Consider the following 114,269-nt stretch of genomic DNA (forward strand, 5'->3'; position numbering starts at 1 on the left):
GTAAGCCTGTGAAGCGATCTGGTAATGGGTCGTGGAGGTATCGGAAGTGCGAATGCAGACATGAGTAGCGATAAAAAGGGTGAGATGCCCTTTCGCCGAAAGACCAAGGGTTCCTGCGCAAGGCTAATCCGCGCAGGGTGAGTCGGCCCCTAAGACGAGCCCGAAGGGGGTAGTCGATGGGAACACGGTTAATATTCCGTGACCTGGTGGTGTGTGACGGATCTCGTGTGTTGTCTTCCCTTATTGGATTGGGAAGGCTTCGAAGAGGTCCCAGGAAATAGCCCCACCGTATAGACCGTACCCGAAACCGACACAGGTGGTCAGGTAGAGTATACCAAGGCGCTTGAGAGAAGTGTCCTGAAGGAACTCGGCAAATTGCCTCCGTACCTTCGGAAGAAGGAGGCCCCAACTAAGCGCAAGCTCTGTTGGGGGGCACAGGCCAGGGGGTAGCGACTGTTTAGCAAAAACACAGGGCTCTGCTAAGTCGGCTTCAAGACGACGTATAGGGCCTGACGCCTGCCCGGTGCCTGAAGGTTAAGTGGAGGGGTGCAAGCTCTGAAATGAAGCCCAGGTAAACGGCGGCCGTAACTATAACGGTCCTAAGGTAGCGAAATTCCTTGTCGGGTAAGTTCCGACCTGCACGAATGGCGTAACGACTTCCCCACTGTCTCCAGGACATGCTCAGCGAAATTGAATTCCCCGTGAAGATGCGGGGTTCCCGCGGTTAGACGGAAAGACCCCGTGCACCTTTACTGCAGCTTCAGAGTGGCATTAGGAAGAAACTGTGTAGCATAGGTGGGAGGCTATGAAGCGTTGGCGCCAGCTGACGTGGAGCCATAGGTGAAATACCACCCTGTTTGTTTCTGATGTCTAACCTCGATCCATGAAACTGGATCAGGGACCCTCTGTGGCGGGTAGTTTGACTGGGGCGGTCGCCTCCTAAAGAGTAACGGAGGCGCGCAATGGTGGGCTCAGGACGGTTGGAAACCGTCTGTTAGAGTGCAATGGCATAAGCCCGCCTGACTGCGAGACTGACAAGTCGAGCAGAGACGAAAGTCGGTCATAGTGATCCGGTGGTCCCTCGTGGAAGGGCCATCGCTCAACGGATAAAAGGTACGCCGGGGATAACAGGCTGATAACCCCCAAGAGCTCATATCGACGGGGTTGTTTGGCACCTCGATGTCGGCTCATCACATCCTGGGGCTGGAGCAGGTCCCAAGGGTTTGGCTGTTCGCCAATTAAAGTGGTACGTGAGCTGGGTTCAGAACGTCGCGAGACAGTTTGGTCCCTATCTGCCGTGGGCGTCGAAATTTGAGAGGAGTTGACCCTAGTACGAGAGGACCGGGTTGAACATACCTCTGGTGTACCTGTCGTTCTGCCAAGAGCGCAGCAGGGTAGCTATGTATGGACGGGATAACCGCTGAAAGCATCTAAGCGGGAAGCCTCCCTCGAGATAAGATTTCATAGAGCCGTCAGAGACCATGACGTTGATAGATCGGATGTAGAAGTGCGGTAACGCATGGAGCTAACCGATACTAATTGCTCTATTCGCGCTTGAGAGTCCCACCATCAATGACAATCCTGGGTAACCAGCACGTCACAGATGGCGGATGATCAAATGCAACGCCTGATTAACAACTACCATCTTCAGATTGTCGTAAACGTGCACCGATTTTAGGAGCTCCGCCGCAAGGCGGGGCTTCCAGAGAACCCGAACCTTTTGCTGTTCACTGGCTCCATTGCTTGGTGGCTATAGCGTCAGTGCCCCACCCGATCCCATCCCGAACTCGGCCGTGAAACCTGACTGCGCCGATGGTACTATCGCTTAAGCGATGGAAGAGTAGGTCGTCGCCAGGCATTGAAGCCGGTGAACACAAAACGTTCGTGTCTCTCATGAGAACCCATCACATGTCATCTAAACCCCGCTCGCGCTTGCGAGCAAAACACACAACACCCTGTCGCGGGGTGGAGCAGCCCGGTAGCTCGTCAGGCTCATAACCTGAAGGTCACAGGTTCAAATCCTGTCCCCGCAACCAAACCGACACACCAAACCGTCTCAGGATCTCCCGAGGCGGTTTTTTTGTGCCCGCTTGCCGCGGTCGGCGCTCGAGCCCAACCAAGGCTCGCGGACCCGACATCGCCGTTCGCCAGCACCGGGAAGCCCCGTCCAGACGCAAACCGAACTGGCGGGTCGCCGCGGGGCGCGATAGAGCGTGGCGATGGCATTTTCCCAGCTTCCCACCGTCGACCGCCGCACGTTGTTGATTGCGGGCGGGGCGGGGATTGGTTTGGTCGTTGCGTGGCAATTGTGGCCGCGTAGCTATGCCGGCAATCTGACCGCCGACCCGGGCGAGACGATCTTCGGCGCGTGGCTCAAGATCGGTGATGACGGACGAGTCATCGTCGCGGTGCCGCAGGCCGAGCATGGCCAGGGCATCTATACCGCGCTCCCGCAGATCGTCGCCGACGAGCTCGGCGCCGATTGGCGCACCGTCGGGGTCGAACCTGCGCCATCGAACCCGCTCTACGCCAATCCGTTCGGCGCCGAACAACTGTTCGAACAACCCGATAACGGCCTGCTCAAACAGTGGCGCGATGGCCATGCGGTGCGGCTCGGACTGACGTTGACCGCCGGGTCGAGTTCGGTGCGCAGTTTCGAGGACCCGTTGCGTACAGCCGGGGCTGCGGCGCGCATCCTGTTGTGCAAGGCAGCCGCAGCGCGATGGAAGATCGATTGGCAGGCATGCAGCACCGCCGAAGGCTTCGTTTCCCATGGCAAGGACCGACTGCGCTTTGGCGACCTCGCCGCGGAAGCGGCGCGCGATTTTGGCAACGCGGCGCTCCCCGATCCGCTGCCGCTGCGCAGCGATCCTGCCGGGCGGCTGTCGGGCCAGTCTTTGCCGCGGCTCGATGCGCCCACCAAGATCGACGGGTCGGCGACGTTCGCCGGCGACGTGCGGTTGCCCGACATGGTCTATGCCAGCATTCGTCAGGGACCGGTCGGCGACAGCACATTGGTGCGCGTCGATCGTGCGGCGGCGGACCGGATCAGCGGCGTGCTGCAGGTCGTCACCACCGATCGCTGGGTCGCCGCGATCGGCAATAGCTGGTGGGCGGCGAACCGCGCGCTCGACGCACTCGCACCGCGCTTCGAGACCAAGGGCCCGGTTGTCTCGACCGCGAGCATCGACGCCGCTCTGAAAGCCGCGCTTGCTCAACCGGGAACGCGAATGATCGAGCAGGGCAATGTCGCCGCAGCATTCGAGGGCGCACGGCTCGTCGCTGCCGAGTATCAGGTCGGGCTCGCGCCGCACGCCGCACTCGAGACGATGACCGCGACCGCCCAGCTCAGCCACGGACGGCTCGAACTGTGGTTGCCGACCCAGGCCCCCGGCATCGCGCGCGCCGCGGCGGCCGCCGCCATCGGGCTCGCCGAGGCGGCGGTCCTCGTCCATCCGATGCTCGTCGGCGGATCGTTCGGCGCCAATCTCGAGACGCACTGCGCGGCGCAGGCGGCGGTGCTTGCGCAGGCGATCAAACGCCCGGTCCAGCTCGTCTGGAGCCGCGTCGAGGATCTGCTGCACGATCGCTATCGCCCGCCGGCGCGCGCACGGATGACGGCGCGGCTCGGCACCAACGGGCAGATCCTCGGCCTGTCCGCCAAGATCGCCGCGCCGGCGACGGGGCACGCGCTCGCGCGCCGCATGTTCGCGCAGGATCGCGGCGTCGGCGCGGCGCTCGCGCTCGCCGGATCGGCCGACCCCTATGCGGTCGCAGGCGCGATGCCGGCCTATCGCATTCCGGCCTTCACGGTCGATCATCACCCCGTCGAGATCGGTGTGCCGACCGGACATTGGCGCTCGGGCGCGCACAGCTACACCAGTTTCTTCACCGAATGCTTTCTCGACGAGCTCGCGCATGTCGCGGGGACCGAGGCGCTGTCGTTCCGCATCGCCATGCTCGGTGGTGACGCGCGGCTAGCGCGCTGCCTGTCGACCGCGGCGTCGCTTGGCGGTTGGGAGGGCGGCGTTGCGGGAAGCGGGCAGGGGATCGCGTGCCACAGCTTTCGCGGTAGCCATATCGCGGTACTGGTCGAGGCGCATGTCGGCGAGGGGCAGGCGGTCAGCGTCGACCGTATCGTCGCCGCAGTCGATTGCGGGCGGCAGATCAACCCCGACCTCGTCCGCCAACAGATCGAGGGCGGCCTGCTGTTCGGCATGGCGGCGGCGACCGGCTGTGCGACGGGCTTCAAGGACAATCTCGCGACCGCGCGCGGGCTCGGCGCGCTCGGCTTGCCGCGGCTCGCCGACACGCCCGATATCACCGTCGAACTCGTCGCGAGCGAGGCGGATCCGGGCGGGGTGAGCGAACTTGCCGTACCACCGGTCGCGCCAGCGATTGCCAATGCGCTGCAAGCCGCTACGGGCTATCGGCTGCGGAGCTTGCCGCTATTGCCCGGAACCGTCTGATGCTGCCTGCCAATCATCCCCCGATTCCCGCACGCAAGGTCGGCGTGCTGCTGACCAATCTTGGTACGCCCGATGGCGCCGACACCAAGTCAGTCAAACGCTATCTCGCCGAATTCCTGTCGGACCGGCGCGTGGTCGAGATCCCGCCGTTGATCTGGCAGCCGATCCTGCGCGGCATCATCCTCAATACCCGCCCGCAAAAGTCCGCCGAGGCCTATGCACAGGTGTGGAGCGAGGACGGATCGCCGCTCGCTGCGATCACCAAGGCGCAGAACAGGGCGCTGCAGGGCGCGTTCGGGCCGGGCGTGATGGTCGATTGGGCGATGCGCTATGGCAAGCCGTCGATCCCCGAGCGACTGCAGGCGATGAAGGACGCCGGGTGCGAGCGCATCCTCGTCGCGCCGCTCTATCCGCAATATTGCGGCGCGACGACCGCGACCGCCAACGACAAGGCGTTCGAGGCGCTCGCGAAGATGCGCTGGCAGCCTGCGCTGCGGACGTTGCCGCCCTATCACGACGATGCGGTCTATATCGATGCGCTTGCGCGCTCGATCGAGGCGGGCGTCGCGGCGCTCGATTTCGAACCGCAGGCGATTGTCGCGAGCTTCCACGGCATGCCGCAGCGCACGCTCGAACTGGGCGATCCGTATCACTGCCATTGCCAGAAGACCGGGCGGCTGCTCGGCGAGCGGCTCGGCAAGCCGTTGATCGTGTCGTTCCAGTCGCGCTTCGGCCGCGCGAAATGGCTCGAGCCGGCGACCGACATCACGCTCGAGGAATTGCCTGCCAAGGGTATCACCCGGATCGCGATCGTCGCGCCAGGCTTTTCGGCCGATTGCCTCGAGACGCTCGAGGAGCTCGCGATCCGTGGGCGGGAGAGTTTCGAGGAAAAGGGCGGCACGCATTTCGCCTATATCCCGTGCCTTAATGCCAGCGACACCGGTATCGAAATGTTGCGCACTTTACTCGCGCGTGAACTTGAAGGCTGGGTGGCCGCCGCTTAGCGTGCGCCCCGGACACAGATCCTTTGAGGAGAGTAGAATGGCACGCGTCGCGATCGTAACCGGCGGAACCCGCGGGATCGGCGAGGCGATCAGCCTTGCGCTCCAGGATCACGGGATGACCGTCGCGGCGACCTATGCCGGCAATGATGACCGCGCGCGCGAGTTCACCGAACGCACGGGAATCGCCGCCTACAAGTGGGACGTCGCCGATTACGACGCCTGCCAGGATGGTTGCGCACGCGTCGCCGCCGATCTCGGGCCGGTCGATGTGCTCGTCAACAATGCCGGCATAACGCGCGACGGCACGATCATGAAGCTCAGCTACCAGGCGTGGAAAGAGGTGATCGACACCAATCTTGGCGGGTGCTTCAACATGGCCAAGGGCGTGTTCCCGGGTATGCGCGATCGCAAATGGGGGCGGATCGTCAATATCGGGTCGATCAACGGCCAGGCCGGGCAGTACGGCCAGGTCAATTACGCTGCGGCGAAATCGGGCATTCACGGCTTCACCAAGGCGCTGGCGCAGGAGGGCGCGCGCGCCGGTGTGACGGTGAATGCGATCGCGCCGGGCTATATCGATACCGACATGGTGGCGGCGGTGCCGGCCGAGGTGCTCGAGAAGATCGTCGCGAAGATTCCGGTCGGGCGGCTGGGTCAGGCGAGCGAGATCGCGCGGGGCGTTGCGTTCCTGTGCTCGGACGAGGGTGGGTTCGTGACCGGCTCGACGCTGAGCATCAATGGCGGGCAGCATATGTACTGACGGGCTAGGGGATCCCCGCAAAGGACGACTTTGCGGGGATCCCGCAGGCGCGGCCACGCCCGCGCCGATCGCGCAAAGTGCGAGCGCCCGGCACGGCGAGAGGACGGGGCTAACCCTGATCCGGCCGACGGTTTTGCCGACGGCGTTGCTAGGCAGACCGCGTGCCAAAGAAAGAGGCCGGCCTCCTCGAGGAGAAGCCGGCCTCACACCCTCGCTGCGTGCCACGAGGGTAACCCTGTCATCGTCCAGCGCCGGCGGCAAAACCGCCGTCGGTCGGATTCGCCCGAGGGGGCGGCCCGCCGGCCGTGCCGAATGCTGCGGGCTATGCCCGCACTGGCGCGGTCGTCGCCGCGTCTGCACTCGTCACCGGCAGCGCTGCCCGTCCTTCTCGATCGCGCGGCCGGCAAGCGCGCCGCCGCCTGCGCCGAGTACGGTTCCAAGCGTCCGGTCGCCGCGGCCTGCGATGGTGTTGCCGAGCAGGCCGCCCGCAATCGCGCCGAGGATCGTGCCCGTATTGCCGGAATTGCAGCGCGACCGGTTGTAATAACGGCGCCCGTCGTCATAGCGGCGTCCGTCTTCGTATCGGCGCCCATCGTCATAGCGGCGGTCGTCGCGATAGCCGCGGCGGTCCTGATAGCCATCGTCGCGATTGTAGCCGTCGCGATAGGCCTGGGCATAGGCGTAGCCCTGATCGTCATAGCGCTGCGCGGCAGCGGGAGTGGCCGCCAGCCCCGAGGCAGTCATGGCAATCGCGGTAGCGGCGAGCGTCAGCTTCTTGATCATGGTGCGTCTCCTGATAGGCGGTGGTCCAATGATGTCGTTATGGCGACTCGCTGCTGAGGCGACCCTGAATGCGCTTGTTAGCCACCGTTCATCGCAGCGACGGACCGAAACGCGGTTGCGCGCGCTGCGTGCCTCCCGCAGGGGCGGGGGATGCGAATTCTGTGGTCGGTCCTATTGTGCGTCGTTCTCGTTCCTGACTGGATGGGCGCACAGCGGCGCCCTGTGTTCGATCCCACCTATCCCTTTCAGGCCGAGCCGGTCGAACTCGACTTCGCCGATCCGCACGCCACGCGCGTAGGAGATCTCGTATGGCTCGGCGGGATCAAGCTATCGAGCGGCGACCCCGCCTTTGGCGGCTTTTCGTCGCTGCACGTGGCGGGCGACCGCTTCACGCTGCTGAGCGACGGCGGCGATGTCCTGCGCTTCACGATGGGGCGCGACTTCCGGCCGCATCAGCGCAACATCACCACGCTTCCCGACGGCCCCGGGCAGGGGTGGAACAAACGCGACCGCGACAGCGAATCGATGAGCGTGGATCCCAAGACCGGCGATGTCTGGGTCGGGTTCGAGAGCTACAATCAGTTCTGGCGATACGATTCGGGCTTTCGTCGCGCGCTGGAGCATGTCGCGCCGCCGGTGATGAAGAACTGGCCCGAAAATGAGGGCCCGGAGGCGATGACGCTGCTGCCAGGCGGCGGGATGGTGACGATCGACGAGACGACACCCTGGCCCGATCAGCCCGGTCGCGGCGGGATCGTTTTCTATGGCGATCCGGTCAAGCAGCCGCGCCGGGGCTTCCGCTTCAACTTCATCCCCCCTGAGGGGTATGACGTCACCGACATGACGGTGCTGCCCGACGGGCGCTGGCTGATCCTCAGCCGTCGCTTCGCACAGCTGCGCTTTTCGAGCACGCTGACGATCGTCGATCCCAAAAAGGTTACACGCGGCGCAGGCGTGCGCGGGCGCGACATCGCGACGATCGCGGCACCGCTGCTGCACGACAATTTCGAAGGGGTCGCCGCCACGCGCGAAGCGGGCACGACAATAGTCTGGCTCGTCTCGGACGATAACCAGTTCGCGCTACAGCGCAGCCTGCTGTTCAAGTTCAGGCTCGATCCGGTCGGGCGCCCCAACAGCGATGGGAAGCCCGACCGAAGCAAAGGGTAGGTTAGGCGGCAGCCTGCGGCGCAGCGGCCGTCAGCTTCTTCGACACGTCGCGCTTGAGGCGACGCGCGCGCAGCGAGAGCTTGTCGTTGGTCGTCTTAACGAGCCAGTTGTCGAGCCCGCCGACATGCTCGACCGAACGCAGGCCGTGCGCCGAGACGCGCAGCTTGACGCTGGTGCCGAGCGCGTCGGAAATCAGCGTGACGTTCTGCAGGTTCGGCAGGAACGTGCGCTTGGTCTTGTTGTTCGCGTGGGAAACGTTGTTACCCACCATCCGGCCCTTGCCGGTCAGTTCGCAGATGCGCGACATCTTGAATTCCTGAATACCAGATTGAGCCGTGAAGCAGCTCGTGAAGGCGGGGCGCATACCGAACGTAAGGCCCTTGGTCAACCGTATGGGGCGATTCGTGGGGCGTTCGACACGACTTGCAACCTTCAGGACGACACCGCGTTGGTTACGGTAACGATTCGAATGCCCTGTTGGAGAAGATCATGCGGTTTCTATTGGCTCTGGTCGGGCTTGCTGCCCTTGTCGTGATCGCGCTCGTATCGCTGGGTATGCTCAAGATCGATACCAGAGCGGGCTCGCTGCCGTCGCTCAGCGTCAACGGCGGCAAGGCGCCCGAGGTCACCGCCAATATGGCAACGGTCGAATTCGGCAGCGAAAACAAGGCGATCGAAGTTCCGACGGTGACGACGACGACCAAGACCATTTCGGTCCCGACGTTGCGCGTCAACAAGCCGACCGGCGCCGACGGCAACAGCGTCACCACGCAGTAAGTAGCGATTTGCGGCTGAGTGGGGCATGGGGACGGTCGTGATCCCCATGCCCCTTTTCATGCGCGCCGCGCTCGATGCCGCCGCCGCCGCCGGTGCCGCCGGTGAAGTGCCGGTCGGCGCGGTGGTGGTGCTCGACGGCCGCATCATCGCGACCGCGGCGAACGCCCCGCGCACGCTCCACGACCCGACGGCGCATGCCGAGATGCTGGCGATTCGCGCCGCCGCTGCAGCGATCGGCGACGACAGACTGCAGGCCTGCGATCTGTGGGTCACGCTCGAGCCGTGCGCGATGTGCGCCGGGGCGATCGCGCATGCCCGGATCGCGCGGCTCTATTACGGCGCGAGCGACGCCAAGGGCGGCGCGGTCGAGCACGGCCCGCGGCTGTTCTCGCAAAGCACGGTGCATCACCGGCCCGAGATATTCCCGGGGATCGGCGAGGGCGAGGCAGCGGCGTTGCTCAAGGCGTTCTTCGCCGAGCGGCGGTGAGAACCGCTAACCGTCACCCAAGCTAACGTCACCCCAGCAAAAGCTGGGGTCTCCGGCGTGGGGCACCGCGCGAGCATCCCGAGACCCCAGCTTTCGCTGGGGTGACGGACGGCGGGGCGGGGTGCTGGATGGCGGGTAGCGCCGCGCCTAGCGCAGATCGGTATCGGCGATCGGCACGATCTTGATCTCGACCCGGCGATTCGCCGCCTGGCCTTCGGGCGTTTCGTTCGAGGCGATCGGCTGCGCCTTGCCGAATCCCTTGGTGCCGAGGCGCGCACGGTTCACGCCATGCCCGGCAAGATACGCCGCGACCGATGCGGCGCGGCGCTCGGACAGGCGCTGATTGTACGCATCCGAGCCGACCGAATCGGTATGGCCATAGATATCGACGAAAGCGTGATCATGCGCGCGGAGCACGCCGGCGATCTGGTCGAGCGTCGGCTGGAAGCCGGGTGCGACCGCGTCGCTCTTGTACGCAAAGCTCAGGCCCGACGGGATGCTGAGGATCAGATCGTCGCCGCGCCGCGTCAGCTGGATATCGGTGCCCGCGGTCCGCGCGCGCAGCTCGGATTCCTGCTCGTCCATATAGCCGCCGATCGCCGGGCCGACGATGCCGCCGATCCCCGCCGCGGCGATTTTTGCAGTGCGCAAACGGCGCCCGCCGATCAGATCGCCCAGCAGATAGCCGCCGAGTGCGCCATCGATCCCACCGACAGCCCCACCGACTGCGGTCTCCGATACGGACGGCAGCCGCGGGGCGCGATCGGTCGCGCACGCGCCCGTCGCGAGCAGCGCACCCAGCGCTGCGGTGGTGGCCAGGGTGCGGACGGTAGTCATTCTGATATCCCTCTGGTGCAGCCGTTGCGGGCCGATACGGCCGAACCAACCCGGCAGACGCGGGGGGCTGTTCCGCTTGCGCACCGACGTCGAATTCGCCGCTGGGGCTTTAACGGGTGCGAGAACGGTTGTGCAATGAACCGATTCGCGCGAAAGGTGCGCGGCGCCATGCACCCGCTTCCCCCCTTTCCCTGGATCGACGTCGCGATCATCGCCGTGTTGATTATCGTCAACGGCGTCTTCGCGATGTCCGAGCTCGCTATCGTCTCCGCGCGCAAGGCGCGGCTCGAGGCGATGGCGCGCGTCGGCGCGCGCGGTGCCCGCACCGCGCTCGCGCTCGCCGCCGATCCCGGCAAGATCCTGTCGACGACGCAGATCGGCATCACGCTGATCGGCATCCTCTCTGGCGCCTATTCGGGTGCGAGCCTGGGCGGCCCGGTCGCGGCGCGGCTCGGGTTCCTCGGGTTCGGGACCGAGGCGACGCAGTCGCTCGGTTTCGCCCTCGTGATCGGCATCACCACCTACGCCTCGCTGGTGATCGGCGAACTCGTTCCCAAGCAGATCGCGCTGCGCGCGCCCGAGCCGCTCGCCGCGGTGATGGCGGGTCCCGTGCTGCTGCTCGCGCGCCTCACCGCGCCGCTGGTGTGGCTGCTCGATTCATCCTCGGGGCTGCTGTTCCGGCTGATGGGATTGAAGCGCGAGAGCGAGGAGCATGTCACCGCCGAGGAGCTCCATCTGATCGTCGCCGAGGCGAGCAAGTCGGGTATCATCGAGGAGCATGAGCGCTCGATCATCTCGGGCGTGGTGCGCCTCGCCGATCGGCCGGTGCGCGAGGTGATGACGCCGCGCACCGATATCGAGTGGATCGACGCGACGATGGACGATGCCGGGATCCGCGCCGCGCTCATGCTCGCGTCGCACAGCCGGCTGCCGGTGACCGAAGGCTCGGTCGACACCGTGATCGGCGTGGTGCAGGCGCGCGACATCGCGGTCGCCTTGCTGCAGGGCGGGGCCTTCGACCTGCGCGCGCTGATGCGCCAGGCGCCGGTCGTGCTCGACCAGATCGATGCGATGGACGCGCTCGACGCGCTGCGCCAGGCCGAGGTGCCGATGGCGCTGATCCACGACGAATACGGGCATTTCGAGGGGATCGTCACCCCCGCCGATCTGCTCGCGGCGATTGCCGGCGAATTTGCCTCGGACACCGACCCAGACGATGCACCCTCGGTGGTGACGCGCGACGACGGCTCGCTGCTGGTCGCAGGCCAGATGGCGGTCGATGCGCTTGCCGAGCGGCTCGGCATCGATCTGCCCGAGGGGCGCGATTACGCGACTGTTGCCGGGTTGGCGCTGGCAGTGTTCCGCCATCTGCCGGGCGAGGGCGAGAGCTTCGTCGAGCAGGGCTGGAAGTTCGAGGTGGTCGACCTCGATGGACGCCGCATCGACAAGCTGCTGGTGAGCCGGGCGCGCGAGGCCGGGTTCCGGTTGGGCTAGGGACGCCGCGCACTACCCGCTGGGTGCGGGATCTGGCGCACGGCATGCACCGTGCTCGCTCACGAACGGAGGGAATTGGTGGACTGCGGACAGGCAGGTATTTGGGCGAATTGGCGAAAAGCGGACCGTCTAACTACCTCGGGTCACTTCCCATCGGAAAGTGAGGGCCTTCCACTACGGTCGCTTGCATGTCTGCCCACAAGGCAGACTTGCCATGCTTGATCAGTTCGCAGCCTTTGAGCAATCCGGCATCCATGATGCCCTGCGACTCATTGATCACCTTCAATGATGCGGGTCGAACAAAGCGATAGCTGTGATCATGCGCGGAAAGGGCGAAGGCGACCGCCTCTCGATACCCTAATTCCGTCATAGGCAAACGCTTCTCGCGCATGATTGCGTCGATCAGTGTTAGACCGAACATACACCGGACTGCGCCGGAGCCGTTTCGCGAATCCGTCAGCCGCACGCGCACAATCGGCGGGGACGTTGAGTCTGCGCCCTCAATTGCCCACGCAAATTGATCCTGCCGCTGCAAGCCAGCAGGGCTACACGAAGCGATGAGCACCGCCATCAAGACGGGAAGAGCGGATAGGGAAGGAGAGCTCGCCACAAGCGGTATGGTGTCAGGTTCCTTCCGCCCGGTCGATGTCCGCTTTGTAGCACGCCGAAATGGCGTTCCTACGACCGACTTTGTGAAGGAAATCGGATGCCGTGAGGCGTACGATATCCTCCAAAGCAGGAAGCCGCGGGCCACGTGTACTGGCTATGGGGATTTCGAGTTTGGCCCGGCTGTGCGGCGCGTGTGACGGCTGTCGAGGCGCGTATCGGCGGCCGAGATCATGGTCCCGAGGGGCAGTGTCCGGGGTGCATCTTGCCCATGATCGCAGGTTGAAGGTGCCGCTGATGCAGTCGGTGATGTTGCCAGCACGAGCGGCAGCATCGCCGGAACCGCAAGACCTGCGTGGCGGGATGAAGCTGAGCCATGCGGGGTCATGGCGTGGTCGTCCCGGTCGATGCGGTGCTCTGCGGCGGTGCGCGCGGCTGCCGCCAGCGTTCGAAGGTCTCTATGACGACCATGTGCCCGCCGCAGCATGGACATGGCGGTCGAACGTCTTCCGGCCCGGTCGGCGCATCGGTGATGGCCGGCGGTGCAACGCCAAGTAGCTCACGGATCCGCTCGAGCTGCCCCTTGCGGGTGGCACCGGCGAGCAGGCCGTAGTGACGGATGCGGTGGAAGCCTTTTGGCAGGACATGGAGCAGGAAGCGGCGGATGAACTCATCGGCCGCGAGCGTCATGGTCTGCTGGCGGTCGGCTCCGTCTCGGCGGTAATCCTTGTAGCGGAACGTCACGCCGGTCTCGTCGAAGCGCAGCAGCCGGCCGTTCGAGATCGCCACCCGGTGGGTGTAGCGCGACAGATAGGCGAGCACCGCCTCTGGTCCCGCGAACGGTGCTTTGGCGTAGACGACCCAGTTCTTCTTCCGGACCGGCGACAGGTGGCGCAGGAACGCACGCCGGTCGGCGAGATGGCCCATGCTTCCGAAGAAGCCGAGCCGCCCGGTGTCGCGCAGCGCCATCAGTCGGGTGAGGAACAGGCGGCGGAACAGCTTGCCGAGCACGCGCACCGGCAAGAGGAACGCCGGGCGCGACGACACCCAGCGGCTGCCGTCGGGCGACAGCCCGCCGCCCGGCACAATCATGTGGATGTGCGGGTGATGGGTCATCGCCGATCCCCACGTATGAAGGACAGCGGTGATGCCGATGCGTGCGCCAAGATGCTTGGGGTCGGCGGCGATGGTGGTCATCGTCTCGGACGCCGCCTGGAACAGCAGGCCGTATAGCGCGGCCTTGTTCTGGAGGGCGATATCGGCGACCTCGGCCGGCAGCGTGAACACGACATGGAAGTAACCGACCGGGAGCAGGTCGGCCTCACGCTCGGCCAGCCAGGCGCGCGCGGCGGCACCCTGGCACCGCGGGCAGTGTCGGTTGCGGCAGCTGTTATAGGCCACCCGCCAATGCCCGCAGTCGGTGCAGGCTTCGACGTGACCGCCCATGACGGCGGTACGGCAATGTTCGATCGCCGACATGACCTTCAGCTGGTGCAGGCTCAGGTGCCCCGCATGCGCCGTTCGATATGCGGGACCAGCGCCGCGAAAGATGTTGGCGACCTCGAGGGAGGTCCGCACGAGGGCGTCAACCGGGCGGCGTCTTGCCCTCCATGAGCGCCATCAGCCGGTCGAGCGGGCTGGTCACGGCGCGGATCGTGCGCGTTGCGACCTTGGTGTAGAGCGCGGTCGTCTCGAGCTTGCTGTGCCCGAGCAGCACCTGGATCACGCGGATATCGACGTCCTGTTCGAGCAGGTGAGTGGCGAAGCTGTGCCGCAGCGTGTGCGGGCTGACGCGCTTTCGAATCCCCGCCGCCTCGGCCGCCTCGCAGACCGCGCGGTGCAGTTGCCGGGTCGAGATCGGGTCGGTGTAGCTGCGCCCTGGAAAGAGCCAGCCGTGCGGCAGAAGGACACTGCGCCGCTTGCCTTCGCGCCACCACAGCCGCAGCAGCTCGAGCAGCTGCGGCGACAGCATGGCGTTACGATCCTTGCGGCCCTTGCCCTCCTCGATCCGGATCAGCATCCGCTTGCTGTCGATATCGTCGGCCTTGAGGTGCGCGACCTCCGACACGCGCAGGCCAGCGCCATAGGCCACGCCCAGCGCCGCCCGGTACTTGATGCCCGGTGCCGCCTCGAGCAGCCGTCCCACCTCATCGACGCTCAGCACGTCGGGCAGCTTCCTGGGACGACGCGCCAGCACCAGCCGCCGCGACAGGTCGGGTCGCTCGAGCGTCACGTCGAACAGGAAGCGCAGTGCCGATACCGAGCCGTTGATCGTGGACTCTCCGACACCCTGCTCGCGTTGGTGAAGCTGGAAGCGGCGCACATCCTCGGCGGTCGCGGTATCGGGCGAGCGCCCGAGGAAAGCCGCGAAGGCGCGGACGTGGCGGATATAATCATGCTGGGTCCGCGACCGCATCGCGCGCATCGCCATGTCGTCGAGCATCCGCTGACGCAGCGGGGTGACGGGTCGTTCGATCGGTACAATCGCCATGATCAAGTTCCTTTGGTTGAAGGAACTCCATCGTCTGCCGCCGCTGCCGCCGGGCCAAACCTCACCGCAAAGGCGCTACCTCACCACCAACACCAATGCCGCGCAGCGGCTTCGTGCATTGGTCGTTTCCCGCCTTTGGTGTCATCCCCGCGAAGGTGGGGATCCATAAGGGCGACGATCTTTCATCTTGGCCCGCGTGGCGACAATGGATTCCCGCTTTCGCGGGAATGACGGCATGGGGAGCAGCAATACCCACGGCTCGTTCAAACCAATTCTGCGACCGCTTACCCGCTGGATCGCGTAATGCTGTCCTACATCCCGGCTGTCATGGTATACCCGTGACGCTCTTTGAAATCGTCAGCCTGCAGGCACGCGGATCAGCGCAAAACCGGAAACGATCGCCGCTGTGCCACCGCGTCTTGGGGTCAATCGAGTCAAGCATCCGGCCTGGACCTCGACACCCGCAGCGCCAGCCGGGCGCAATGTCCGTAAGGGGGCGTAGCCGCCGCTCGATGACCACAATCCTCCCCTTGGCGGGGAAGGATCGCAGGAAAACGATCGGGGATCGCTGTCAATTGCGGGTGGCGACGAAGCCGACGGGTTTGCATCCTGGATGCGCTGCACAGCGAAGGCGTCCGCCCCCTGGCACGTTTACCCGCCCAACTTCCCGAACGCCGCTTCATAGCCCGCGCGGTCGCCCGCGCTCAGCAGCGTCGCCTGTTCGATCCAGCGGTCGCGCGTCATGCGGCCCTTGAAGACGCCAAGCCTGGCGTCGAGCGCGGCCGCCGCGTCGGGGGTCAGCGCGGCGATCTGCTCGACGCGGGTGATGCCTTGGTCCGCGAGCGTCGCGGCGAGCTTGGGGCCGAGCCCCTTGATCTGCGTAAGGTCGCTCGCGATCGGCGCCGCCGCGACAGGTGCCGGAGCCGGAGCCGGAGCCGGGATAGGCGTAGGAGCGGGCGCTGGAGCCTGCGGCGGAACAGGGATCGGGGCAGGAATCGGCGCGGGCGCCGGAGCTGGCGCTGCAACCGGCGCTGGAGCCACGACCGGCACCTCGGCGGTCGGTTCGCCCGCGCCATCGGCCGATTTCGGCACGTCCGCCGAAACCGCCGGCGTCCCGTCGAGCGAGACGCTCCCCGGCTCCGCCGTCGCGCCATGTTCCTCGGCGATCGCGAAATTCTCTTCGACCTGCTTGGCCGCGGCCTTGCGGCGGCGGTGGAGCAGCGCGCCGTACCACAGGATCGCGAGCGCGGCGGCGGCGAGCGCGACCATCAGGATCACATGCGAAATGGTGATCGGAACCATGACGTCGATCGCCTGGTTGGGGTTCTGGGGGCCGGAAGACATACGCTACTCCTGAATTTCACGAAGGCTAGCGCAAGAGCTCAGCCCGCGTCGCGCGCAATCTCGCGCCATCCGATGTCGCGGCGGCAGAAACCGCTTGGAAAGACGATCTGATCGACCGCGTGATACGCCGCGGCCTGCGCGGCGGCGAGGGTATCGCCGAGCGCCGTTACCGCCAGCACACGCCCGCCCGACGCGACGAGCTGCCCGCCGTCGAGCCGCGTTCCCGCCTGGAACACGCGCGCGCCGGTCTCCTCGGCTTCGGCGATATCGTCGATCGCTCCGCCACTCGCCGGCGTGCCGGGATAGCCGTTGGCGGCAAGCACGACGGTGAGTGCGGCCTGCGCGACCCATTTCGCCGGCCCGCGGTGCCCGAGCGTGCCGTTCGCCACCGAAAGCAGCACTTCGAGCAGATCCTCGTCGAGCCGCGCCATCAGCACCTGGCATTCGGGGTCGCCGAATCGGGCGTTATATTCGATCAGCTTGGGGCCGTCCGCGGTGAGCATCAGCCCGGCATAGAGCACGCCCGAGAAGGGGGTTCCCGCCGCCGCCATTGCCGCGACGGTCGGCCTGACGATCTCGTCGATCGCGCGGGCCTCGAGCTCGGGTGTCAGCACGCGCGCCGGGCTGTACGCGCCCATGCCGCCGGTATTGGGGCCGGTATCGCCCTCGCCGACGCGCTTGTGGTCCTGCGCCGATCCGAAGCTGAGGATGTCGGTGCCGTCGGTCAGCACGAACAGGCTGGCTTCCTCGCCCTCGAGGAATTCCTCGATCACCGCTTCGCCGCCACGCGCGCCGAACAGATCGGCGAGCGCGCCTTCGGCTTCCTCGCGCGTCATCGCGACGGTCACGCCCTTGCCAGCCGCCAGGCCATCGGCCTTGACCACGACGGGCACACCGAAGCGATCGAGCGCGTGGCGCGCCTCGGCGCGGCTGGTGGCGTGGACATAGCCCGCGGTCGGGATCCCGGCGCGGTCGCACAGCGCCTTGGTGAACGCCTTCGAGCCTTCGAGCTGCGCCGCTGCTTTGTCCGGCCCGAACACCGCGACACCGGCGGCGCGCAGGCTGTCGCCGAGGCCGTCGACCAACGGCGCCTCGGGGCCGATCACCACCAGTTCGATCGACTGCTCGGCACAGAACGCCACGACCGCGGCATGATCGGTCAGCTCGAGCGATACGATCTGTGCATGCGCTGCAATGCCCGGATTGCCGGGTGCGGCGAACAGTGTACGCAGGCGCGGCGATTGCGCGAGCTTCCAGCTCAGCGCATGTTCGCGACCCCCCGAGCCGATCAACAGGACATTCAATGGCGGACCCTTTTCTAGAGATTGCGCGGCGCGAGGGGATGGGCGCCGGGTTGGGCGGCCTCGTAGCCGAGCCGGCTGCCGGCTACAACGCCGCGCCGATGAGTGTCGGGGAACTCGCCGGAAAGCTCAAGCGCGTGGTCGAGACCGAGTTCGGCTTTGTCCGCCTGCGCGGCGAGATCTCGGGCTACAAGCGCGTCGCGTCGGGCCACGCCTATCTCAGCCTCAAGGACGACAGCGCGGTCATCGACGGCGTGATCTGGAAGGGCAATGTCGCGCAACTGGGCTTCACCCCGCAGGACGGCGCCGAGGTGATCGCGACCGGCAAGATCACGACCTACCCCGGTCGCTCCAAATATCAGATCATCATCGACCGGATGGAGCTGGCGGGCGAGGGCGCGCTGATGGCGCTGCTCGAGAAATTGAAGGCCAAGCTGGCGGGGGAGGGGCTGTTTGCCTCCTCCGCCAAGAAGCCGCTGCCGTTCTTGCCCGCGCGCATCGGCGTCGTGACCTCCCCGACCGGCGCGGTGATCCGCGACATCCTCCACCGGCTCGAGGATCGCTGCCCGACGCACGTGCTCGTCTGGCCGGTCAAGGTACAGGGGGCAGGCGCGGCCGAGGAGGTCGCGCGCGCGATCGCCGGGTTCGATGCGATGTCGCTCGGGGACCGGCCCGACCTCGTCATCGTCGCGCGCGGTGGCGGCTCGATCGAGGATCTGTGGGCGTTTAACGAGGAGGTTGTCGTCCGCGCGATCGCCCAGTGCAGCATTCCGCTGATCTCGGCGGTGGGCCACGAGACCGACACCACGCTCGCCGATTTCGCCGCCGATCTGCGCGCACCGACCCCCACCGCCGCCGCCGAAATGGCGGTGCCCGTGCTCGCGGATCTCCGCCTCACGCTCGCCAGTCACGGCACCCGCACCGAGAAATGCGCGCGGCGCTATGCCGAGCGTGGACGCGAGCGGCTCGATGCGCTGGTCCGCGTCCTCCCGCGGCGCGACGCGCTGCTCGGTCCGCAGCGCCAGAAGGCCGACGATCTCGGCGCGCGGCTCGATCGCGGGCTTGAGCGCCGCGTCGTCGTCGCGCGCGGGCAGCTCGATCGCTCGGCGGGCGCGCTGCGGCTCTCGACGCTCGACCGCCAGCTCGAGCGCGGGCGCGACCGGCTCAGCGCGACGTGGCGGCTGGTCGAATCGCTCGGGCCCAACGCGATCCTCGACCGCGGCTATGCCTTCGTCTCGGCCAGACCTTCGGGCGCGGTGGTCGGCTCGGCAAGCGCCGCGCGCACTGCGGGGACCGTCACGCTCCACTTCCGCGACGGCGAGGTCGACGCCAAGGTTGAGCGCAGCGGCGCCAAGGCATATGCTACGTCCACGCCCGAACAGCCCACCCTCCTCTAGAACGAGCCGCGCCATGTTGATGTCCAATACCGATCGTCCCGCGCGGCTCCACTTCATGGCGAACGGGTTTCGCGTACTGGCACCGGGCGATCATGTCGTCTGCGCGGTGAGCGGGACGCGCATCGCGCTCGACGATCTGCGCTATTGGAGCGTCGCCAAGCAGGAGGCCTATGCCAGCGCGGCGATCGCGACCGAAGCGATGACGCCCGCATGAAGGCCCGGGGGGGCATTTCCACCATCCTGCACCGCGCCGCCGCACTCGTTTTGCTGATCACGCTCGGCAGCTGTGCGACCACGCCTGATCCCGCAACCGTTCAGCGGGTCACGGCGCCACCCGTACGCCGTCCCGCCACGCCGCAAGTGCAGCGCGCGCCGGTGCCGGTGAGCTTCAGCTATTCGGGATCGATGATCCAGGGTGGCATCGTCATCGGCATCGCGCCCCTCGGTACCAGCATGCTGAGCTTCAACGGCGCGGCGATTCCGGTGGCAGCCGACGGTCGCTTCCTGATCGGCTTCGACCGCGATGCCGGGCCGAACGCGAGCCTGGTTGCGACGCTCGAGGACGGCCGCGTCGTGCGCGATACGCTGACGATCGCGCCGCGCGGCTGGGACATTTCGCGCCTGTCGACGCTCCCCAAGATCCCGTTGCCGCAACCCGAATTCGACCGGCTGCGCCCCGCCGAGCTCGCGCAGATCGCCGCCGCGCGCCGCGTCCAGTCGGATTCGCAAGGCTGGCGGCAGACCTTCCTGTGGCCGACCACCGGGCGGATCTCGACGCTGTTCGGCTCGCAGCGGATCTACAAGAATGGTGAGGCCGGATCGTACCATTCGGGGCTCGATGTCGCCAAGCCACAAGGCTCACTGATCCTCGCCCCTGCCGACGGCGTGGTTATTCTGGCCGCAGACCACCCTTTCACGCTCGAGGGCAATCTGCTGATGATTGATCACGGCAATGGCCTCAATACGGCATTTCTCCATCTTGCGCGGATCGACGTACGCGTCGGCGAGCGCGTGCGGCGTGGGCAGCCGGTTGCGCTGTCGGGCATGACCGGGCGCGCGACCGGACCGCATCTCCACTGGAGCCTCAAGTGGCGCGACGCGAAGATTGATCCGCTGCTGGTGGCGGGGCCGATGCCGCGTTCGGAATGATCGAAGCGCGCTAAAGCGGCGTTTGTGGCGCCAAACCGGATACATTTGGTATAGTGTTGCATTGCGGCGACACTTGGAAAAGTTCCGTCGCGGCCTCTTTACAATATTCCGGCCACGTTACAGTCTCTCTCCATTACGACGACACGGGGGGTCCGTAGTCGTCGACGACACCGATGCCACGGGCATCAATGGGGAAAGTTTTTCGATGCAGTCCATGCAATCCCGCGCAGTCGCGCGTCTTCGTTCCACCGCCGCGCCCGTCGCCTTGCTGATCGCGCTTTCGGCCGGTCCGGCGTTTGCGCAGACCACCGCGCCGCTTCCGGCCGATCCCGCGCCGACTCAGTCCGCCGAAGAAGGCAAGGACATCGTCGTCACCGGCTCGATCTTCCGCCGCACCAACACCGAGACGCCGTCGCCGGTCACCGTTCTGACAGCCGAGACGCTGTCGCGCGCCGGCATCACCAACATCAACGATGCCGTGCGCTCGATCTCGGCCGATGGCGCCGGTTCGATCTCGACCGGCTTCACCAACGGCTTCTCGGCCGGCGGCGCTGCGGTGTCGCTGCGCGGCCTCGGCGTCTCGTCGACGCTGGTGCTGATCGACGGTCTGCGCTCGACCAACTTCCCGCTCAACGATGACGGCCACAACGCCTATGTCGATCTCAACTCGATTCCGTTCAGCGCGGTCGAGCGGATCGAAGTCCTCAAGGACGGCGCATCGTCGAGCTACGGTGCCGACGCCATCGGCGGCGTCGTCAACATCATCATGAAGAAGCACTTCACCGGCCTCAGCGGCACGGTCGAGGGCGGCGTGACCGAGAAGGGCGACGGCGCCCGCTATCGTGCCAACCTCACCGCCGGCTATGGCGATTATGACGCCAAGGGCTGGAACGTCTACATCAACGGCGAATACCAGAAGGACCAGCCGATCGGCGCGACGACGCGCGGCTTCCCGTACAACACCAACGATCTGAGCTCGATTGGTGGCCTCGACAACAACACCGGTGACAGCTCGCTGACGACCGCGTCGACCAATGCCGTCGTGCGCCGTGCGCCGCAGACCGATCTCAACAATCCGTTCGCCGGCGGTGTTGCCGCGGGCACCTACACGCTGCTCGGCGGCACTGCGCAGTGCACGCGCGGCACCTTCACCGTCGCCGGCGCCGCTGGCGGCACGGGTTGCAAGCACGACTACGGCCAGGAATACGGCACGCGCTACAACGACATCCAGCCGTCGCAGGAGCGCTACAACTTCTCCGGCCGCGTGAGCGTGCGTCTCAGCGACACGATCGAAGGCTATGCCACGGGCAGCTATTCGCACAGCCAGGTCACCATCGGTCGTTCGCCGAACAGCATCCGCCAGACGCAGCCTTACGGTGCTTCGCCGACCCAGTCGTCGAGCAACCCGGGCATCGTCCTGCCGGTCTACATCTGCTCGAGCGGCGTCAACTGCGCGACTGCGGCCGACCGCAAGCTCAATCCGAACAACCCGTATGCGGCCGCTGGCGCGCTCGATCCGGCCAACAACGCAGCGCGCATCTATTATGCGTTCGGTGACATCCCCTCCTACTCGATCCGCAACAACGAAGTGATCCGTGGCGCGGTCGGCTTCAACGGCGACATCGCGGGGGATTATCACTGGAAGGTCGACGCGGTCGGCGCGCGCGACAATTTCTCGCTCGAAAATTACGGCGTTCTCGACATCGCCGGACTGAAGAAGGCGATCAACACCGGCGCCTACAACTTCGTCGATCCGTCGCAGAACAATCAGGCCGTCCGCGACATGATCGCGCCGACCTACACGACGCCGTCGCATACCTCGCTGATTTCCGTCGATGCCTCGGTCGCCAAGGATCTCTTCGCGCTTCCAGGCGGCAATCTGCAGGTCGCCGTCGGTGGCCAGTTCCGCCATGAAACCGAAGTCAACAACAGCAACAACCCGGGCCTGACCAAATACGCCAACACCTCGGCGGCCTTCGGTACGCATGACGTCTTCGCGGGCTATTTCGAAGTCAACGCGCCGATCCTCGATACGCTCGAGGTCAATGGTTCGGGTCGCTACGATCACTATTCGGAAGGGTTCAGCCACTTCTCGCCCAAGATCGGCGCCAAGTGGACGCCGATCAAGCAGCTCGCGATCCGTGGTACCTATTCGAACGGTTTCCGCGCACCGACGTTTGCGGAAAACAACCCGCAGTCGAGCTATGCCGGCTTCGTGACGGTGACGCCGCCCGCAAGCTTCCAGCTGGCGCATGGTGGTCTCGTCACCGGTGGCAACACCAACCCCTACGCCCAGGCCTACAGCCTTGGTTCGGGCGCGACCGGCAACCCCAATCTGAAGCCCGAGAAGTCGCGGAGCTTCACCGCCGGGATCGTGGCCGAGCCAGTCCGCAACGTCAGCTTCACGGTCGACTATTACAACATCAAGAAGACCGACGTGATCGTGACCGGTCCGGATGCCGGCATCGCCCGCGCGAACTATTTCGCCGGAACCGCGCTGCCTGCAGGCTACACCGTTTCGGCGGTCGATGCGCCCGATCCGCTGTTCCCGAACGCGCTGCCGCGCGTGCTGATCATCAACGTGCCGTTCGTCAACGCCGGCTCGGTAACGGTCTCGGGCCTCGACTTCGGCGCCAACGTGCGGGTGCCGATCTCCGAGAACGTGCGGTTCACCAGCCGGCTCGATCTTACCTATCTGATCCAGTACGACCTCAATCCAGGTAACGGCAGCAAGATCCAGAAGTATGCCGGTACGCTTGGACCTTACGAACTGTCGTCGGGTGCGGGCACCCCGCGCGTGCGCGGCAACTGGCAGAACACGATCGAGTTCGGTCCGGTCTCGCTGACCGCGACGACCTATTACGTGTCGCGGATCAAGGAAGTCGCTGCCGACGAAGGCGACGACATCTCGTGCGCAGGCGGTAACCTCTACGGCACCGGCCAGAACTTCTGCTACATCAAGCGGTTCATCTATGCCGACGTGAACGCCGTCTTCAAGGTGAACGACGACTTCACGTTCAACTTCTATGTCGGCAACATCACCGGCGAGAAGGCACCGCTGGCACCGGCGTCCTACTCGGGCGCGAACTACCTGCCGACCTGGCACATGGCCGGGATCGTCGGTCGCAGCTTCCGCGCCGGGGCGAACTTCAAGTTCTGATCTAGCCTCAAATCTGCAAGGGGCGGTTTTCGCTAGATAATCGCCCCTTTTAGGTCCGGATCGGTTTTATCAAGAGATTACAGGCTGTTGCCTTTCGGTGACAGTCCGTAACCAAACCGACTTATCGGGTTACAACCCGACTTTACAGCGGTTCAGCACAGCTTCATCCACTGCACATGTCTCGGGGGGCCGAGCGCATGTTCGGTTACGAGACTTGCCATCTACGCGGCACTGCGAGCGATCGCGGTGCCGTGTTCAGCAAGGAATCGCATGTGACTCAATCGACTTCTATCGTCCGCAAGACACGGCTGCTTGCCGGTGCCGCCTCGAGCGTCGCGCTGCTCGCTTTCGCCGTCCCCGCTTTCGCGCAGGATCAGGCCCCGGCCGCCCCCGCCGCCACGCCAGCGCCGCTGCCGGCTTCGCCGCCCGTCGAGGATACCAATAACGGCCAGGACATCGTCGTCACCGGTACGCTGATCCGCAACAGCGCCGCTGCCGGTGCCGCACCGATCAACACGCTCACCGCGCAGGATTTTGCGCTCCGTGGCCAGAACACCATCGCCGAAGCGCTGCAGACGATCCCCGCCAACGGCGCGGGCACGATGACGCGCGCCTGGAACAGCTTCGGCTTCGCGACCGGCGCGACCGCGGTGTCGCTGCGTGGTCTCACCACCGGCAACACCCTGACGCTGTTCGACGGCCTGCGTTCGGCAATCTACCCGCTCGGCGATGACGGCCAGCGCAGCTTCGTCGATCTCAACACCATCCCGCAGTCGATCGTCGAGAAGGTCGACGTGCTGCAGGACGGCGCATCGGCAACCTACGGCGCCGACGCGGTCGCCGGCGTCGTGAACGTCGTCGTCAAGAAGCAGATCGTCGGCCTCCACGCCAACGCCTCGGCCGGGATTTCCGAGCGTGGCGACGGCAGCGAGAACCGCGTCGATCTGACCTATGGCTACGGCAAGCTCAGCGATCAGGGCTTCAACGTTTATGCCAATGTCGAATACCAGCAGAGCAACCCAATCTACGCGCGCGACCGCGGCTATCCGTGGAACAGCAACAATTACAGCGGCATCTGCAAGGCTGGCGGCGGCACCTGCCTCCCCAACGAGACCGTCAACGGCATCCAGGCTGATGGCAGCTTCAACGGCCTCGGCACGACCAGCGTTCCGGTCGTCCGCGCCTATCAGAACGGCAGCGCGGTTGCCGGCTCGCAATTCCAGTTGCTCAATCCGAATGCTGGCTGCCGCAACCTGACCGCGATCACGCTGACCCCGGCGCAACAGGCGCAGGCCGCAGCCGCGGGCACGCCGACCGGTTCGCAGATCTGCGGGCAGGACCTGATCAACCAGTATCTGATGGAAATTCCGAAGCAGCAGCGCTTCGGCGCCACGCTGCACGGCACCGCGAACATCGGCAGCCAGGCGCAGGCCTATGTCATGGGCAATTTCTACGAGACCCAGTCGAGCAGCAGCATCGCGCCGCTCGCCTTTGCCGGCCAGACCGCAGCAGGCGGCACGCAATACACGCTGAGCCCGGTTCTGCTGCCGGCGTTCGTCTGCCCGCGCGGCACGACCGTCGCCTGCACCGCGGCCAACGGCACGCTCAACCCGAACAACCCGTTCGCGGCGCAGGGCTATCAGGCGCGCGTCAACTATCGCTACGACCAGCCGCGTGAGACGCAGACCGATGCGAAGACCTATCGCTTCGCCGCCGGTATCGCGGGCACCTTCGGCCAGGGTTGGCACTACAATGCCGACGCGACCTATTCCGAAGTCGATCTGAAGGTCACCAACAAGGGCTATCTCAACGCGCAGCGCCTGCTCGACGTGATCAACGACGGCTCGTTCAACTTCGTCGATCCGTCGCTCAACAGCCAGGCGACGCGCGACTATATCGCGCCGGTCAACAACAACCTGTCGACCTCGAAGCTGTGGCAGGTCCAGGGTACGCTCTCGAAGGCGTTCTTCACGCTTCCGGGCGGTGATCTGACGACCGCGGTCGGCGTCGCCTACCGGCACGAATCGGTCAACAACCCGAGCGCCAATGCCCCGAACGAGATCAACCCGGCGGATCGCTATTACAGCATCAACTCGGTGAGCACGGTCGGCAGCCGCAACGTCAAGTCGGCCTTCTTCGAAATCGACGCGCCGGTGTTCGACATGCTGACGCTCAACGGCTCGGGCCGCTATGACGATTATTCGTCGGGCCAGAGCAACTTCTCGCCGAAGTTCACCGCGATCTTCAAGCCGATCGAGCAGGTGCGCCTGCGCGGCACGATCTCGCGCGGCTTCCGCATCCCGAGCTTCCAGGAAGCCTATGGCCAGCCGACGACCGGCTATATCACTGCGAACGTGCTGGCATCGCAGCCGGGCGGCGCTGCGTACATCGCAGCCCATGGCGGCAATTCCTACGCAACGCTGCCTTACAGCTATGGCCTGACCTCGTCGGGCAACCCCAACCTCAAGCCCGAGCGTTCGACCAGCATCACCAGTGGCATCGTCATCGAGCCGACGCGTCGCCTGTCGTTCACGGTCGATTACTACCATATCAAGATCAAGGGCCTGATCGGCGCGCCGGATTATTCGGGTGTGGCAGCGGCCTATTATGCGAACAACGGTGTCGTGAACCTGCCGGGGATCACCGTGAAGCCGGGCGTTGCCGATCCGAGCTTCCCGACCGCACTGCCGCAGCTCGGCTTCATCCAGTATCAGTTCGTCAACACCACGTCGCAGACGACGTCGGGCCTCGATTTCTCGGGCACGGCACGGCTTCCGCTGGGTCATGGCATCAACCTGACCAGCCGGATCGACGCGACCTACCTGATCAACCTCGAGCAGGTCACGCCGGGCGGCTCGGTCCAGCGCTTCGACGGGTCGCTCAGCCCCTGCAACATCACGTCGTGCTCGGGTGCGCCGAAGTGGCGTGGCAGCTGGTCGAACACGCTCGACTTCAACGGCAAGGGCTCGATCAGCGGCACCGCCTATTACACGGGCGGCTATAGCATGGCGTCGGTCGATTACGGCGGCAACCCCGACAGCTGCACCGACAGCATCGGCGCTTCGGTCTATGCCTATTCGGACGGCACCCCGTACAAGTGCCGCGCGCGGCGCTTCATCGACGTCGACATGACGGGGACGATCAAGGTCAACAACCGTTTCACGCTGTACGCAAACGTGCTCAACATCTTCGACGTGAAGCCGGACTTCAATCCGGGCCAGACCTACGACGCGGGCTTCGGCTACAACGTCGCCTGGGAAAGCCAGGGCTTTATCGGCCGCTTCGTCCGCTTCGGCGCGAAGGTCGACTGGTAAGCGACACCCCTGCAAAGGGCACAAGACTGGGGCGGCTCCTGAAAAGGAGCCGCCCCTTTTTGCGTCACTCGACTACGAGCTCGAGCTTCCCATCGCCTTCGTCGACCCGCACCGTCGCGCCGTCCTTGACGCTGCCGCGCAGGATCAGATCGGCGAGCGGATCCTGCAGATAGCGCTGCACCGCGCGCTTTAGCGGTCGCGCGCCATACACCGGATCATAGCCGACCCGTCCGAGCCACAGGCGTGCCGCATCGGTCAGGTCGAGCGCCACCTTGCGCTCGGCGAGCAACGTCGCGATCCGCTTGACCTGAATGTCGACGATCGGCGCCATTTCCGCCTGGCCGAGCCGGTGGAACAGCACGATCTCGTCAAGCCGGTTGAGGAATTCCGGGCGGAAGTGGCCGCGGACGATCTCCATCACCTGCGGCTCGACGCTCGCGACATCCTCGCCTTCGCCGAGCGTCGTCAGCACCTGGCTGCCGAGGTTCGAGGTCAGCACGATGATCGTGTTGGTGAAGTCGACCGTGCGGCCCTGACCGTCGGTCAACCGCCCGTCGTCGAGCACCTGCAGCAGGATGTTGAAGACATCGCCATGCGCCTTCTCGACCTCGTCGAACAGCACGACCTGGTACGGCCGCCGCCGAACCGCCTCCGTCAGCACGCCGCCTTCCTCATAACCGACATAGCCCGGAGGCGCACCGATCAGGCGGGCGACCGCGTGTTTCTCCATGAACTCGCTCATGTCGATGCGGACCATCGCGGTCGGATCATCGAACAGGAATTCGGCGAGCGCCTTGGTCAGCTCGGTCTTGCCGACGCCGGTCGGCCCGAGGAACAGGAACGAGCCAAGCGGCCGGTTCGGATCCTGCAGACCCGCACGCGCGCGGCGCACCGCGGTCGAGACCGCGCGGATCGCATTCTGCTGGCCGATCACGCGCTTGCCGATCGTCGCTTCCATTGCGAGCAACTTGTCGCGCTCGCCTTCCAGCATCCGCTCGACCGGGATCCCGGTCCAGCGCGCGACGACCCCTGCGATATCCTCAGCGGTCACTTCTTCGCGCAGCATCGCGCCTTTGGTCGCGCCCGCGGCAGCATCGAGCTGGCGCTGCAAGTCGGGGATGCGCCCGTAGGACAGCTCGCCCGCCTTTGCGAGATCGCCGGCCCTTTGCGCCTGTTCGAGTTCGAGCCGCGCGGCGTCGATCTGCTCCTTGAGCTTCGCCTCGGCCGAAATCTTGTCCTTCTCGCTTTGCCAGCGCGTCGTCAGTTCGCTCGACTGCTGCTCGAGATTGGCGAGTTCGCCTTCGAGCTTGCCGAGCCGGTCGCGCGACGCCTCGTCGGTTTCGCGCTTCAACGCCTCGCGCTCGATCTTGAGCTGGATGATCCGCCGGTCGAGGATCTCGATCTCCTCGGGCTTGCTCTCGACTTCCATGCGGATGCGGCTGGCAGCCTCGTCCATCAAATCGATCGCCTTGTCGGGGAGGAAGCGGTCGGTGATGTAGCGGTTCGACAGGGTCGCCGCCGCGACGATTGCCGCATCGGTGATCCGCACGCCGTGGTGCAGCTCGTATTTCTCCTTCAACCCGCGCAGGATCGAGATCGTGTCGGGCACGGTCGGCTCGCCGACGAACACCGGCTGGAAGCGGCGCTGGAGCGCGGCGTCCTTCTCGACATATTTGCGATATTCATCGAGCGTCGTCGCGCCGACACAGTGCAGCTCGCCGCGCGCGAGCGCGGGTTTCAGCAGATTGCCCGCATCCATTGCGCCCTCGGATTTCCCTGCGCCGATCAGCTGGTGCATCTCGTCGATGAACAGGACGATGTCGCCCTCGGCGGCCTTCACCTCGTCGAGTACGCCTTTCAGTCGCTCCTCGAACTCTCCGCGATACTTCGCGCCGGCAATGAGACTGCCCATGTCGAGCGACATCAGCTTGCGGTCTTTCAGCGTATCGGGAACGTCGCCATTGGCGATGCGCAGCGCGAGCCCCTCGGCGATCGCGGTCTTGCCGACGCCGGGTTCGCCGATCAGCACCGGATTGTTCTTGGTACGGCGCGCGAGGATCTGGATCGTGCGGCGGATTTCCTCGTCGCGACCGATCACGGGGTCGAGCTTGCCGTCGCGCGCCGCCTGCGTCAGGTCGCGCGCGAACTTCTTCAGCGCGTCGAACTTGTCTTCCGCGCCCGCGCTGTCAGCGACGCGGCCATTGCGCACCTGCTCGATCGCGGTGTTGAGCGCTTCGGGGGTGATGCCCGCGGTCTTGAGCGCCTTTCCTGCCACCGTGTTGAGCGATAGCGCGAGCGCGACGAGCAGTCGTTCGACTGTGACGAAGCTGTCGCCCGATTTGGTCGCGATCTGCTCTGCCTGGTCGAGCACGCGCACCGCGTCGTTATCGAGCCCCGGCGTCTGCTGCGCACCGCTGCCCGAGACTGCCGGGATCTTCGACAGCGCGAGATCGGTCTCGGTAACGGCACGCTTGGGGTCGCCGCCGGCCGCGCTGATCAGCCCCGACGCCATGCCCTGCTCATCCTCGAGCAGCGCCTTCAACAGATGCTCGGGTGCGATCCGCTGATGGCTCATGCGGATCGCAACGGTCTGCGCCGATTGCAGGAAGCCTTTGGCGCGGTCGGTGAATTTCTCGATATTCATGTGGAAGTGTCCCTCCTTCTTCCGGCTCGATGTAGTGTTGCACATTTGCAACACAAGAGGCGGCGGCGTCGCGATCCTGTGTTTGATGCCTAGCCGTAACGAACGTCATCGGCTTGCCACGGAATTTACGTATTTCCGCAACGCAGCATGGTTAGGCACCGCCGCAGGGCGCGGGGAGTAGTGCCTCAAAAACGATCATATCGGGGACCTCATCATGCGCCGTTTCACGCTTTGCCTGCTCGCGGGCGCCGCCCTTGCATGGCCGCTCGCCGCCTCCGCGCGCGACGGGGCGATCGCGCCGGCGCCTGCACCTGAAGCCCCCGTACCCGATGCCGACCCGGTCGCAGACGATGCCGGCAACGACATCATCATCGTCGGCAAAGGCCAGACGCGGCAGGTCCAGCAGCTGGGGCAAGCCGATATCGCGATCCTCGCGCCGGGCACGAGCCCGCTGAAAGCGATCGCCAAGCTGCCCAACGTCAACTTCCAGTCGGCCGATGCGTTCGGCGCGTATGAATGGTCGCAGCGCGTCTCGATCCGCAGCTTCAACCAGAACCAGATCGGCTTCACGCTCGACGGCATCCCGCTCGGCGACGGATCGTATGGCAACGCCAACGGCCTCCACATCAGCCGCGCTATTTCCTCGGAAAATATCGGCCGCACCTTGGTGTCGCAGGGATCGGGCTCGATCGGCGCGCAGGCGACCAACAATTTGGGCGGGACGATCGAATTCTTCTCGAGCGATCCCAAGCCGACCACCGCGCTGACGCTCAACACCAGCTATGGCAGCGAGAACACCGTGCGCGCGTTCGGGCGGTTCGACACCGGCGTGCTCGGCGAGAACGGGCCGAGCGCCTATGTCTCGTATGGCTTCCTCGATACCGACAAATGGAAGGGCTTCGGCGTCCAGCGCCAGAACCAGGTCAATGCCAAGTTCGTGGCCCCGGTCGGCCCGGTGCGGCTGGTCGGCACCTTCGATTATTCGGACCGGCGCGAGCAGGACTATCAGGATCTCTCGCTCGATATGATCAAGCGGCTCGGCTACCGGAACGACAATATCGCGAACAATTTCCCGCTCGCGGTGCTGATCGCCGATACCGGCGCGAACAGCGGCTACACGGGTGCGCCGAAGCTCAATCCGGCAGCGGGGTCGGTGACGCCCGCGCCGTATGCCAATGCCGACGACGTCTATTTCGACGCGGCAGGCCTGCGCCAGGATTACCTCGCCTCGCTTGGCGTCGAGACCGGCAAGGATGCGACCGTCCACGGCGCATTGAAGGCCTATTACCACGCCAATCACGGCCAGGGCCTGTGGTTCACGCCGTATGTCCCGTCGCCGTCGGGCGTGCCGATCTCGGTGCGCACGACCGAATATGACATCCACCGCAAGGGGGTGTTCGGTTCGCTCGGTACCAAGCTCGGCTTCAACGACCTGACGGTCGGCGGCTGGTACGAACTCAACGATTTCCGCCAGGCGCGCCGCTACTACGCGCTCGACAGCCGCACCACGCCGACGCGCAGCGCGCGCGAGTTCCAGTACCTCCCGTTCGCGACGCAATGGTACAACACCTACCAGACCGACACCGTGCAATATTACGTGCAGGACAAGATCGCGCTCGGTGATCTGACGGTCGATCTCGGCTGGAAGGGCTTTGCCGTCACCAACAAGGCGACACCAATCGTATCGGGCGGGCTTGCCTCGGGCCGCATCCAGGTAAAGGACTTCTTCCAGCCGCACGCCGGGCTTAATTACAAGATCGGCAGCGCGTTCGAACTGTTCGGCGATTTTACCGAGGTGACGCGTGCGTTCGTTTCCTCGGCCACCAGCGGCCCGTTCGCGACGACGCAGGCGGGCTTCAACGCGCTGCTCACCACCAACAAGCTCAAGCCCGAATCGTCGGACACGTTCGAGGTCGGCGGGCGCTACCATTATCGCGGTGTGACAGCCTTGGTTGCGGGCTATTATGTCGATTTCTCGAACCGCACGCTGGCGCAGAGCGTGGGAGCGGGGATCGTCGGCAACCCGCCGATCCTGTCGAACGTCGGTTCGGTGCGCGCCTACGGGCTCGAGACCGCGCTCGAGGCGAAGCTCGGCTACGGCTTTGGTGTCTATGGCTCGTACAGCTATAACGACTCGACCTATCGCGACAATGTGACCGTCGGCGGGGTGGTACAGGCGATCCGCGGGAAGCAGACCGTCGATACGCCCAAGCACCTGATCAAGGGCGAGCTGACCTATGACAAGGGCATCTTCTTTGGCCGTGTCGGCGCGGATTATATGAGCCGCCGCTACTTCACCTACACCAACGACCAGTCGGTGCCCGGCCGCGTGCTGGTCGATGCGACGATCGGCGCGCGCGTGACGATCGCCGACCGCAAGTTCGAGATCCAGGCGAACGCGACCAATCTGTTCGACAAGACATATGTCTCGACGATCGGATCGAACGGCTTTGGCTATAAGGGCGACAACCAGACGCTGCTGGCGGGTGCACCCGCGCAGTATTTCGTGACGATCAAGGCAGCGTTCTGAACGGCTTTGTTGCATAATTACGCGAGAGCATGACCGACGTTTTACTTGAAGATGTTATTGGATGCGGACGGTCACCGGCGTTCCTATTTCGGAGAACCGATTGAGAATTGCAGCACGGACTTTGAGCTCGGTAATCTGACGATCGAAGGTGCGGGCGACAACGCGCTGGCCCAGGAGTTTGAAGCAGTGCATTTTGGTCTCGACCAGACTGCGGCGATGATAGCCGCTCCACTTTTTCCAGATTGCGCGACCAAGCCGCTTTGTCGCGCGTAGCGCTCCATTGCGTGCATCGACGCCGGGACCGCCTTCTGCCCATGGTTGCCCGTTGCGGCGGACCGGGATGACCGCATCGGCACCGCGCCCGGCAATAGCGGCATGGCAGTCCCTGGTATCATAAGCGCCATCTCCGCCGACGCTGAGTATCCGCTCGTCTCCGGGAATTTGCGCCAGGAGAACGGGCAGCGTCGGTGCGTCACCAATGGCATTCGTCGTGACCTCAATGGCCCGGATATCCAGCGTCCCAGCATCAATCCCGAGATGCACCTTGCGCCACTGGCGACGGTAGGACGGTCCGTGTTTGCGCGTCTTCCACTCGCCTTCTCCCGTCATTTTGATCCCGGTGCTGTCGACCAGCAGGTGCAGTCCGCCCGAGCTGATCCGCCCGCCGAGGTTGACCTTCAACGTCTTCTGCCGTCGGCACAGCGTCGTATAATCCGGCACCGACCAATCCAGCCCCGCCATTTTGATCAGGCTCGAAACCAACCCCGTCACTTGCCGCAAAGGCAGGTTGAACAGCGTCTTCAGCGTCAGGCACAGCTCTATCGCGCTGTCTGAAAACCGCATCGGGCGACCAGGGCGACCACACGGCTTCGAAAGCCAGTGCATCTCCGGATCAAACCATATTTCCAGCGACCCACGCCGCTTCAGCGCCGCATTATACTCAGGCCAGTTCGTCGTACGATACACAGGTGCGGCAGGTTTGGGCATTACGCCTATCTATACCGCTCGATTCCCTGCGTGAATCCCCGCCATCAGTTTTGCAACAAAGCCGATCAAAGGCATGTTCGCGGTCATCGCGGTCACGACCTGGGCGCATCTCATCGCCGTGGTCCCGCGCGCGTACGGGAACCGCACCGTTTTCGCGGCGCATCGCGGCAAACTGACGGTCGCGCCGATCGCGCTGATCGCGACGCTGTTCCTCTCGCCGATTGCGTTGGTCGCGGCGAGCGTGCTCGCGGTGTTCTGGGACATCTATCATTCGGCGATGCAGAATTTCGGCTTTGCGCGGATCTACAACATGAAGGCGGGAAATCCACCCGAGGTGCTGCGCAAAACCGATCTTCGGCTCAACACCTTGCTCTATGTCGGCCCGCTCGCGGCGGGGGCGGCGCTTGCGACGCATCTCCAGATTCTTGCAAAGTTCGACAACACCGCGCTTGCCACCCTGGCCAGCCTGCCGGGTGTGCTCGCCGGCTACAATGATGGCATCCGGATCGTCGCGGTGCTCGCCTATGTGACCGTGCTCGGCTGGACGGTCGTTGCGTATCGCCGCGCAATCCGAGCGGGATACCGCCTGCCGGCGCACAAACTGGCGACGCTGGTCGCGACGGGCACGGTGTCGATCATCGCCTGGGGCTTCACGCCGCCGATCGTCGCGCTGGCGGTGATCAATCTCTACCATGCGGTGCAATATTTCGCGCTGGTCTGGGTCAAGGAGGGCGGTCGGATGACGCAAGCGTCAGGCGGGCGAGAGGGCCGCGCCATGCTGTATTTCTGGGGCGGCAGCATCCTGTTCGGCCTCGCCTATGCCGCCGCGGCGACAGGCAGCGTCCGGGTCTTCCTGGCGCCGTTCATCGCCTGCTCGTTGCTCCATTTCTGGTACGACAGCTTCATCTGGTCGGTGGCGCGCAAGCACGTCTAGCTAAATCCCTGCAAGGCTGCTTTATTCGCTGCCGAGAGGGGATCCGAATGCGGACCATAAGGGCCGGGGCAGCATGGCTGGCGGCGATGATGCTGGCCGTCGCGATCGGGCTGGCGGTGTGGGAGCCGTTTGCCGCCGTGCGCGTCGTGGCGCCGCCCGAGCAGCGCTATGACAGCGTGATCGCGCGCGATCGGTTCGGTGTCCCGCACATCTTCGGCAAGACCGATCCCGATGTCGCGTACGGCGTCGCCTATGCCCATGCCGAGGACGATTTCGCGACGCTGCAGGAAGCCGTCGCGATGGCGCGCGGGCGGCTCGGCGCGATGACCGGCGCGGATGGCGCCAAGGTCGATTACACGCTGGCGCTGCTCGGCGCGCGCGAGACCGCGCGGCGCGATTACGACAAGCAGCCCGCCGATGTCCGCGCCTTGCTCGATGCCTATGCCAGCGGGCTCAACGCCTATGCGCGGCGGCACCCCGGCGAGATCCGCCTCGCGCGGCTGTTCCCGGCGAACGGCGAGGATATCGCGACAGGGTTCGTGCTCCGCACGCCGTTCTTCTTCGGGCTGGACCAGACGCTCGGTGCGCTGTCGGGCGACAAGCCGCTGCCGGCCGAGACCGCAGGCGCGGTGCCCGACAGCCCCGATCCGAGCGCGCTGCCCGCGACCGGCGAAGCGATGCCCAATGGCTCGAACGCCTTCGTCGTCGCCCCCAGGCGCTCGGCCGACGGCTTCACGCGCGTCCTGTCGAACTCGCATCAGCCGTGGAGCGGACCCGTCGCCTGGTACGAACTCAGCGTGCAATCGGGCACCGGCTGGCATTTCTCGGGCGCGACCTTCCCGGGCGTGCCGTTCCCGGTGCTCGGGCATAACGAACAGCTTGGCTGGACCAACACCGTCAACCGGCCCGACCTGACCGATGTCTACAAGCTGGTGCGCAATGCTGACGGGACCGAATATCGCTTCGACGGCAAATGGCTCCCGCTCGAAGCACATCGCGTGTGGCTCAAGGTGCGCTTCGGGCCGTTCGTGCTGCCGATCCCGAAGACGGTCTATCGCGCGGTGCAGGGGCCGGTGATCGTCAACAAGAGCGGGGCGTTCGCGATCCGCTATGCCGGTGCCGACCAGCTCCGCATGGTCGAGGAATATTACCGCCTGACGCGCGCGCGCGATTTCGGCGAGTGGCAGAAGGCGCTGGCGATCCAGGGCGTGCCCGCAACCAACTTCCTCTACGGCGATGCCGCGGGGAACATTGCCTATGTCTACAATGCGAGCTTTCCCAACCGGAAGCCCGGGTTCGATTATCGCCATGTCCTGCGTGGCGATACGTCGCGTGATCTTGCGCCGGGGACGGTGCCGTTCGCACAAGTGCCGCGCAACGTGAACCCGGCCTCGGGCTTTCTCGCCAATGCCAACAACACGCCGTTCCAGGCGGCAGGGGCGCGGTCCGAGCTCAAGCCCGGCGACTATTCGCCGCTGCTCGGGATCGAGACCGACACGACCAATCGCGGCACGCGTGCGGTCGAACTGCTCGGTGCCGATCCATCGATTTCGGCCGATGATCTGCTCCGCATCAAGTTCGACACCGGCGTCAGCAAGCTGAGCTGGGCGGCGAAATGGTATGGCGATGTCATGCGGATCGATCCCAAGGGCGATGCACAACTGAAGCAAGCGCTTGGCCTGCTGCGCGGCTGGAACTGGGATTTCGATGGCCATCACAGTGGCCAGGCGCTCGCGGCGATTTTGCTGCGGACGGGGCAGAAATGGCACTATCAGCGCCGCCCCGAGCTCGATCCGCGTGATGCGCTGCTCAAGGCGGCGGCGTATCTCCAGACGCATTTCGGCACGCTCGATCCGCCGCTCGGCACGCTGCTACGGTTGCGCCACGGTACCGTCGATCTCCCGCTCGACGGCGCGCCCGACGTGCTGCGCGCGGCCTCGACCTGGGACGAGGCCGATGATGGGCGGCTCGTCGTCAAGCATGGCGACAGTTTCATCATGGACATGGCGTGGGACAAGGCCGGACGCGTCCGCTCGCAGTCGATCCAGCCGTACGGCGCGGCGACGACGCGGCCGGATTCGCCGCATTATGCCGATCAGGCCCCGTTGTTCGCGGCGCACAGGTTCAAGCCGGTGCTGTTCTGGCGCGAGGATCTCAAGCGCAACGTCGAACGCGTGTATCGGCCCTAGTTCCTCCCCTCCCTTCCAGGGAGGGGAGGATGAAGCGCTTACAAACCGCCGAGGAAGCGATTGCTACCGCCAGAGCGCTGCTATAGCTTCGCAGCACAGTCCTGTTTTCAGACGCTATTCCCGGGGGATCTTCATGACCGTCAAGCTGCTCGCGCTCTCTGGTGTAGCGCTCGCAACCTTTGTCACGCCGAGCTTCGCGCAGACCGCGCCCAAGCCCGTGCCGGTTGCAGACCTCGTGAAGCAAGTCGACATTCCCTATAGCGAATTCCGCCTGCCCAACGGCCTGCGCGTCATCGTCAATACCGATCGCAAGGCGCCCGTCGTCGCGGTGTCGGTGTGGTACAATGTCGGGTCGAAGTTCGAGCCAAAGGGCAAGACCGGCTTCGCGCATCTGTTCGAGCATCTGATGTTCAACGGCAGCGAGAACGCGCCGAAGGACTATTTCACCTACACCAAGGCGATGGGCGCGACCGATCTCAACGGCACGACCTATTTCGACCGTACCAACTATTTCGAGACGGTGCCGGTCGCGGCGCTCGACCGCGCGCTGTTCCTCGAGAGCGACCGGATGGGCTACCTCCTCGGCGCGATCACGCCGGCCGTCGTCGACGAGCAGCGCGGCGTCGTCCAGAATGAGAAGCGGCAGGGCGACAACCAGCCTTACGGGCTCGTCCAGTACAAGCAGACCGAGGCGCTGTTTCCTGCGACGCATCCGTATGGCCACACCACGATCGGCGCGATGGCGGATCTTGATTCGGCGAGCGTCGAGGATGTGAAGAACTGGTTCCGCGGGCATTACGGCCCGAACAACGCCGTGCTCGTGCTGTCGGGCGATGTCGACGTCGCCACCGCGAAGACGCTTGTCACCAAATATTTCGGCGCGATCCCCAAGGGGCCCGAGAGCGTCGTCCCGACCGCCGACGTCCCGACACTCGCCGCGCCGAAAAGCGAGGTGATGAAGGACCGCGTCTCGAACACGCGGATCTACCGGATGTGGGCGGTGCCCGGCATCAACAACCCCGATGCGGTCGCGCTCGACGTGACCGCCGGCGTGCTTGGCGGGCTGTCGAGCAGCCGGCTCGACAATGCGCTGGTGCGCAAGGAAAAGCTCGCGGTGCGCGTCTCGGCGAACAATGAGAGCTTCGCGCAGGTCGGCATGTTCATCGTCAGCGCCGATGTGCGCCCGGGCGTTGATCCCGCGCTCGTCGCCAAGCGGCTCGACGAGATCATCGCCGACGTCATCGCCAACGGCCCCACCGCCGACGAGGTCGCGCGTGTCGCGACGCGCGATGCCGCAGGGCGGATCGCCGGGCTCGAATCGACCGGCGGGTTCGGCGGCAAGGCGGTCGCGCTCGCCGAGGGCGCGCTCTATGAAAACGACCCCGGCTTCTACAAGAAGCAGCTCGCCGAACTCGCCGCCGAGACGCCCGCGCGCGTCAAGGCCGCCAGCGCCAAATGGCTGACGCGCCCGGTCTATGCGCTGACCGTCGTGCCCGGCGCGCGCGACGCCTATGTCGAGGCGACGCCGCCGGTGAAGGTCGCCGCCGCACCCGAGGCGCCCTTCAAGGGGACGCGCGGCGACTTGCCGCCGGTCGGCACGCTGTCGAGCCTGGTCTTCCCCAAGGTCGAGCATGCCAAGCTCAAGAACGGCATCGAGCTCATTTATGCCTATCGCAACGCCGTACCGATCACGCAGGCGTCGATCAGCTTCGACGCGGGCATCGCCGCCGACGTGCCGGGCAAGCTGGGCACGCAGGCGCTGACGCTCGACATGCTCGACGAAGGCACGCTCAGCCGCGACTCGATCGCGATCGCCGAGGCCAAGGAACGGCTTGGCGCGAACATCACCAGCGGCTCCGGCGCCGACCGCACGAGCGTCGGCATGTTCACCCCGAGCGCCAATCTCGCAGCCTCGACCGAACTGCTCGCCGATATCGTGCGGCATCCCAAGTTCGATCCGGCCGAAGTCGCGCGGCTCAAGAACCAGCAGCTGTCGCGGATCGCCGCCGAGCTGACGAGCCCGCAGGGCCTCGCGCTGCGCGTCTATCCCAAGCTCGTCTACGGCGCGGCCTATCCGTACGCCAAGGCGCTCGGCAGCGGCGACGCCAACGCGGTGGCGGCGCTGACGCGCGACGATCTGGTCGCCTTCCAGCAGGCCTGGATCCGCCCCGACAAGGCGAAGATCTTCGTCGTCAGCGATCGTCCGCTCGCCGAGATCAAGGCGGCGTTCGACGCGCGCTTCGGCGACTGGACGCCGACCGGGCCGGCCGGCGTCAAGGATTTCAGCGTCAAGACCGCGCCGTCCGCGCCGAAGATCGTGCTGATCGACCGGCCCGATTCGCCGCAATCGTTCATCATCGCAGGCGCGCCGACGCCGCTCGTCGGCACCGACGATCTGCTGCCGGTGATCACCGCGAACGACACGCTCGGCGGCGATTTCCTGTCGCGCGTCAATATGGACCTGCGCGAGGCGCGGCACTGGTCGTACGGCGTCAACGGATCGTTCCGTCGCGCGCAATTCGACACGCCGTACCTGCTCGGCACTGGCGTCCAGGCCGACAAGACCGGCGAGTCGATCGCGTCGCTGCGCACCGACTTCGCCGACTTCCTGACGACCAAGGGCATCACCGCCGATGAGTTCGACCGCACCATCACTGATGCGATCAGCTCGCTGCCGGGCAATTTCGAGACGTCGGGCGCGGTGCTCAGCGCGATCCAGTCGAACGACCTGTATCGTCGGCCCGACGATTATTATGCGACGCTGCCGCAAAAATATCGCAGCTTTACCGCAGGCCAGCTTGACGCTGCGGCACGCGCGGCGCTCGACCCGAAACGCTTCGTGTGGATCGTCGTCGGCGATGCGGCGAAGGTCCGTGGTCAGCTTGACAGCATCGGGCTGCCGGTCGAGGTGATCCCAGCGGCGTCCGTGGCGGACGTGCGCTAGAAATTATTGTCAGGAGACACATCATGGCTGCAGTTGATGGGACGTGGGATACGATCGTCAAGTCGCCGCTCGGCGACCAGAAGGCGACGCTGACGGTCAAGACCGACGGCACCAGCTGGACCGGTTCGCAGAACGGCGCGATGGGTTCGGTCGAGATCACCGACGGCACGGTCGAGGGTGACACGATCAGCTGGAAGATGTCGATCGTCGTGCCGATGCCGATGACGCTCGATTGCAAGGCGACGGCCGAGGGCGACACGCTCACCGGCACCGTCGGCGCCGGCGCGTTCGGCAGCTTCCCGATGACGGGTACGCGCGCGGCGTAAGCCGTTCGTTCGAACGTTGCAGACGGCCCGTACTCCCGAGGGAGTGCGGGCCGTTTTTGTAGGGTGCGAGCGTCACCCCGGCCTTGTGCCGGGGCCCACCGTGCCGCACACTTTGCCCTGCCGGGAATGCGGCACGGTGGACCCCGGCGCGAGGCCAGGGTGCCGCGATGGAGTGGGACATGAAGGCACATTGGATGTTGGTCGCAGCATTGGCTGTCTTGCCCGTTACCGCGCACGCGCAATCCTATGACGAACGCCCCGCCAAGCTCGTGCCCCCGAGCGAAGGCTTCAACTATGAACGGCGCATCGTCGAGATCCCGATGCGCGACGGGGTCAAGCTCCACACCGTCATCCTCTTGCCTAAAGGCGCGCACGACGCCGGCATCCTGATGACCCGCACGCCGTACAGCGCCGACGGGATGACGGGCAAGGGCGGCAACAATGCCGATCTCGCGACGAGTCTCACCGGATACGACAACGCCACCGACGTCATCGTCGATGGCGGATACATCCGCGTCGTGCAGGACGTGCGCGGCAAATACGGGTCGCAGGGCATCGCGATGATGAACCCGCCGCTCCACGACACCGCGCTCAACCCGACGCATACCGATGATTCGACCGACACCTACGACACGATCGACTGGCTGGTGAAGCATCTCCCCGAGTCGAACCGCAAGGTCGGGATCCTCGGCATTTCGTACGACGGCTTCCTGTCGCTGATGCCGCTCATCGACCCGCATCCCGCGCTCGCGGTGGCGGTGCCGGAGAACCCGATGGTCGACGGCTGGCGCGGCGACGACTGGTTCCACAATGGCGCGTTTCGCGTCGGGATCGACTACATTTGGGAGCAGATCGCGACACGCGACAATTCGTCGCCCTACGCGCGCACCACCTATGACGAATATGACGCGGTCATGCGCGCCGGCTCGACCGGCGCGCTCGCCAAGGCGCACGGGCTCGACCAGATCGGCTTCTGGCGCAAGATCGCCGCGCACCCGGCGTATGACAGCTTCTGGCAGGCGCAGGCGATGGACCAGGTGCTCGCGCGCTATCCGCTCAAGGTGCCGGTCATGCTCGTCCACGGATTATGGGATCAGGAGGATATCTACGGCGCGACTGCGGTCTATCGCGCGCTGAAGCCCAAGGATACTGCCGGGAACATGGTCTATCTGACGATGGGCCCCTGGTATCACGGCCAGCAGATCGACGACGGCAAGGCGCTCGGCGATATCCAGTGGGATCAGGACACCGCCAAATGGTGGCGCCGCAATGTGCTCGGGCCCTTCCTTGCGCATTACCTCAAGGGTACGCCGATGGACGTCGCGCCCGTCACCGCGTTCCAGAGCGGCACCAACCAGTGGCAGCGCTTGCCGAGCTGGTCGGCGCAGCCGGCGATGACCAAGCTGTTTCTCCAGCCCGGCGACGCGGTCGGCTTCGCGCCTGCCGCCGGGCCGGCGCAGACGGCGGACTATGTCTCCGACCCGGCGCATCCGGTGACCAACGTGCCACGTCCGGTGCGGCCGGTGAGTTACGAGGACAATCACTGGAAGGCGTGGCTGGTCGGCGACCAGCGCATCGTCTCGAGCCGCCCCGACGTGCTGACCTTTACCGGCCCGGTGCTGACGCAGTCCGTGACGATTGCGGGGCAACCGGTCGTCCATCTCACCGCGGCGACGAGCGGCACCGACAGCGACTGGGCGGTCAAGCTGATCGACGTCTATCCCGACCAGGTGCCGAGCGACCCCAAGATGGGCGGCTATCAGCTCGCCGTCGGCATGGACATCTTCCGCGGGCGGTATCGCGAGGGGCTCGACCATGCCGTCGCGCTGAAGCCCGGCGTGCCGCTGGCGTATAGCTGGGCGCTGCCGCAGGCGAACCATGTGTTCCTGCCGGGGCACCGCATCATGGTGCAGGTCCAGTCGAGCTGGTTCCCGCTCTATGATCGGAACCCGCAGAGCTTCGTGCCCAACATCTTCTTCGCCAAGCCGGCGGACTACGTGAAGGCGACGCAGCAGGTTACGGTGAGCGGGCCGGACGAGAGCTATATCGCGCTGCCGGTGGTGCCCTAATCGCCCGCGTCGCGGAGAGGGCAAGCGAGGCGAAGCCGAGGCGCGGGAGAGGGGCGTGAGCGTCGCGCTTGCGGCACGCTTCCTCTCCCCGCAAGCGGGGAGAGGGACAAGACCTTACCGCCCCAATCTCGTCACATGCCCCATCTTGCGCCCCGGCCGGCTTGCGCCCTTGCCGTAGAGGTGCAGATGCGCGCCGGGCTCCGCCAGAATCTCCGCCCAGCGATCGGCATCGTCGCCGATCAGATTCTCCATCGCCACCGTGGGCGCGGTCAGCGCCGTGTCGCCAAGCGGCAGCCCGCAGATCGCGCGGATGTGGTTCTCGAACTGCGAGCAGACCGCGCCCTCGATCGTCCAATGTCCCGAATTGTGGACGCGCGGCGCCATTTCGTTGAACACCGGCCCGTTAGCACCGGCGAAGAATTCGCACGCCAGCACCCCGACATAGTCGAGCCGATCGGCGATCCGCCCGGCGAGCGCCGCTGCCTCGCCCCACTGCGCTGCGATCTCGGGCGGGGCAGGGAGCGTCGAGGTGGCGAGGATGCCGTCGGCGTGCTGGTTCCACGGCGGCGGATAGCTCACCATCTGCCCGTCGCCGCGGCGCACCAGCAGGATCGAGAATTCGTGGCTGAACGTGACGAACCCCTCGAGGATCGCGGGCCGCTGCCCGATCGCATCCCAGGCCGCGTCGATCTGGTCGGGCGCGGTGATGCGCACCTGGCCCTTGCCGTCATAGCCCATCCGCAGCGTCTTGAGGATCGCGGGCGTGCCGATTGTGGCGATTGCCGCTGCAAGCTCGGCGCGCGTCTCGACCTTCGCCCAAGGCGCGGTCCGCCCACCGATCTCGGCGACGAACGCCTTTTCGATCGCCCGATCCTGCGCGATGCCGAGCGCGGCAGGTGCGGGGTGGACCGGGACCTTGCCCGCCAGATAGGTGACCGGCGCGAGCGCGATATTTTCGAACTCATAGGTGACGACATCGGCCGCCGCGGCGAATTCGTCGAGCACGATATGGCTGTGATAATCGGCGCGGATGTAGCTCGACGCCGTCTGCGCGGCGACGGCCTCCTCGTCGGGTGCGAGGACTCGCGTGTGATAGCCGAGCTGCGCTGCGGCGACCGCGAGCATCCGCCCGAGCTGCCCGCCGCCGAGGATGCCGATCGTCGAGCCGGGGGGGAGGGGGGTCATGCGCGCGGTTCCGTTGGGTGAGGGGAGGTCGTGGTAGCGGGCCTCCCCGCCCTGGAAGGGAGGGGAGGAGACAGGAAGCAGCCGTTGAGCATCATTCCGGATCGACAGCGACGCCATCGGTCTGCGCCGCGCGCCACGCCTGCAGCCGCGCGCTCAAATCCGCATCCGACAGCGCCAGAATCGCCGCCGCCAGCAGCGCCGCATTCTTCGCACCCGCCTTGCCGATCGCCAGAGTCCCCACCGGAATCCCCGCGGGCATCTGGACGATCGAATAGAGGCTGTCCAAGCCCTTCATCGTCTTGCTCTCGACCGGCACGCCGAGGACCGGCAGATGCGTCATCGCCGCCGCCATCCCCGGCAGATGCGCCGCACCGCCAGCACCCGCGATCACCACCTGCAATCCGCGCTCGGCCGCGCCCGTCGCATAGTCGTACAGCCGCTGTGGCGTACGGTGCGCCGAGACGACCCTGGTTTCATACGCCACGTCGAGCTCGGCCAGGAGATTGGCGGCGTGATGCATCGTCTCCCAATCGGACGTGCTGCCCATGATGATGCCGACAAGGGGGGACGCGCTCTGTGCCATCGCGCCGGACTAGCGAGCGGGGTGGCGCAGGGCAACCATTCCCGCCGTCATATCGCTAGCGGAACTTGTTTGGCGCGGCGCGGGTTGGGCGAATCCATACAGTCATATCGGATACACGCCATGACCCGTTTTTCGACCATCTCGTCCATCGCGCTCGCAAGCGTGCTGGCTTTCTCCGCCCCCGCTTTCGCCGAAGGCAAGCACGACCGCGCCGAACAGGCGATCGCCGAAGCGCGCGCCAAGATCGACGCCTCGGCCAAGGTCGGCGCGACCGCCGAGACGCCGCGCCTTCAGGCCGACGCGCAGGCGCAGCTCCGCGCCGCCGAGGAGCATCTCGCCGCCGGCAAGAAGGCCGAAGCGATCGACGACGCGCATCGCGCCTCGCAGCTCGCCGACACCGCGCTCGGCCAGGCGCAGCGCGCGCACAATGATGCAGCGCACGCTGCGACCACGAACGCCCGCAACGTCGCGGCCGATGCGCAGGCCGATGCTGCCGCCGCCAATGCGCGCGCCAATGCCGCCGAACAGGCTGCTGCCTCGGCTGCTGCCGACGCCGCAGCGGCACGCTCGGCCCCGCCGGTCGTCGTCCAGGCGCCTGCGCCAACCACGACGGTGACGACCGAGACCACCAAGACCGCGGCGCCGGCCGTGCGTGCCGCGACGACCAAGCGCGTCGTGCGCAAGGCGACGACGACGCGTCGCGCTGCGCCGGCCCGCGTCAGCGAGAAGACGACGACGACGGTTACGACGGGCCAGTAAGTCCCGCTCCCTCCCCCGTGAACCGGGGGAGGGGGTGTGCGAGCGACAATGTGTGCGAGCGACACATTGTCGCTCGCACACCAGTCTTCTTCAGGCTGGTGGTGGAGGGGGCCGACATCGAGCGCAGCGCGCGCTGCTCCCCCTCCCCGTTCCGAGGAGCCGCTAAGCGATCAGCGCTCGCTCAGATAATACCGATCGGTCGCCGCCAGCGAATCGTCGAGCTCATAGACGATCGGCTGCCCGGTCGGGATCTCGAGCGTGGTGATCTCGTCATCGGGAATTCCCGAGAGATGCTTGACCAGCGCGCGCAGCGAATTGCCGTGCGCCGAGATGACGACGCGCTGCCCGTCGCGCAACGCGGGCGCGATGCGCCCCTCCCAATACGGCAGGACGCGCGCGATCGTGTCCTTCAGGCTTTCGGTGTCGGGGATGGCGATCCCCGCGTAACGGCGATCCTTCGACAGATCATATTCGCTGCCGGCCTCGAGCGGCGGGGGCGGGATGTCGAAGCTGCGGCGCCAGATATGGACCTGCGCGTCGCCATGCTTGGCGGCGGTCTCCGCCTTGTCGAGTCCGGTCAGTCCGCCATAATGCCGCTCGTTGAGGCGCCAGTCCTTCTCGACCGGCAGCCACAACCGTCGCATCTCCTCGAGCGCCAGATTGAGCGTCTTGATCGCCCGCGTCTGCAGCGAGGTGAAGCAGAGGTCGAAATCGAGCCCCTTCTCCGCCATCAGCCGTCCGGCGGCGCGCGCTTCTTCGACGCCCTTGTCGGTCAGGTCGACGTCCCACCAACCGGTGAAGCGATTCTCGAGGTTCCAGGCCGACTGGCCGTGGCGGATCAGGACGAGGGTGGGCATCTGGGTCTCCTTTGCGAGGGGGCCTAGATTGCGTCGATCATGTCGGCAAGCACTTCGAGGCAGGCATGCGCCAGCGTCTTCGAGCGCGCACCCGACCAGCCGAACTCGGCGTCGGGGTTCGGGTCGTGGTCCTTGAACGGCATTTCGAGCGTCATCGACACCGCGCCGAAGCGTTCGGCGAGCTGATTGGTCGACATTGCCAGGTTGGCCTTGCCAGGCGCCGCCTTGTCATACCCGCGCGCGGTCTGGAAATCGGGCGAATGCGCCGCAAGCCGCTGACCGAACTCGGTATATTTGGCGCCGAGCGCGTCGGTCCAGGATGGAATGCCCTCGAACCCGGCGAAGAAATTCGCCGCGATCGCCTCGTCGCCGTGCACGTCGATCGCGAAGGCGACGCCGGTCTGATCCATCGCATCGCGGACACACAGCACTTCGGGGCTCTTCTCAAGTGTCGGCGTGTGCCATTCGCGGTTGAGGTTCACCCCCGCCGCATTGGTGCGCAGATGCCCGCGGAACGACCCGTCGGGGTTCATGTTGGGCACGCAGTGGAAGGTCGCCTTTTCACGCAAAGCGCTGGCCACCGGATTGGTGGCGTCGGTCAGCCATTCGAGCGCGCCTTCCATCCACCATTCGGCCATGCTCTCGCCGGGATGCTGGCGGCCGTAGAGCCATACGTGCTTGGGGCCGGTGCCGATGTCGAGGCAATCGATCGCGCGCCCGTCGAGCGACTGCCCAAGCTCGCGATGCGTCACACCGGGCTGGAGCGCGATCCGCGCGACCAGATCATCGTGCCGCTCGATCGTATAGGGTTCGAAATAGGCGAACCAGACGAGGTCGCTGTCCCCGCTCCAGTCGAACTCGAGCGCGCCATCGGCATAGCGTGTCGGGATCATCCGCCATGTGTGGCGATCGGTGCTCGCGCGCACCTTGTAGCCCGGCCAGCCGAACGGATAGGCCGACTGTGCCGCGTTGGTGATGCGCAACGTCAGGGTCTGCCCGCGCGCACCGGCGACGCGGAAGTGGAACCACTGGAAGAAGTCCGACAGTTGATCGAGCCGGATGGCGAGATCGACGCGGTCGCCGTTGATGGCGACCACGTCGATGTTTCCGCTATCGAAAGCGGCGTTGATGGTGATGCTCATCGCACCGTAATAGTGCGCCCCGATTCTCCAGGGAAGTCCAGGAACAGCGCGTGCGACAATTTGGCCGCCGCGGCGTTCGCCTGCGCCGCCGGCGCCTCGCCGGGCGAGAAGGTCTGCGCATGGCCTTCCCAGATCACCGACGCGTCGCGGCGGCGGCGGATCTGGACGGTCAGGTCGGTCAGCACCACGGTGCGGTACTTCTGCTTGCCGATCGGGAAGGAGATGCCGCCGCCAAGGCCGACGCCGCCACCACCGCCGCGATACCCGCCGCCGCTATAGCCGCCACCGCCGAGGCCGATGCTCACACCGCTGCCACCGCTGCGCGCCGCTGCCGGGCGCGTCGTGCGGGTGAAGCCGACCACGGCGAGATATTGTGCGTCGGGATCGGTCTTGGGGACGGTGAAGCCATGCGCCAGCGCTTCGGTCTGCACCGCGGCGGCATAGGTCTTGAACTCGAGGCTGGCGGGGCCGCCGCCGGGCGCGGGCTCGACCGCGAGCGTGCCGGTTTCGAGCGGTGCCGCCATCGACCCGAGATGGAACCGCGTCACTTCGACCGGGCCACTCGTCGTCGTCGTCGCGCAGGCGCTCAAGCTCGCCGCCGCGGCGATCGCCATTCCCAAAGCCAGCTTCATACTCTTGTCCTTGTTACCGCAGTCGTTGCACGGGTGTAACGCCCGGACCCGGCGTCCGGGTTCCGTCGCTATAGCGAGGCTTATCGGCGCGGTCGCGCTTGACTTGGAGGGGAGGCGACCATATGCGCAGCCGCTCTTTTCCACATTCCAGATTTTGCAAAGCGAATCGATCATGAAGATCCGCAATTCCCTGAAGTCGCTCAAGGGCCGTCACCGCGATAACCGCGTGATCCGTCGTCGTGGGCGTACCTACATCATCAACAAGACCAACCGCCGCTTCAAGGCCCGCCAGGGCTAAGCGACGTGGCGCGGGCCGTCGTCTTCGACGTCGGCAACGTCTTGTACGATTGGAATCCCAGATTCCTCTATGAGCGCCTGATCGGTGACGATCGGGCGCTCGATGCATTCCTGCGCGATGTCGCGACCAAGGAATGGCATTTCCAGCATGACGCTGGCCGTCCGTTCGCCGAGACCTCGGCCGAGCTCGCGTCCGCGCATCCCGAGCATGCCGCACTGATCGCCGCCTGGGGGCCGCGTTTCGGTGAGCAACTTGGCGGGATGTTGCCGGGGATGCGTGCGCTCGTCGCCGAGCTCGAGGACGCGGGGGTGCCGCTGTATGCGATCACCAATTTCTCGGGCGAGTTCTGGCCGTCGTTCCGGGACCGCGAGGCCGACGTGTTCGATCGCTTCAGCGACATCGTCGTGTCGGGCGACGAATTGCTGACCAAGCCCGATCCGGCGATCTATCGCCTCGCGCTCGAGCGATTCGGCCTGCGCGCCGAGGAGACGCTGTTCGTCGATGACCGCGCGGACAATGTCGCCGGCGCGCAGAGCGTCGGGATGGGCGCGGTGGTCTTCACCGATGCCGTGACGCTGCGCGGGGATCTCGCGCGCTACGGCATTCTCGCCGCGCCCGGTCTTTAAACGCTTCCGCTATCGGCCGTTTTCGTCACCCCGGCCTTGTGCCGGGGCCTACCGTGCCGCGCGCGCTCGGGCGGCACGGTGGGCATCCCGGTCGACCCCGGGACAAGCCCGGGGTGACGGTGCGGGGAGCCCTTAGCTCGCATACCCCTTCAGCTCGTCGCCAGTGACCCGCACCACGTGCAGCACGTTGGTCGAACCCGGGGTCTTGAATGGCACGCCCGCGATCAGGATGATGCGGTCGCCCGCCTTGGCGAGCGCATGGCGCAGCGCCATGCGCTTGGCCTTGGCGACCATCTCCTCGAACGAATCGACGTCCTTGGTCAGGATCGCATAGGCGCCCCACAGCAGCCCCGCACGGCGTGCTGTCTCGGGGTTCGGCGTCAGGATCATCAGCGGCACGCCGGGCCGCTCGCGCGCGACGCGGCGCGCGGTCGAGCCCGAGGCGGTGAAGCAGATGATCGCCGCTGCATCGACCGTCTGTGCGATGTTCTTGGCGGCTTCCGCCAGCGCGTCGGCGGTGGTCGGGTCCGAGCGGATCACGGTGAAGTGAATCCGGTCGCCATGCGTCGGATCCTTTTCGACCGCTTCGCCGATCGCGTTCATCATCGCGACCGATTCGGTCGGCCATGCGCCGGCCGCGCTTTCGGCCGAGAGCATGATCGCGTCGGCGCCATCATAGATCGCGGTCGCGACGTCGGACACTTCGGCGCGCGTCGGCGAGGGCGAGGTGATCATCGATTCGAGCATCTGCGTCGCGACGACGACCGGGCGGCCGAGGCGGCGCGACACTTCGATGATGCGCTTCTGCAGCGGCGGCACCATCTCGGGCGGCATCTCGACGCCGAGATCGCCGCGCGCGACCATCACGCCGTCGCACGCCTCGACGATCTCCTCGAGCCGTTGGATCGCCTGCGGCTTCTCGATCTTGGCGAGCAGCGACGCCTTGCCGCCGATCAGCTTCCGCGCCTCGGCCAGATCTTCCGGCCGCTGGACGAACGACAAAGCGATCCAGTCGACGCCCTGATCGACCGCGAAGGCGAGGTCGCTGCAGTCCTTCTCGGTCAGCGCCGCCATCGGCAGCACGACGTCGGGGACGTTCAACCCCTTGCTGTTCGACAGCGCGCCGCCGACCACGACCTCGGTGACGATCGTCGTGTCGCTATGGTCGGTCACGCGCAGGACGAGCTTGCCGTCGTCGAGCAGCAGCCGCGCGCCGGGCTCGATCGCTTCGAAGATCTCGCGGTGCGGTAGTTCGACGCGTGTCGTGTCGCCAGGCGTTGTGTCGCGGTCGAGCGTGAAGGTCTGGCCCTTGACGAGCTCGATCTTGCCGCCCTCGAACTTGCCGACGCGCAGCTTCGGCCCCTGCAGGTCGGCGAGGATCGTCGTCGGGCGCTGATAGGTCTTCTCGAGCGCGCGGATCGCCTGGATGACGGCGATTTTCGATTGCTGGTCGCCGTGGCTCATGTTGACGCGGAAGGCGTCGGCGCCGGCCTCGAAGAGCGCGGCGATCATCTCGGGGCTGCTGGAGGCGGGGCCGAGGGTAGCGAGAATGCGTACCTTGCGCGCACGCGGGCGGATGGTCTTGATCATGGGAGGTCCTTGCCGTGGGGAGGCTATACGGCTGCTGCTCTACCTCCTATCTCGCCACGATCAACCGTGGAGCGAACAGATGAGCGATTTGGATGGACTGGATGATGCCGTAGCGGCGGCCGCGTTCCGGCGGCTCGTGCAGCATTTGCGCCACCGCAGCGATGCCGAGAATATCGATCTGATGGGGCTCGCCGGCTTCTGCCGCAACTGCCTGTCGGACTGGGTGCAGGAGGCCGATGGCACGATGAGCAAGGATGCCGCGCGCGCGATCGTCTACAGCATGCCCTATGCGCAGTGGAAGGCCGAGCATCAGGGCGACGCGACGCCCGAGCAGCTCGAGCGGATGCGGCAAAGCGTCGCGAAGAATGCGTGACGCGAGCGCTGCGCTGCCCTAAAGCGCGCGCCTTTCACTGATTCAAACCCCGGGGGATTTACCGTGAGCGACATCATCGCCGCCGACCAGCTACGCCTTCTCATCGAGCGCATCGAGCGCCTCGAAGAGGAAAAGAAGGGCATCGCTGACGACATCAAGGACGTGTACGGCGAAGCCAAGTCGACCGGCTTCGACGTCAAGACGATCCGCTCGATCGTGCGGCTGCGCAAGATGGAGAAGCATCACCGCGAGGAAGCCGAGGCCCTGCTCGAGACCTACAAGCAAGCGCTCGGGCTCGACTAAGCCGACCCGTCATGCTGAACTCGTTTCAGCATCCATGCGATCGGCCGAAGGTCGCCCATGGGCCCCGGCTCCCAAGTCCGGGGTGACGACACTGTAGTTTGAGAGAGATCCAATGGCAGGCCATTCCAAATACAAGAACATCATGTACCGCAAGGGCGCGCAGGATAAGAAGCGCTCGGGCATGTTCTCGAAGCTCAGCCGCGAAATCACCGTCGCGGCGAAGATGGGCCTGCCCGATCCCGACATGAACCCGCGGCTGCGCATGGCGATCAACGCCGCCAAGGCGCAGTCGATGCCCAAGGACAATATCCAGCGCGCGGTCGACAAGGCGTCGAAGGGCGACACCGAGAATTACGAGGAAATCCGCTACGAGGGCTTCGGCCCCGGCGGCGTGTCGCTGATCATCGAGGCGCTGACCGACAACCGCAACCGCACCGCGACCAACGTGCGGACCGGCATGGCCAAGAACGGCGGCAACATGGGCGCTTCCGGCTCGGTCAGCCATGCGTTCGATCGGATGGGGCTGATCTCCTATCCCGCGAGCGCGGGCGACGCCGAGAAGGTGTTCGAGGCGGCGCTCGACGCCGGCGCCGAGGACGTGCAGTCGAGCGAGGAGGGCCATGAAATCTGGACCTCGAACGAGACGTTGCACGAGGTCGTGACGGCCTTGACCCCGGTGCTCGGCGAGCCCGAAGGCGCCAAGCTCGCCTGGCGCCCGCAGACGATGGTCGAAGTCGGCGAGGACGATGCGGCGACGCTGTTCAAGCTGATCGACACGCTCGACGACGATGACGACGTGCAGACCGTGTGGGGCAATTACGAAGTGTCCGACGCGATCCTCGAGAAGCTGGGTTGATCTCCTTCAAGCCCCTCCCCTTCAGGGGAGGGGTTGGGGATGGGGCCGTGTCTCACCGAGAGCAGCGCCCGCACTTCCCCACCCCAACCCCACCCCTGAAGGGGAGGGGCTTTTTGCCATGCTGATCCTCGGCCTCGACCCGGGCCTCGGCACCACCGGCTGGGGGCTGATCCGCGCCGAGGGCAACCGCCTCAGCCACGTCGCCAACGGCAAGCTCAAGACCGACACCGCCGCAACGCTTCCGCGCCGGCTCGCGCATCTCGACGCGATGCTCTCGGCGCTGATCATCGATCACGCGCCCGAAGGCTGCGCGGTCGAGGAAGTGTTCGTCAATTCCAACCCGCAATCGACCTTGAAGCTCGGCCAGGCGCGCGGCGTCGTGCTGTGCGCGGGTGCACGCGCCGGGCTCGAGGTCGGCGAATATGCCGCGCGGCTCGTCAAGAAGGCGGTGGTCGGCACCGGCGGCGCGGAAAAGGCGCAGGTCCATGCGATGGTCTCGGTGCTGCTGCCCGGCGTCAAGATCGACGGCGCCGACGCCGCCGACGCGCTGGCCGTGGCGATCTGCCACGCGCACCATATCGCGAGCGCGCGGCGGCTGCCCTGATTTCGCTTTCCCGCAGCGTCCCGTTCCTGTTACGTACCGCGCATGATCGCCCATCTCAAAGGCCGCCTCGATGCGACCGGACTCGACCATGCCGTGATCGACGTCGGCGGCGTCGGCTATCTCGTCGGCGCGTCGAGCCGCACGCTTGCGAGCATCGGCCCGGTCGGCGAGGCGGTGATGCTCCACACCGAAATGCTGGTCGCCGAAGACTTCATTCGCCTGGTCGGCTTTTCGAGCGCGGCCGAGCGCGACTGGTTCCGCCTGCTCACCGGCGTGCAGGGGGTCGGCGCACGCGTCGCGCTGGCGATCCTGTCGGCGCTCGAACCGACCGATCTCGCGCGCGCGATCGCCGCGCAGGACAAGGCGATGGTGGCGCGCTCGAACGGCGTCGGCCCCAAGCTCGCCGAACGCATCGTGCGCGAATTGAAGGACAAGATCGGCGGGGTCGAGCTCGGCCACGCCGCGTCGTCGGTCGCGCCGGTCGGGGCAGGCGCGGATGCTGTGTCGGCGATGCTCAACCTCGGCTTCCGTCCCACCGAAGCCTCGGGCGCGGTGGCCGCGGCGGAGGAGGAATTGGGGCCGGGCGCGACGCTCGACGCGCTGGTGCGGCTCGCGCTGCGCAAGGCGGCGAAGTAGCATGGCGACGGTGCGGGAGACCGCGGACGGCGGATACCGGAGCAGCGTCTCGGAGTTCGGCACGTCGTGAGCGGACGGGGATCAGATCCGCGAACCGGGGACGCCATGCAGGCGGTCGCGACGATCGAGCATATCCGCGAGATCCTATGGAACGACGATGGCGGCATCGCAGAGATCTACAACCATCTGATCTATCGATTCGAAGAGTCGGGGATCATGGCGCGCGCCTATCTCGATGATCCCGACACGGTATCGATCATGGAGGTCGGCCCGGTGCCCGATTCGGTGCTCGCCTATCTCAAGGATCGCTTCTGGCGGATCGACCAGATCGGCGCCCAAGGCTATCGAACGATTTGGACAGCATGACCGACAAGCCTCTCCTTTCTCCCGCGCGAACGCCTGAAGACGTCGACGCCGCGCTGCGCCCCAAGTCGCTCGACGATTTCGTCGGGCAGAAGGCCGCGCGCGAGAATCTGCGCGTGTTCATCGCCGCCGCCAAGGCACGCGGCGATGCGCTCGATCATGTGCTGTTCTTCGGGCCGCCAGGGCTCGGCAAGACCACGCTCGCGCAGATCGTCGCGCGCGAGATGGGGGTGGGGTTCCGCGCCACCTCGGGCCCGGTGATCGCCAAGTCGGGCGATCTCGCCGCGCTGCTCACCAATCTCGAGGATGGCGACGTCCTGTTCATCGACGAGATCCACCGGCTCCAGCCCGCGGTCGAGGAAGTGCTCTACCCCGCGATGGAGGACCGTGCGCTCGATCTGATGATCGGCGAGGGGCCATCGGCGCGCTCGGTGCGGATCGACCTGCCGCGCTTCACGCTGATCGGCGCGACGACGCGGCAGGGGCTGCTCACCACCCCGCTCCGCGATCGCTTCGGCATCCCGGTGCGGTTGAGCTTCTACTCCATCGAGGAACTCGAAAAGGTCGTTTCGCGCGCCGCCCGGCTGCTCGACCTGCCGCTGTCGAGCGATGGCGCAACCGAGGTCGCGCGCCGCTCACGCGGGACGCCGCGCATCGCCGGGCGGCTGCTCCGCCGCGTGCGCGATTTCGCGCATGCCGCGGGGCATGACCTGGTCGATGCAAAGGCCGCCGATGCCGCGCTCAACCGGCTCGAGGTCGATCGGCTCGGGCTCGATGCGATGGACCGGCGCTATCTGATGATGATCGCCGATATCTATCGCGGTGGGCCGGTCGGGGTCGAGACGCTGGCTGCGGGATTGAGCGAGCCGCGCGACACGGTCGAGGAAGTGATCGAGCCGTATCTCATCCAGCTGGGCCTGATCGCGCGGACGGCGCGTGGGCGGTGCCTGAATGCGGGCGGATGGAAGCATCTCGGCCTGACGCCGCCTGAAGGCGCGCAGGAGAGCCTTTTCGATAGCTGACCTCAAAGCCCCTCCCCTTCAGGGGAGGGGTTGGGGTGGGGCCGTACCGGGCGCTGCCCTCTGCGAGGCTTCCCCCACCCCCGGCCCCTCCGCTGAAGGGGAGGGGAGGACCAGCGAAGCAAATCTTGTGCGGCGCACGATAGCCAAGCCCCGCATCTATCTGTTAGCCCCGCCGCATGACTGCAGCCGCCTCCGCCCGCGAAATCCTCGTTCGTCTCCACGACGTGATGGCCTCGCGCACCGCGCCACAGGCCAAGCTCAATGCCGTGGTCGCCATCGTCGGCGAAGGCATGGCGAGCGAAGTGTGCTCGATCTACCTGCTGCGCGAAGGCGTGCTCGAACTCTACGCCACACGCGGTCTTGCGCAGGAGGCGGTCCACGTCACCAAATTGGCGCTGGGCGAGGGGCTCATCGGCACGATCGCGCAGCAGGCCGAGATCCTCAACCTCGACGAAGCGTCGAGCCATCCCGACTTCGTCCAGAACCCCGAAACGGGCGAGGAGAAGTTCCGCAGCTTCGCCGGCGTCCCGATCATCCGGCGCGAGCGCGCGATCGGCGTGCTGTCGGTCCAGCATGTCGACCCGCGGCGCTATGACGAGGTCGAGATCGAGGCACTGCAGACCGTCGCGATGGTGCTGTCCGAGCTGATCGCCAATGCCGAACTGGTCGATGCCAGCGGCGCCTCCAACCTGCGCCCGCAATCGACCGCGCCGATGCGAATCATGGGGTTGAAGCTCGTCGAGGGCATGGCGAGCGGCTATGCCGTGTTTCACCAGCCGCGCGTCCATGTCGAACATACCGTCGCCGAGGACACCGAGGCCGAGCGCCACCGCGTCTACGCCGCGTTCGACAAGATGCGCGAGCAGATCGAGCGGCTCGCCAGCCAGGCCGAATTCGGCGGTGGCGGCGAGCATGAGGAGGTGCTCGAGACCTACAAGATGTTCGCCTATGACGAGGGCTGGGCACGGCGAATCAACGAAGCGATCGATTCGGGTCTGACCGCCGAGGCTGCAATCGAGCGCGTCCAGCAGCGTACGCGGATGCGGATGCGGCAGATCGACGATCCCTTGCTCGCCGACCGGATGCACGATCTCGAGGATCTGTCGAACCGGTTGCTGCGCATTGTCTCGGGCCAGATGGGCACCGCGGCGCAGATGGGCCTGCGGCAGGACACCATCCTCATCGCGCGCAACTTGGGGCCGGCGGAGCTGCTCGAATATGACCGGCGGCGGTTGAAGGGCGTGCTGCTCGAGGAAGGCTCGCTCACCGCGCACGTCACGATCGTCGCGCGCGCGATGGGGGTGCCCGTGCTCGGGCGGGTGCGCGACGTGCGGCGGCTGATCGGCGAAGGCGACCTGCTGCTGCTCGACGTCACCGCGGGCAATGTCTTCGCGCGCCCCTCGTCGGCGATGGAAGAGGCGTTCGATACCGCGCTCAACCTGCGCCAGAAGCGCCGCGCGGTCTTCGCCGCGCTCAAGACCGAGGCACCGGTGACCAAGGACGGGCATCGCCTGACGGTGATGGTCAATGCGGGCCTGCGCGACGATGTCGCCGCGCTCGACGTGACCGGCGCCGACGGGATCGGGCTGTTCCGCACCGAATTCCAGTTTCTTGTCTCGGCGACGCTGCCGTCGCGCGAGCGCCAGCAGAAGCTGTACCGCGACGTGCTCGATGCCGCCGGCGACCGCCCGGTGATCTTCCGCACGGTCGATATCGGCGGCGACAAGGCGCTGCCCTATCTCAACAAGGAAGACGCCGACGAGGAGAATCCGGCGATGGGCTGGCGCGCGATCCGGCTCGCGCTCGAGCGCGGCGGGTTGATGAAGGTCCAGGCGCGCGCGCTGATCGAGGCGGCGGCGGGGCGGACGCTGAGCGTGATGTTCCCGATGGTCAGCGAGCCGTGGGAATTCGACGAGGCGCGCGCACTGTTCGAGGCGCAGCGCGAATGGCTGATCGCGCGCGGCAAGAAGATGCCGAACGAGATTCGCTATGGCGCGATGCTCGAAGTGCCGGCCCTTGCCGAACAGCTCGATCTGCTGCTGCCCAACATCGCCTTCCTGTCGGTCGGCACCAACGACCTGACGCAATTCCTGTTCGCCGCCGACCGCGCCAATCCCAAGCTGGCCGAACGCTATGACTGGCTGAGCGGAGCGATCCTGCGCTTCCTTGCCCGGCTCGTCGCGCCGACGCGCGACGCCGGGGTGCAACTTACCGTCTGCGGTGAGATGGGCGGGCGTCCGCTGGAGGCGATGGCGCTGATCGGGCTCGGCATCGAACGCCTGTCGATCACGCCGGCGGCCGTCGGGCCGATCAAGGCGATGGTGCGCTCGCTCGATCGCGGCGCGCTCGCGGCGTTCATGGCGGATCTGCTCAAGACTCCGCCGCGCGACATGCGTGGTGCGCTGCTCGCCTGGGCGGGCGAAAATGGTGTTGAGCTGGCATGATAGCACGGCGGGCGGCGTGACAAGGCGTTGACTTGTCCCGCCCCCTTTGTGAGACAGCCGCTGGGCAGGGAGACATCGGGCCGCACGTGCCTTGCCGGAGGAAGTGATGACCGAACCGATCCCGGCCGACGAGCCGAAGCTGTTCCCCAAGACCGCGGGGGATACGCTGCGTGAAGCGCGCGAGGCGCAGGGGCTGTCGCTTGCCGAGGTCGCCGCGCGGACGCGAATCCCGGTACGCCAGCTCGAGGCGATCGAGGAGGGCAATTATGCAGCCCTCCCGTCGATCACCTATTCGGTTGGGTTCGCCAAGGCCTATGCCCGCGCGGTCGGCGTCGACGAGGTCGCGATCGCGCGCGAGGTGCGCGGCGCGAGCGACCAGCCGAGCGCCAAGCGCACACAATATGAGGCCTATGAGATCGACGAGCCGTCGCGCGTTCCGCCGCGCGGCCTGGCGATCACCACCTTGCTGATCGCGGTGGTGGTGCTGATCGGCGCGGGGCTGTTCTACGGCACGTCGCTGTTCCGCGGCGAGGGCGAGCCTGCGTCAACGCCGACCACCGAAAGCGCCAATACGATCGCCGCCGCGCCCGTCGCCGCACCATCGCCGAGCGTGCCGAGCGGCGCGGTCGTGCTGACCGCGACCGACGAGGTGTGGCTCCGGATCTACGACAAGGCCAACACGACGCTCCATCTCGGCACGATGAAAGCGGGCGAGAGCTATACCGTCCCCGCCGATGCGGTCGGCCCGATGATCAATGTCGGGCGTCCCGACAAGTTGCAGGTCACCGTCGGCGGCACCGCGGTGGCGCCGCTCGGCGATGGCAAGCGCGCGATCAAGGACGTGCCGCTCGACGCCGCTGCGCTGACCGGGCGCGGCACGGCGCCCGCCGCCGGGGCGACGCCGTCGGCCGCTGCCGGGCCGACCGCGCGCCGCGAGGAGACGCGCTCGACACGGACCCGCAGCGCGGCCTCCGCACCTGCCTCGCTTCAGCCACTCAACATCGCGGCACCCGCCGCGGTCGCGCCCGAGCCGTCTGCGCCTGCCGCCGCGCCGACGCCTGCGCCTTAACGCTGGCGACACCACGCGATTTTCGGCTATGTTGCCCGCTTCACCAGCACCGGGGGGTGTACGAATGCGTAACCATCTACTGACCGCTTTCCTGCTCGCCGGGAGCATGCTCGGCGCGCTGCCCGCGCAGGCGCAGAGCAATGGCGGCAGCGGGCGCGCGATCGAGGGGCGGGTCGACCGGCTCGAGGGCGAGATGCGCGCTGTCCAGCGCAAGGTCTTCCCCGGCGGTAGCGGTGGCCAATATATCCAGCCCGACAATCGCCCCGCCGATCCCGACGCGATCCTCGCGGGATCGCCGACCAGCCCGGTTGCCGATCTCACCGCGCGCGTCGATTCGCTCGAGAACCAGCTGCGCATGCTGACCGCGCAGACCGAGACCAACCAGCACCGGCTGCAGGGGCTCGACAGCCGCCTGAAGACGCTCGAGGCCAATGCCGCGGCGGCGGCTGCCGCAGCGGCGCCGCCGGCACCCGCGCCGACCGATGAAGGCGGCGGCTTCGACCGGCCCGTGCCCACGCGCCCGACCGCCGACCGGCCCGCCACGCCGCCACGCGCCACGCCGGCCAAGCCGAGCGTGACCCCGCCGCCGGTGGTCAGCACCAAGGATCCGGCGCGCGCGCAGCAGGTCGCTGCGGTCGAACGGCCCGATTCGGGCGACGTCGCCGAGGACACCTATCTCTACGGCTATCGCCTGTGGGCGGCGCATCTCTATCCCGAGGCCGAGGCGCAGTTCACCACCGTCGTCGCCAAATTCCCGACGCACAAGCGCGCGAGCTATGCGCAGAATCTGCTCGGCCGCTCGTATCTCGAAGACGGCCAGCCGTCGCGCGCGAGCCTCGCTTTCTACGACAATTACAAGAAATGGCCCGACGGCGACCGTGCTCCCGAGAGCCTGTTCTTCCTGGCGCAGGCGCTGGTGAAGCTCGACAAGCCGGCGGCACAGGTCTGCAAGGTCTATACCGAGCTCCAACGCAGCTATGGCGCGAAGGTCGAGGCCGATGCGCGGATGAAGGCGGGCGTCGCCAAGGGTCGTGCCGCTTCCAACTGCTCGTGAGATGACCGCCGCCGACCGCGTGCCGGTCGAGCCGGCACTGGTCGCGCGGTTCCGCCACGATTTCGAGCGGGTGCGCCCGCTCGCCTCGACGGAACGCCTCGCGCTCGCGGCCTCGGGCGGACCCGACAGCATGGCGCTGCTCGCGCTCGCCGCCGCCGCGTTTCCCGGACAGATCCTCGCCGCGACGGTCGATCACCGCCTGCGCCCCGCTGCCGCCGACGAGGCGCGGATGGTCGCCGACTGGTGCGGCGCGCACGGGGTTGCGCACACGACGCTGGTGGTCGACGCCGCGATTGGCACGCGTGCGGTGCAGGGTCGTGCGCGCGACCGGCGCTACGCCTTGCTGCTCGAATGGGCGACTGCGGGGGGGGCGGCGTGCCTCGCTACCGCGCACCATGCCGACGATCAGGCCGAGACGTTCCTGATGCGCGCGGCGCGCGGGGCCGGGGTCGCCGGGCTCGGCGGCATTCGCGCGCACCGGCAGCTCGGCGCGATCGCGCTGATCCGGCCACTGCTCGACTGGCGCGTCGCCGAATTGCGCGCGCTTGCTGTTACGCACGCGCTGCCGTTCGTCGATGATCCGAGCAACGCCGATCCGCATTACGAACGCACCCGCTTTCGCGCGCTGCTCCGCGATGCGCCCTGGCTCGACCCGCTGCAGCTCGCTCGCGCCGCTGCGCATGCGGCCGAGGCCGATGCGACAATCCGCGAAGTCGAAGACTGGCTGTGGGAAAACCGCCGCCGCCCACCCCCTAACCGTCACCCCGGCCTCGTGCCGGGGGCCACCGGCGTCCCCGAGCTGCCTGATCCGTGTGTGCGGCACGGTGGATGCCGGGACGAGCCCGGCATGACGGGGGAGGGGGGCTTCGTCATCGGTCTCGACATGTCCGACCTGCCCCGCGAACTCCGCCGCCGCCTCGCCCGACGCGCGATCCACGCCGTCCGCGCCGTCTACGGCGTGACCACGCCAGCCTTCACCGACTCGGCCAATATCGAACCCCTGCTCGACTCGCTCGAAGCGGGTAAAACCGCGACCCACGCCGGAATCCTGGTCGCAGTGCGCGACACCGTCTGGACTTTCGCGCCGCAACCGCCCCGTCGCTCACTCTGATCGACGATTTGATCGACGATTGCGGGGGCCGTTGCATTGCCATTAATCGCGCTGTGCTTATCTTATGGGTCTCGAAAGGTATCCCGTGCCCATGAACGACAATGACAAGCAGCCCGGCGGCGACTCTGGCGGGCCCAACCCCTGGATGAAATCGCTGCTGATCTGGGTCGGCATCCTCGTCGCGCTGGCGTTGTTCGTGACGCTGATCGACAATCGTTCGGTCGGCCCCAACGTCAACGGGATCGCCTATTCGCAGTTCCTCGACCGCGTCCAGAACGGACAGGTCAAGGACGTCAACATCGCGGGTGAGGTCGTCACCGGGACGATGAGCGACAACAGCAAGTTCCGCACCTTTGCGCCGCAGGATCCGCGCCTGACCGATCGTCTGCGCGAAAAGAACGTCACGATCACCGCCAAGCCCGAGGAAGGCGCACCGATCTGGCAGATCCTGCTGGTCAATTCGCTGCCCTTCTTCCTGTTCCTGGCGCTCGGCTATTTCGTGATGCGCCAGATGCAGAAGAATTCGGGGTCGGGCGCGATGGGCTTCGGCAAGAGCCGCGCGAAGATGCTGACGCAGAAGGAAGGCCGCGTGACCTTCAACGACGTCGCCGGCATCGACGAGGCGCGCGAGGAGCTGCAGGAGATCGTCGAGTTCCTCAAGGACCCCACCAAATTCGCCCGTCTCGGCGGCAAGATCCCCAAGGGCGCATTGCTCGTCGGCTCGCCCGGCACCGGCAAGACGCTGCTCGCCCGCGCGATCGCGGGTGAGGCTGGCGTGCCGTTCTTCACCATCTCCGGTTCGGACTTCGTCGAGATGTTCGTCGGCGTCGGCGCGAGCCGCGTGCGCGACATGTTTGCCGAGGCCAAGAAGTCGGCACCGTGCATCGTCTTCATCGACGAGATCGACGCTGTCGGCCGTCACCGTGGTGCGGGCCTCGGCAACGGCAATGACGAGCGCGAGCAGACGCTCAACCAGCTGCTGGTCGAGATGGACGGCTTCGAGGCGTCGGAAGGCATCATCATCGTCGCGGCGACCAACCGCCCCGACGTGCTCGATCCCGCGCTGCTGCGTCCGGGCCGCTTCGATCGCCGCGTGACGGTGCCGCTGCCCGATATCGAGGGCCGCGTGAAGATTCTCGAAGTGCATATGAAGAAGGTGCCGCTCGCACCCGACGTCGATGCGCGCACGCTCGCGCGCGGCACGCCGGGCATGTCGGGTGCCGATCTCGCCAACCTCGTCAACGAGGCGGCGCTGATGGCGGCGCGGCTCGGCAAGCGACTGGTGGCGATGGCGCAGTTCGAGACCGCCAAGGACCGCGTCATCATGGGCACCGAATGGCGCTCGCTGGTGATGACCACCGACGAAAAGCGGATGACCGCCTATCACGAAGCCGGCCACGCGCTGGTTCGCGTCCACACGCCCGCATCGGACCCGATCCACAAAGCGACGATCATCCCGCGCGGCGGGGCCTTGGGCATGGTCGTGTCGATGCCCGAGCGCGACAATTACTCGTATCACCGCGACAAGATGTATGCCGATCTCGCGACCGTCATGGGTGGTCGTGTGGCAGAAGAGTTGATCTTCGGCTACGACAAGGTCTCGAGCGGGGCCTCGGGCGATATCAAGCAGGCGACCAAGCTCGCCCGCGCGATGGTGTCGCAATGGGGCATGTCCGACGCGCTCGGCCCGCTGCAATATGAAGAACAGCAGGGCGAGACCTTCCTTGGCTACTCGCAGACGCAGCGCCAGAACATGTCGAACGAGACCGCGCTGATGATCGATAGCGAGATCCGCAAGCTGGTCGATGGCGGCCTCGCGCAGGCGCGCGAGATCCTGACCGAGCATATCGATCAACTCCACCGCATCGCTGGCGCGCTGCTCGAATATGAGACGCTGACCGGCGACGAGATCAAGCGGCTCGCCTTCGATGGCGACATCGGTCGCGACGATCCCGATGCGAAGGTGTCGATCGTTCCGGGTGCCGGCACCTCGATCCCCAAGACGCGCCGGCCCAAGGGTGGCGGGCCGTTCGGGAATCCGGCACCTGCCGGGGCGTAAAGCGCTCGTACGGCAAGCGTGACAGGCCGCGTCCGACACTGTCGGGCGCGGCCTTTTCGTGGCGGGATACCAAGCCCGGATTTGCGCCGCGCGATCGGCTATCTCCGGGCAGGGCTCGGCGGGCGCAACGACAGCGCTGGGAGAGAGTTCGAAGGGGCTAGGTCGCCGCTCGCGCTGCCCTACACGACGAAATTGCGGTATGGTGTTGGACCGGTCGGACATTGCCCCGCCGGCGACCGCCGCTCCTGCGCACCGCACGCGATGGTGCGAATTTCGCTTGACGTTCCGCCGCGCGGCCGGGCTATTCCATCAACCCCATCACCAGCAGCAAGCTCGCAAAGGCAATCAGCGCGATCCAGGCGAACAGCAGCAACGCCACCGTCCGCCACAGCGCCGAGCGCTTGCGCAAGCCATAGGCGCCGCGCAACTGCGCGAACATGTGCACCGGCGGAACTACGATCGCGACCTTGCCGATCAGCCCGCTCGCCATGCCGAGCGCGCCCGCCACCCCGAGCAGCGCGACGAACATCATCATGAATGCGAGCGAATAGGTCACGAAAATGGCGTGGTCGTACAGCTGGTAGCGCCGTCGCCACAGGAACAGCAGTGCAACGAACGGCGTCGAGATCGGAATCAGCGCCCAGCTATATTTATACGCGCTCGACTGCAGCTTGTAGAGCACCAGCCCGGGATTGGCCTTGACCTTGGCGATGCCCTTGTCGAACGCGTGCCAGTCGGTGCGCAGCCCGGAAAGCGGGACGTCCCCGATCTTCGCGCTCGACCCGTCGCTCATCACACTGCGCGCAACCTGCAGGCTGCGCAGATCTTCCTGTACCTTGGCGATCTTCGCATCGGCATTGGCGGGGCGCGGGGCGGCCTGCAGCCGAGCAAGCTTCGCGCGTCCCTTGGCGATGTCGGCATCGATATTCTGCAGCGCGGTCTCGCGGGCCTCGGGCGGCAGATCGGTGCCGAGTTCGCCGCCAAAGGCATGGATCGTCGCAAACATCAGGAAGACCGCGAACAGGAACAGCGCGAGCGGCGAGACGAAGCGAGCGCGTTCGCCGGCGATATAGCGCCGCGTCAGTGCACCTGGCTGGAACACCAGCATCGGCAGCGTGCGCCAGATCTTGCCCTCGAAATGGAACACGCCGTGGAGCAGGTCATGCCCGATCGAGCCGAGCGAGCGGTGGACATGCCCGGCTTGCCCGCAGGCATGGCAGAAGTCGCCACGGAGCGCGGTCCCGCAATTGAGGCACAGCCCGTGTTCGTGCTGAGGGTGGGGGTGCCGCGTGTCCCCCACGGAAGGCTCGACCGCACGCGCGACCAGCAGTCCCGTGGCGATATCGCCCGCTGTCTCGATTCCCCCCGACATGGCGCAAACATAGCAGTGGCGTCGGCGAATGCGATAGCTTTTGCCGCCAAGCGGGCGATCGTGATATCGCCCGCGTCATGACCGATGCCACGACCCTGCTCGCCACGATGACCGACCGCGCCCGCGGCGCTGCGCGCACGCTCGCGACGCTGCCGACGTCCGTGAAGGCACGCGCCTTGCTGGCGGCGGCGCAAGCGCTGCGCGATGCCGCCCCGGCCATCCTCGACGCCAATGCCGAGGACATGGCGAAGGCAACCGCCGCCGGCCTGTCGGGCGCGCTGCTCGATCGGCTCAAGCTCGACCCCGGCCGCGTCGCCGGCATGGCCGACGGTGTTGCCGCGGTGGCGGGCCTTGCCGATCCGGTCGGCGCGGTGATCGACGAGAGCGTCCGCCCCAACGGACTGCGCCTGCGCCGCGTCCGGGTGCCGATCGGGGTGATCGGCATCATCTATGAGAGCCGCCCGAACGTTACCGCGGACGCCGCTGCGCTTGGCGTTATGGCGGGCAATGCGGTGATCCTGCGCGGCGGATCGGAAGCGATCGCGAGCAACCGTGCGATCCACGCCGCGCTGGTCGCGGGTCTGGTCGCCGAGGGGATCCCGGCGGACGCGGCGCAGCTCGTGCCCACCACCGATCGCGCCGCGGTCGGTGCGATGCTGGCGGCCGATGGATCGTCGGGCGCCGCCGCGATCGACCTGATCGTGCCGCGCGGCGGCAAGGGGCTGGTCGCGCGCGTCCAGGCCGAGGCGCGTGTGCCGGTGCTCGCGCATCTCGACGGGATCAACCACATCTATGTCGATGGGTCGGCCGATCCGGTGATGGCCGAGGCGATCGTCGTCGATGCCAAGATGCGCCGCACCGGCGTGTGCGGCGCGATGGAAACGCTGCTGATCGACCAGGCCTATCCCCGATCCGGCCGGGCTGGTCGCGGCGCTTGCCGCCGCGGGGTGCGAAGTGCGCGGCGGGGCTGCCTTGCACGCGCTGATCCCCGGGCTGGTGCCCGCGACCGACGCCGATTGGGACACCGAATATCTCGAGGCTGTCGCTTCGGTCGATCTGATTGACGGCATCGACGCCGCGCTCGCCTTCGTCGCGCAGCACAGCTCGCACCATACCGACGCGATCATCGCCGCTGACGAAGCGATTGCGCAGCGCTTCCTCGCCGAGGTCGACAGCGCGATCGTGCTGTGGAACGCCTCGACCCAGTTCGCCGACGGCGGCGAGTTCGGGCTCGGCGCCGAGATCGGCATCGCCACCGGCCGCCTCCACGCGCGCGGTCCCGTCGCGCTCGAGGGGCTGACGACCTACAAATGGGTCGGCTATGGCAGCGGGCAGGTGCGGGGTTGATGGCGGTGGGGCGGGGGTGTATTTTGCTGCGATGAACTATCCTGCGCCTGTCTCACGATCGGTAACGGCCGACCTCGACGAAGCCACCGCTGCGTTGGTCGACCGATTGGCCCAGACGCGTGGTGTCAGCCCTGAGGTCTTCGCGGCGGAAGCCGTCCGCCGTGTCGCCGAAAGCGAAGCCGATTTCGAGGCCTTCGTGCAGGTCGGCATCGATGCGGCAGATCGTGGCGAGATGGTTCCGCACGAGGTGGTCATGGCGGAGCTCGACGCGATGATCGCGAAGCATGAGGCGCGATGTACACGCTAGCGTGGACCGTCCCCGCGCTCGGGGATCTGCGCAAGATCGAATCATGGCTGGAACGCGAGCGAAGCCCGGCATTTGCGCTGCGCACGCTGATGATGATCCGCCATCGCGCGCGGTTCCTCGAAGACTTTCCGCGTGGTGGTCGGCCATACCAGGGGGAGTTGCGCGTTTTGCGCATCCACGAAACGCCGTATCTGTTCCGCTACCGCATCCTCGAGGTGAGCGGAACGGTGCAGATCCTGCGCGTGCATCACGAGCGAGAAGATTGGCAAACCGAGGTTTGACCCGCATCGGCATCCTCGGCGGCTCGTTCAACCCCGCTCACGCCGGCCACCGCGCGATCAGCCTCGCCGCCCTCGACGCGCTGGGGCTCGACGAAGTGTGGTGGCTCGTCTCGCCCGGCAATCCGCTCAAGGAAAAGAGCGGCGACATGGCGCCGTTCGCCGCGCGCTTTGCGTCCGCCGTGCGGATGGCGCGCCATGCACCGATCCGCGTCAGTGCGATCGAGCACAAGCTCGGCACGCGCTACACCGTCGATACCGTCACCAAACTCCGTCGCGCTTTCCCGAAAAAGCAGTTCATCTGGCTGATGGGATCGGATAATCTCGCGCAGTTCGACCAGTGGAAAGGGTGGCGCCGGATCGCTCGTGAGGTTCCGATTGCGGTAATCGCGCGTCCGGGGTATGAACGTGCTGCTCTCGCGGCTCCCGCGATGGGTTGGTTGCGGCGCGCACGTCGGCCCGCACACCAGGCGAAGAACTGGACGCAGTGGAGATTGCCGGCACTCGTGCTGTTGCGCTTCCGCCCCGACCCGCGCTCCGCGACGCAGCTTCGTGCTGCCGACCCCGCCTGGCAGCGGCATTTCCTGCCAGCCGTCCCGACCCCACCTTCTGCATAGGAATCATCTTGGCCTCAACTTCTCCCGTCTATCGCGCGTCCGAACCCGAAGAGGTCGACGCGCTGCATCGCCTCGTGCTCGCGTCGCTCGACGACGACCAGGCCGTCGACGTCATCTCGATCCCACTCGCGGGCAAGTCGAGCATCGCCGATTACATGGTGATCGCGAGCGGCCGCTCGACGCGCCAGGTCGCCTCGATGGCGCAGAAGCTCAGCGAGAAGATCAAGGCCGAATACGGCCGGCCGTCGCGCATCGAGGGCCTGCCGACCGCCGACTGGGTGCTGCTCGACGCCGGTGACGTGATCGTCCATCTGTTCCGCCCCGAGGTCCGCACCTTCTACAATCTCGAGCGGATGTGGGCGTTCGGCGACGCGCCGACGCCGCCGGCCGCGCCGGTTATCGAGGACTGATCGCTGTATCTCCTGCTCCCCGGCGAAAGCCGGGGGCCAGGGGCGAGCAGTGCGGCGGGGTGCGCAGCACTTGCCGATAGCGACCGTCACGACTGGGCCCCGGCCTTCGCCAGGGAACGTGTAACGGCGAAACGCTGAGCATCGCTCGCAACGGAGGCAAGCATGCTGCTCCATATCGTCGCGCGCGGGCGGATCGGGCGGGGTCCCGAGGCCGAACTCGTCGAGCGCTACGTCAAGCGGCTGTCCTGGCCGTCCAAGCTGACCGAATTGCCCGATACCGGCGGCAAGATGCCGGCGGTCGAGCCCGGCTGCCGGGTCGTCATGCTCGACGAGACCGGGCAAGTGCTCCCGTCGCGCGATCTGGCGACGACGCTTGAGAAATGGCGCGACACCGGCGTGCGCGAGGCGCGCTTCCTGATCGGGGCGGCCGACGGCTTCGACGATGCGCAGCGCGCCTCGGCCGATCTGCTGCTCAGCTTCGGACGCGCGACCTGGCCGCATCTGCTGGCGCGCGCGATGCTCGCCGAGCAATTGTACCGTGCGACGAGCATCCTTGCCAATCACCCCTATCACCGCGAAGGATAGGCCATGCGGGGGCGGGGTCTGGTCATTGCGGTCGGGGCGGCGGTGATGGGCGCGAGCATCGCGCTCGCACAGGCCCCCGCCGATCAACGCGCGCAACTCGCCGCCGCCAAGGCGCAGTCCGACGCCGCCGCCCGCCGCTCCGCCGCGCTTGAACGCCAGGCCGCCGCCGAACGGGATCAAGCGCGCCAGGCGCAGGCGCAGGAAGCCGCCGTCGCCGCGCGCATCCAGCAGGCCGAGGCCGACATCGCCGCCGGGCAGGCGCGGCTTGCGATCATCGATCGTCTGCTCGCGGCACAGCGCATCCGGCTTGCCGCGAAGCAGGTGCCGGTCGCGCGGCTGCTCGGCGCGCTGCAATCGCTCGCACGGCGGCCTGCGATCATCAGCCTCGTCCAGCCCGGATCGGTCGATGATCTCGTCCATGTCCGCGCGGTGCTGGCCAACACCATGCCCGTGATCCGCGCGCGCACCGCCGACATCCGCGCCGATCTCGCGCGGACCCGGCAGCTCCAGGCAGCCGGCGCGCTCGCGACGCGCGCGCTTGCCGAAAGCCGCTCGCGGCTCGAGACACAGCGGCTCGCGCTGACCCGGCTCGAGGCGGCGCACCGGCTGCGGTCGCGAACGTTCGGACGCGACGCGCTGATCGAATCCGACCGCGCGATCGCGCTCGGCGAAAAGGCGCGCGACATCGTCGATCTGATGGACACGATCGGCAGTCAGGCGGCGACGCGCGAGAGCCTCGAAAGCCTGCCCGGTCCGGTGGCACGCCCGCCCCGACCGGGCGCGATCGCCGCCCCGGTCGATTCGGTCACCTGGTCGCACAGCGCGCCGCCCTATCGCCTGCCGGTGCAGGGCCGGATCGTCACCGGGCTCGGCGAAGTCTCGGATAGCGGTGTGCATTCGCGCGGGCTGACGATCGTGCCGCTGGCGGGCGCGCAGGTCGTCGCGCCCGCCGCCGGACGCGTCGCCTTTGCCGGGGCGTTTCGCGGGTATGGCACGATCGTCATCCTCGATCATGGCGGCGGCTGGACGACGCTCGTCTCGGGGCTTGGCAGCAGCAGTGCGCGGATCGGCGAAACGCTCGGCCAGGGCGCGCCGATCGGGCAGGCGCCGCGTGGTGCGGCGCCGAGCGTGACGGTCGAACTGCGGCGGCGCGATCGCGCGGTCGATATGACGGCGCTGGTCGGATGAGGCGCGCCACTGGCGGCCGATCCGGTCAGCCTCGGTTCACGCCGAATGCGGCAACCATCGCCCCGCTTTGATCCCCGCGCAAACCCCGCTACGGTGCGTCAAAGACCTCCTGCCTGCCGAGTATTTATCGATGTCGCGTTTCACCACTTCGCTGCTTCACGCCTCCGCAATCGCGGCGGTGCTGGCGATCGTGCCCGTCGGGACGAGCGCGATGGCAGCAGTCGACAACGGCACCTATCGCGAGATGGCGGTCTTCCTCGACGTCTATAACCGCGTGAAGGCTGAATATGTCGACAAGGTCGACGACAAGGTGCTGGTCAAGGGTGCGATCGAAGGCATGCTCGCCGCGCTTGATCCGCACAGCGCGTACGAGACCGGGCTCGATTACGACAATCTGCGCATCCAGACGATGGGGAGCTATGGCGGGCTCGGTCTCACCGTCACGATGGAGGACGGCGCGGTCAAGGTGGTGTCGCCACAGCCCGATGCGCCGGGCGCGCGCGCCGGGATCAAGTCGGGCGATTACATCACGCATATCGACGGTAAATTGATCTTCGGCGACACGCTCGACGAATCGATCGGCAAGATGCGCGGTACGCCGGGTACCAAGGTCACGCTGACGTTGCTGCGTCCGGGGCACGACAAGCCGATCGTGGTCGCTCTGGTGCGCGAAAAGGTCGTCCAGCGGCCCGTCAAGTGGAGCGTCAAGGATGGCGTCGGGCTGATCACCATCACGGCGTTTTCCGAACATACCGGCGATGCGGTCACTGCTGCGATCCGCGGCATCGTCAAGCAGCTCGGCCACGATCCGCTCGGCTATGTCATCGATCTGCGCGGCAATGGCGGGGGGCTGCGCGACGAATCGATCGCGGTCGCCGACAATTTCCTGTCGTCGGGCGAGATCGTCTCGCAGCGGGGTCGCGACAAGGCCGATGTCGAGCCGTTCTACGCCGAATCCTATGTGAAGGGGGATCTCGCGCACGGGCTGCCGGTGATCGTGCTGACCGATGCGGGCACCGCCTCGGCTTCGGAGATCGTCGCCGGCGCGCTGCAGGATCACCACCGCGCGCTCGTCATGGGCGAGCGGTCGTTCGGCAAGGGATCGGTCCAGACGGTGATCGACATGGGGCCCAACGCCGCGCTGCGCCTTACCACGTCGCGCTATTACACCCCATCGGGCCGGTCGGTGCAGGAAGGCGGAATCGAGCCCGATATCGCGGTGCCGCAGCTCTCCGACCCCGATTACAAGTCGCGCCCCGTGTTCCGCGAGGACGATCTGCGCCGCCATCTGATCAACGAGGCCAAGACCACCAACGCCGCGGTCGAGGAGGACGGCAAGCCCGATCCGCGTTTTGCCATGACCCCCGAACAGCTCAAGGCCAAGGGCATCGAGGACTTCCAGCTGAGCTATGCGCTGAAGACGCTCGCGCGGCTGTCGAGCACGACGCAAGCGGTGGCCGCGCGATAATGGCACACGATCGTTTCATTCTCGGCCGGTGGCTTGCGCTGCTGATCCCGCTCGTCCTGCTCGGCGGCGCGCTCCTCTTCCAATATGTCGGCAAGCTGTATCCGTGCGAGATGTGCTGGTGGCAGCGCTACCCGCACATCGTCGCGCTGCCGCTCGCGGTGCTCGCCTTCGTCGTACCGAGCCGTGCGCAACGCGAGACGCTCGTCAGTCTCGCGGCGATCGCGATCCTGCTGAGCGGGCTGATCGGCGTGTACCATGCCGGGGTCGAATATCATTGGTGGGCCGGGGTTACCGCCTGCACCTCGACGGTGTCGGGCGCGATCACGCTCGAGAGCATCATGGCCGCGCCGATCATTCGCTGCGATGTTGCACAATGGACGCTGTTCCATGTTTCGCTCGCCGGCTTCAACGCGCTCTTTTCGGTCGGCGGGGCGATCACCATCTTTGCGCTGATGCGAGGAGCAAAAGCATGAGCGGCTGGAAACCCGGCGACCCCAAGCGTGACACGCGATCGATGGTGCGGGTCGATCAGGCCGGCGAATTCGGCGCGACGCGGATCTATGCCGGGCAGCTTGCGGTGCTCGGCGATCGTAGCCCGGCAGCGCGCGCGATCGCAGGGATGGCGAATCAGGAAGAGCGCCATCGCGCCTTCTTCGATGCGATGATGGCGCGCCGCTCGGTGCGGCCGACCTTGCTCGCGCCGCTCTGGGATGTCGCGGGCTTCGCGCTCGGCGCGGTGACCGCGGCGCTTGGTCCCAACGCCGCGATGGCCTGCACCGCCGCGGTCGAGACCGAGATCGACAAGCATTATGCCGACCAGCTCGTCGTGCTCTGCGACAGCGACCCCGAACTGGTCGACGCGATCCGCGATTTCCAGGCCGAGGAGGTCGAGCATCGCGAGACCGCGCTTGCCGCAGGCGCCGAGAATACGCCGGGCTATCCGCTGCTGAGCGGGATGATCCGGCTCGGCTGCAAGGTCGCGATCGCGACCGCGAAACGTATTTGACGGGAGACAGGATGATGCAGGGCCTGATGACGAAGGGTGCGCTCGCCGCGCTCGTGCTCGCCGGTCTCGGCGCGGCTGGGGTCGCCTCGGCGCCGGCGGTGGCGCAGGGCGTGAGCAACCCGCCGCTGGTGATATACGGCAAGCAGAAATGCCCGACCGATTCGGATGGCAACGAGATCGTCGTCTGCGTGCGGCGCGCGCCGGGTGAGCAATTTCGCATCCCCAAGGAATTGCGCGACCTGAAGGTGACGCCCGAGAACGAAAGCTGGGCTGCCAAGGGTGCGGCCAACGACCGGGTCGGCGCGACCGGGATCGGCAGCTGCTCGACGGTCGGGCCGGGCGGCGGAATGGGATGCTCCGCCCAGGCGGGCCGCTTCTACAAGCGCGAGAAGCAGGACGCCAAGGCCGACCAGCGCGCCGTCGAAGCCGCGCTGGTTCCCTGAGGCGAGCCGGGGGGTGGCAACGCTGATTGGGGCCGGGGGGCCTAGGACGATCGCGCCAGTGCGCGCCGATCGCTACGAGACGCTGCTTGCCGGTGTCGCGGTGGTGTTGTTCGTGACGATTCTGGTCGCGCTCGCCAAGGGGTATCCGCATTGGGCGCGCGTGCCGCTGGTGGTGTGGGGCCATCTCGCGACGGTGCTGGTCGCGGTGGCGCTGACGCCGGTGATGTTGCTGCGCCCGCGCGGCGATCCGGTGCACCGGGCCCTTGGCAAGGTGTGGGTCGCCGCGATGTTCGTGACCGCGGCCGAATCGTTCTTCGTCCGTTCCTCCGATACGGGGCATCTGAGCTTCATCCACATCCTCTCGGCGTATGTCGTGGTCACGGCACCGTTGATCTGGTGGACCGCGCGGACGCACCGGATCGCGGCGCATCGCCGGCAAGTCCGCGGAATGGTGACGGGGGCTTTGCTGATCGCGGGGTTCTTCACCTTGCCGCCATTCCGGCTGCTCGGCGCGTGGTTGACCGCCTGACCGGATGACGCCTCCCGTTCCCACCGTTCGTGCGCCGCATGCGGTCGCGCTGTTGCTGTTCGCGCTCGTGTGGCTGTCGTGCGTGTCGTTCGGGTCGTTCGTGTTCAACCCCAACACCGCGACGCGCATGTTCGGCGCGCTGGCGCTCGTCGAGCGCGGCGAGGCGACGATCGATCGCTACCAGACGCTGACGATCGACAAGGCCGCGTTCAGACAGGGCGCGGTGACGCATTACTATATGGACAAGGCGCCAGGCATGACGCTGATGGCGGCGCCGGTGGTGTGGGCGACAAACCGGGTTACCGGCGCGCGGTCGTACGATAAGGTGATCGACATCACCAATCCGCGGCTCGCCGACTTCCTGCGGCTGCGGTTGCAGCTTGCGGTGGCGTGCGGCGCAGCGATCCTGACGGCGTTTGCCGCAGTCCTGCTGCTCGATCTCGGGACGGGGATCACCGGCAGCCCGGCGGCGGGGCTGTTCGCCGCGCTCGGTTATGCGTTCGGCTCGATCGTGTGGGGCTGGTCGACGACGCTGTTCGGCCACGCGCCCGTCGCGGCGCTGTTCCTCATCGCGACCTGGGCGATCTGGCGCGGCACGTCGGGCGAGCGCGAGTTCGGGCGCTGGCGCTATCCGCTGATGGCGGGGGCGGCGCTCGGCTGGGCGGTGACGATCGAATTCCAGGCGGCGCTCGGCGGTCTAGCGATCGGCGGCTGGGCGCTGTGGCGCAGCCGCGGCGCGCCCTGGCCGGTGCGGCGGCGGCTGTATGTCGTGGCGGTGTTGACCGCGCTCGTCGCGGTGTCGCCGATGCTCGCCTATAACCAGTTCGCGTTCGGGACGCCGTTCATGACGGGCTATACCGGCGTGGTGGGCTTCAGCGGAATGAACCAGGGCCTGTTCGGCCTGACCTATCCCAAGGCGAGCGCGTTGTACGGCATAACGCTCGGCACGCGACGGGGACTGCTATGGGTCGCGCCGGTCCTGCTGCTGGGGCTCGTTGGGCTGATCCAGCTGGTCCGCGACCGTCGGACGCGCGATCTCGGCGTGGTGGCGCTCGTCGTGGTCGCGATCGTGCTGTCGATCAACGCGTCCTACGCCTATTGGGACGGCGGCGCCTCGACCGGCCCGCGCCATTCGGTCCCGGCGATTCCGTTCCTGGCGCTCGGCCTTGCGCCGTTCTGGGCTGCGCTGCGACGCCCTGCGGCCCGCGCTGCGGCGGCGGCACTGCTCGGGGTTTCGATGCTGCTTAACCTGATCGTGGCGGCGACCGACATCTTTGCGCCCGAAGGCATGATGCTGCCGGTCTGGTCGCGCAACATCCTCGGGCTGCTCGCGCACGGCTATCTCAATACCGTGCCGAGCCTCTATTGGGGCGTGTCGCCGTGGCTCGGGCTGTTCCTGTATCTCGATCTGGCGCTGCCGATGCTCGGCCTGATGCTGTGGTGGACGCGCCGCGCGGAGCGTCGCGGCTCAGTATAGGCGGCCGCCATTGGGCACGGGCAGCGTCGGCTGGACCAGCACGACCTCGCCATTCGCATCGGGAAAGCCAAGCGTCAGCACTTCGGACATCATCGGGCCGATCTGGCGCGGCGGAAAGTTGACCACCGCGGCGACCTGCCGCCCGGGCAACTCGTCGAGCGTGTAGCGTGCGGTGATCTGCGCCGAGGAGCGCTTGATGCCGATCTCGGGGCCGAAATCGATCGTCAGCCGGTACGCGGGTTTGCGCGCCTGCGGGAAAGGCAACGCCTCGACGATCGTCCCGACACGGATGTCGAGTTTCGCGAAATCGTCGAAGGTGACCTGCTCAGAAATCGACATCGTCATAATGTTTCGGCGCCATGATGCCTTCCATCCGTTCGGACAGCAATGGCCGGAAACTCGGGCGGCTCTTGAAGCCGCGATACCATTTCGCGGTCTGCTCGTGGTTGCGCCAGTCGATCCCGCCGAGATAATCGGCGACCGAGATCTGCGCCGCCGCCGCCAGATCGGCGAGGCTCATCGTCGCGCCGGCCATCCAATTGTGATGGTCGAGCAGGTAATCGGTATAATCGAGGTGGCGCACCGCCGCTTTCATCGCATCGCGCAATCGCTTTGAATCGGGCGGCTCCTTGGTGACGAGACGCTTTTCCATCCGCTCATGGAGCAGCGGCGCGACGATATCGGCGAAGAACTGCGAATCGAACCAGGCGACGAGCCGGCGGATCTCGGCGCGGTTGACCGCGGTGCCGTTGATCATCGCATTCTTCTCGACCGTCTCCTCGAGATATTCGCAGATCGCCATCGAATCCATCAGGCGGATGCCGCGCTGCGGATCGGTCATCACCGGCACCTGGCCGGCGGGGTTCATGTCGAGGAATTCGTCGCGCTGCTCCCATGGATTTTCGCGGACGAGTTCGCAGCCGACGCCCTTCTCACCGAGCAGGAGCCGGACCTTACGCGAGAACGGGCAGAGCGGGAATTGATAGAGTTGCCACATGCCCGCTTGGTAGAACGCGGGGGACCGGAGGGGAAGGCGTCACACAAGATTGTGTCGGCCGACGGCCACGGATCAGCGGACGGCGTTGACCTCGGCCTGGGTGAGCGCGATCGCGGCGCGCAGGCGCTCGGTGGTGTGCTTCAGCTCGGCGCTGATGCTGGCGAGGTCGCGTGCGGCCTGGCCGGTGGCGGCGACCGCGCTGCGCGTCTGTGCGTGCAAGTCGCGGCGATAATCGGGGTGGCTACGCGCGGCGAGATCACCGAGCGTATCCTCGGGTCGGATATTCGCGCGCTGGTCGGTAAGCTTGGCGAGCGGGCCGACATGCGTCTGGAGCAGCGCGTCGGCATATTGATCGACCGTGGTCGCGATAATTTCCTGGACGAGCGGGCTTGAGAGCAAGGCGCCGATCTGCGCGGCATCGGGGGTCGGGCGGGGCGGGGGTGGGGCGCTGCCATCGGCGAACGCCGGAGTGGCGATGCCGCACGCGAGCAGACCAAGCAGAATGTGACGCATAATCAACCCTCGAACGCCCCCGATCGAGCTTGGCCGATAGCACGATTCGGGGCGTTTTGTCGATCAGCGAGTGGGGGAAATCCGCTGCGTTCACACCGGTATCCCCGCGAACACGGGGATCCCGCTACTTCGCAGCGCTGGCAGATGAAGCGTCACCCCCGCTTTCGCGGGGGGTGACGGCAGTGAGTTACTCCGCTGCCACCTGCTCCTCGCGGTCATCGAGCGGGTGGCTCAGCCGGGTGAGCATTTCCTTCGGCACGACCTGCCAGAAGCGATCGACCACGCGACCCCAATCGTCGAGCAACGCGCCCGACCATTTCGAATCGGTCGCGGCATGCTGCGCGCGGACGAGCCCGAGCAGCACCGCCTCCCAATGGAGCGACGACAGCCGGTTCCAGGTGATGTTCTCGGGGTTGGCGCGGCGTGCGAAGCTGCCGTCGGCGTCATAGACGAATGCCATCCCGCCGGTCATCCCCGCGCCGAAGTTGGCGCCGACCGGCCCGAGCACGACCGCGGTGCCACCCGTCATATACTCGCACCCGTTCGCGCCGCAGCCCTCGACCACGACGGTCGCACCCGAATTGCGCACCGCGAAGCGCTCGCCAGCTTGGCCCGCCGCGTAGAGGCTGCCCGAGGTCGCGCCGTAGAGCACGGTGTTGCCGATGATCGTATTGTCCTGCGATGCGAGCGGCGAGCTCACCACCGGGCGCACCGCGATGATCCCGCCCGACAGCCCCTTGCCGACATAGTCGTTGGCATCGCCGAACACTTCGAGCGTGATGCCCTTGCACAGGAACGCGCCGAGGCTCTGCCCGGCCGAGCCGCGCAAGCGGACATGGACGTGCCCGTCGGCGAGCGCCGACATGCCGAAGGTGCGCGTGATCTCGCTCGACAGGCGCGTGCCGACTGCGCGGTGCGTGTTGCGCACCGAATAGGTCAGCTGCATCTTCTCGCGCCGGCTGAACACCGCGGCGGCATCCTTGATGATCTGCGCATCGAGGCTGTCGGGCACTTCGTTGCGGCGACCGGTCAGGCTGAAGCGGCGCTGATCGTCGGGCGCGTCGACCTTGGCGAGGATCGGGTTGAGATCGAGATCGTCGAGATGCTCGGCGCCGCGGCTGACCTGGCGGAGCAGCTCGGTGCGGCCGATCACTTCGTCGAGGCTGCGGAAGCCCAGCCGCGCGAGAATGTCGCGCACTTCCTCGGCGATGAAGGTCATCAGGTTGATGACCTTCTCAGGGCTGCCGCTGAACTTCGCGCGCAGCTTCTCGTCCTGGGTGCAGACGCCGACGGGGCAGGTGTTCGAATGGCACTGCCGCACCATGATGCAGCCCATCGCGACGAGCGACAGCGTGCCGATGCCGAATTCCTCGGCGCCGAGGATCGCGGCGATGACGATGTCGCGCCCGGTCTTGAGCCCGCCATCGGTCCGCAGCTTGATGCGACCGCGCAGGCCGTTGAGCGTCAGCGTCTGGTTGACCTCCGACAGCCCCATTTCCCACGGCGTGCCGGCATATTTGATGCTGGTCTGCGGGGAGGCGCCGGTACCGCCGACATGCCCCGCGATCAGGATCACGTCGGCATGCGCCTTGGCGACGCCCGCCGCGACGGTGCCGATCCCGGCCGAGGAGACGAGCTTGACGCACACCCGCGCGATCGGGTTGATCTGCTTGAGGTCGTAGATGAGCTGCGCGAGATCCTCGATCGAATAGATGTCGTGGTGCGGCGGCGGCGAGATCAGCGTCACGCCGGGCGTCGCATGACGCAGCTTGGCGATGAACTCGGTCACCTTGAAGCCGGGCAGCTGCCCGCCCTCGCCGGGCTTTGCGCCTTGGGCGACCTTGATCTCGATCTCGTCGCAGGCGTTGAGATATTCCGCGGTCACGCCGAAGCGGCCGCTCGCGATCTGCTTGACGCCGGAGTTGGCGTTGTCGCCGTTGGCATAGGGCTGATAGCGTGCCTTGTCCTCGCCGCCCTCGCCCGACACCGCCTTCGCGCCAATCCGGTTCATCGCGATCGCCAGCGTCTCATGCGCCTCCGGGGAGAGCGCGCCGAGCGACATGCCCGGCGTCACGAAGCGCTTGCGGATTTCGGTGATCGCCTCGACCTGGTCGACCGGCACGCCCTCGGCGGGGAAGTTGAACTGCAGCAGATCGCGCAGATAGACCGGCGGCAACGCCTCCACGCCGCGCGAGAATTGCAGATAGGTCGAATAGCTGTCGGTCGCGACCGAGTTCTGCAGCAGATGCATCAGCTGCGCCGAATAGGCATGCGTCTCGCCAGTATGGCGCTGGCGATAGAAGCCGCCGATCGGCAGCGTCGCGACACCCTCGTCGAACGCCTTGTCGTGGCGCAGCTGCGCGTTGAGATGGAGCGAGGCATAGCCCTCGCCCGAAATCTTCGCGGGCATGCCCGGGAACAGATCGTTGACCAGCGCACGGCTGAGACCCACCGCCTCGAAATTGTAGCCGCCACGGTAGGAGGAGATCACCGCGATCCCCATCTTCGAGATGATCTTGAGCAGACCCTCCTCGACCGCATGGCGATGCCGCGCGAGGCATTCCTCGAGGCTGAGCTCGCCGAACAGCCCGCGGGCATGGCGATCGGCGATCGACGCCTCTGCCAGATAGGCATGGACGGTCGTCGCGCCGACGCCGATCAGCACCGCATAATAATGCGTGTCGAGGCATTCGGCGGTCTGGACGTTGATGCTGGCATAGGACCGCAGGCCCACCCGCACGAGATGCGTGTGGACTGCCGCCGCCGCGAGCACGCCGGCGATGCCGATCCGGTCGGGACCGATGTTGCGATCGGTCAGGAACAGCTCGCTATGCCCCTGGCGCACCGCGGTGACCGCCTCGGCGCGGATCCGCGCAATCGCGGCGCGTAGCGTTTCCGGTTTGCCGCCGGCCTCGAAGGTGCAGTCGATCTCGGCTGCCTGCGCGCCGAAATGCGTCTTGAGCCGCGCCCACGCCGTACCGTCGAGCACGGGCGATTCGAGCACGAGCACGCCGTCGCGCCGGTCCTCGGTGTCGAGGATGTTGGCGAGGTTGCCGAAGCGCGTCTTGAGCGACATCACATGGCGTTCGCGCAGCGGGTCGATCGGCGGGTTGGTGACCTGGCTGAAATTCTGCCGGAAGAACTGGCTGATGAGGCGCGGCTTGTCCGAGATGACGGCCAGCGGCGTATCGTCGCCCATCGAGCCGATCGCTTCCTTGGCGCCTTCGACCATCGGCGCGAGGATCAGCTCCATATCCTCGAGCGTCTGGCCGGCGGCGACCTGGCGGCGCGTCAGATCGGCGCGGTCGAAGCGCGTGATCGGGTCGCCCTCGGGCAGCGGCAGGTCGGCGATGCTGGTGAACTCGCCGATCATGCCGGCATAATCATGCTCGCCCGCGATCCGGTCCTTCACCGCGCGGTCGTGCAGCAGCACGCCTTCGTCGAGATCGATCGCGATCATCTGGCCCGGCCCGAGCCGGCCCTTCTCGATCACGGTCGATTCGGGAACGACGACCATCCCGCTCTCCGACCCGACGATCAGCAGGCCGTCGATCGTGCGGACATAGCGGAGCGGACGCAGCGCGTTGCGATCCATGCCGGCAACCGCCCAGCGGCCATCGGTCATCGCGAGTGCGGCGGGGCCGTCCCACGGCTCCATCACCGAGGCGAGATACTGGTACATCGCGAGATGTTCGGCGGGCATGTCGATCGAATCGGCCATCGCCTCGGGGACGAGCATCAGCTTGGCGGTCGGTGCGTCGCGGCCCGAGCGGCAGATCGCCTCGAACACCGCGTCGAGCGCGGCGGTGTCGGACGCACCCGCCGGGATCACCGGCTTGATGTCCTCCGAATGCTCACCGAAGGCGAGGCTCGCCATGCGGATTTCGTGGCTGAGCATCCAGTTCTTGTTGCCGCGGATCGTGTTGATCTCGCCATTGTGCGCGAGCGTGCGGAACGGTTGCGCCAGCCACCATTGCGGGAAGGTGTTGGTCGAATAGCGCTGATGAAAGATCGCGACGCGGCTCTCGAAGCGCGGGTCGCGCAGATCGGGATAGAAGATCGACAGCGATTCGGCGAGGAACAGGCCCTTGTAGATGATCGAGCGGCACGACAGGCTGCAGATGTAGAAACCCTGGATCTGCGCCGCGATCACGCGCTTCTCGATCCGACGGCGGACGAGATAGAGGTTCTTCTCGAACTCGGCGAAGCTCGCCTCCTCGGGCAGCGGCCCGGCGATCATGATCTGCTCGATCTCGGGACGCGTCGCGAGACCCTTCTGGCCGATCACCGAAACGTCGACTGGCACCTGGCGCCAGCCATAGATGGTATAGCCCTCTTCGATGATCACGCTCTCGACGATCGTGCGGCACGCTTCCTGCGCGCCGAGATCGGTGCGCGGCAGGAAGATCATCCCGACCGCGAGCCGGTTGGGGAGCGGGCGATGGCCCGAGGCGGCGATCGCGTCGTCGAAGAATTTGAGCGGCAGGTCGATGTGCAGCCCGGCGCCGTCGCCGGTCTTGCCGTCGGCATCAACCGCGCCGCGGTGCCACACCGCCTTCAGCGCATCGATCGCTGACTGGACGACGCGGCGCGAAGGGGTGCCGTCAGTCGCGGCGACGAGGCCGACGCCGCAGGCATCGCCCTCGAATTCGGGGCGGTACATGCCGTGCTCGGCGAGATAGGCGTGCTGGTCGGTCATCGGTGGGACCCCTTGGTGTCGGCGGATGCGGCGGCGCTCAGATAGCGGCGTACGATCTCGCGCTTGCGGGATTGGATTTCGGTGAGAAGCTGCGGATAGGTGGCTGCATAGCGCTGTCCGACCGGCGTCCGAAAGAAGCGTGCGATCTCGTCCATTTCGGTTGCGGTGAAACGCTTGGCATAGATCGTCTGGCTCGCCGCCATCACATCGTCGAGGATTGCCGATTCGCTCGCGGCGAGCCGGGCCCTGGTCGATGCGCTCGGGCTGACCAGGGCCTCGCATGGCTTCATGTTGCGCCCCGTAGCCGCGCGGTTGAGGCAATCCTCGGTCATCTCGGATTCTGCGGCGCGGATCGCATCCTTGATCAGCACCGCCTGGCGCGCGCGGAAGCGGCTGACGACGAGCAATCGCCCGGCCGCCGCGCGGCGTTCGTCATAATCGGCGGCGGCATCGGCATTGGCGGCGGGCGCCGGCAGGGCAGGGCGCCGCACCTGACCGTGCGCCGTCGTGGCACACAGCAGCGCAACGCCGAGCGTCGCGCTGCCACCGCGCCACCTGCGGGTCGGGCGGTGCGTCATGCCGCCTGCTTGCTCGCCGCCGTGTCGGCCGCGGCCTTGGTCTTGAGGTAGCGGTGCATGTTCGCCGCGACGTCGCGCCCGTCGCGGATCGCCCATACGACGAGGCTTGCGCCGCGCACGATGTCGCCCGCCGCGAACACGCCGTCGAGCGAGGTCATCAGCGTCTTGTTGTCGACCAGCACCGTGCCCCAGCGCGTCACCGTCAGCTCGGGCGCGCCGAACAGCGTCGGCAGATCCTCGGCGTCGAAACCGAGCGCCTTGATCACCAGGTCGGCGTTGAGCTCGAACCCGCCTTCGGGGTCGATCTCGGGCGCACGGCGGCCCGAGGCGTCGGGCGCGCCGAGCCGCATCGCGCTCGCCTTGACGGTGGAGACCGCGCCTTCGCCGGCGAAGCTCTCGGGCGCCGACAGCCAGACGAACTCGACGCCTTCTTCCTCGGCATTGGCGACTTCGCGCTGCGAGCCCGGCATGTTGGCACGGTCGCGGCGATAGAGGCACTTCACCGACGCCGCATCCTGGCGGATCGCGGTGCGGACGCAGTCCATTGCGGTGTCGCCGCCGCCGATCACGACGACATGCTTGCCCGCAGCGTTGAGGCTGCCATCGTCGAACGTCGGGACGGCATCGCCAAAGCCCTTGCGGTTCGACGCGGTGAGGAAGGCGAGCGCATCGACCACGCCGGTCGCATCGACGCCCGGCGCCTTGATCGCGCGGGCGCGGTAGACGCCGGTCGCGATCAGGATCGCATCGTGGCGTTGGCGCAACGCGTCCATGCTGGCGTCACGGCCGACCTCGAAATTCTCGTGGAAGACGATCCCGCCGGCCTTGAGCCGCTCGACGCGGCGCATCACGACGGGCTTTTCGAGCTTGAAGCCGGGGATGCCATAGGTCAGCAGCCCGCCCGCGCGATCGTAGCGGTCGTAGACGTGGACGTCATAGCCGTTGCCGCGGAGATATTCGGCTGCGCTGAGACCCGCCGGCCCAGCCCCAATCACGCCGACCGATTGTCCGCGCGCGCGGCCGGGGACGAGCGGCTCGACCCAACCTTCTTCCCAGGCGGTGTCGGTGATGAACTTCTCGACCGCGCCGATCGTCACCGCGCCGTGGCCGGAGAATTCGATCACGCAATTGCCTTCGCACAGGCGGTCCTGCGGGCAGATCCGTCCGCAGATCTCGGGCATGGTCGAGGTCGCGTTGCTGAGCTCGTACGCCTCGCGCAGCCGGCCCTCGGCGGTCAGCCGCAGCCAGTCGGGGATGTGGTTGTGCAGCGGGCAATGGACCGAGCAATAGGGTACGCCGCATTGCGAACAGCGCCCGGCCTGTGCTTCCGCATCGGGCACCGGATAGCGTTCGGCAATCTCGCGAAAGTCTTCCGCGCGGAGCTCGGGCTCGCGCTTGGCAGGATAGACCTGCTCGCGATCGACGAATTTCAGCAGTGACGTGTCAGCCATGTGCGCACCTTTCGAATGCGCAAATATCGACCGATCGTCACGCTGTCATTACGAAAACGTAATATAAGACAGCATCGCTGACCTAATTAAATTAGCAGGATCTTTTATGGTCCGCAGCAGGCGTGTGTTCGATGATTATTAGGACCGATACGGACTAAATGGTCATTAGCCATACGAACGCTGTGGTCCCGGCAAGGATCCGATACCAGGCAAAGGGAACGAAGCCATGACGTGTCACGACGGCGACGAACCATTTTACCACCAGCAGCGCGACAAGGAAGGCGACGACAAAGCCAAGGCCGATCGCACCCAAACCCACGCCCTGCCCATTGAGCAGCTCATGCCGGTTCTTGACCAGTTCGAGCGTGGTCGCACCGAGCATGGTCGGGATGGCGAGGAAGAAGCTGAACTCGGCCGCGGTGCGCCGTTCGACTCCGAGCGCGAGCGCGCCGAGGATCGTCGCGCCCGAGCGGCTGACGCCAGGCACCATCGCCAGGCATTGCAGGCACCCGATCCCGACGACCTTGCCGAGCGGAATGTCCGCGACGCCCACGATATCGCTCTTGGGAGCAAGCCGCTCGACGACGATGATCGCGATCCCGCCGATGACCAGGGCGATCGACACGACCACGGCATTGCCGAGCAGCGCCTCGATCTGCTTGTGGATCGCAAGGCCGAGGATCGCCGCTGGGATGAATGCGACCAGGATGTTGCGCACGAAGCGCAGCGACACCGGATCGCGCCGCGCCAGTCCCATCGCAACCGCGAGGAACGTCCGCCAGTATAGGACGACGATCGCGAGGATCGCGCCCAGCTGGATGACGATGTTGAACACCTGCCAGCGCGCCGCGTCATAGCCGAGCAGCTTGGTCGCGAGGATCAGGTGCCCGGTCGACGAGACCGGCAGGAATTCTGTCACCCCCTCGACGATGCCGAGCAGGATGATACTGATAATGTCGCCCACGAAATTCCCCCTGTCAGACGACGCTTCAGACGGCGCTTATGCCGCCAATGGCACCGCGAAACGGCCGCCCTTGCGGTATCGCACCAGCCACCCCGGCGCGACCGCGTCAAGCGGCGTCGGCGTGATCCCGAGCAGTTCCAGTCCGTTCTGTGCCGAAACGACATTGTCGCTCGCCAGCATTTTCCATTGATCCTGCGTGATCGGCGCACCGGGGAGGAAGCCGGCCGATGCGATCGCCGCGCCGATCGAATCGGGCAGCTCGACGATCTTGGGCGCGCGATGGGTCGCCTTGGCGATCCAGCGCACCAGCGCGCCCATCGACAGCACGTCGGGGCCGCCGAGCTCGAGCGTCCTGCCGGCGGCAAGCTCGGGCTGGGCGAGTGCTGCGACCACCGCGTCGGCGACGTCACCGACATAGACCGGCTGGAACTTGGTGCCAGCGCGCAGCACGGGCACGACATGGACGAGCGGCATCGAAGCCGCAGTCGCGATCATCGCGGCGAAGCGATTGACGAACTGGTCCTCGCGCCCGAACACGATCGAGGGCCGCAGGATCGTTGCTGTCGGGAAGGCGGCGCGCACCGCGGCCTCGCCTTCGCCCTTGGAGCGGCCATATGCCGAGGGCGACGCGGGATCGGCGCCAATCGCAGAGACATGGATGAGCGACGCGACACCGGCGGCGGCGGCTGCCTCTGCGACGATTCGCGCGCCCTCGACCTGGATCTTGTGGAAGTCGCCGCTGAGGATGCCGACGAGATTGACCACCGCGTCCGAACCCGCGATCGCGCGCCGGATCGAGTCCGGGTTGGAGATGTCCGCGACCGCGAATTGCGTCTGGCCCAGCCCGCCGAGCGGCTTGAGGAAGAACGCCTGGCGCGGATCGCGCTGTGCGATCCGCACACGCGCGCCGGTTTCGAGCAGCGCCTGTGCGACATAGCGGCCGAGAAACCCTCCGCCGCCGATCAGCGTAACCAGTGTATTCTTCATCGCGTGCGCCTTGTGCCTGCCATTCGCTTGGGGTGATCAGCCCTTGCCCCAGCACACAGTGTGTTGACAAGGCCGACTCGCCTCCCCTAAGGCCCGCGACCTACCCAGTGCCCGGATGGCGGAATTGGTAGACGCACCAGCTTCAGGTGCTGGCGCTCGCAAGGGCGTGGAGGTTCGAGTCCTCTTCCGGGCACCACATTCGTGAAATCGGACCCATACAGGACAAAGCTGGGCACTGCGCTCGCTCCTATAGTGCTGTCCAAGCACTCTCTGATTGACTTGTAGGAAAATGTTGCTCAAATGTTCTCGCCGCATCAGACAGCGAGGGCGGCATGATTCCGATATCCGACAGCGAACGGCGACGGGCTTTCTCGATCTGGCTACGCACCGGCAGATTGCCGAGCATAGGCGCCGCGAACGGCGTCGAACTCAAATTCAATCCTTGGCATGATCCCCGCGACGGGCGCTTCACATTTGCGCCGGGCGGGGTGTCGTCTTCTTCAAGTCGGCGATTTACGCGCTCGAACGTGGGAAGGCGGGAACTGCCGGTCTCGGCGACGCGCACCGCCGACAAAGCGCCGGTTGCGGGCAACAGCGTATTGGACCCCATAGCCGATCAGGTGCGGCCACCCGCGCGGCCCGGTCCCGCGATGGGGCGTGGCAGCAACATTCGGGCGTTCGAGGATCCGATGACGCTTGAGCAGTCCTTTCCCGGGCTACGAGATTCACCGGGCGGCGCAATCGTCGCCGTTGCCGACAACCTCTTTGACCTGACCGGACCGGCGAACAGATCACAAATGGAATTCCTCCAAGATCAGTCGCGCCAACTCACTGCGCAGATCAAGGCGCTCGACCCGAAATGGCATTATGACGAGATCGGTCCCACCGATGCGTTCGGAGCGCCGATTGTTACGTTGCAAGGGCTGGGCGCGAAGGTGGCCGATCTTCGTTTCCAGCGCGCGGCAATCGCCGCTCGCGTGAAGGGTGACTATGGTCCGCTTAAGGTCGAGACGCTGCGCTTCATTCAGCAGCGCGCGGACAGCGCGTATGATGACGCTGTAACGTTGCTAAAAGCCGGGCGACTCACTCCGCGACTTTCGGACCGCGAGGCGATAGGAAACTATGTCGATCGCGAAGTTAGACGCGATCTTCGTGCGCGTTATAACCAGCTAGGTATTGACCCGAGTGGCAATGGGCCGGTGCGTGTGAATCGGAGGGAAGATGACAGTTCTGGGACGGACCTTACCTACCGGCGACCGGATGCACGGGTAAACGACGTCGCGTTCGACGTTACGCTGACGCGTAAGACGCTCGGGACGGCGCAAGTCCGCGGTTTCTTTAACTCCGACTTTCGACCGAGCCGCGTCGTAATCATCCGTCCGCGCCAGCTCGGCACCGATTACACATATGTCATTTCCCGCCCGGAGACGAAACGATGAACGGATCAAATCCATACTTCAATCCGAAGCCATATATCCCGGCCTCGCTGAGCGAAATTTATGACCAACTCGGCTCGATGATATTACACGCCCCTACCTTCATCGATCGGACGCTTGTCTTCCCCGATCGGAACATCGACAGCGAGTTCAGCACACTGGTCGCAGGCTTCGACGTCGTTCGAAAGAAGCTTGGCGAAGCGCGCTACGCCGCGCTGATCGATTTAGCCGAGCGCGCCAAGTCACTGTTCGCCGCCGACCAGGACGACACCAACGGTAAAACTGACCAGGGGCGCGCCTTGCTGCAGGAGATTGAGAACGAGATTCAAGCCGCAAGGCGGGGCCGTGTGAACGCGAAACTTCCGGACCATGATGGTGAGGTCACGGGCGACTAACGGAAATTATCCAATGATCTGAGTGCCCACCTTTGTCCCCTGTGGGGCACCATTCGTGCGTCTTATGACGCCCCAGAACCATCGAAAAAATCGCAGAGATCTGCCACTTTCAGGCTGGTTTTGTCCGAAGGCGTCTTACCGAATTTCAGTTGATCCCATTCAGAAGTGGGCCATGGCCCGGGCCATCGGTGGCCCGATTCAAACGGTGGCCCGGCGGGCCATTTCGACGGGATACGGCGCTGCTTTCGATCGATACCGTTCAACGCGGGATTGATGGTCATGGCACTTAAAGATCTAAAGATCCGATCCCTCAAGGCTGAGAATCGTGTTTACAAGCGTAGCGACGAGCGCGGGTTGTACATCGAGGTACATCCCAGCGGCTCGAAACTCTGGCGTATGAAATATTCCCATGTGGGGAAGGATAAACGCATCGCGCTCGGGCGCTATCCCGAGGTCGGCTTGGCAGAAGCTCGTCGCAAACGCGACGAGGCAAGAGCCAAGGTTCGTGACGGCGTCGACCACCTTGCGGAACGGAAGCGAGAGAAACTCGTAGCCCATTACAACGCGGCGAACACGTTCGGCGATGTTGCCAAGCAATATATCAACAAGATGGTCGCCGAGGGCCGGGCTGATACGACGACTACAAAAGCGAATTGGCTTTTAGAGCAACTCGCACCGATCGCCGCTCGAGCAATTTATGAATGGAAGCCTGTCGATGTCCTGGCTGCGCTCAAACGTATTCAGGCAAAGGGCAAACATGAAACCGCGCGCCGCTGTCGTTCATTTGCCAGCCGCGTATTTCGTTACGGCGTGGCGACCGGCCGTGTCGACACCGACCCAACCTCCGTACTGCGTGGCGCGTTGATCACGCCCAAGGTTGAGCACCACAGCGCAATCCTCGAACCGAGGGCGGTCGGCGAGCTCATGCGATCGATCGATGCCTATTCGGGCCATCTCATCACCCGTCTGGCGTTGAAGATATCGCCCCACGTCATGGCCCGCCCCGGCGAGCTCCGGCAGGCCCTGTGGCCCGAATTTGATCTCGAAAACGGGGTCTGGAAAATTCCCCCTGAGCGTATGAAGATGCGGCGACCACATGCCGTCCCGCTGTCAAAGCAGGTACTGGTCTATCTTGCTGAGTTGCATGCATTGACTGGACCCGACGGGTTCGTGTTCCCCGCGTTTCATACTTCGCGGAGGCCACTGAGTGAAAATACGATAAACCAAGCGTTCCGACGCATGGGCTACGCCCCAGGCGAGGTGACGGCTCACGGCTTGAGGACGACCGCATCGACTCTTCTAAATGAAAGCGGAAAATGGAGCCCACACGCGATCGAGCATTCGTTGGCTCATGCGGACAAGGATGCGATCCGGGGTACTTACAATCGCGGAATGTATTGGGAGGAACGTATCGCGATGCATCAGTGGTGGAGCGACTATTTGGATCAGCTACGCGCTGCCGACTCTGCTTCGGTTTGAGCCTGAGCAACGGAGAGGCGAGGTCACATTCCCAGCGAGCGGATGCGCCCAACAGCTATTTTGAACATGGCAGCGTGAGAAGGGGAGTGCACCAGTTTGTTTTGGTGGCGGCCGAGGCGCAGATGCAGCGATGGTGTCACGACAGCGTCAGGGGCTGCAGGGAGCCGATCTGCCGCGTCCTGCCAATCGCCCCATCCACATACCACGAGCGCGTCGCGCAGCGGCAGGATCCGACACGCCTGTCGGCGCGAGCCCGGCAGGACGCGGTCCTAAAGCCTGAGATCGCGCGCGTGTTCGCCGAGAACTTCGCGGTCTACTGCGTGCGCAAGGTCTGGGGGCAATTGATACGGGAGGGCATGCCCTTCGCCCGCTGTACGGTCGCGCGACTGATGCGCGAAATCGGCTTGGCAGGCGTGATCCGGGGCAAGCGCGGTGCGCACCACGATGCGCGATCTGGCGGCGTCGGCTCGCCGACGACTAAAGACCCAGACCCTTGAGCAGACGCTCGGCCGAAGCCGCCAGCGCGGCGTCCTGAACCGGCAGGAACAGCGCTTCCGCAGGCGGCGGCAGCAGCGCGCCGGACGGCCGGTCGATGCGGCTGAGCAGCGCGGCGATCGTCAGCCGCTGGTCCTGCGCGGCGAGCGTGAAGCCCAGCACGATATGGCGCGGCTCGGCCAGCCGCGCCTCGCCGACATGCGCCGGGACTACGTTGGTATACCCGCTCCGCTTCAGCACGGCGGTGACGGCCGCGCAAAACTGCTGCGCGACGTTTTCCCTCACGCCCGGCCCGCGCACCACGCAGACGGGATGGATCGCATCATAGTCCATCAGTTCGCGCCGCGGCGACGCTGCGACCGGGTTCGTTTCCATCGCCAGCATTCCAATCGTAAGTGCAAGGGTGATCACGGTCCGTTGCACAATGTATTACTCCGCGAGGCAGAAATCGCATCCATTATCTACTATTTTAACGGGACGGGTACTAGTGGAGCATGCCAATTGGCAATATAGCTGACCGGAAAATGTAGCGGGGAATTTCATGGGGTACGAGCCCGGAATTGCGCAGCGCGGTGGAACCGGTCCCAATGGCAAGCCGTCGCTCTCGGGCATCGAGGCGGGCGCGCAGATCACGCGTGCCGGGCTGAGCTGGGCGACCAGCCTGGGCACGCCCGCCACGGTTAGCTACGCTTACCGGGCGACGGGAAATTCGACCACTCTTGGCAGCAGCGGGTTCAGCCAGTTCACCGCCGCCGAGATCGCGATGGCCGATCTCGCGTTTCAGGCCTGGTCGGACGTCGCCAATATCCATTTCGTACGTCAGGGCAGCGGCACCACCGGCGCGGGCGCCTACAGCGATACGGCGCAGATCCTGCTCGGCAATTATACCTCGGGCGCCAATTTCGCGGCGGGTTTCGCCAATTATCCCAGTCGCGGCGGAACCTCCAACGTCTGGATCAACGGTGCCCTGTCGTACGAGCTGGCGGGGAGTGCCTCCACCCTGGTGCACGAGATCGGCCATTCGCTCGGTTTGAGTCATCCGGGCGACTATAACGCGAGCGCGGACAGGGCCCTCGCTTACGGCGCCGATGCGCAATATTACGAGGACTCCACGCAATATTCAGTGATGAGCTATTTTGGCGATTCGAACACCGGCGGCACCGGGTCGGTGACTCAGCCGACACCGATGCTGGACGACATCACCGCGCTCCAGCGGCTGTACGGCGCCAACATGACCACTCGTACCGGCAACACCGTTTACGGCTTCAACTCTACGGCGGATCGCCAGTGGTTCAGCGCCAGTTCGGGCCCGCTCAATTTCGCGGTGTGGGACGCCGGCGGCATCGATACGTTCGATTTCTCGGGCTATTCGCAGGCCCAGCGCATCGACCTACGGCAAGGCCAGTTCTCCGATGTCGGCGGGCTGCTGAAGAACGTCGCCGTCGCTTACGGCGTCATTATCGAAAACGCGATCGGCGGGTCGGGCAACGACATCATCATCGGCAACAGCGCGGATAACGTGCTGCGCGGGGGCGCCGGCAACGACACCTTGTACGGTGTGGGCGGAAACGACACCCTGCTCGGCGAGGCCGGCGACGATACGATCGACGGCAGCGTCGGCAGCGACATTATCGATGGCGGCGCCGGCGACGACACATTGCTCCTACGCGGCATCCTCACCGACTATACCGCCATCCAGAATGCCGACGGTAGCTGGACGGTGTCGCAGATCTATGGCGGCACCAACCGGATTTCGAACATTGAGAGCGTGAACCTCGGCGGCACAACCTATGGCTGGCAGTCGTTCACGCAGGGTGCCTTCGACGGACTGCGCTACATCGCGTCATACAGCGACATGATCGCGGCCTTCGGCGCAAACGCCGATGCGGGACATCAGCATTTTCTCAATGCGGGCCTGAAAGAGGGGCGGACGATCAGCTTCGATCCCGTCGAATATGCCGCGTCCAACCCCGACCTGTTCAAAGCGTACGGGCTGAATAACGTCGCGCTCGAAACGCATTACATTCTTTACGGTTTTGCCGAGAAGCGGGCCACCACGAGCTTCAACGCGCTCGAATATATCGCCTCCAATCCGGATCTGGTCCGAGCGTTCGGTTATGACGCGCATTCCGGCGCGCTGCATTACCTGACCAATGGCATTAGCGAGGGGCGCGCCACTACGACCTTCGATCCGACGCGCTATGCGATCGCCAATCCGGATCTCTACCGCGCCTATGGCCTCGATCCCACGGCGCTGACGCGTCATTATATCGAACACGGGCTCGCCGAGGGACGCTTTGCGACGTCGTCGTTCGATGCCCTGGTGTACGGCGCATCCTATGCCGATCTGATCCAGGCCGTCGGTACGGATACGACCGCGCTAAAGCTGCACTGGCTACAGCACGGTGCGCAGGAGGGCCGGACGATCGCGGGCTTCAACCCTTATGGCTATGCCGTCGCCAACCCGGATATCTATGCGGCGTATGGCACCAATATCGACGCGCTCGCGACGCATTACATCCGCAGCGGCTTCTCGGAACATCGCACGTTCAGCAGCTTCGATCCGGCGCTCTACGCGGCGACCAACCTGGATCTAGCGCGAGCGTTCGGCGGCAATCTCGACGCCCTGACCCAGCATTACATCAAGAACGGCATCGCCGAGCACCGCGCGATCACCGGCTTCGACGCGCTGGAATATGCCGCCTCGAACACGTCGCTGATCACCAGCGTCGGGCTCGATGCGCATGCGCTCGCGCTGCATTACATCACCACGGGGTTGAACGCCGGGCTTTCCGCGACCAGCTTCGATGCGGTCGCCTACATGATGAGCTATACGGCGGCGCAAGGCGGCGGAACCGCCGGCTCGATCTCCCAATATGTCAACGGCGCGTACAAGACGATCACCGACCCCGATGGCAAATACGGCAACGAGCAGAGTGTCCACACCCTCGTCAACGGCGACGTCAACGGCACCTTCGAGATTTTGGGGGATCGCGACTGGTACGTTTACACCAAGACGACCGGTTCCTCGGCGATCCAGTTCCGGCTGGATGCGACGACCAATCCGCGCTCGTTCATGGTCGTACAGGTCTATGACAGTGCCGGGCATCTGATCGATACGGCCGGCAACGGTTCGAACTTCGTCGCCCCCGACAATCACCTCTATACCTATCTCAACGAGACGCTGGGCGCGGGCACCTATTATGTGTCGGTCAGCACCAGCAACGACAATTATTCGGGCGGATATCATCTGCACATCGCGTGATCGCCGGACGTGTGGTGGGCGCCGGGCGAATTGCGCGGCGAATCGCGGGCGTTCCCCTGCCGAACGCCGGCAGGTGATCTTTCCCGCCCACGACGCTAGGATATGCGTGTGATGTCCACGGCCATTCCTCTCATGCCGACCGTCACGATGCGCTCGGCGCTGGTGCTCTGCCGACGGCATTTCGTGGCGGCGGCGGCGTTCAGCGCGCTTATCAACCTGCTCTACGTCGCGCCCACGATCTACATGCTCCAGCTCTACGACCGGGTGGTGCCGACACAGGGGCTGCAGACGTTGCTGTTCCTGACGGCGGTCCTGTTGTTCGCGCTGATAACCTTATCTTTGCTCGACAGCATCCGTACGCGCCTTCTCGTCAGGGCCGGGATACAGCTCGACGCGACGCTGGCGCCGTTGATTCTCGATGCCACACTGGGTCGTCCGGAATTGGCGACGGCGCGTCAGGCGCTGCGTGAGTTCGACACCATGCGCGGGACACTTACGGGGCCCGGCATCCTCGCGCTGTTCGACGCGCCCTGGGTGCCGATCTACGTCATCGTCGCGTTCATCGTCCATCCGCTGATCGGGGCGATGGCGGTGGCGGGATGCGTCGTACTGCCGCTGATCGCCTGGGCCAACGAGCGCGCGACCGGATCGAAACTGCGCCAGGCGCAAACGAGCGCCGGTCAATCCTATGCGAGCCAGGATGCCACGTTGGGCTTCGCCGAGAGCGTGCGGGCGCTGGGCATGCGGCGTGCGATGGTGCGCCGCCAACTTCGTCAGCGCGAGGCGATGCTGACCGCGCAGAGCGACGCGAATTTTGCCGCCAGCGGATATATGACCGGCACGAAGTTCACGCGCCTCGCCTTGCAGTCGCTAGCGCTCGGGCTCGGCGCGTTGCTGGCGGTCGACAACCAGATTTCGGCCGGCGCGATCTTCGCCTCCTCGTTCCTGATCGCGCGTGCGCTTGCGCCGATCGAGATGTTGATCGGCACCTGGCGGCAGCTCGTGCTGGCGCGGAGCAGCTACGGAATGCTGGAGTCGCTGCTCGCCGGCGCGTCGGACCGCGTGCCGCTGACGCAACTGCCCGCGCCGATGGGCGGCCTGACGATCGAAAATCTCATCATCCTCAACGACACGCGTGATGCCGCCATCATCAACGGCGTTTCGATGGCGGTCTCACCGGGCGAGGTGATCGCCATCGTCGGGCCGAGCGGCGCCGGAAAATCGACGCTGGTCCGCGCCATTGCTGGCGCGCTGACACCCGATCGCGGCACGGTGCGCTTCGACGACGCCAGCGCGAGCGACTGGGAGCCCGAACGACTGGCGCAATATATCGGATACCTGCCACAGGATTCGGCGCTGTTCGCGGGCTCGGTCGCGGCCAACATCGCGCGCTTCACCGGTGAACTGGGCGGCGACCGGTCGGCCATAGACGCCGGCGTCGTAGCCGCGGCGACCAGCGTCGGCGCCGATGCCCTGATCCGCCACTTGGCGGACGGCTACGACCACCAGCTCGGGTTGGGCGGGCGTGGCGTGTCTGCCGGGCAGGCGCAGCGGATCGCGCTTGCCCGCGCCGTCTACGGTGATCCGCGGATCCTGATTCTCGACGAACCCAATGCCCATCTCGACGCGGACGGCGACGCGGCGCTGATCGAAGCCTTGTCCAACCTGAAAGCGGCCAGGCGCACGATTTTGATCGTGTCGCACAAGCTGGGCATCCTGCCGGTGGTCGATCGCATTGTCGTGTTGCGCGACGGGCGGATCGAGCTGTTCGGCCCGCGCGACGAAGTCCTCAACAAACTCGCCCCGCCCAATGTGCGGCGCGTAGTGCCGCCGGCAAAGGGCGCGTAACGATGCGAACCGCGATCCTTACCGCGCTTGGCGATCCGCCTGTGGCGGCTCCCTCGCTCGCCGACCCGACGCGCGATATCCGGGCGGGCGCGGTCATTGCCGCATTGTTCTTCGTGCTGTTTCTCGGCTGGGCCAGCTTCGCGCGGCTGGATGCGGCAGCCTTCGCCTCGGGGTCGCTGGTGGTGTCCGGGCAGCGTCAGGCCGTCCAGCACCGTGACGGCGGTGTGGTCGGCGCGATCTATGTCCGTGAGGGGCAGCGGGTGGAGAAGGGCCAGTTGCTGATCCGGCTCGCGGCGTCCGAGGTCGTCGCGCAGGAGCGCACGCTCGCATCGCAATCGATCCGCAACCTCGCCCAGCGCGCGCGGTTGCAGGCCGAGCAACTCGGCCAGTCGACCGTGGCACCGCCGCCCGAATTCGCAAGCCTCCGCGCGCAGGACGAGCCGGAAGCGGCGATCGCGATGCGCCTGCAACAGGCCGAACTGAATGCGCGCGTCGCCGTCCTGCAATCGCAGCGCGGGGCGCTCGGCCAGCGCGCGGCGCAATCGAGCGCGCAGGGGCGCGGTTATGGCGACCAGGCGCGTTCCGCCAAGGAGCAATTGCGCCTGATCGACGAGCAGATCGCTTCACTCGCCCCGCTGGAAGAAAAGGGTTTCGTCTCCCGATCGCGGATGCGCGACCTGCAGCGCCAGCGCGCCGAAATTCAGGGGCAGAGCGGGCAATATTCCGCTGCGGTGTTGCAGGCGCAATCGGCCGAGCGTGAAAGCGAGCAGCAGGGCGCGGAGGCGCAGCGCACCTTCGTCGAGCGCACCGCCTCCGACCTGCGCCAGACGGAGACCAGCCTCGGCGAGCTTTTGCCGAAATGGGCGGCGGCGCGCGACCAGATGACGCGCACCGAGATACGCGCGCCTGCAACGGGTTCGGTCGTCGGCCTGACGATCTTCACCCCCGGCGGCGTGATCGCGCCCGGCCAGAAGCTGATGGACATCGTTCCCGAACGCGCGCCGCTCCTGATTCAGGCGCGTATCGTGCCCGACGATGCGGACGATCTCGTGGTCGGTCAACGCACGCTGGTGAAATTCTCCGGCCTGCACGACCGCGCGTTGCCCAATCTTGAAGGCACGTTCACGCGTCTGTCTGCGGACAGCTTCGTCGACGAAAAGAGTGGGCAGAGCTATTTCACCGGCGAAGTGGCCGTGGCACTCGACCAGCTCCGGCTGATCCAGAAGGTTCGCGGGCCGCACTTCGTGCTGCACGCCGGCATGCCGGTCCAGATCCTGATCCCTCTGCACAAGCGTACCGCGCTGGAATATGCGCTGGAACCGCTGTTCGGCAGCGTCTGGTCCTCATTCCGAGAGCATTGAGACGCCCGCCGTCGGCCGCTCGCAGAAGGCGTTGGGCTCAACGTCGTAGCCAGCTCCGTCCCGTGGTTCCGGCGCATAAGGGCATGCCGTTTTCCGTCAGACCGTCGATGAGGAAGGCATGCGCGCCTTCCTCGACCAGGCTGTCGTCATACCTTTCCGAAGTTAGCACCGGCAGCGTTCGCCGTTCGTTCGATATTAGCGTACGTAAACATAACTTTCGTGCAGTGACCCCGGTTAGCTGCCGCGCTGCTCGGCTAGATTGTCAGTAAAACGGACGTTTTCTGGACAGGTGCTTCCCGTCCACTCAGATGCTGCAAAACAACGCGCTATGAGACAGTTAGGCAAGGCGAGGGTTCAACAAACAGGTGCCTGTAAACGGCTCAACGCGAGTGATTGAAAGCAATCGGGGAAAGCGGAAATGTATCCATCCGGCGAAGGCCGCGCAGCCAAGCTATCTTACATAAGCTGCGAGCGTCGTTCATCGAGCATTTCGTTGAGGCGATCGAGGCCCCAACGAGTGAACGCGGTGACGGACTCGGCTGTTTCGTCGAGGCTGTCGATGATGCTGAGGCAGCCGTCCTCGGGTGACATTTGTTCGGCCAGTTCCTCAATGAGATCGAGATCAACACAGAGTCGGAGTGCGGCGTAGCGACTGGTGAACACCATGGACGGGGCGGCCATCAGGCGGCTTTTGCGACCTGGTTCGAGGGTGACCAGTTCCAGGGAAGGAGTTCGTCGAGCCGGGCGGCGGGATGATCGGCGATACGGGCGAGGACGTCGGCGAGCCATGCCTGCGGATCGACGTTGCTGAGCCGCGCGGTCTGGATGAGGGTGTAGAGGATCGCGGCACGCTGCCCGCCACGATCGGAACCGCAGAACAGCCACGCTTTGCGGCCGAGCGGGATGCAGCGAAGCGTACGCTCGGCGGCGTTGTTGGAGAGGCAGACCCGGCCATCGTCGAGGAACCGGGTGAACGCACCCCAGCGCCGCAGCATGTAGTTGATCGCCTTGGCGAGGTCGTGGTTGCGCGACAACGTCGCGTGTTGGGCGGTGAGCCAGGCCTGAAGCTCGTTCATTACCGGCGCGCTGCGCTGCTGCCGCGCGGCCAGGCGATCGGCGGGAGGCTTGCCGTTGATCTCACGCTCGATGTCGAACAGGGTATCGAGCCGTCGCACCGCCTCAAGCGCGATCGGGTAGATCATGCCGGCGTGTTCGCCGCGGCTCTTCTTGCGAGCGGCACCCGCGACATCGGCGAGCTCGAAGAACTTGCGCCGGGCGTGCGCGAAGCAACCAGCCTCGCGCACTGAACCGGGCAAGCGCCCGTCTCGATACAGCGCACCATAGCCACCATAAGCGTCGGCTTGCAGGATCCCGGACCAGGTCGCGAGATGCGCCTGGGGATGTTCGCCGCGTCGGTCGCGTGAGTAATGGAACAGTGCTGCCGGCGGATCGGCACCGGCGAACGGCCGATCATCGCGGACGTACACCCACAATCGACCGACATCGGTCTTGACCTTGGCCATGACCGGCACGGTCGTATCGTCGCCGTGCAGCCGCTCGGCGGCGAGGACATGCGCCTCGATCCGCTTGTAAAGCGGCGTGAGCGCAAAGGCGGCCGCGCCGACCTGATCGGCGAGCGTGGAGACGCTGAGCGGCACGCCTTCGCGGGCGAACCGTTCGGCCTGGCGGTTCAGCGGCTGGTGCTGCCCGTACTTCTCGAACAAGAGCATCGCGAGAAAGCTGGGTCCGGCCCACCCGCGCGGCACGACATGGAACGGTGCCGGCGGTTGGGTGATCTTCTCACAGTCCCGACAGGCGACCTTCTCGCGCACGGTCTGAATGACCTTCCACGCGCGCGGGATCACCTCGAGCGTCTCGGTCACATCTTCGCCGAGCTTCGACAGGCGCGTGCCACCGCAGGCCGCGCACGCGCACGGCGCTGCGATGACCACGCGCTCGCGCGGCAGATGGGAGGGGAATGGCTGGCGCGCCGGTCGCTTGCGCTCGAACGAGGCGACGCTGGTCGCCTTGGCGGCGGCGACTTCGGCGACGAGGCCGTCCGTGCCGGCGTCCGCTTCAAGGTCCTCGAGTTGCAGCTCCATCTGCTCGAGCAGACGGCGGCTGCGCTCGGCGCTTGGGCCGTACTGTTCACGCCTGAGCCTGGCGATCTGCAGCTTGAGGTGCACGATCATCGCCTGGGTCGCGCTCTCGCGCGCCGCGGCGGTGGCAAGGCGCGCCTCGGCCTCGTCGGCGCGCTGGATCGTTGCAGCAAGCAGCGCCTTGAGCGCTGCGATATCATCCGGAAGAGGCGAAATGACGGCTTCCACGACGGAGAGTGAATCATCCTCCACGCCCTCATGCAAGCCGCAAAATGCGCTATCCCGCGCTCGCCGGGCGCCAGCTATGCTGCGGATTACGCCAGTCTATCCCGTCGAGCAGGCAGGCCAGCTGCGAGCGCGTCAAGGACACCACGCCATCCTTCGCCGAGGGCCAGATGAAGCGGCCGCGCTCGATCCGCTTGGAGTAGAGCGATGCGCCGATCCCGTCGTGCCAGATGATCTTCACCAACGATCCGGCACGGCCTCGGAACACGTACAGGTCGCCGCCATGCGGATCGCGGCCCAGACCTTGCTGCACGAGCAGCGCCAGACCCTGCATCCCCTTGCGCATATCGGTGTGGCCCATCGCGATCCACACCCGTGCATCCGACGGGATCATCGCATCGCCTTCAAGGCCGCCGCCGCCAGAGCCGGTGACGCTGAAGCAAAGATCTTCAGCCGCCCGCCATCGGGCAGATCGAAAACGGCAGCGACAACGGGCTCGCACACTTGCTGGGGTCGCTCATCCACCAGCACCGCCGGCACGAAGGCCGGGTCCGCCTGGCGCCGCATCACTTGCCGCCACTCGTAGATCTGGCTGCGGGCAACGTCATGGCGCCGCGCCACGTCGCAGACCCGCGCGCCCGACTGAAACGCCTCTGCGACAATCTGCTCGCGCTGCTCATCGCTCCAGCGACGGCGACGCTCCGGTCCCGCCAGTATCGTTACCTGCACCATGATCGAAACCGACGTCCTTACGTGCGACTGTAAGGACGTCCTCTAGCTCCAGCTCACAATCAGCAAGGCGGCCCCCGCCGGATGGCTACGCGGAAATTAGGTCCGAGCGCACCTACCCTAAAGGCCGACCCGAGGCGGCCACATCCGAGCGTTTGCCGTCTGGAGACTCACGCCTTGAGCGTCTGCTCTTATCTGATCCCGCCGTTCGCGCCGACTATTTTAGTGACCGCTTTGTCCCAAATTTCGCCATTCCATCGACCCGACATGGCGAATGCGAGCCGATGAATGGATGTCCGAAGTCGGGCGGCGCAGCGAGGACGCTGAATGTCGCTTTTTGTGAAGGAAATCGGATGCCGTGAGGCGTACGATATCCTCCAAAGCAGGAAGCCGCGGGCCACGTGTACTGGCTATGGGGATTTCGAGTTTGGCCCGGCTGTGCGGCGCGTGTGACGGCTGTCGAGGCGCGTATCGGCGGCCGAGATCATGGTCCCGAGGGGCAGTGTCCGGGGTGCATCTTGCCCATGATCGCAGGTTGAAGGTGCCGCTGATGCAGTCGGTGATGTTGCCAGCACGAGCGGCAGCATCGCCGGAACCGCAAGACCTGCGTGGCGGGATGAAGCTGAGCCATGCGGGGTCATGGCGTGGTCGTCCCGGTCGATGCGGTGCTCTGCGGCGGTGCGCGCGGCTGCCGCCAGCGTTCGAAGGTCTCTATGACGACCATGTGCCCGCCGCAGCATGGACATGGCGGTCGAACGTCTTCCGGCCCGGTCGGCGCATCGGTGATGGCCGGCGGTGCAACGCCAAGTAGCTCACGGATCCGCTCGAGCTGCCCCTTGCGGGTGGCACCGGCGAGCAGGCCGTAGTGACGGATGCGGTGGAAGCCTTTTGGCAGGACATGGAGCAGGAAGCGGCGGATGAACTCATCGGCCGCGAGCGTCATGGTCTGCTGGCGGTCGGCTCCGTCTCGGCGGTAATCCTTGTAGCGGAACGTCACGCCGGTCTCGTCGAAGCGCAGCAGCCGGCCGTTCGAGATCGCCACCCGGTGGGTGTAGCGCGACAGATAGGCGAGCACCGCCTCTGGTCCCGCGAACGGTGCTTTGGCGTAGACGACCCAGTTCTTCTTCCGGACCGGCGACAGGTGGCGCAGGAACGCACGCCGGTCGGCGAGATGGCCCATGCTTCCGAAGAAGCCGAGCCGCCCGGTGTCGCGCAGCGCCATCAGTCGGGTGAGGAACAGGCGGCGGAACAGCTTGCCGAGCACGCGCACCGGCAAGAGGAACGCCGGGCGCGACGACACCCAGCGGCTGCCGTCGGGCGACAGCCCGCCGCCCGGCACAATCATGTGGATGTGCGGGTGATGGGTCATCGCCGATCCCCACGTATGAAGGACAGCGGTGATGCCGATGCGTGCGCCAAGATGCTTGGGGTCGGCGGCGATGGTGGTCATCGTCTCGGACGCCGCCTGGAACAGCAGGCCGTATAGCGCGGCCTTGTTCTGGAGGGCGATATCGGCGACCTCGGCCGGCAGCGTGAACACGACATGGAAGTAACCGACCGGGAGCAGGTCGGCCTCACGCTCGGCCAGCCAGGCGCGCGCGGCGGCACCCTGGCACCGCGGGCAGTGTCGGTTGCGGCAGCTGTTATAGGCCACCCGCCAATGCCCGCAGTCGGTGCAGGCTTCGACGTGACCGCCCATGACGGCGGTACGGCAATGTTCGATCGCCGACATGACCTTCAGCTGGTGCAGGCTCAGGTGCCCCGCATGCGCCGTTCGATATGCGGGACCAGCGCCGCGAAAGATGTTGGCGACCTCGAGGGAGGTCCGCACGAGGGCGTCAACCGGGCGGCGTCTTGCCCTCCATGAGCGCCATCAGCCGGTCGAGCGGGCTGGTCACGGCGCGGATCGTGCGCGTTGCGACCTTGGTGTAGAGCGCGGTCGTCTCGAGCTTGCTGTGCCCGAGCAGCACCTGGATCACGCGGATATCGACGTCCTGTTCGAGCAGGTGAGTGGCGAAGCTGTGCCGCAGCGTGTGCGGGCTGACGCGCTTTCGAATCCCCGCCGCCTCGGCCGCCTCGCAGACCGCGCGGTGCAGTTGCCGGGTCGAGATCGGGTCGGTGTAGCTGCGCCCTGGAAAGAGCCAGCCGTGCGGCAGAAGGACACTGCGCCGCTTGCCTTCGCGCCACCACAGCCGCAGCAGCTCGAGCAGCTGCGGCGACAGCATGGCGTTACGATCCTTGCGGCCCTTGCCCTCCTCGATCCGGATCAGCATCCGCTTGCTGTCGATATCGTCGGCCTTGAGGTGCGCGACCTCCGACACGCGCAGGCCAGCGCCATAGGCCACGCCCAGCGCCGCCCGGTACTTGATGCCCGGTGCCGCCTCGAGCAGCCGTCCCACCTCATCGACGCTCAGCACGTCGGGCAGCTTCCTGGGACGACGCGCCAGCACCAGCCGCCGCGACAGGTCGGGTCGCTCGAGCGTCACGTCGAACAGGAAGCGCAGTGCCGATACCGAGCCGTTGATCGTGGACTCTCCGACACCCTGCTCGCGTTGGTGAAGCTGGAAGCGGCGCACATCCTCGGCGGTCGCGGTATCGGGCGAGCGCCCGAGGAAAGCCGCGAAGGCGCGGACGTGGCGGATATAATCATGCTGGGTCCGCGACCGCATCGCGCGCATCGCCATGTCGTCGAGCATCCGCTGACGCAGCGGGGTGACGGGTCGTTCGATCGGTACAATCGCCATGATCAAGTTCCTTTGGTTGAAGGAACTCCATCGTCTGCCGCCGCTGCCGCCGGGCCAAACCTCACCGCAAAGGCGCTACCTCACCACCAACACCAATGCCGCGCAGCGGCTTCGTGCTTTGGGTCAATGTTTGCCAAACTCGAAGCACAAGTTTGTCATTACAGGCCATGGACCCAAGGCAAATTCGGCGTCGCGAAGATCGAGGCGCCATGATCGCCTGCACGACGTCCGTTACTTCCTTGCGTAGTGTCAGGCGGTCCCACGCCTTCGCGAACGCTCCCAAGCGCATCAGCTCATCCGCGCCAACAAATCGTCGATCCTGCAACTTGCAAAACTGGCAAAATTGTCGGCGACCCCGAAGGGCAATAGCAGGGTACGGTCATGCACGACCGCGCCACAACTATAGACAACATTTGGAACATAGCCGCTGCGCTCCGAGGGACTTGGCCGCAGGATCGGTTCCGCCGTGCGTGCAAGCAGCTTGCCGGGATCGGCCTTGTCGAGCAGGCACGCGCCCATGCAATAGTTGCGCATCATGCCGACGCCGTGCGTTATGACGAGCCAGCCCTCGTCCAGTTCAATCGGCGATCCGCAATTGCCCATCTGGATGAATTCCCACGGGTAGCGCGGACCGATCAGCTTGGCGCCTCCGTCCCAAACGGTAAGTTTGTCTGACCCAATCAGCCAGAGATTCTCATTGTCCTGCCGACCAATCATGTGGAAGCGGCCGTCGATCTTGCGGGGGAAGAGCGCCATGCCCTTGCTCGCCGGGACGGACCCCTGCAGCGTCGTCATCTCGAAGGTATTGATGCCGGTGCCGCGGAACAATTCGCAGCGTGCATCGCGCCCGTCGAACGCGGTATAGGTCCCGAGAAAGCTGGGCGTCCCGTCGTCTTCGATGAAGCGAACCAAGCGCAGATCCTCGATCCCCTGGCGCTGGCTCTTGGTAACGGGGAACAACACGCTTTCGGACGGGTCCTGACTGCCTTCGCAGATTACCCGCGTCGTTCCGGTGTCCCCACTCTCATCGGGGCCTTCGATTCGGGGCGATGTCACCCAGGGACTGGCATCGTCCACCTGAAAGCCAGTGCTGGCGCTCCAGCTGCCGGTGCGGAAGGTCACGGACGAGACATGGCCTTCGCCGATGCCACGCAGAGAGAGGATAAAGTTTAGCCCGTCTGTCGGAGCACCGTCCTGATTCATCCGCAGGACAATACTCGGATTGAACAAAGCCGCCGCCTCGAACGAATATTCCGCGCTTAGATAGGCACCGATCAGCAACTGCTGCTCATGATCCGCGGTCACGTCCTCCGGCAGACACGAGACCACGTCATCGAAGCGGCGCAGCAGCATGGTATCGACGTTGCGGTGCCGCTCCGAAAGGGTGGCTACGGCAAATTCGCAATCCGCGCGGCGCGACGCCGGGTCGAGCGACAGGACGCGCTCGATCACCTTACGCATGCGGGGATGCTCGGTATCGCGGAACGGCTCCGGATATTCTACGCTGAAGGGCTTTATCACAGTGCGGGACGGATCAGGGCGCAGGTGAAGTCCCGAAAAGTCGAACAATTCGTCAGTCATATTGATACGTCTCCGGGATCGCGTCGCGTTATGAGCCTTTGTGTTGGCGTCAAATCGGTGTTCCGCCACGTCTTAACGGTCCCGAACAGACTATCGCCCGCTTTTGATCCGAAAGCCGCGGCAACAGCATCACGAAGGCGAACGAGCGATAGCATTGAGGGCGGACGAGATTTGCAGCCGCATCTTGGGTTCACGCGTCATTTCCAGCATCGCGCTCAAACTCGCGCGCGCCGAGACTAGCTTGCTCGTTTCAGTTCGAGCCGCGCGCGTTCCCACCAGCCATGCCCAAAGGCCCTGCAATCGTCGTGATCCATTCGAGCAGGACCAGCGCCCGCCTAACTTCCTATGATGCCTCGGCACGGATCGCCTAATTTGTCATCGGGCGGACCGATTCAAGCCGAAATTCAGATTGTGAATGAATTTTCCGCTTTCTGGAAAATACTGATGGGCTCTGAATGTCCAGAACTCGGTCGTTCTTGCTAAAGCTCAGTTAGATCTGGCCCGCAGTCATTCCGCTTCGCCACGCGAGGTGGTAGACGCCTAACATGGCCGGCAATCTCACCTTCGTCCACGCGGCGGATATCCACCTGGACAGCCCATTGCATGGCCTGTCGCGCAGCGATGAAGCGTTTTCGCGTCTGGTGCGCGGAGCAACCCGCAAGGCGTTTTCGAACGTTGTGGATCTTGCGATCGAAGAAGGCGCCGCCTTCGTCGTGATCGCCGGCGATCTCTACGACGGCGCCTGGAAGGATCAATCGACCGGGCAGTTCGCAATCGCGCAGCTGGCGCGCCTCACCCGGGCCGGCATCCGCTCGGTAATTGCCTTCGGCAATCACGACGCTGAAAGCAGGGTAACACGCCACCTGACGGCGCCGGAAGGCATTTACAAGCTCAAGAGCGCGAAGTGCGAAAGCGTGCGGTTCGACGATCTCGGGGTCGTCGTCCATGGCCGCAGCTACAAGGAAGCGGCAACGACCGAGAACATCGCCTCGACCTACTGCCCGCCAGTCGCGGGCATGCTCAACGTGGCGCTACTTCACACCGCGCTGGACGGGCATGAAGGGCATGCCAATTATGCACCCTGTAGCCTCGGTGAGCTGCAGGCGGCAGGGCACGACTATTGGGCGCTGGGGCATGTTCATGATCATGCCGTTCGATCCGATCACCCTCATGTCGTCTTCGCGGGAAACACGCAGGGCCGCCACATTCGGGAGACCGGCGCAAAAGGCGCTGTCGTCGTCCGTGTCGAGGAAGGCACCATTGTGCATGTCGAGCACCGGGCGACCGATGAGGTGCGCTGGGCGCACGCGCAGGTCGACGCAATCGGTGCCGCGGACCCCATGGAAGCGCTCGCCCCGATCCAGGCGCAGCTGCGACCGGCTGTCCTTGGCGCCGACGGTCGACCGTTGGCTGCCCGGGTTTCGATCACAGTCGATGGAGCTCTCGCGCAGCGCTTGCGTGCTGATCCGGCCTGGTTCGAGGCAGAGGTTCGCGGTCATGCCGCTGGCGTCTCTGACGCCCTCTGGATCGAGCGCGTGAAGATCATTGCGAACGACGCTGCACTGCCTACCGGCTTGCCACCCGAGTTGATGGACCTGCTGGCGCAGGCGCTCGACGATCCTGACTGCGCGCGTGCGATCGAGAACGCCATCGCGCCGCTGACGGCAAAGCTGCCAGCGGACATTGGCGATCCCGACACGGCACCTTTGCTCGCGTCCGCACGAGGGCGCGACGGCCCAGCACTGGTTCGCGCTGCCCGGGCGCTCGTCGAAGCACGCCTCGGCGAGGGCGCGCACTGATGCGGTTCCGACGTCTGGAACTCGTCCGATACGGCGGCTTTGCCGATCGCGTGTTCGATTTCGGAAGTAGCGGCCCTGACCTGCATCTCATCGTCGGGCCGAACGAGGCAGGCAAGTCGACGGCATTGCAGGCAATTGGCGACTTCCTGTTCGGGATCCCCGCACAGAGTCGGCAGAATTGGCGCTATGAATATGCCCAGCTTCGCCTACGGGCACTGATCGAGCATGACGGCGAGTTGCTCGACATAACCCGGCGCAAGGGCAACCGCGACACCCAGCTTGCCGCTGATGGGACGCCCTTCAAAACGGATCCGCTGGCACCAATGCTTGGCGGTATCGACCGTGCCGGGTTCGAGCGAATGTTCGGGCTCGATCATGCCAAGCTGCGCGAGGGCGGAGCCAGTATCATAGGCGGCCGAGACGACGCCGCTCGTATCACGCTCGAGGCAGGCACCGGTGTCTCCCATATCGGTACCGAACTCGCCAGGCTGACCGAGGCTGCCTCATCGCTGTTCAAGCCGGGCGGGCAGAACCCGCCAGTGAACCGGCTCATGCGGGAGCGATCAGAAGCCTTGGCGCAGGTGCGACAAACGTCGATCAGCGATGCGGATTGGACCCAGGCCCGCCAGCGCCGGGCAGATGCGGAGGCACGCCGAACTGCGCTGATTGAAGAGGCAGAGGCGCTGGACCGCGAACAGGCTCGTCTCGACAGGGTGGGGAGGGCGCGTGCGCCTTATGCTCGGCTGACCACAGCACGAGACGAGTTGGCCGAGCTGGAGGACCTGCCTTCATTGCCGACGGGTGCAGCCGCGCTATTCACGACGTTACGCGCTGATCGCATCGCAGCCGGTGAGTTGGCGGCGCAGGGTAAGGCGGACCTGGCCCGTATCGACGCGTCCATTGCGGGCGTGGAGAGGCCTGGCATAATCCTGGACGAGCAGGAGCGGATCGAGGCGCTGGAGGAGCGACGCCCAGTCATCGCCAAGGCAGCGATCGATCTAGAGCGTCGTCGAACCGAGCTGGAGCGGATCGATGCACGACTGGATGCGGCTCTGGCAGACGCACGGACCGCCCCCGGAGGGACGCTTCCTTCCGCCGGTTGGCGCAAGCGTACTTCAGCGCATCTCGATGCACGCCGCCTGCTGAACGCGCGCGAGGCGTCGGTAGAAAAGAACCGCGCGAAGCAGGTCCGCGACCGGGAACGAATTGAAGGAGAATTGGCGACGATCGGCGGGACGATCGATCCTGCCGCGCTTGTCGCTGCATTGCAGCTTCTGCCTGCCGACGCGGCGACCCGGCTGGCAGAGGCGGATCTGGCGGCAAAGCGGAAGCGGGCGCTTGCGGCAGAACGCCTTTCCGATCTCGCTCCGTGGCACGGGCTGGTAGCCGCGCTGCACACGCTTGCGGTCCCGACGGAGGCAGAAGCGACCGCGCTCCGTGTGGCCGTAGAGGCGGCGCGAAATGAAGCCGCCGGCGCCCGCAAAGAAGCTGAGGCAGCCGAGACCAGTGCGATCCGTGCGGAAGCAAGGTTGAAAAGCCTGATCGCGAGCGGATCCCTTCCGACTCCTGACGTGATCGAAGCGGCACGACAGCAACGCGATGCGCTGGTCGGCCAAGTTCGCGAGCAGCTTGTTACGCCTCAGGACGGCAATACCGAAGCACTGGGACAAGCCCTGGGCCGATCGATTTCTGATGCCGATCACCTTGCCGACCGGCGCGACGCAGAAGCCTCCCGCATTGCCGAATATGTCCTGACGACCGTTGCCTTGAATGAAGCAAACGCGCTGCTAACGGCTGCCCGTCATCGGGAAGGGCGATACCGGACGGAGTTGGCCCTGCTTGAAGAGGGATGGGCATCGCGATTGCAAGCGCTCGGTTTCAAACAAACTGTCGCGCCAGCAGACCTGTCAGCCTGGCTCACCAAGCGATCGGCCGTATTCGAATCCGAGCGCGACGCAGCCGCATCGGACGCAACGTCCGAAGCGCTGGTAGCCCAGTTTGCAACGGCAGGCGCCGCGATCGCCAGCGCTCTATCGACGGCCGGAGGGCCGGTGACGACAGCCGCTGATCCATCGCTGGTAACACTCGCGCGCAGTCATGCTGCAGCGTTGAGCGTTGCCATCACCGGTCGCGACCGACTCTTGGGCGACATCGCCAAGATCGAGCGCGCTTTGGATGAACTCGCTCTGGAGAGCGCCGATCTCCGACGCGAAACCACAGCGCACGATCTCGTCCGCGACGCCTTGGTCAGTGAAGCGGCGCTTCCCGCCAATGCCGACGACGCCGCACTTGCCGACGCGCTCGAGGCCTTCATCCATGTCACCGAAGACACGGGAGCGCGTGAGATGATCGCGCGGCAAGTGGACAGTATCGTACACGACCGTTCGGCCTTCGAGGCCGAGCTGGCGGTAGTGCTTGCCGTGCTCGGCGCCGCGCGCTCCGGCGACGCGACTGAACAAGTACGGCAGCTTGGCATAGCGCTGCGCGCGGCGATCCGCGCGCGAGACGCGCTTGCAGGCCTTGAAGCCGACCGAGAGCGCATTGCGCGAGACCTCGACCTGGTCGAGGGCCGGCTTGCCTCCATCAGCGCGACGATCAACTCGCTCATGTCGGCTGCCGGCACGACGTCCGAACTGGATCTGGATGGGATCATCGCCAACGTAGCACGGAGAGACGTTCTCAGGCTGGCAGAGCGCGAAGCGCTCGACGAACTTGCCGGTGCCGATAACGGTGCTGGGCTCGAGGCGCTTGCGGCCGAAATTGCCGGCTTGTCGATCGAGGAGGCATCTGGCGCCCGTACCCGGATTGAGGATCGTCGGCGTGAAGTCGCCGCCGAGCGAGAAATCGTCGGTCGAACGCTCAACGCGGCAGACGAGGAAGCCGGCCGTGCGGCAAGTGACAGCGCGGCTGCCGACGCACAGCAAACGGCGTTCGATACGACCGCTGCGCTAGCCCAGGCAGCCGAGGAGCACATCCAGGCGGCGAGTGCCGCGGCGCTGCTGCGCTGGATGCTCGACCGGCACCGCACGACCAATCAGGCGCCCCTGATTGCAAGGGCAGGCGTGCTATTTGCGGAGGTGACGGGTGGTGCGTTCACCGGGCTTGCGGTCGGCTATGGCAATGACGATCGGCCTATCATCCTGGCACAGCGGTCCGACGGTGGTGAAGTCGGCGTTGAGGCGTTGAGTGAAGGAACGCGTGACCAGCTCTACCTGGCGCTACGCCTCGGCTCGATTGAGGGACGAGCCGGAGCGGGGTCCTTGCCGATCGTCTGCGACGATCTGCTCATTACCGCTGATGATGATCGAGCGGCCGCACTTATCCGGGTCCTTGCGGCTGCTGCGGCGCACAGCCAGGTCATCGTGTTCAGTCATCATGCCCACCTCATCGACGTTGCGCGCGACGCCGTTGGTTCTGATGGCTTTACACTTCACCGGATCGACACGGTTGGAGCGATCGCAGCATAGTCGGGAACGAAGCCGCGTCACGCGGGACGGTCGGCAAGTTCCCCTTCCAAATTCAGGATCGCAACCTCGAGCGCCCGTGATTGCGGACCCTCTAGGTCCTTACGCGCGCGCCGGGCCTCCTGGAGCAGCTCTGTCCAATAGGTCAGTGTGTCCTTGTACACAGGATGGCCACGCAGGCGCCGGGCGCTCGTGACTGCGTTCTCGACATTTTCGAGGATTGATCCTGCTAAGTCCATGGGGGCAGTTACGTGTCGGACACGCAAAAGGATAGGATTGTTCGCGCCTTGGCACGCCATTGCGAAGCGTCCATCGCAACGGTTGGACCAGTGGGGCGGCAGTGGTTGCGCGTGGAAAGTGGTCGTAGCGTTTTCCTGACGCAGAGGCACCTGCGGCCGACGCGACTGCACCCGCTTGGAATCCGCACGACGGCCGACCTGGTGGCGATTGTGCCCGCGTCGGCGCGTGATGTCGGCACGGTCGTTCTCGAGCGCCTGGTGCGCGAGTTGAACGGCATCGAGTGCGATGAGTTCAAGCCGGAGCCGGAGGCAAGCAAGGCGACGGCGGTAACGCGCCAGTTCGGCGCGCCGGTGACGGACCTCGACGAGCTGCGCGAGGCGATGGTGCGGCGCGCGGTGCGCGCGGTCGAGAAGATCCGTCACCAAGGATTGGTGGCGACGCGGCTGATCGTGTCCGCGCACGGCTCGCGCTACCGGCCCAATCCGCCCTCGGCGAGCCGCCAGACCCGGATGTCGCCGCCCAGCAACGATCCGCGCATCATCGCCGGCCTGGCGGCTAAGATGATGGAGGCGATGTATCAGCCCGGGGGTGTCTATACGAAGTGCGGCGTCCTGCTCGAGGAGCTGCTGCCGCAGGGCGCGGGCAGGGGGACTTCTTTGCCGTCGAGGATCCGCGTGCGCCCGGGTTGCTCGCAGCCATGGACGGCCTCAACGATCGGTTCGGCCGCGGGACTGTAGGGATCGCAGCGCAGGGGTTCGGCGCGCGCGCATTCGATACGAAAAGGAGCCAGAAAAGTCCGGCATGGACGACGCGGATCGGAGAGATACCGATAGCCCGATAGTGCGGGGAGGGACCGGGTCCTACGGAAGTAGAATTTCGGTCGGGCGCGAGAGCCATCATCCTGAAACTAGATTTTCAGGATGGATAGCGTATATGGGGGCTGCGGTTTCATCGAGTCAGATCGGTGTCACTTACCTGAACCCGTCGCGCTGTGAACGCGACGGGTTCAAACTTCCGGGGCTGGCGCTGGGAACAGCGCCGGCCTTTTTCTTGAAAAAGGGCGAAGGCCCTGTGAGACCTCCGCCCCCCGCTAGGCCGGAATTACTTCCGGCCCAACGTGACGATCGCGACGACTAGCGAAATACCAGTCAGCACGACCATTGCGGTTTCATACATGGTCAAATCAATATCACCTCCTTTGAGTGACATGATTTGCGGCAGGGGCTGTGAACTCCCAATCGCTGTCACCCAAGGGTGTCATACGGCGAATGCGCGATTTCGTGCAGTCTTCGCTTCCACGATCGCGTGACCGGATGGTCGACTGTTCGAGTTCGATGGAACGGCATGCGAGGACCATGCTCCACCACGGGCTTGGTGTCCCAAGGGGTATCCGGCCTCCCGCCTGTCGCCGCATCCGCCATCAGAGCAGATTTGGTAGCCGGTAAGTTACAAGGGGGAGTATCACGAAGCGTAACTGCTGTTGCGGCCCCCTCCACCACCAGCCTGAAGAAGGCTGGCGGTCCCCCTTCCCCGATTCCCGGGGAAGGACTTAAGACGGTTCAGCTCTTCGGCAGGGCCCAGGCGATGACCTGGTCGCCGATCTTGGTCTTCATAAAGTGATGCCCACCGGTCATCAGCACCACATATTCCCGCCCGTTCTGCTCATACACCATCGGCGTCGCCTGGCCGCCGGCGGGGAGCACCGTCTGCCACAGGATCTTGCCGGTCTTGAGGTCGATCGCCTTGAATAGGCCATCGGTCGCCGCCGCAACGAAGATGATTCCGCCTGCCGTCACGATCGAACCGCCATTGTTGGGCGTGCCGATCGTGAAGGGCAGATAGCTCGGGATACCGAACGGCCCGTTGTTGCGCGCCGAGCCGAACGGACGGTCCCAGATCGTCTTGCCGGTCGCGATGTCGATCGCGCGGATCCCGCCATAAGGCGGCTGCTTGCACAGCATGCCGGTGAACGGCATCACCCAGCCGGCATTGACGTCGACCGCGTACGGCGTGCCCGCCTGCGGATCGCCCGCACCCTCGGCGCCGGCCTTGACCGCGACGGTCTTGCCCTGAGCCTTAAGGTCGGCGTTCTGTTCGCGCGTGAACCAGCCCTTCTTGTCGGCGGTCGCGCGCGGCACGAGCTGCACGTAATTGGGCATGTCGTTGTAATTGGCGACGATCACGCCGCGTGCCGGATCGACCGCCACGCTGCCCCAATCGGTGCCGCCATTATAGCCGGGATATTCGATCGAGTGGCGATCCACCTCGGGCGGGGTGAAGAAGCCCTTGTAGCTCGCACGCTTGAAGTTGATGCGGCAGATCATCTGGTCGATTGGCGACATGCCCCACATGTCGTGTTCGGTCAGGTCGGGCTTGCGCAGCGTCTGCCACAGCGAAACGATCTGCGTCGGCGAGCGCTGCTGCGGTTCGATCCCGCCCGACGGGGCCTTGATCGTGCCGACCGGGGTAAGCGCTTTGCCCGTCGCGCGTGCGAGGACGTACATGTCGCCCTGCTTCGACGACACCAAAAGCGCCGGGATCCCCTTGTAATCGATCAGCGTCGGCTGGCTGCCGAAGTCGTAATCCCAGGCGTCGTTCTTGACCGCCTGGAACTTCCAGCGCGGCTTGCCGGTGGTCACGTCAAGCGCGACGATCGAAGTTGCGAACGCATCCTCGGTCGGGGTGCGCAGGCTGCTCCAATAGTCGACGGTCGAATTGCCCATCGGCAGGTAGACCAAGCCGAGCTTCTCGTCGCCGCTCGCCATCGTCCACATATTGGGAGTGCCGCGCGACCATTCCTTGCCCGTCGGCGGATAAGTGTTCCACTCCGGATGCAGCATGTCCCAGGCGAAGCGCAGCTTGCCGGTGACGGCGTCGAAGCCCTGGATCACGCCCGAAGGCTCATAACGTTCCTGACCGTCGGTGGTTTGGTGACCGGTGACGGCAATGCCGCGCACGATGACGGGCGGCGAGTTGATCGAGACGAGGCCGGGGAAGACCTTGCCCATGCCGATCTTGGCATCGACCTGGCCGTTCGTGCCGAAATCGGCGCACGGCTTTCCGGTCTTGGCGTCGACTTCGACCAGGCGCGCGTCGAGCGTGCCTTCGAGAATCCGCGTCGCGCACACCGCATCGGGCTTGGCGTTCGGCACGGCGTAATAGGTCACGCCGCGGCAGGCGGCGGTATAGGGGATCCACTCATTGGCAACCTTGGGATCGAAGCGCCAATTCTCCTTGCCGGTGCCGGCATCCATCGAGATGATGATGTTCTTGGCCGAGCACAGATAGAGCGAATTGCCGATCTTGAGCGGCGTCGTCTCGGCACCATATTGCTTGGCGGCGGCGGCATCGCTCGGCATGTCGCCGGTGTGGCTGAGCCACGCCTGCTCGAGCTTGCCAACATTGGCAGCGTTGATCTGCGTCAGCGGCGAGAAGCGGCGCGCGGCGCCGGTGCCGCCATAGACCGGCCAGTCAACGCCGGTGGTCACGCCCGACGGATCGGCCATGCCGCCCGAATTCTGTGCGGGGAGCGCCGCCACGGCGGTCTCCTGCGTGCCGAGCACGGTGAACAAGGCCGCGGTCGCCACCACGACGGCGGCGATGCCACCGCCGGCAAGCTTCCAGCGATTGGCGCGGCGCGTGAGCGTCGGCATGACCAGGAAGGTCGCGATCAGCAGCACCAGCGGCGCGATGATGCGCGGGACGAGCGCCCAGACGAGGTTGCTCTCAGAATCGAAGAAGGCCCACAGCACGGTCAGCGCGACGACGGCGATATAGATATAGGCGCCGATCATCCGACTGCGCACCAATTGCACGCCCGCGGCAAGCATCGCCACGCCGGCGATGAGATAATAGATCGACCCGCCGATCGCGGCGAGCCAGATCCCGCCTATCGCCAATACCAGACCAATCGCGGCTATCACCAATCCCAGGATGATAGCCGCCCAGCTCCGCCGTTCGTGCATGCGTAAAGTCCTTTGTCTGTCCCGGTGCCCCCAGCCCGTGCGCACGGCGCAGGCGTAAGCTTTCCCGAGCAACAGGCCGTTTGCGCAATCGTTCCATCGGCTTAACGCAACGCAGCGTTTCTAATTCCGTGATGATCTGCTTGCGATGCTGACTTATTCAGGTGTGGCCACCTTCAGCTTGCGCCGGGGTGTCGGCGCTGGCGACGGTGTCTCTGCTTCTGCATCTGCTTCTACCGTCTTGGGTTTCCGTCCGAGGCCGATCTGCTTTGCCATCGCGCGACGTGCCTCGCTGTAGGCTGGCGCTACCATCGGATAATCGGGTTTGAGATTATAGCGGGCGCGGTACTCCTCGGGCGTAAGCCCGTTGCTGCTGAGATGCCGGCGTAGGGTCCGGTACGGCTTTCCGTCGATCATCGATATGATCCGGTCGGGCGACGCCAGCGACTTTCGGGCGGTCGTTGCCGGCGGATATTCTGCCTCGGTTGGCGCCCCGGGCCGTTGATCGCCCTCGGCCGGGGCGTCCAGCCTCACAAGGGCCGCGTGCATTGAGGCAAGGAAAGCCGGGACGGCATCAGCTTCGGGTCGGGTATTCGGGTTCGCAAGCCACGCGGCGGTAAGCTCGGCCGCCAACGCGATCCTGTCAGTCTTCTCGTCCATATCCATTTCCCTGTTCGTATTGCGAAGCCGATGCATAAGTGATCCCGCCCTAAGCTGGGCGAGACCGCGGTTCTGGCAAAGCCCGCAGCGCGTGTCGATCAACGCCGGCGAGATTCCGGCAGTCTGCTAGGCAACGCGGTAGATGAGGATCTTTTAGATACGGCTTGAGGCATCGATGAACAAAAAAAGGCCGCCCAAAGGACGGCCTGGAAGTTTTAGGAGAGGATGCCTGAAAGGCCTCCCTTTGCTGCACCTGCGAACGGACAATCGCAAGTGCAATCGATGGAATGGCAGTTACGCCAGGCAGCTGTTTTCGATCCGGCAGGTTCACGTCAGGGATCATCACCCGAAAGGCTGAGACCCGAAGGGGCTCGGTGGAGCGCAGCGGAAGAGAGCCCGGCGCCGCCCACAGGGCGGAGCGACGCCCGCGTCATAGGTTTTGCGGTTGGGACGGTCCATAAGGCGAGATCATCAAAGGCACGGAGTGAAGGTGGGTAAACCGGACCTTGAAGAAGCCGTTCTGCTCGAAATCGAGACGGGATTGTTGCAACTGCATCAGCGGAGTTCGGGACTAAGCGGTCTCGTCGATACACCGGAGCTGACGTTTGAATATGCGGCTGTCGCATCGCGGGAGCTAATCGTCGATGTTGGAGAAATCTCCCGTCACAACATGCTCCTGGTCGAGGAGATGATCGCGGCGGTGCGCACGTTGCAGCGGGCGCATCAGCGGAGAATGACGCCTCCTGCGAGGACACCATTGCATCAACGGGCGTCGCTGCCGCAGCTCGTCGTGCTCGGTATCGCCGCGTTGATCGGGATCGGCTTCACCGCTTTCCTAATCGGATATGTGCAGGGGTTTCCCGAAGGCTGCGCGCGTGGGATCCGCGAGGTGCTGGCGCATCGAGCGGTGTGAGACATGACGAGAGCGGGGCCGCAGCGCCGCCCCGTCTCGGTCACTCTTCCCAGAGCGGCTTGAGCTTGCGCGTCCGTTTGCGAGCGGGCCGGGGTGCCGCGGGCATCCCGTGTATCGCGATCTCCGCTTGGATGCTGGCCAGGTCCGCGAGCCATGCTTGGGTGCGTGCGGTTTGAATGTTCATCTGATCCTCCTTCTGTTCGCTTGAGACAGAGGCAGGCTGACGATCGGGCGGGGTCGGGGTCACAGGACCGCGAAGCGGCCGCGAAGCGGGGCGTGGGGGTGCCAATTTTGTCGTGGTCGTAGTGAAGCGCAGCGAAAACGGAGGCCGCGTCAAAATTGGGGGCACCGCGCATCCTTGACGCAGGCCGCGCCCGGTCGTCACGATGGAACGGCGTCGACGACAGAGCCTTTCCGACAGTGGTAGGGCAGGGGAGGCCGCCACACGGCGCACTCCCTTCTGCCTCCGCGCCATCAAGGCAACCGGGCGGTCTGCGATGCCAGGATGGCGTCGGTCAGCGCGGCGCTGTCGATCTCACCGGCGAGATAGCGAGTGTTGAGCTGCTCGATCTCGTCGGAGAGGATGCCGCCTTCGTGGCGAACGTTGCCGCGTGCGAAGTCCACCTCACGGTGACGGCGTGCGCGCTCGGTTGCGCTGATCCGAGTGATTGTTTCGACGGTCATGATGCGATCCTTTTGGGAGAGGGGAAAGCCCCGACGGCTGAGCGCCGGGGCGGTATGTGTCATCGTTCGTCGACGCGCATGATGGTGAGGACGCGCGTGGTCTGGAACGGATCGGCCGGATCCTCGGAGCCAGCGGTCATGTCGTGGTTGAAGTAGTCGATTTTCCAATAACAGGGGACGCCTACGAACTCGAACTTGCCCATGTCACGTTCGCCATGAGGATTGATGTCCTTGTCGAAGGCTTCGAAGTCGCGCACCTCGCGGAGGATCTGGGCGCGGTTGCGCCATCCCCGGAACAGACTGATGTCGCCGATCAGGTCGGCGATCCCGCTTGTCATCATCACGCGGTTGTTGCCGGGAGCGGTGATGTGTTCGCGCAGCCAGTCGTTGTGCCGTGCGATTTCGCTGACGCCACCTTTGGCGCGGTCTGAATGAGGTGTTTGCTCGGCCATGATGGTCTCCTCGTCCGGACCCCGCCAATCGGGGTCGTTCGACAGGCGACAGGACTGCCGGGGCATAGTTCGCGTAAGCGCACCCGTAGGGTCGAAACGGAGTGGAGAAGCCCGCTTGCGGGCTTGCGCGGGTGGACGCCCCGGCGAGGACTGAGTGCCCGAACACCCTCTGATTGGCGACAAGGGGTGAGATCATTCCCGCAAGGCTTACGCTGGACGACCGCGCCGATCGCGGCGTATCGTTCGGCCATGGAAACGGCTGCCAACATTGTCGCCCTGTGGCCCCGCTGGATGGAGAGCGCCGGCGAGATGCTACGCATGAACGCCCTGGTCCGGACGCGCTGCCGTGGCTGCGGGACGTTGATGCGCGCTGACCTCCACGACATCGTGGCACGGCATGGCCCTGGCTATTCGCTGATCGACAAGCTGGAGCGGTGCCGGATGGTCGAATGCGTTAGCCCGAACTTCTATCTGGCCTCGCGGACCTATGGGGGTCAGTGGACGACGCTGCTGCGTGATCCGGAGCTGGTGACGGCGTTCGAGGAGCTGCCGCCTGTGCGGACTGCGCGAAGCTGATCGAACGGGTTCTTGAAGCCGTAAGGATTGCAGCGTATATGGGTCAGGCTACTACGGTCTGAGTCTATAGACCACATCCTGAGCCCCGGACGTTCCCGCGTTCGGGGCTCAAATTGTTTAAGGACACCCCGGTGTTCCCGCACCGGGGGTCCCCAACTCGACCTAGTGGCGCGTCAGCTCGATGATTTTCACCACCAGGCTGATGATCGCGACGACGAGCGTCGCGGTGCCGAGTACCAGTGCTATTACGGTTGCAGTGTCTATATGAATCACCTCCTTGCGACCGTCAGGCTGACGGCCGCGTCCCCGGTACGGGGCGGGCGCGACTGGCGCCACTGACATTAGGCGGTGAGCAAAAAAAGGGGGCCGAAGCCCCCTTTGCGTCAGTGTCGCAGGATCGACACCAGCGTTCCGATCGCGGTTAGCGCCACGATGGTAAAGCCGACGATGCTGATGACCCAGGTCTGGGTCTTCATGTGCGTCTCGAGCGACCGTTGCAGGCCGTCGATCTTTTCCTGAATCGGCTTTGTCGCGTCTCCAACCATGTCGTCGATATACTCCTCGATGCTGGCTACCACCAGCTTTGCCTGATCGTCTGAGACGTTGATAGATTTGAGTGTTTGATACAGATCAACCTGCATAGCGTTCTCCCGTTGTTTGCACGAATTTGTGCGGGAGTACCGGGACATGGGCTCCGGGCGATCGGGTCAGGGACCGCGTAAGCGGCCGCGCCAGCGGGGCATGGGGGAACCGATTTGCGCAGCAAATTGGGGGAAACCGTGCATCCTTGAGGCGATCGCCGCACCCATGTCATACTACCACGACACGAATGAGCAGTTCTCCCACAGGTGCCGATAGCTGCGCGAAGCGCGGGGACGAGACGGGCTCGATGCCCGGCTTGACCCCTCTCCTTTGCGCTGGGAAGCGCGGGGGTGGGACGGGCTCGATGCCCGACCTGGCCCTAACCTTTTGCGCCTGACGAAGGCGCGGGGGCCTTTCGGCCCCCATCTGGTCAGGCGAAGGGGTCGTAGGTGTTGACGACGACGAGCGAGCTGTCGTGATCTTCGGCGGTGATGACGCTGTACCCCGTGCCGACTGCGATGACCATGGTTGCCACCATCAGGGTCTTTGCGAGGCTCATGGCGTTTTTGCGGGCGATCCAGATATCGTTGAACATGTCCGAGGCTCCTGTGAAGCCGGCGGGGTTCATCCCCGCTCGACAGGCGCCCGACAGGGACGGGGAGGGGCCGCGATCACTTTTTTCGGGACGAAAAAAGCCGTAGCGAAGCGCCCGGACCCCTTGTGGGTTGATCGTATAAGGCCCCGAGCCGTCCCAAGGATTGCGCCTCAAAGAGCGGGGTGAAGCTCGCTGGCCGGAGCGTCGTGCTCAGCGCTGGGTCGCTAAGTGACGCACTCCCCTCGCTAAGGGATGGCGGCCGCCTGCCTCTCGTATCCGCACTCTGCGTCCCCTCCGATCGATGGGAGAGTTCGCCGGCCTGCAGAGACGGCCTGCCCCGGGCAGATTGGAAAGATGTTGCCGGTTTTCGGAAAGATGTTTCCTGCGCGCTCCCGCGCGCTCGTCAGTTGATCGTCACCCGAATGGGCCGAGACCCGCAGGGGCTCGGTGGAGCGAAGCGGAATAGAGCGACGGTCCCGGCGTAGCCGGGAGACGCCCGACTTTAGTTTTTACCTGACCCCAGAGTGGAGCTAACCCCTGTCTCATGGTCGAACGACCCTCCGCGCGGCCCTTGGTTGATGGGGCTTTTGTCATTTGGATCACGGGGGACGAAGCTGAAGCGATCGCCGACCAGCTTGTTGCCGTCAATCTTGTAGCTGCCTGCCATCGACATGCCGGAGAGGATCACCGTGTCGCCGTTGACTTCGTAATTTCCGCTGGCGCCACTTGAGAGGGAAAAG

General features: G+C 65.7%; 100 protein-coding genes, 2 tRNA genes, 2 rRNA genes and 2 pseudogenes (2 of these 106 cut by a window edge). 63 read left to right on the top strand and 43 right to left on the bottom strand.

All coding sequences use genetic code 11. The features are described 5' to 3' along the window. The 6 genes from ACVWYO_RS10870 to phbB form a co-directional block, all read left to right on the top strand. A 23S ribosomal RNA gene (locus ACVWYO_RS10870) occupies nucleotides 1-1,559 on the top strand; it begins 1,239 nt to the left of the window's first position. Nucleotides 1,560-1,742: 183 nt separating this feature from the next. Continuing rightward, nucleotides 1,743-1,857 (top strand): 5S ribosomal RNA (gene rrf, locus ACVWYO_RS10875). A gap of 102 nt (nucleotides 1,858-1,959) precedes the next feature. Then, nucleotides 1,960-2,036, top strand: a tRNA-Met gene (locus ACVWYO_RS10880). 183 nt (nucleotides 2,037-2,219) lie between these two features. After that, complete coding sequence (locus ACVWYO_RS10885) at nucleotides 2,220-4,469, top strand: molybdopterin cofactor-binding domain-containing protein (protein ID WP_457350682.1); 2,250 nt, start codon at nucleotides 2,220-2,222, stop codon at nucleotides 4,467-4,469. Beyond that, the gene (hemH, locus tag ACVWYO_RS10890; RefSeq protein ID WP_457350684.1) at nucleotides 4,469-5,473 is read left to right on the top strand and encodes a ferrochelatase; all 1,005 of its coding nucleotides are present in this window, start codon (nucleotides 4,469-4,471) and stop codon (nucleotides 5,471-5,473) included. The genes ACVWYO_RS10885 and hemH overlap by 1 nt, the downstream gene beginning before the upstream one ends. A gap of 37 nt (nucleotides 5,474-5,510) precedes the next feature. Next, nucleotides 5,511-6,233, top strand: coding sequence for an acetoacetyl-CoA reductase (phbB, locus tag ACVWYO_RS10895; protein ID WP_457350686.1), 723 nt, complete (start codon nucleotides 5,511-5,513; stop codon nucleotides 6,231-6,233). A 363-nt stretch (nucleotides 6,234-6,596) separates the two neighbouring features. Here the strand turns inward: phbB and ACVWYO_RS10900 are convergent, their stop codons facing one another. Continuing rightward, nucleotides 6,597-7,016, bottom strand: a complete 420-nt coding sequence (locus tag ACVWYO_RS10900) for a glycine zipper 2TM domain-containing protein (RefSeq protein WP_457350688.1) — start codon at nucleotides 7,014-7,016, stop codon at nucleotides 6,597-6,599. A gap of 222 nt (nucleotides 7,017-7,238) precedes the next feature. Between ACVWYO_RS10900 and ACVWYO_RS10905 the strand changes: the two genes are divergently transcribed. Next, a complete protein-coding gene (locus ACVWYO_RS10905; protein ID WP_457350690.1) occupies nucleotides 7,239-8,183 on the top strand; it encodes an esterase-like activity of phytase family protein in 945 nt (314 codons plus the stop codon). 1 nt (nucleotide 8,184) lies between these two features. On the opposite strand, the gene rpmB is transcribed toward ACVWYO_RS10905, so the two are convergent. Further along, the gene (gene rpmB / locus ACVWYO_RS10910; RefSeq protein ID WP_133192112.1) at nucleotides 8,185-8,490 is read right to left on the bottom strand and encodes a 50S ribosomal protein L28; all 306 of its coding nucleotides are present in this window, start codon (nucleotides 8,488-8,490) and stop codon (nucleotides 8,185-8,187) included. A gap of 182 nt (nucleotides 8,491-8,672) precedes the next feature. On the opposite strand from rpmB, the gene ACVWYO_RS10915 reads away from it, so the two are divergent. Beyond that, nucleotides 8,673-8,960, top strand: coding sequence for a hypothetical protein (locus ACVWYO_RS10915; RefSeq protein ID WP_457350692.1), 288 nt, complete (start codon nucleotides 8,673-8,675; stop codon nucleotides 8,958-8,960). 58 nt (nucleotides 8,961-9,018) lie between these two features. After that, nucleotides 9,019-9,447, top strand: coding sequence for a nucleoside deaminase (locus tag ACVWYO_RS10920; protein WP_457354957.1), 429 nt, complete (start codon nucleotides 9,019-9,021; stop codon nucleotides 9,445-9,447). 147 nt (nucleotides 9,448-9,594) lie between these two features. Here the strand turns inward: ACVWYO_RS10920 and ACVWYO_RS10925 are convergent, their stop codons facing one another. Then, nucleotides 9,595-10,284 carry an OmpA family protein gene (locus ACVWYO_RS10925; protein ID WP_457350694.1) on the bottom strand — a complete coding sequence of 230 codons (690 nt, stop codon included), beginning with the start codon at nucleotides 10,282-10,284 and terminating at the stop codon, nucleotides 9,595-9,597. A gap of 168 nt (nucleotides 10,285-10,452) precedes the next feature. On the opposite strand from ACVWYO_RS10925, the gene ACVWYO_RS10930 reads away from it, so the two are divergent. Next, nucleotides 10,453-11,778, top strand: a complete 1,326-nt coding sequence (locus tag ACVWYO_RS10930) for a hemolysin family protein (RefSeq protein ID WP_457350696.1) — start codon at nucleotides 10,453-10,455, stop codon at nucleotides 11,776-11,778. 133 nt (nucleotides 11,779-11,911) lie between these two features. On the opposite strand, the gene ACVWYO_RS10935 is transcribed toward ACVWYO_RS10930, so the two are convergent. The 3 genes from ACVWYO_RS10935 to ACVWYO_RS10945 all read right to left on the bottom strand — a co-directional run bounded on the left by ACVWYO_RS10935 (nucleotide 11,912) and on the right by ACVWYO_RS10945 (nucleotide 14,875). After that, a complete protein-coding gene (locus tag ACVWYO_RS10935; protein ID WP_457350698.1) occupies nucleotides 11,912-12,349 on the bottom strand; it encodes a hypothetical protein in 438 nt (145 codons plus the stop codon). 419 nt (nucleotides 12,350-12,768) lie between these two features. Then, on the bottom strand, nucleotides 12,769-13,962 hold the full coding sequence (locus tag ACVWYO_RS10940) for an IS91 family transposase (RefSeq protein ID WP_457348794.1): 1,194 nt from the start codon (nucleotides 13,960-13,962) through the stop codon (nucleotides 12,769-12,771). A 7-nt stretch (nucleotides 13,963-13,969) separates the two neighbouring features. Beyond that, on the bottom strand, nucleotides 13,970-14,875 hold the full coding sequence (locus tag ACVWYO_RS10945; RefSeq protein ID WP_457348793.1) for a tyrosine-type recombinase/integrase: 906 nt from the start codon (nucleotides 14,873-14,875) through the stop codon (nucleotides 13,970-13,972). Here ACVWYO_RS10945 and ACVWYO_RS10950 point away from each other — a divergent pair. Beyond that, nucleotides 14,874-15,044: a hypothetical protein gene (locus ACVWYO_RS10950; protein ID WP_457350700.1), complete on the top strand. Its 171-nt coding sequence runs from the start codon at nucleotides 14,874-14,876 to the stop codon at nucleotides 15,042-15,044. The two genes, ACVWYO_RS10945 and ACVWYO_RS10950, sit on opposite strands and share 2 nt — an antisense overlap. 482 nt (nucleotides 15,045-15,526) lie before the next feature. Here the strand turns inward: ACVWYO_RS10950 and ACVWYO_RS10955 are convergent, their stop codons facing one another. Further along, nucleotides 15,527-16,219: a helix-hairpin-helix domain-containing protein gene (locus ACVWYO_RS10955; RefSeq protein WP_457350702.1), complete on the bottom strand. Its 693-nt coding sequence runs from the start codon at nucleotides 16,217-16,219 to the stop codon at nucleotides 15,527-15,529. 38 nt (nucleotides 16,220-16,257) lie between these two features. After that, entirely contained in the window at nucleotides 16,258-17,523 is a 1,266-nt protein-coding gene (gene purD / locus ACVWYO_RS10960) for a phosphoribosylamine--glycine ligase (RefSeq protein WP_457350704.1), read from the bottom strand. Between purD and xseA the strand changes: the two genes are divergently transcribed. From xseA to ACVWYO_RS10985, 5 genes are all read left to right on the top strand, one after another. After that, nucleotides 17,523-18,917 (top strand): exodeoxyribonuclease VII large subunit, encoded by a 1,395-nt coding sequence (xseA, locus tag ACVWYO_RS10965; protein WP_457350706.1) that lies wholly within the window; start codon nucleotides 17,523-17,525, stop codon nucleotides 18,915-18,917. The genes purD and xseA overlap by 1 nt on opposite strands. Nucleotides 18,918-18,930: 13 nt before the next feature. After that, the gene (locus tag ACVWYO_RS10970) at nucleotides 18,931-19,131 is read left to right on the top strand and encodes a DUF2093 domain-containing protein (protein ID WP_140848227.1); all 201 of its coding nucleotides are present in this window, start codon (nucleotides 18,931-18,933) and stop codon (nucleotides 19,129-19,131) included. Next, the gene (locus tag ACVWYO_RS10975; protein ID WP_457350708.1) at nucleotides 19,128-20,066 is read left to right on the top strand and encodes a M23 family metallopeptidase; all 939 of its coding nucleotides are present in this window, start codon (nucleotides 19,128-19,130) and stop codon (nucleotides 20,064-20,066) included. Before ACVWYO_RS10970 ends, ACVWYO_RS10975 begins: the two co-directional genes overlap by 4 nt. Before the next feature lie 205 nt (nucleotides 20,067-20,271). Further along, complete coding sequence (locus ACVWYO_RS10980) at nucleotides 20,272-23,226, top strand: TonB-dependent receptor plug domain-containing protein (protein ID WP_457350710.1); 2,955 nt, start codon at nucleotides 20,272-20,274, stop codon at nucleotides 23,224-23,226. A gap of 272 nt (nucleotides 23,227-23,498) precedes the next feature. Beyond that, nucleotides 23,499-26,540, top strand: coding sequence for a TonB-dependent receptor plug domain-containing protein (locus tag ACVWYO_RS10985; protein WP_457350712.1), 3,042 nt, complete (start codon nucleotides 23,499-23,501; stop codon nucleotides 26,538-26,540). A 64-nt stretch (nucleotides 26,541-26,604) separates the two neighbouring features. On the opposite strand, the gene clpB is transcribed toward ACVWYO_RS10985, so the two are convergent. Next, nucleotides 26,605-29,184, bottom strand: a complete 2,580-nt coding sequence (gene clpB, locus ACVWYO_RS10990; protein ID WP_457350714.1) for an ATP-dependent chaperone ClpB — start codon at nucleotides 29,182-29,184, stop codon at nucleotides 26,605-26,607. 214 nt (nucleotides 29,185-29,398) lie between these two features. On the opposite strand from clpB, the gene ACVWYO_RS10995 reads away from it, so the two are divergent. Further along, nucleotides 29,399-31,714 (top strand): TonB-dependent receptor, encoded by a 2,316-nt coding sequence (locus ACVWYO_RS10995; RefSeq protein ID WP_457350716.1) that lies wholly within the window; start codon nucleotides 29,399-29,401, stop codon nucleotides 31,712-31,714. Between the two features lie 54 nt (nucleotides 31,715-31,768). Here the strand turns inward: ACVWYO_RS10995 and ACVWYO_RS11000 are convergent, their stop codons facing one another. Beyond that, complete coding sequence (locus ACVWYO_RS11000; RefSeq protein ID WP_457348219.1) at nucleotides 31,769-32,701, bottom strand: IS5 family transposase; 933 nt, start codon at nucleotides 32,699-32,701, stop codon at nucleotides 31,769-31,771. A gap of 73 nt (nucleotides 32,702-32,774) precedes the next feature. On the opposite strand from ACVWYO_RS11000, the gene ACVWYO_RS11005 reads away from it, so the two are divergent. The 5 genes from ACVWYO_RS11005 (at nucleotide 32,775) to ACVWYO_RS11025 (ending at nucleotide 41,163) form a co-directional block, all read left to right on the top strand. Beyond that, nucleotides 32,775-33,635, top strand: a complete 861-nt coding sequence (locus ACVWYO_RS11005; RefSeq protein ID WP_457350718.1) for a hypothetical protein — start codon at nucleotides 32,775-32,777, stop codon at nucleotides 33,633-33,635. A 47-nt stretch (nucleotides 33,636-33,682) separates the two neighbouring features. Then, entirely contained in the window at nucleotides 33,683-35,824 is a 2,142-nt protein-coding gene (locus ACVWYO_RS11010; protein ID WP_457350720.1) for a penicillin acylase family protein, read from the top strand. Nucleotides 35,825-35,957: 133 nt separating this feature from the next. Continuing rightward, on the top strand, nucleotides 35,958-38,768 hold the full coding sequence (locus tag ACVWYO_RS11015; protein WP_457350722.1) for an insulinase family protein: 2,811 nt from the start codon (nucleotides 35,958-35,960) through the stop codon (nucleotides 38,766-38,768). A 23-nt stretch (nucleotides 38,769-38,791) separates the two neighbouring features. Beyond that, complete coding sequence (locus ACVWYO_RS11020) at nucleotides 38,792-39,094, top strand: hypothetical protein (RefSeq protein WP_457350723.1); 303 nt, start codon at nucleotides 38,792-38,794, stop codon at nucleotides 39,092-39,094. Nucleotides 39,095-39,273: 179 nt separating this feature from the next. After that, complete coding sequence (locus ACVWYO_RS11025) at nucleotides 39,274-41,163, top strand: CocE/NonD family hydrolase (protein ID WP_457350725.1); 1,890 nt, start codon at nucleotides 39,274-39,276, stop codon at nucleotides 41,161-41,163. 114 nt (nucleotides 41,164-41,277) lie between these two features. Here ACVWYO_RS11025 and ACVWYO_RS11030 read toward each other — a convergent pair whose 3' ends face one another. Continuing rightward, nucleotides 41,278-42,348, bottom strand: a complete 1,071-nt coding sequence (locus ACVWYO_RS11030) for a 5-(carboxyamino)imidazole ribonucleotide synthase (RefSeq protein WP_457350727.1) — start codon at nucleotides 42,346-42,348, stop codon at nucleotides 41,278-41,280. A gap of 91 nt (nucleotides 42,349-42,439) precedes the next feature. Next, nucleotides 42,440-42,931 (bottom strand): 5-(carboxyamino)imidazole ribonucleotide mutase, encoded by a 492-nt coding sequence (gene purE, locus ACVWYO_RS11035; protein WP_457350729.1) that lies wholly within the window; start codon nucleotides 42,929-42,931, stop codon nucleotides 42,440-42,442. Nucleotides 42,932-43,051: 120 nt separating this feature from the next. Here purE and ACVWYO_RS11040 point away from each other — a divergent pair, with 120 nt between their 5' ends. After that, entirely contained in the window at nucleotides 43,052-43,690 is a 639-nt protein-coding gene (locus ACVWYO_RS11040) for a hypothetical protein (protein ID WP_457350731.1), read from the top strand. Between the two features lie 170 nt (nucleotides 43,691-43,860). On the opposite strand, the gene gpmA is transcribed toward ACVWYO_RS11040, so the two are convergent. Genes gpmA through ACVWYO_RS11055 form a run of 3 tightly spaced genes read right to left on the bottom strand, consistent with a single transcriptional unit; the run spans nucleotide 43,861 to nucleotide 46,321 of the window. Then, a complete protein-coding gene (gene gpmA / locus ACVWYO_RS11045; protein ID WP_140848202.1) occupies nucleotides 43,861-44,547 on the bottom strand; it encodes a 2,3-diphosphoglycerate-dependent phosphoglycerate mutase in 687 nt (228 codons plus the stop codon). A gap of 23 nt (nucleotides 44,548-44,570) precedes the next feature. After that, entirely contained in the window at nucleotides 44,571-45,689 is a 1,119-nt protein-coding gene (locus tag ACVWYO_RS11050; protein WP_457350733.1) for a M14 family metallopeptidase, read from the bottom strand. Beyond that, on the bottom strand, nucleotides 45,686-46,321 hold the full coding sequence (locus ACVWYO_RS11055) for a DUF4136 domain-containing protein (RefSeq protein ID WP_457350735.1): 636 nt from the start codon (nucleotides 46,319-46,321) through the stop codon (nucleotides 45,686-45,688). The genes ACVWYO_RS11050 and ACVWYO_RS11055 overlap by 4 nt, the downstream gene beginning before the upstream one ends. 172 nt (nucleotides 46,322-46,493) lie before the next feature. On the opposite strand from ACVWYO_RS11055, the gene ykgO reads away from it, so the two are divergent. Beyond that, entirely contained in the window at nucleotides 46,494-46,619 is a 126-nt protein-coding gene (gene ykgO / locus ACVWYO_RS11060; protein WP_010160916.1) for a type B 50S ribosomal protein L36, read from the top strand. Between the two features lie 5 nt (nucleotides 46,620-46,624). Beyond that, nucleotides 46,625-47,245 (top strand): HAD family hydrolase, encoded by a 621-nt coding sequence (locus tag ACVWYO_RS11065; protein WP_457350738.1) that lies wholly within the window; start codon nucleotides 46,625-46,627, stop codon nucleotides 47,243-47,245. A 132-nt stretch (nucleotides 47,246-47,377) separates the two neighbouring features. On the opposite strand, the gene pyk is transcribed toward ACVWYO_RS11065, so the two are convergent. Further along, nucleotides 47,378-48,835, bottom strand: a complete 1,458-nt coding sequence (gene pyk, locus ACVWYO_RS11070; protein ID WP_457350740.1) for a pyruvate kinase — start codon at nucleotides 48,833-48,835, stop codon at nucleotides 47,378-47,380. A gap of 79 nt (nucleotides 48,836-48,914) precedes the next feature. Here pyk and ACVWYO_RS11075 point away from each other — a divergent pair, with 79 nt between their 5' ends. The 12 genes from ACVWYO_RS11075 (at nucleotide 48,915) to ftsH (ending at nucleotide 60,729) form a co-directional block, all read left to right on the top strand. Continuing rightward, a complete protein-coding gene (locus ACVWYO_RS11075; RefSeq protein ID WP_457350741.1) occupies nucleotides 48,915-49,208 on the top strand; it encodes a DUF1244 domain-containing protein in 294 nt (97 codons plus the stop codon). 63 nt (nucleotides 49,209-49,271) lie between these two features. Next, nucleotides 49,272-49,511: a DUF2312 domain-containing protein gene (locus ACVWYO_RS11080; RefSeq protein ID WP_010185731.1), complete on the top strand. Its 240-nt coding sequence runs from the start codon at nucleotides 49,272-49,274 to the stop codon at nucleotides 49,509-49,511. A 112-nt stretch (nucleotides 49,512-49,623) separates the two neighbouring features. Continuing rightward, nucleotides 49,624-50,367: a YebC/PmpR family DNA-binding transcriptional regulator gene (locus ACVWYO_RS11085; protein ID WP_457350744.1), complete on the top strand. Its 744-nt coding sequence runs from the start codon at nucleotides 49,624-49,626 to the stop codon at nucleotides 50,365-50,367. Between the two features lie 118 nt (nucleotides 50,368-50,485). After that, the gene (gene ruvC, locus ACVWYO_RS11090; protein WP_457350746.1) at nucleotides 50,486-50,971 is read left to right on the top strand and encodes a crossover junction endodeoxyribonuclease RuvC; all 486 of its coding nucleotides are present in this window, start codon (nucleotides 50,486-50,488) and stop codon (nucleotides 50,969-50,971) included. A gap of 42 nt (nucleotides 50,972-51,013) precedes the next feature. Continuing rightward, nucleotides 51,014-51,607 (top strand): Holliday junction branch migration protein RuvA, encoded by a 594-nt coding sequence (ruvA, locus tag ACVWYO_RS11095; protein ID WP_457350748.1) that lies wholly within the window; start codon nucleotides 51,014-51,016, stop codon nucleotides 51,605-51,607. Nucleotides 51,608-51,712: 105 nt separating this feature from the next. Then, nucleotides 51,713-51,973, top strand: coding sequence for a hypothetical protein (locus tag ACVWYO_RS11100; RefSeq protein ID WP_457350749.1), 261 nt, complete (start codon nucleotides 51,713-51,715; stop codon nucleotides 51,971-51,973). Further along, nucleotides 51,970-52,992 carry a Holliday junction branch migration DNA helicase RuvB gene (gene ruvB, locus ACVWYO_RS11105; RefSeq protein ID WP_457350751.1) on the top strand — a complete coding sequence of 341 codons (1,023 nt, stop codon included), beginning with the start codon at nucleotides 51,970-51,972 and terminating at the stop codon, nucleotides 52,990-52,992. The genes ACVWYO_RS11100 and ruvB overlap by 4 nt, the downstream gene beginning before the upstream one ends. 176 nt (nucleotides 52,993-53,168) lie before the next feature. Beyond that, complete coding sequence (ptsP, locus tag ACVWYO_RS11110) at nucleotides 53,169-55,436, top strand: phosphoenolpyruvate--protein phosphotransferase (RefSeq protein ID WP_457350753.1); 2,268 nt, start codon at nucleotides 53,169-53,171, stop codon at nucleotides 55,434-55,436. 106 nt (nucleotides 55,437-55,542) lie between these two features. Beyond that, the gene (locus ACVWYO_RS11115) at nucleotides 55,543-56,505 is read left to right on the top strand and encodes a helix-turn-helix domain-containing protein (protein ID WP_457350755.1); all 963 of its coding nucleotides are present in this window, start codon (nucleotides 55,543-55,545) and stop codon (nucleotides 56,503-56,505) included. Between the two features lie 64 nt (nucleotides 56,506-56,569). After that, on the top strand, nucleotides 56,570-57,559 hold the full coding sequence (locus ACVWYO_RS11120; RefSeq protein WP_457350757.1) for a tetratricopeptide repeat protein: 990 nt from the start codon (nucleotides 56,570-56,572) through the stop codon (nucleotides 57,557-57,559). 1 nt (nucleotide 57,560) lies between these two features. After that, nucleotides 57,561-58,670 carry a tRNA lysidine(34) synthetase TilS gene (tilS, locus tag ACVWYO_RS11125; protein ID WP_457350759.1) on the top strand — a complete coding sequence of 370 codons (1,110 nt, stop codon included), beginning with the start codon at nucleotides 57,561-57,563 and terminating at the stop codon, nucleotides 58,668-58,670. 91 nt (nucleotides 58,671-58,761) lie between these two features. Further along, nucleotides 58,762-60,729 (top strand): ATP-dependent zinc metalloprotease FtsH, encoded by a 1,968-nt coding sequence (gene ftsH / locus ACVWYO_RS11130; protein ID WP_457350761.1) that lies wholly within the window; start codon nucleotides 58,762-58,764, stop codon nucleotides 60,727-60,729. 301 nt (nucleotides 60,730-61,030) lie between these two features. Here the strand turns inward: ftsH and ACVWYO_RS11135 are convergent, their stop codons facing one another. Then, nucleotides 61,031-62,101, bottom strand: a complete 1,071-nt coding sequence (locus ACVWYO_RS11135; protein ID WP_457350763.1) for a DUF3667 domain-containing protein — start codon at nucleotides 62,099-62,101, stop codon at nucleotides 61,031-61,033. Nucleotides 62,102-62,178: 77 nt separating this feature from the next. On the opposite strand from ACVWYO_RS11135, the pseudogene ACVWYO_RS11140 reads away from it, so the two are divergent. Then, nucleotides 62,179-63,448 (top strand): annotated as a pseudogene (locus tag ACVWYO_RS11140) (glutamate-5-semialdehyde dehydrogenase). 52 nt (nucleotides 63,449-63,500) lie between these two features. Here ACVWYO_RS11140 and ACVWYO_RS11145 read toward each other — a convergent pair. Then, complete coding sequence (locus ACVWYO_RS11145; RefSeq protein ID WP_457350765.1) at nucleotides 63,501-63,734, bottom strand: hypothetical protein; 234 nt, start codon at nucleotides 63,732-63,734, stop codon at nucleotides 63,501-63,503. A gap of 8 nt (nucleotides 63,735-63,742) precedes the next feature. Here ACVWYO_RS11145 and ACVWYO_RS11150 point away from each other — a divergent pair, with 8 nt between their 5' ends. The 11 genes from ACVWYO_RS11150 to ACVWYO_RS11200 all read left to right on the top strand — a co-directional run bounded on the left by ACVWYO_RS11150 (nucleotide 63,743) and on the right by ACVWYO_RS11200 (nucleotide 71,756). Next, a complete protein-coding gene (locus tag ACVWYO_RS11150; RefSeq protein ID WP_457350767.1) occupies nucleotides 63,743-64,036 on the top strand; it encodes a type II toxin-antitoxin system RelE/ParE family toxin in 294 nt (97 codons plus the stop codon). Next, nucleotides 64,033-64,650, top strand: coding sequence for a nicotinate-nucleotide adenylyltransferase (locus ACVWYO_RS11155; RefSeq protein ID WP_457350769.1), 618 nt, complete (start codon nucleotides 64,033-64,035; stop codon nucleotides 64,648-64,650). The genes ACVWYO_RS11150 and ACVWYO_RS11155 overlap by 4 nt, the downstream gene beginning before the upstream one ends. A gap of 8 nt (nucleotides 64,651-64,658) precedes the next feature. Next, nucleotides 64,659-65,060, top strand: coding sequence for a ribosome silencing factor (gene rsfS, locus ACVWYO_RS11160; protein ID WP_140848163.1), 402 nt, complete (start codon nucleotides 64,659-64,661; stop codon nucleotides 65,058-65,060). 162 nt (nucleotides 65,061-65,222) lie between these two features. Continuing rightward, a complete protein-coding gene (locus ACVWYO_RS11165; RefSeq protein ID WP_457350772.1) occupies nucleotides 65,223-65,645 on the top strand; it encodes a 23S rRNA (pseudouridine(1915)-N(3))-methyltransferase RlmH in 423 nt (140 codons plus the stop codon). 3 nt (nucleotides 65,646-65,648) lie between these two features. Further along, a complete protein-coding gene (locus ACVWYO_RS11170; RefSeq protein WP_457350774.1) occupies nucleotides 65,649-66,833 on the top strand; it encodes a murein hydrolase activator EnvC family protein in 1,185 nt (394 codons plus the stop codon). Between the two features lie 130 nt (nucleotides 66,834-66,963). Beyond that, complete coding sequence (locus tag ACVWYO_RS11175; RefSeq protein WP_457350776.1) at nucleotides 66,964-68,301, top strand: S41 family peptidase; 1,338 nt, start codon at nucleotides 66,964-66,966, stop codon at nucleotides 68,299-68,301. Beyond that, a complete protein-coding gene (locus ACVWYO_RS11180; RefSeq protein ID WP_457350778.1) occupies nucleotides 68,301-68,774 on the top strand; it encodes a disulfide bond formation protein B in 474 nt (157 codons plus the stop codon). The genes ACVWYO_RS11175 and ACVWYO_RS11180 overlap by 1 nt, the downstream gene beginning before the upstream one ends. Continuing rightward, the gene (locus tag ACVWYO_RS11185; protein ID WP_457350780.1) at nucleotides 68,771-69,307 is read left to right on the top strand and encodes a demethoxyubiquinone hydroxylase family protein; all 537 of its coding nucleotides are present in this window, start codon (nucleotides 68,771-68,773) and stop codon (nucleotides 69,305-69,307) included. Before ACVWYO_RS11180 ends, ACVWYO_RS11185 begins: the two co-directional genes overlap by 4 nt. Nucleotides 69,308-69,318: 11 nt before the next feature. Then, entirely contained in the window at nucleotides 69,319-69,750 is a 432-nt protein-coding gene (locus ACVWYO_RS11190; RefSeq protein ID WP_457350782.1) for a hypothetical protein, read from the top strand. A 13-nt stretch (nucleotides 69,751-69,763) separates the two neighbouring features. Further along, nucleotides 69,764-70,279 carry a DUF2306 domain-containing protein gene (locus tag ACVWYO_RS11195; RefSeq protein WP_457350784.1) on the top strand — a complete coding sequence of 172 codons (516 nt, stop codon included), beginning with the start codon at nucleotides 69,764-69,766 and terminating at the stop codon, nucleotides 70,277-70,279. A gap of 4 nt (nucleotides 70,280-70,283) precedes the next feature. After that, entirely contained in the window at nucleotides 70,284-71,756 is a 1,473-nt protein-coding gene (locus ACVWYO_RS11200; protein WP_457350786.1) for a hypothetical protein, read from the top strand. Here the strand turns inward: ACVWYO_RS11200 and ACVWYO_RS11205 are convergent. The 8 genes from ACVWYO_RS11205 to ACVWYO_RS11240 all read right to left on the bottom strand — a co-directional run bounded on the left by ACVWYO_RS11205 (nucleotide 71,748) and on the right by ACVWYO_RS11240 (nucleotide 81,945). Continuing rightward, nucleotides 71,748-72,095 carry a tRNA-binding protein gene (locus tag ACVWYO_RS11205; protein WP_457350788.1) on the bottom strand — a complete coding sequence of 116 codons (348 nt, stop codon included), beginning with the start codon at nucleotides 72,093-72,095 and terminating at the stop codon, nucleotides 71,748-71,750. The two genes, ACVWYO_RS11200 and ACVWYO_RS11205, sit on opposite strands and share 9 nt — an antisense overlap. Continuing rightward, on the bottom strand, nucleotides 72,082-72,753 hold the full coding sequence (locus ACVWYO_RS11210; protein WP_010185761.1) for a glutathione S-transferase family protein: 672 nt from the start codon (nucleotides 72,751-72,753) through the stop codon (nucleotides 72,082-72,084). The genes ACVWYO_RS11205 and ACVWYO_RS11210 overlap by 14 nt, the downstream gene beginning before the upstream one ends. 72 nt (nucleotides 72,754-72,825) lie before the next feature. After that, on the bottom strand, nucleotides 72,826-73,266 hold the full coding sequence (locus tag ACVWYO_RS11215) for a hypothetical protein (RefSeq protein ID WP_457350791.1): 441 nt from the start codon (nucleotides 73,264-73,266) through the stop codon (nucleotides 72,826-72,828). 187 nt (nucleotides 73,267-73,453) lie between these two features. Beyond that, nucleotides 73,454-77,965 (bottom strand): glutamate synthase large subunit, encoded by a 4,512-nt coding sequence (gene gltB / locus ACVWYO_RS11220; RefSeq protein WP_457350793.1) that lies wholly within the window; start codon nucleotides 77,963-77,965, stop codon nucleotides 73,454-73,456. Continuing rightward, nucleotides 77,962-78,543, bottom strand: a complete 582-nt coding sequence (locus ACVWYO_RS11225) for a DUF2059 domain-containing protein (RefSeq protein ID WP_457350795.1) — start codon at nucleotides 78,541-78,543, stop codon at nucleotides 77,962-77,964. Before ACVWYO_RS11225 ends, gltB begins: the two co-directional genes overlap by 4 nt. After that, the gene (locus tag ACVWYO_RS11230; RefSeq protein WP_457350797.1) at nucleotides 78,540-79,994 is read right to left on the bottom strand and encodes an NAD(P)-dependent oxidoreductase; all 1,455 of its coding nucleotides are present in this window, start codon (nucleotides 79,992-79,994) and stop codon (nucleotides 78,540-78,542) included. The genes ACVWYO_RS11225 and ACVWYO_RS11230 overlap by 4 nt, the downstream gene beginning before the upstream one ends. A 154-nt stretch (nucleotides 79,995-80,148) precedes the next feature. After that, complete coding sequence (locus ACVWYO_RS11235; protein WP_457350799.1) at nucleotides 80,149-80,958, bottom strand: undecaprenyl-diphosphate phosphatase; 810 nt, start codon at nucleotides 80,956-80,958, stop codon at nucleotides 80,149-80,151. A gap of 36 nt (nucleotides 80,959-80,994) precedes the next feature. Further along, nucleotides 80,995-81,945 carry a complex I NDUFA9 subunit family protein gene (locus tag ACVWYO_RS11240; protein WP_457350801.1) on the bottom strand — a complete coding sequence of 317 codons (951 nt, stop codon included), beginning with the start codon at nucleotides 81,943-81,945 and terminating at the stop codon, nucleotides 80,995-80,997. A gap of 109 nt (nucleotides 81,946-82,054) precedes the next feature. Between ACVWYO_RS11240 and ACVWYO_RS11245 the strand changes: the two genes are divergently transcribed. The 3 genes from ACVWYO_RS11245 to ACVWYO_RS11255 all read left to right on the top strand — a co-directional run bounded on the left by ACVWYO_RS11245 (nucleotide 82,055) and on the right by ACVWYO_RS11255 (nucleotide 83,776). Continuing rightward, nucleotides 82,055-82,141, top strand: a tRNA-Leu gene (locus tag ACVWYO_RS11245). 136 nt (nucleotides 82,142-82,277) lie between these two features. After that, complete coding sequence (locus tag ACVWYO_RS11250; RefSeq protein WP_457350803.1) at nucleotides 82,278-83,384, top strand: hypothetical protein; 1,107 nt, start codon at nucleotides 82,278-82,280, stop codon at nucleotides 83,382-83,384. Beyond that, entirely contained in the window at nucleotides 83,381-83,776 is a 396-nt protein-coding gene (locus ACVWYO_RS11255; RefSeq protein WP_457350805.1) for a hypothetical protein, read from the top strand. Before ACVWYO_RS11250 ends, ACVWYO_RS11255 begins: the two co-directional genes overlap by 4 nt. Before the next feature lie 62 nt (nucleotides 83,777-83,838). On the opposite strand, the gene ACVWYO_RS11260 is transcribed toward ACVWYO_RS11255, so the two are convergent. After that, the gene (locus ACVWYO_RS11260; RefSeq protein WP_457350806.1) at nucleotides 83,839-84,057 is read right to left on the bottom strand and encodes a hypothetical protein; all 219 of its coding nucleotides are present in this window, start codon (nucleotides 84,055-84,057) and stop codon (nucleotides 83,839-83,841) included. Between ACVWYO_RS11260 and ACVWYO_RS11265 the strand changes: the two genes are divergently transcribed. Next, nucleotides 84,056-85,255, top strand: coding sequence for a tyrosine-type recombinase/integrase (locus ACVWYO_RS11265; protein WP_457350808.1), 1,200 nt, complete (start codon nucleotides 84,056-84,058; stop codon nucleotides 85,253-85,255). The two genes, ACVWYO_RS11260 and ACVWYO_RS11265, sit on opposite strands and share 2 nt — an antisense overlap. 137 nt (nucleotides 85,256-85,392) lie before the next feature. Further along, nucleotides 85,393-85,683, top strand: a pseudogene (locus ACVWYO_RS11270) (IS3 family transposase); the annotation flags it as partial. A gap of 49 nt (nucleotides 85,684-85,732) precedes the next feature. Here the strand turns inward: ACVWYO_RS11270 and ACVWYO_RS11275 are convergent. Further along, nucleotides 85,733-86,125, bottom strand: a complete 393-nt coding sequence (locus ACVWYO_RS11275; RefSeq protein ID WP_457350809.1) for a hypothetical protein — start codon at nucleotides 86,123-86,125, stop codon at nucleotides 85,733-85,735. A gap of 166 nt (nucleotides 86,126-86,291) precedes the next feature. Between ACVWYO_RS11275 and ACVWYO_RS11280 the strand changes: the two genes are divergently transcribed. The 3 genes from ACVWYO_RS11280 to ACVWYO_RS11290 all read left to right on the top strand — a co-directional run bounded on the left by ACVWYO_RS11280 (nucleotide 86,292) and on the right by ACVWYO_RS11290 (nucleotide 92,224). Then, a complete protein-coding gene (locus tag ACVWYO_RS11280; RefSeq protein ID WP_457350811.1) occupies nucleotides 86,292-89,015 on the top strand; it encodes a M10 family metallopeptidase C-terminal domain-containing protein in 2,724 nt (907 codons plus the stop codon). 111 nt (nucleotides 89,016-89,126) lie between these two features. After that, nucleotides 89,127-90,863: a type I secretion system permease/ATPase gene (locus ACVWYO_RS11285; RefSeq protein WP_457350813.1), complete on the top strand. Its 1,737-nt coding sequence runs from the start codon at nucleotides 89,127-89,129 to the stop codon at nucleotides 90,861-90,863. A gap of 2 nt (nucleotides 90,864-90,865) precedes the next feature. Continuing rightward, entirely contained in the window at nucleotides 90,866-92,224 is a 1,359-nt protein-coding gene (locus ACVWYO_RS11290) for an HlyD family type I secretion periplasmic adaptor subunit (RefSeq protein ID WP_457350815.1), read from the top strand. 456 nt (nucleotides 92,225-92,680) lie between these two features. Here the strand turns inward: ACVWYO_RS11290 and ACVWYO_RS11295 are convergent, their stop codons facing one another. The 7 genes from ACVWYO_RS11295 to ACVWYO_RS11325 form a co-directional block, all read right to left on the bottom strand. Next, entirely contained in the window at nucleotides 92,681-92,905 is a 225-nt protein-coding gene (locus tag ACVWYO_RS11295) for a hypothetical protein (protein ID WP_457349023.1), read from the bottom strand. Beyond that, nucleotides 92,905-94,551, bottom strand: coding sequence for an IS66 family transposase (tnpC, locus tag ACVWYO_RS11300; protein ID WP_457354959.1), 1,647 nt, complete (start codon nucleotides 94,549-94,551; stop codon nucleotides 92,905-92,907). Before tnpC ends, ACVWYO_RS11295 begins: the two co-directional genes overlap by 1 nt. A gap of 49 nt (nucleotides 94,552-94,600) precedes the next feature. Continuing rightward, the gene (tnpB, locus tag ACVWYO_RS11305; RefSeq protein ID WP_457349022.1) at nucleotides 94,601-94,942 is read right to left on the bottom strand and encodes an IS66 family insertion sequence element accessory protein TnpB; all 342 of its coding nucleotides are present in this window, start codon (nucleotides 94,940-94,942) and stop codon (nucleotides 94,601-94,603) included. After that, on the bottom strand, nucleotides 94,939-95,280 hold the full coding sequence (gene tnpA / locus ACVWYO_RS11310; RefSeq protein ID WP_457349615.1) for an IS66-like element accessory protein TnpA: 342 nt from the start codon (nucleotides 95,278-95,280) through the stop codon (nucleotides 94,939-94,941). The genes tnpB and tnpA overlap by 4 nt, the downstream gene beginning before the upstream one ends. A 634-nt stretch (nucleotides 95,281-95,914) precedes the next feature. Next, the gene (locus ACVWYO_RS11315; RefSeq protein WP_457348794.1) at nucleotides 95,915-97,108 is read right to left on the bottom strand and encodes an IS91 family transposase; all 1,194 of its coding nucleotides are present in this window, start codon (nucleotides 97,106-97,108) and stop codon (nucleotides 95,915-95,917) included. Nucleotides 97,109-97,115: 7 nt separating this feature from the next. After that, nucleotides 97,116-98,021, bottom strand: a complete 906-nt coding sequence (locus ACVWYO_RS11320) for a tyrosine-type recombinase/integrase (RefSeq protein ID WP_457348793.1) — start codon at nucleotides 98,019-98,021, stop codon at nucleotides 97,116-97,118. Nucleotides 98,022-98,309: 288 nt separating this feature from the next. Then, nucleotides 98,310-99,602 (bottom strand): glycoside hydrolase family 130 protein, encoded by a 1,293-nt coding sequence (locus tag ACVWYO_RS11325; protein ID WP_457354961.1) that lies wholly within the window; start codon nucleotides 99,600-99,602, stop codon nucleotides 98,310-98,312. Nucleotides 99,603-100,147: 545 nt separating this feature from the next. Here ACVWYO_RS11325 and ACVWYO_RS11330 point away from each other — a divergent pair. The 4 genes from ACVWYO_RS11330 (at nucleotide 100,148) to ACVWYO_RS11345 (ending at nucleotide 105,946) form a co-directional block, all read left to right on the top strand. Next, nucleotides 100,148-101,401, top strand: coding sequence for a metallophosphoesterase family protein (locus tag ACVWYO_RS11330; protein ID WP_457350817.1), 1,254 nt, complete (start codon nucleotides 100,148-100,150; stop codon nucleotides 101,399-101,401). Further along, complete coding sequence (locus tag ACVWYO_RS11335; RefSeq protein ID WP_457350819.1) at nucleotides 101,401-104,868, top strand: AAA family ATPase; 3,468 nt, start codon at nucleotides 101,401-101,403, stop codon at nucleotides 104,866-104,868. The genes ACVWYO_RS11330 and ACVWYO_RS11335 overlap by 1 nt, the downstream gene beginning before the upstream one ends. A gap of 437 nt (nucleotides 104,869-105,305) precedes the next feature. Then, a complete protein-coding gene (locus ACVWYO_RS11340) occupies nucleotides 105,306-105,842 on the top strand; it encodes a DinB/UmuC family translesion DNA polymerase (RefSeq protein ID WP_457350821.1) in 537 nt (178 codons plus the stop codon). Next, nucleotides 105,803-105,946, top strand: coding sequence for a DUF4113 domain-containing protein (locus ACVWYO_RS11345; protein ID WP_457350823.1), 144 nt, complete (start codon nucleotides 105,803-105,805; stop codon nucleotides 105,944-105,946). Before ACVWYO_RS11340 ends, ACVWYO_RS11345 begins: the two co-directional genes overlap by 40 nt. A gap of 718 nt (nucleotides 105,947-106,664) precedes the next feature. Here ACVWYO_RS11345 and ACVWYO_RS11350 read toward each other — a convergent pair. Both ACVWYO_RS11350 and ACVWYO_RS11355 read right to left on the bottom strand, forming a co-directional pair. After that, a complete protein-coding gene (locus tag ACVWYO_RS11350) occupies nucleotides 106,665-109,070 on the bottom strand; it encodes a membrane-bound PQQ-dependent dehydrogenase, glucose/quinate/shikimate family (RefSeq protein ID WP_457350825.1) in 2,406 nt (801 codons plus the stop codon). A gap of 153 nt (nucleotides 109,071-109,223) precedes the next feature. Then, complete coding sequence (locus ACVWYO_RS11355; protein WP_457354963.1) at nucleotides 109,224-109,733, bottom strand: MucR family transcriptional regulator; 510 nt, start codon at nucleotides 109,731-109,733, stop codon at nucleotides 109,224-109,226. Between the two features lie 484 nt (nucleotides 109,734-110,217). On the opposite strand from ACVWYO_RS11355, the gene ACVWYO_RS11360 reads away from it, so the two are divergent. Then, a complete protein-coding gene (locus ACVWYO_RS11360; RefSeq protein WP_457350827.1) occupies nucleotides 110,218-110,640 on the top strand; it encodes a hypothetical protein in 423 nt (140 codons plus the stop codon). Nucleotides 110,641-110,680: 40 nt separating this feature from the next. Here ACVWYO_RS11360 and ACVWYO_RS11365 read toward each other — a convergent pair whose 3' ends face one another. From ACVWYO_RS11365 to ACVWYO_RS11375, 3 genes are all read right to left on the bottom strand, one after another. Beyond that, a complete protein-coding gene (locus tag ACVWYO_RS11365) occupies nucleotides 110,681-110,824 on the bottom strand; it encodes a hypothetical protein (protein ID WP_189677639.1) in 144 nt (47 codons plus the stop codon). A gap of 290 nt (nucleotides 110,825-111,114) precedes the next feature. Further along, a complete protein-coding gene (locus ACVWYO_RS11370) occupies nucleotides 111,115-111,324 on the bottom strand; it encodes an antitoxin VbhA family protein (protein ID WP_457350829.1) in 210 nt (69 codons plus the stop codon). A 59-nt stretch (nucleotides 111,325-111,383) separates the two neighbouring features. Then, a complete protein-coding gene (locus tag ACVWYO_RS11375; RefSeq protein WP_457350831.1) occupies nucleotides 111,384-111,776 on the bottom strand; it encodes a DUF3768 domain-containing protein in 393 nt (130 codons plus the stop codon). Between the two features lie 318 nt (nucleotides 111,777-112,094). On the opposite strand from ACVWYO_RS11375, the gene ACVWYO_RS11380 reads away from it, so the two are divergent. Further along, nucleotides 112,095-112,352, top strand: coding sequence for a hypothetical protein (locus ACVWYO_RS11380; RefSeq protein WP_457350833.1), 258 nt, complete (start codon nucleotides 112,095-112,097; stop codon nucleotides 112,350-112,352). A 383-nt stretch (nucleotides 112,353-112,735) separates the two neighbouring features. On the opposite strand, the gene ACVWYO_RS11385 is transcribed toward ACVWYO_RS11380, so the two are convergent. From ACVWYO_RS11385 to ACVWYO_RS11395, 3 genes are all read right to left on the bottom strand, one after another. Then, a complete protein-coding gene (locus ACVWYO_RS11385) occupies nucleotides 112,736-112,993 on the bottom strand; it encodes a hypothetical protein (RefSeq protein ID WP_457350835.1) in 258 nt (85 codons plus the stop codon). Between the two features lie 371 nt (nucleotides 112,994-113,364). Beyond that, nucleotides 113,365-113,529 carry a hypothetical protein gene (locus ACVWYO_RS11390; RefSeq protein ID WP_457350837.1) on the bottom strand — a complete coding sequence of 55 codons (165 nt, stop codon included), beginning with the start codon at nucleotides 113,527-113,529 and terminating at the stop codon, nucleotides 113,365-113,367. A gap of 502 nt (nucleotides 113,530-114,031) precedes the next feature. Beyond that, nucleotides 114,032-114,269: the 3' portion of a hypothetical protein gene (locus ACVWYO_RS11395; protein WP_457350839.1), read on the bottom strand. 128 nt of this gene lie beyond the right edge of the window; 238 of the gene's 366 nt are visible here — the last part of the coding sequence; its start codon lies off the right edge, out of view; it ends in the stop codon at nucleotides 114,032-114,034.

This window comes from Sphingomonas sp. UYP23 (assembly GCF_054059235.1).

Coding starts and splice junctions, on each gene's coding strand:
- tnpB (WP_457349022.1), bottom strand. CDS start 94,942: ATGATCCCGTCGGATGCACGGGTGTGGATCGCGATGGGCCACACCGAT.
- ACVWYO_RS11365 (WP_189677639.1), bottom strand. CDS start 110,824: ATGAACATTCAAACCGCACGCACCCAAGCATGGCTCGCGGACCTGGCC.
- ACVWYO_RS11100 (WP_457350749.1), top strand. CDS start 51,713: ATGCAGGCGGTCGCGACGATCGAGCATATCCGCGAGATCCTATGGAAC.
- tnpA (WP_457349615.1), bottom strand. CDS start 95,280: ATGGTGCAGGTAACGATACTGGCGGGACCGGAGCGTCGCCGTCGCTGG.
- ACVWYO_RS10885 (WP_457350682.1), top strand. CDS start 2,220: ATGGCATTTTCCCAGCTTCCCACCGTCGACCGCCGCACGTTGTTGATT.
- ACVWYO_RS11370 (WP_457350829.1), bottom strand. CDS start 111,324: ATGACCGTCGAAACAATCACTCGGATCAGCGCAACCGAGCGCGCACGC.
- ACVWYO_RS11240 (WP_457350801.1), bottom strand. CDS start 81,945: ATGAAGAATACACTGGTTACGCTGATCGGCGGCGGAGGGTTTCTCGGC.
- ykgO (WP_010160916.1), top strand. CDS start 46,494: ATGAAGATCCGCAATTCCCTGAAGTCGCTCAAGGGCCGTCACCGCGAT.
- ACVWYO_RS11250 (WP_457350803.1), top strand. CDS start 82,278: ATGATTCCGATATCCGACAGCGAACGGCGACGGGCTTTCTCGATCTGG.
- tilS (WP_457350759.1), top strand. CDS start 57,561: ATGACCGCCGCCGACCGCGTGCCGGTCGAGCCGGCACTGGTCGCGCGG.
- ACVWYO_RS11325 (WP_457354961.1), bottom strand. CDS start 99,602: ATGACTGACGAATTGTTCGACTTTTCGGGACTTCACCTGCGCCCTGAT.
- ACVWYO_RS11345 (WP_457350823.1), top strand. CDS start 105,803: ATGGACGGCCTCAACGATCGGTTCGGCCGCGGGACTGTAGGGATCGCA.
- ACVWYO_RS11355 (WP_457354963.1), bottom strand. CDS start 109,733: ATGGATATGGACGAGAAGACTGACAGGATCGCGTTGGCGGCCGAGCTT.
- ACVWYO_RS11085 (WP_457350744.1), top strand. CDS start 49,624: ATGGCAGGCCATTCCAAATACAAGAACATCATGTACCGCAAGGGCGCG.
- ACVWYO_RS11120 (WP_457350757.1), top strand. CDS start 56,570: ATGCGTAACCATCTACTGACCGCTTTCCTGCTCGCCGGGAGCATGCTC.
- rpmB (WP_133192112.1), bottom strand. CDS start 8,490: ATGTCGCGCATCTGCGAACTGACCGGCAAGGGCCGGATGGTGGGTAAC.
- ACVWYO_RS11265 (WP_457350808.1), top strand. CDS start 84,056: ATGGCACTTAAAGATCTAAAGATCCGATCCCTCAAGGCTGAGAATCGT.
- ACVWYO_RS11225 (WP_457350795.1), bottom strand. CDS start 78,543: ATGACGCACCGCCCGACCCGCAGGTGGCGCGGTGGCAGCGCGACGCTC.
- ACVWYO_RS10915 (WP_457350692.1), top strand. CDS start 8,673: ATGCGGTTTCTATTGGCTCTGGTCGGGCTTGCTGCCCTTGTCGTGATC.
- ACVWYO_RS11385 (WP_457350835.1), bottom strand. CDS start 112,993: ATGCAGGTTGATCTGTATCAAACACTCAAATCTATCAACGTCTCAGAC.
- ACVWYO_RS11380 (WP_457350833.1), top strand. CDS start 112,095: ATGAACGCCCTGGTCCGGACGCGCTGCCGTGGCTGCGGGACGTTGATG.
- ACVWYO_RS11230 (WP_457350797.1), bottom strand. CDS start 79,994: ATGGCTGACACGTCACTGCTGAAATTCGTCGATCGCGAGCAGGTCTAT.
- ACVWYO_RS11165 (WP_457350772.1), top strand. CDS start 65,223: ATGCTGCTCCATATCGTCGCGCGCGGGCGGATCGGGCGGGGTCCCGAG.
- ACVWYO_RS11135 (WP_457350763.1), bottom strand. CDS start 62,101: ATGTCGGGGGGAATCGAGACAGCGGGCGATATCGCCACGGGACTGCTG.
- ACVWYO_RS11255 (WP_457350805.1), top strand. CDS start 83,381: ATGAACGGATCAAATCCATACTTCAATCCGAAGCCATATATCCCGGCC.
- ACVWYO_RS10945 (WP_457348793.1), bottom strand. CDS start 14,875: ATGGCGATTGTACCGATCGAACGACCCGTCACCCCGCTGCGTCAGCGG.
- ACVWYO_RS11025 (WP_457350725.1), top strand. CDS start 39,274: ATGAAGGCACATTGGATGTTGGTCGCAGCATTGGCTGTCTTGCCCGTT.
- ACVWYO_RS11205 (WP_457350788.1), bottom strand. CDS start 72,095: ATGTCGATTTCTGAGCAGGTCACCTTCGACGATTTCGCGAAACTCGAC.
- ACVWYO_RS11180 (WP_457350778.1), top strand. CDS start 68,301: ATGGCACACGATCGTTTCATTCTCGGCCGGTGGCTTGCGCTGCTGATC.
- ACVWYO_RS11200 (WP_457350786.1), top strand. CDS start 70,284: ATGACGCCTCCCGTTCCCACCGTTCGTGCGCCGCATGCGGTCGCGCTG.
- phbB (WP_457350686.1), top strand. CDS start 5,511: ATGGCACGCGTCGCGATCGTAACCGGCGGAACCCGCGGGATCGGCGAG.
- ACVWYO_RS11115 (WP_457350755.1), top strand. CDS start 55,543: ATGACCGAACCGATCCCGGCCGACGAGCCGAAGCTGTTCCCCAAGACC.
- ACVWYO_RS11285 (WP_457350813.1), top strand. CDS start 89,127: ATGTCCACGGCCATTCCTCTCATGCCGACCGTCACGATGCGCTCGGCG.
- ACVWYO_RS10920 (WP_457354957.1), top strand. CDS start 9,019: ATGCGCGCCGCGCTCGATGCCGCCGCCGCCGCCGGTGCCGCCGGTGAA.
- ACVWYO_RS11150 (WP_457350767.1), top strand. CDS start 63,743: ATGTACACGCTAGCGTGGACCGTCCCCGCGCTCGGGGATCTGCGCAAG.
- ACVWYO_RS10970 (WP_140848227.1), top strand. CDS start 18,931: ATGTTGATGTCCAATACCGATCGTCCCGCGCGGCTCCACTTCATGGCG.
- ACVWYO_RS11040 (WP_457350731.1), top strand. CDS start 43,052: ATGACCCGTTTTTCGACCATCTCGTCCATCGCGCTCGCAAGCGTGCTG.
- ACVWYO_RS10975 (WP_457350708.1), top strand. CDS start 19,128: ATGAAGGCCCGGGGGGGCATTTCCACCATCCTGCACCGCGCCGCCGCA.
- ACVWYO_RS10925 (WP_457350694.1), bottom strand. CDS start 10,284: ATGACTACCGTCCGCACCCTGGCCACCACCGCAGCGCTGGGTGCGCTG.
- ACVWYO_RS11170 (WP_457350774.1), top strand. CDS start 65,649: ATGCGGGGGCGGGGTCTGGTCATTGCGGTCGGGGCGGCGGTGATGGGC.
- ACVWYO_RS11185 (WP_457350780.1), top strand. CDS start 68,771: ATGAGCGGCTGGAAACCCGGCGACCCCAAGCGTGACACGCGATCGATG.
- ACVWYO_RS11280 (WP_457350811.1), top strand. CDS start 86,292: ATGGGGTACGAGCCCGGAATTGCGCAGCGCGGTGGAACCGGTCCCAAT.
- ACVWYO_RS11390 (WP_457350837.1), bottom strand. CDS start 113,529: ATGTTCAACGATATCTGGATCGCCCGCAAAAACGCCATGAGCCTCGCA.
- ACVWYO_RS11005 (WP_457350718.1), top strand. CDS start 32,775: ATGTTCGCGGTCATCGCGGTCACGACCTGGGCGCATCTCATCGCCGTG.
- ACVWYO_RS11260 (WP_457350806.1), bottom strand. CDS start 84,057: ATGACCATCAATCCCGCGTTGAACGGTATCGATCGAAAGCAGCGCCGT.
- ACVWYO_RS10935 (WP_457350698.1), bottom strand. CDS start 12,349: ATGGCGGTGCTCATCGCTTCGTGTAGCCCTGCTGGCTTGCAGCGGCAG.
- ACVWYO_RS11145 (WP_457350765.1), bottom strand. CDS start 63,734: ATGCTTCGCGATCATCGCGTCGAGCTCCGCCATGACCACCTCGTGCGG.
- hemH (WP_457350684.1), top strand. CDS start 4,469: ATGCTGCCTGCCAATCATCCCCCGATTCCCGCACGCAAGGTCGGCGTG.
- ACVWYO_RS11275 (WP_457350809.1), bottom strand. CDS start 86,125: ATGGAAACGAACCCGGTCGCAGCGTCGCCGCGGCGCGAACTGATGGAC.
- ruvA (WP_457350748.1), top strand. CDS start 51,014: ATGATCGCCCATCTCAAAGGCCGCCTCGATGCGACCGGACTCGACCAT.
- ACVWYO_RS10900 (WP_457350688.1), bottom strand. CDS start 7,016: ATGATCAAGAAGCTGACGCTCGCCGCTACCGCGATTGCCATGACTGCC.
- ACVWYO_RS11175 (WP_457350776.1), top strand. CDS start 66,964: ATGTCGCGTTTCACCACTTCGCTGCTTCACGCCTCCGCAATCGCGGCG.
- clpB (WP_457350714.1), bottom strand. CDS start 29,184: ATGAATATCGAGAAATTCACCGACCGCGCCAAAGGCTTCCTGCAATCG.
- ACVWYO_RS11010 (WP_457350720.1), top strand. CDS start 33,683: ATGCGGACCATAAGGGCCGGGGCAGCATGGCTGGCGGCGATGATGCTG.
- ACVWYO_RS11030 (WP_457350727.1), bottom strand. CDS start 42,348: ATGACCCCCCTCCCCCCCGGCTCGACGATCGGCATCCTCGGCGGCGGG.
- ACVWYO_RS11075 (WP_457350741.1), top strand. CDS start 48,915: ATGAGCGATTTGGATGGACTGGATGATGCCGTAGCGGCGGCCGCGTTC.
- ACVWYO_RS11215 (WP_457350791.1), bottom strand. CDS start 73,266: ATGCGTCACATTCTGCTTGGTCTGCTCGCGTGCGGCATCGCCACTCCG.
- gpmA (WP_140848202.1), bottom strand. CDS start 44,547: ATGCCCACCCTCGTCCTGATCCGCCACGGCCAGTCGGCCTGGAACCTC.
- ptsP (WP_457350753.1), top strand. CDS start 53,169: ATGACTGCAGCCGCCTCCGCCCGCGAAATCCTCGTTCGTCTCCACGAC.
- ruvC (WP_457350746.1), top strand. CDS start 50,486: ATGCTGATCCTCGGCCTCGACCCGGGCCTCGGCACCACCGGCTGGGGG.
- gltB (WP_457350793.1), bottom strand. CDS start 77,965: ATGACCGACCAGCACGCCTATCTCGCCGAGCACGGCATGTACCGCCCC.
- ACVWYO_RS11000 (WP_457348219.1), bottom strand. CDS start 32,701: ATGCCCAAACCTGCCGCACCTGTGTATCGTACGACGAACTGGCCTGAG.
- ACVWYO_RS11020 (WP_457350723.1), top strand. CDS start 38,792: ATGGCTGCAGTTGATGGGACGTGGGATACGATCGTCAAGTCGCCGCTC.
- ACVWYO_RS11290 (WP_457350815.1), top strand. CDS start 90,866: ATGCGAACCGCGATCCTTACCGCGCTTGGCGATCCGCCTGTGGCGGCT.
- purE (WP_457350729.1), bottom strand. CDS start 42,931: ATGGCACAGAGCGCGTCCCCCCTTGTCGGCATCATCATGGGCAGCACG.
- ACVWYO_RS11295 (WP_457349023.1), bottom strand. CDS start 92,905: ATGGCCGCCCCGTCCATGGTGTTCACCAGTCGCTACGCCGCACTCCGA.
- ACVWYO_RS11350 (WP_457350825.1), bottom strand. CDS start 109,070: ATGCACGAACGGCGGAGCTGGGCGGCTATCATCCTGGGATTGGTGATA.
- ACVWYO_RS10995 (WP_457350716.1), top strand. CDS start 29,399: ATGCGCCGTTTCACGCTTTGCCTGCTCGCGGGCGCCGCCCTTGCATGG.
- ACVWYO_RS10955 (WP_457350702.1), bottom strand. CDS start 16,219: ATGTCTTCCGGCCCCCAGAACCCCAACCAGGCGATCGACGTCATGGTT.
- ACVWYO_RS10930 (WP_457350696.1), top strand. CDS start 10,453: ATGCACCCGCTTCCCCCCTTTCCCTGGATCGACGTCGCGATCATCGCC.
- ACVWYO_RS10950 (WP_457350700.1), top strand. CDS start 14,874: ATGATCAAGTTCCTTTGGTTGAAGGAACTCCATCGTCTGCCGCCGCTG.
- ACVWYO_RS10980 (WP_457350710.1), top strand. CDS start 20,272: ATGCAGTCCATGCAATCCCGCGCAGTCGCGCGTCTTCGTTCCACCGCC.
- ACVWYO_RS11210 (WP_010185761.1), bottom strand. CDS start 72,753: ATGTGGCAACTCTATCAATTCCCGCTCTGCCCGTTCTCGCGTAAGGTC.
- ACVWYO_RS11335 (WP_457350819.1), top strand. CDS start 101,401: ATGCGGTTCCGACGTCTGGAACTCGTCCGATACGGCGGCTTTGCCGAT.
- ACVWYO_RS11050 (WP_457350733.1), bottom strand. CDS start 45,689: ATGAGCATCACCATCAACGCCGCTTTCGATAGCGGAAACATCGACGTG.
- ACVWYO_RS11330 (WP_457350817.1), top strand. CDS start 100,148: ATGGCCGGCAATCTCACCTTCGTCCACGCGGCGGATATCCACCTGGAC.
- ACVWYO_RS11375 (WP_457350831.1), bottom strand. CDS start 111,776: ATGGCCGAGCAAACACCTCATTCAGACCGCGCCAAAGGTGGCGTCAGC.
- ACVWYO_RS11055 (WP_457350735.1), bottom strand. CDS start 46,321: ATGAAGCTGGCTTTGGGAATGGCGATCGCCGCGGCGGCGAGCTTGAGC.
- ACVWYO_RS11015 (WP_457350722.1), top strand. CDS start 35,958: ATGACCGTCAAGCTGCTCGCGCTCTCTGGTGTAGCGCTCGCAACCTTT.
- ACVWYO_RS11320 (WP_457348793.1), bottom strand. CDS start 98,021: ATGGCGATTGTACCGATCGAACGACCCGTCACCCCGCTGCGTCAGCGG.
- xseA (WP_457350706.1), top strand. CDS start 17,523: ATGGCGGACCCTTTTCTAGAGATTGCGCGGCGCGAGGGGATGGGCGCC.
- ftsH (WP_457350761.1), top strand. CDS start 58,762: ATGAACGACAATGACAAGCAGCCCGGCGGCGACTCTGGCGGGCCCAAC.
- pyk (WP_457350740.1), bottom strand. CDS start 48,835: ATGATCAAGACCATCCGCCCGCGTGCGCGCAAGGTACGCATTCTCGCT.
- ruvB (WP_457350751.1), top strand. CDS start 51,970: ATGACCGACAAGCCTCTCCTTTCTCCCGCGCGAACGCCTGAAGACGTC.
- ACVWYO_RS11190 (WP_457350782.1), top strand. CDS start 69,319: ATGATGCAGGGCCTGATGACGAAGGGTGCGCTCGCCGCGCTCGTGCTC.